Annotated in this window: 110 protein-coding genes and 1 pseudogene (1 of these 111 running past the window's edge); 18 read left to right on the top strand and 93 right to left on the bottom strand. The window is 62.6% G+C overall.

Going from position 1 to position 115,343, the window contains the following annotated elements; genetic code table 11:
• Positions 1-99, bottom strand: the 5' portion of a protein-coding gene (locus QWU43_RS07785; protein WP_370917530.1) for a bifunctional methylenetetrahydrofolate dehydrogenase/methenyltetrahydrofolate cyclohydrolase. The gene continues 771 nt to the left of window position 1, outside the view; the window shows 99 of its 870 coding nt (coding positions 1-99); the start codon lies at positions 97-99; its stop codon lies off the left edge, out of view.
• Between the two features lie 88 nt (positions 100-187).
• On the opposite strand from QWU43_RS07785, the gene QWU43_RS07780 reads away from it, so the two are divergent.
• Positions 188-676 (top strand): tRNA (cytidine(34)-2'-O)-methyltransferase, encoded by a 489-nt coding sequence (locus QWU43_RS07780; protein WP_370914483.1) that lies wholly within the window; start codon positions 188-190, stop codon positions 674-676.
• An 8-nt stretch (positions 677-684) separates the two neighbouring features.
• Here the strand turns inward: QWU43_RS07780 and QWU43_RS07775 are convergent, their stop codons facing one another.
• The 9 genes and pseudogenes from QWU43_RS07775 to QWU43_RS07735 all read right to left on the bottom strand — a co-directional run bounded on the left by QWU43_RS07775 (position 685) and on the right by QWU43_RS07735 (position 10,743).
• The gene (locus QWU43_RS07775; RefSeq protein ID WP_370914895.1) at positions 685-1,380 is read right to left on the bottom strand and encodes a metal-dependent transcriptional regulator; all 696 of its coding nucleotides are present in this window, start codon (positions 1,378-1,380) and stop codon (positions 685-687) included.
• A gap of 32 nt (positions 1,381-1,412) precedes the next feature.
• Positions 1,413-2,288 carry a metal ABC transporter permease gene (locus tag QWU43_RS07770; RefSeq protein WP_370914484.1) on the bottom strand — a complete coding sequence of 292 codons (876 nt, stop codon included), beginning with the start codon at positions 2,286-2,288 and terminating at the stop codon, positions 1,413-1,415.
• The gene (locus tag QWU43_RS07765) at positions 2,285-3,256 is read right to left on the bottom strand and encodes a metal ABC transporter permease (protein WP_370917529.1); all 972 of its coding nucleotides are present in this window, start codon (positions 3,254-3,256) and stop codon (positions 2,285-2,287) included. Before QWU43_RS07765 ends, QWU43_RS07770 begins: the two co-directional genes overlap by 4 nt.
• A complete protein-coding gene (locus QWU43_RS07760) occupies positions 3,246-4,022 on the bottom strand; it encodes a metal ABC transporter ATP-binding protein (protein WP_370914486.1) in 777 nt (258 codons plus the stop codon). Before QWU43_RS07760 ends, QWU43_RS07765 begins: the two co-directional genes overlap by 11 nt.
• 133 nt (positions 4,023-4,155) lie before the next feature.
• The gene (locus tag QWU43_RS07755; RefSeq protein WP_370914487.1) at positions 4,156-5,358 is read right to left on the bottom strand and encodes a metal ABC transporter substrate-binding protein; all 1,203 of its coding nucleotides are present in this window, start codon (positions 5,356-5,358) and stop codon (positions 4,156-4,158) included.
• A gap of 271 nt (positions 5,359-5,629) precedes the next feature.
• Positions 5,630-6,349 (bottom strand): PH domain-containing protein, encoded by a 720-nt coding sequence (locus QWU43_RS07750; RefSeq protein WP_370914896.1) that lies wholly within the window; start codon positions 6,347-6,349, stop codon positions 5,630-5,632.
• A gap of 231 nt (positions 6,350-6,580) precedes the next feature.
• Positions 6,581-6,799 (bottom strand): annotated as a pseudogene (locus QWU43_RS07745) (PH domain-containing protein); the annotation flags it as partial.
• Between the two features lie 239 nt (positions 6,800-7,038).
• Positions 7,039-7,515, bottom strand: a complete 477-nt coding sequence (locus QWU43_RS07740) for a PH domain-containing protein (RefSeq protein ID WP_370914488.1) — start codon at positions 7,513-7,515, stop codon at positions 7,039-7,041.
• Between the two features lie 39 nt (positions 7,516-7,554).
• Complete coding sequence (locus QWU43_RS07735; RefSeq protein ID WP_370917528.1) at positions 7,555-10,743, bottom strand: error-prone DNA polymerase; 3,189 nt, start codon at positions 10,741-10,743, stop codon at positions 7,555-7,557.
• A 241-nt stretch (positions 10,744-10,984) separates the two neighbouring features.
• On the opposite strand from QWU43_RS07735, the gene QWU43_RS07730 reads away from it, so the two are divergent.
• From QWU43_RS07730 to QWU43_RS07720, 3 genes are all read left to right on the top strand, one after another.
• On the top strand, positions 10,985-11,881 hold the full coding sequence (locus tag QWU43_RS07730; protein ID WP_370914490.1) for a MetQ/NlpA family ABC transporter substrate-binding protein: 897 nt from the start codon (positions 10,985-10,987) through the stop codon (positions 11,879-11,881).
• Positions 11,882-12,032: 151 nt separating this feature from the next.
• Entirely contained in the window at positions 12,033-13,076 is a 1,044-nt protein-coding gene (locus tag QWU43_RS07725; protein WP_370914491.1) for a methionine ABC transporter ATP-binding protein, read from the top strand.
• A 2-nt stretch (positions 13,077-13,078) separates the two neighbouring features.
• On the top strand, positions 13,079-13,756 hold the full coding sequence (locus tag QWU43_RS07720; protein ID WP_370914897.1) for a methionine ABC transporter permease: 678 nt from the start codon (positions 13,079-13,081) through the stop codon (positions 13,754-13,756).
• Positions 13,757-13,839: 83 nt separating this feature from the next.
• Here the strand turns inward: QWU43_RS07720 and QWU43_RS07715 are convergent, their stop codons facing one another.
• Entirely contained in the window at positions 13,840-14,886 is a 1,047-nt protein-coding gene (locus QWU43_RS07715; protein ID WP_370917527.1) for a sucrase ferredoxin, read from the bottom strand.
• Between the two features lie 140 nt (positions 14,887-15,026).
• Between QWU43_RS07715 and QWU43_RS07710 the strand changes: the two genes are divergently transcribed.
• On the top strand, positions 15,027-15,710 hold the full coding sequence (locus QWU43_RS07710) for a hypothetical protein (protein ID WP_370914493.1): 684 nt from the start codon (positions 15,027-15,029) through the stop codon (positions 15,708-15,710).
• A 25-nt stretch (positions 15,711-15,735) separates the two neighbouring features.
• Here QWU43_RS07710 and QWU43_RS07705 read toward each other — a convergent pair whose 3' ends face one another.
• The 4 genes from QWU43_RS07705 to QWU43_RS07690 form a co-directional block, all read right to left on the bottom strand.
• The gene (locus QWU43_RS07705; RefSeq protein ID WP_370917526.1) at positions 15,736-17,340 is read right to left on the bottom strand and encodes a DNA polymerase Y family protein; all 1,605 of its coding nucleotides are present in this window, start codon (positions 17,338-17,340) and stop codon (positions 15,736-15,738) included.
• Positions 17,341-17,354: 14 nt separating this feature from the next.
• Entirely contained in the window at positions 17,355-18,173 is an 819-nt protein-coding gene (locus tag QWU43_RS07700) for a hypothetical protein (RefSeq protein ID WP_370917525.1), read from the bottom strand.
• A gap of 87 nt (positions 18,174-18,260) precedes the next feature.
• Entirely contained in the window at positions 18,261-18,956 is a 696-nt protein-coding gene (locus QWU43_RS07695) for a response regulator (protein WP_370914898.1), read from the bottom strand.
• A gap of 48 nt (positions 18,957-19,004) precedes the next feature.
• Positions 19,005-20,234, bottom strand: coding sequence for a PspC domain-containing protein (locus tag QWU43_RS07690; protein WP_370914496.1), 1,230 nt, complete (start codon positions 20,232-20,234; stop codon positions 19,005-19,007).
• 77 nt (positions 20,235-20,311) lie between these two features.
• Between QWU43_RS07690 and QWU43_RS07685 the strand changes: the two genes are divergently transcribed.
• Entirely contained in the window at positions 20,312-21,637 is a 1,326-nt protein-coding gene (locus QWU43_RS07685) for a PspC domain-containing protein (RefSeq protein WP_370917524.1), read from the top strand.
• Between the two features lie 8 nt (positions 21,638-21,645).
• Here QWU43_RS07685 and QWU43_RS07680 read toward each other — a convergent pair whose 3' ends face one another.
• Positions 21,646-23,910 carry a hypothetical protein gene (locus QWU43_RS07680; RefSeq protein ID WP_370917523.1) on the bottom strand — a complete coding sequence of 755 codons (2,265 nt, stop codon included), beginning with the start codon at positions 23,908-23,910 and terminating at the stop codon, positions 21,646-21,648.
• A 246-nt stretch (positions 23,911-24,156) separates the two neighbouring features.
• Here QWU43_RS07680 and QWU43_RS07675 point away from each other — a divergent pair, with 246 nt between their 5' ends.
• Positions 24,157-24,609 (top strand): excalibur calcium-binding domain-containing protein, encoded by a 453-nt coding sequence (locus QWU43_RS07675; protein ID WP_370917522.1) that lies wholly within the window; start codon positions 24,157-24,159, stop codon positions 24,607-24,609.
• 78 nt (positions 24,610-24,687) lie between these two features.
• Here the strand turns inward: QWU43_RS07675 and guaA are convergent, their stop codons facing one another.
• The 3 genes from guaA to guaB all read right to left on the bottom strand — a co-directional run bounded on the left by guaA (position 24,688) and on the right by guaB (position 29,152).
• Positions 24,688-26,274: a glutamine-hydrolyzing GMP synthase gene (guaA, locus tag QWU43_RS07670; RefSeq protein WP_370917521.1), complete on the bottom strand. Its 1,587-nt coding sequence runs from the start codon at positions 26,272-26,274 to the stop codon at positions 24,688-24,690.
• Between the two features lie 78 nt (positions 26,275-26,352).
• Positions 26,353-27,558: a GuaB3 family IMP dehydrogenase-related protein gene (locus QWU43_RS07665; RefSeq protein ID WP_370914501.1), complete on the bottom strand. Its 1,206-nt coding sequence runs from the start codon at positions 27,556-27,558 to the stop codon at positions 26,353-26,355.
• Between the two features lie 67 nt (positions 27,559-27,625).
• Positions 27,626-29,152, bottom strand: a complete 1,527-nt coding sequence (guaB, locus tag QWU43_RS07660) for an IMP dehydrogenase (RefSeq protein ID WP_370914502.1) — start codon at positions 29,150-29,152, stop codon at positions 27,626-27,628.
• Positions 29,153-29,390: 238 nt separating this feature from the next.
• Here guaB and QWU43_RS07655 point away from each other — a divergent pair, with 238 nt between their 5' ends.
• Positions 29,391-29,762, top strand: a complete 372-nt coding sequence (locus tag QWU43_RS07655) for a DUF5319 domain-containing protein (RefSeq protein ID WP_370914503.1) — start codon at positions 29,391-29,393, stop codon at positions 29,760-29,762.
• Positions 29,763-29,856: 94 nt separating this feature from the next.
• Here QWU43_RS07655 and QWU43_RS07650 read toward each other — a convergent pair whose 3' ends face one another.
• The 19 genes from QWU43_RS07650 to glmS form a co-directional block, all read right to left on the bottom strand.
• Positions 29,857-30,792: a hypothetical protein gene (locus QWU43_RS07650; RefSeq protein WP_370917520.1), complete on the bottom strand. Its 936-nt coding sequence runs from the start codon at positions 30,790-30,792 to the stop codon at positions 29,857-29,859.
• A complete protein-coding gene (locus tag QWU43_RS07645) occupies positions 30,789-31,358 on the bottom strand; it encodes a sigma-70 family RNA polymerase sigma factor (RefSeq protein ID WP_370914899.1) in 570 nt (189 codons plus the stop codon). The genes QWU43_RS07650 and QWU43_RS07645 overlap by 4 nt, the downstream gene beginning before the upstream one ends.
• Positions 31,359-31,731: 373 nt before the next feature.
• Entirely contained in the window at positions 31,732-32,202 is a 471-nt protein-coding gene (locus tag QWU43_RS07640) for a YbjN domain-containing protein (protein WP_370917519.1), read from the bottom strand.
• A complete protein-coding gene (locus QWU43_RS07635) occupies positions 32,202-32,633 on the bottom strand; it encodes a YbjN domain-containing protein (protein WP_370914506.1) in 432 nt (143 codons plus the stop codon). The genes QWU43_RS07640 and QWU43_RS07635 overlap by 1 nt, the downstream gene beginning before the upstream one ends.
• Positions 32,634-32,756: 123 nt before the next feature.
• Positions 32,757-35,447, bottom strand: a complete 2,691-nt coding sequence (locus QWU43_RS07630; RefSeq protein ID WP_370917518.1) for a hypothetical protein — start codon at positions 35,445-35,447, stop codon at positions 32,757-32,759.
• Positions 35,448-35,478: 31 nt separating this feature from the next.
• Entirely contained in the window at positions 35,479-37,308 is a 1,830-nt protein-coding gene (locus QWU43_RS07625; protein WP_370914508.1) for an HSP90 family protein, read from the bottom strand.
• Positions 37,309-37,459: 151 nt separating this feature from the next.
• The gene (gene groL / locus QWU43_RS07620; RefSeq protein ID WP_370914509.1) at positions 37,460-39,070 is read right to left on the bottom strand and encodes a chaperonin GroEL; all 1,611 of its coding nucleotides are present in this window, start codon (positions 39,068-39,070) and stop codon (positions 37,460-37,462) included.
• A gap of 12 nt (positions 39,071-39,082) precedes the next feature.
• On the bottom strand, positions 39,083-39,382 hold the full coding sequence (gene groES / locus QWU43_RS07615) for a co-chaperone GroES (RefSeq protein ID WP_370914900.1): 300 nt from the start codon (positions 39,380-39,382) through the stop codon (positions 39,083-39,085).
• A gap of 173 nt (positions 39,383-39,555) precedes the next feature.
• The gene (locus tag QWU43_RS07610; protein ID WP_370917517.1) at positions 39,556-41,067 is read right to left on the bottom strand and encodes a PKD domain-containing protein; all 1,512 of its coding nucleotides are present in this window, start codon (positions 41,065-41,067) and stop codon (positions 39,556-39,558) included.
• Positions 41,068-41,133: 66 nt separating this feature from the next.
• Positions 41,134-41,577, bottom strand: coding sequence for a hypothetical protein (locus QWU43_RS07605; protein ID WP_370914511.1), 444 nt, complete (start codon positions 41,575-41,577; stop codon positions 41,134-41,136).
• Positions 41,578-41,717: 140 nt separating this feature from the next.
• Positions 41,718-42,752 carry a tRNA (adenosine(37)-N6)-threonylcarbamoyltransferase complex transferase subunit TsaD gene (gene tsaD, locus QWU43_RS07600; protein ID WP_370917633.1) on the bottom strand — a complete coding sequence of 345 codons (1,035 nt, stop codon included), beginning with the start codon at positions 42,750-42,752 and terminating at the stop codon, positions 41,718-41,720.
• A 77-nt stretch (positions 42,753-42,829) separates the two neighbouring features.
• Positions 42,830-43,369 carry a ribosomal protein S18-alanine N-acetyltransferase gene (rimI, locus tag QWU43_RS07595; RefSeq protein ID WP_370917516.1) on the bottom strand — a complete coding sequence of 180 codons (540 nt, stop codon included), beginning with the start codon at positions 43,367-43,369 and terminating at the stop codon, positions 42,830-42,832.
• On the bottom strand, positions 43,369-44,124 hold the full coding sequence (gene tsaB / locus QWU43_RS07590) for a tRNA (adenosine(37)-N6)-threonylcarbamoyltransferase complex dimerization subunit type 1 TsaB (RefSeq protein WP_370917515.1): 756 nt from the start codon (positions 44,122-44,124) through the stop codon (positions 43,369-43,371). Before tsaB ends, rimI begins: the two co-directional genes overlap by 1 nt.
• A 276-nt stretch (positions 44,125-44,400) precedes the next feature.
• Positions 44,401-46,071, bottom strand: coding sequence for a deoxyguanosinetriphosphate triphosphohydrolase family protein (locus QWU43_RS07585; RefSeq protein ID WP_370917514.1), 1,671 nt, complete (start codon positions 46,069-46,071; stop codon positions 44,401-44,403).
• A gap of 586 nt (positions 46,072-46,657) precedes the next feature.
• Positions 46,658-47,158, bottom strand: a complete 501-nt coding sequence (tsaE, locus tag QWU43_RS07580; RefSeq protein WP_370917513.1) for a tRNA (adenosine(37)-N6)-threonylcarbamoyltransferase complex ATPase subunit type 1 TsaE — start codon at positions 47,156-47,158, stop codon at positions 46,658-46,660.
• Positions 47,159-47,195: 37 nt separating this feature from the next.
• Positions 47,196-48,308 (bottom strand): alanine racemase, encoded by a 1,113-nt coding sequence (gene alr / locus QWU43_RS07575; protein WP_370917512.1) that lies wholly within the window; start codon positions 48,306-48,308, stop codon positions 47,196-47,198.
• Between the two features lie 86 nt (positions 48,309-48,394).
• Positions 48,395-49,870, bottom strand: coding sequence for an NAD(P)H-hydrate dehydratase (locus QWU43_RS07570; protein ID WP_370917511.1), 1,476 nt, complete (start codon positions 49,868-49,870; stop codon positions 48,395-48,397).
• 49 nt (positions 49,871-49,919) lie between these two features.
• The gene (locus QWU43_RS07565; protein ID WP_370917510.1) at positions 49,920-51,140 is read right to left on the bottom strand and encodes an MFS transporter; all 1,221 of its coding nucleotides are present in this window, start codon (positions 51,138-51,140) and stop codon (positions 49,920-49,922) included.
• Positions 51,141-51,259: 119 nt separating this feature from the next.
• Positions 51,260-53,125: a glutamine--fructose-6-phosphate transaminase (isomerizing) gene (gene glmS / locus QWU43_RS07560; RefSeq protein WP_370917509.1), complete on the bottom strand. Its 1,866-nt coding sequence runs from the start codon at positions 53,123-53,125 to the stop codon at positions 51,260-51,262.
• 172 nt (positions 53,126-53,297) lie between these two features.
• Here glmS and QWU43_RS07555 point away from each other — a divergent pair, with 172 nt between their 5' ends.
• On the top strand, positions 53,298-54,134 hold the full coding sequence (locus QWU43_RS07555; RefSeq protein ID WP_370914520.1) for a dienelactone hydrolase family protein: 837 nt from the start codon (positions 53,298-53,300) through the stop codon (positions 54,132-54,134).
• Positions 54,135-54,250: 116 nt separating this feature from the next.
• Here QWU43_RS07555 and QWU43_RS07550 read toward each other — a convergent pair whose 3' ends face one another.
• The 11 genes from QWU43_RS07550 to eccCa all read right to left on the bottom strand — a co-directional run bounded on the left by QWU43_RS07550 (position 54,251) and on the right by eccCa (position 65,928).
• Complete coding sequence (locus QWU43_RS07550) at positions 54,251-54,697, bottom strand: hypothetical protein (RefSeq protein ID WP_370917508.1); 447 nt, start codon at positions 54,695-54,697, stop codon at positions 54,251-54,253.
• 297 nt (positions 54,698-54,994) lie between these two features.
• Positions 54,995-55,270, bottom strand: coding sequence for a hypothetical protein (locus QWU43_RS07545; RefSeq protein ID WP_370917507.1), 276 nt, complete (start codon positions 55,268-55,270; stop codon positions 54,995-54,997).
• Positions 55,267-56,484: a hypothetical protein gene (locus QWU43_RS07540; protein WP_370917506.1), complete on the bottom strand. Its 1,218-nt coding sequence runs from the start codon at positions 56,482-56,484 to the stop codon at positions 55,267-55,269. The genes QWU43_RS07545 and QWU43_RS07540 overlap by 4 nt, the downstream gene beginning before the upstream one ends.
• Positions 56,481-56,792 (bottom strand): hypothetical protein, encoded by a 312-nt coding sequence (locus QWU43_RS07535; RefSeq protein ID WP_370914524.1) that lies wholly within the window; start codon positions 56,790-56,792, stop codon positions 56,481-56,483. The genes QWU43_RS07540 and QWU43_RS07535 overlap by 4 nt, the downstream gene beginning before the upstream one ends.
• 294 nt (positions 56,793-57,086) lie before the next feature.
• Positions 57,087-58,430 carry a phosphoglucosamine mutase gene (glmM, locus tag QWU43_RS07530; protein WP_370914525.1) on the bottom strand — a complete coding sequence of 448 codons (1,344 nt, stop codon included), beginning with the start codon at positions 58,428-58,430 and terminating at the stop codon, positions 57,087-57,089.
• 235 nt (positions 58,431-58,665) lie between these two features.
• Positions 58,666-59,211: a 30S ribosomal protein S9 gene (gene rpsI / locus QWU43_RS07525; protein ID WP_370914526.1), complete on the bottom strand. Its 546-nt coding sequence runs from the start codon at positions 59,209-59,211 to the stop codon at positions 58,666-58,668.
• Positions 59,208-59,651 carry a 50S ribosomal protein L13 gene (gene rplM, locus QWU43_RS07520; RefSeq protein WP_200253810.1) on the bottom strand — a complete coding sequence of 148 codons (444 nt, stop codon included), beginning with the start codon at positions 59,649-59,651 and terminating at the stop codon, positions 59,208-59,210. Before rplM ends, rpsI begins: the two co-directional genes overlap by 4 nt.
• 736 nt (positions 59,652-60,387) lie before the next feature.
• Complete coding sequence (locus tag QWU43_RS07515; protein WP_370914527.1) at positions 60,388-60,678, bottom strand: WXG100 family type VII secretion target; 291 nt, start codon at positions 60,676-60,678, stop codon at positions 60,388-60,390.
• Positions 60,679-60,716: 38 nt separating this feature from the next.
• Positions 60,717-61,034, bottom strand: a complete 318-nt coding sequence (locus tag QWU43_RS07510; protein ID WP_370914528.1) for a WXG100 family type VII secretion target — start codon at positions 61,032-61,034, stop codon at positions 60,717-60,719.
• A gap of 157 nt (positions 61,035-61,191) precedes the next feature.
• On the bottom strand, positions 61,192-62,220 hold the full coding sequence (locus tag QWU43_RS07505) for a type VII secretion-associated protein (protein ID WP_370917505.1): 1,029 nt from the start codon (positions 62,218-62,220) through the stop codon (positions 61,192-61,194).
• 36 nt (positions 62,221-62,256) lie between these two features.
• A complete protein-coding gene (eccCa, locus tag QWU43_RS07500; RefSeq protein ID WP_370917504.1) occupies positions 62,257-65,928 on the bottom strand; it encodes a type VII secretion protein EccCa in 3,672 nt (1,223 codons plus the stop codon).
• 256 nt (positions 65,929-66,184) lie between these two features.
• On the opposite strand from eccCa, the gene eccD reads away from it, so the two are divergent.
• Together eccD and QWU43_RS07490 are read left to right on the top strand one after the other, a co-directional pair.
• On the top strand, positions 66,185-67,618 hold the full coding sequence (gene eccD, locus QWU43_RS07495; RefSeq protein WP_370917503.1) for a type VII secretion integral membrane protein EccD: 1,434 nt from the start codon (positions 66,185-66,187) through the stop codon (positions 67,616-67,618).
• Positions 67,618-68,835, top strand: coding sequence for a S8 family serine peptidase (locus QWU43_RS07490; RefSeq protein WP_370917502.1), 1,218 nt, complete (start codon positions 67,618-67,620; stop codon positions 68,833-68,835). Before eccD ends, QWU43_RS07490 begins: the two co-directional genes overlap by 1 nt.
• On the opposite strand, the gene eccB is transcribed toward QWU43_RS07490, so the two are convergent.
• The 26 genes from eccB to QWU43_RS07360 form a co-directional block, all read right to left on the bottom strand.
• Positions 68,829-70,085 carry a type VII secretion protein EccB gene (gene eccB / locus QWU43_RS07485; RefSeq protein ID WP_370917501.1) on the bottom strand — a complete coding sequence of 419 codons (1,257 nt, stop codon included), beginning with the start codon at positions 70,083-70,085 and terminating at the stop codon, positions 68,829-68,831. The genes QWU43_RS07490 and eccB overlap by 7 nt on opposite strands.
• Before the next feature lie 234 nt (positions 70,086-70,319).
• Entirely contained in the window at positions 70,320-72,902 is a 2,583-nt protein-coding gene (locus tag QWU43_RS07480) for a DUF6541 family protein (protein ID WP_370917500.1), read from the bottom strand.
• Positions 72,903-73,084: 182 nt separating this feature from the next.
• The gene (gene truA, locus QWU43_RS07475) at positions 73,085-74,035 is read right to left on the bottom strand and encodes a tRNA pseudouridine(38-40) synthase TruA (protein ID WP_370917499.1); all 951 of its coding nucleotides are present in this window, start codon (positions 74,033-74,035) and stop codon (positions 73,085-73,087) included.
• A 175-nt stretch (positions 74,036-74,210) separates the two neighbouring features.
• On the bottom strand, positions 74,211-74,762 hold the full coding sequence (gene rplQ, locus QWU43_RS07470; protein WP_370917498.1) for a 50S ribosomal protein L17: 552 nt from the start codon (positions 74,760-74,762) through the stop codon (positions 74,211-74,213).
• A gap of 95 nt (positions 74,763-74,857) precedes the next feature.
• Entirely contained in the window at positions 74,858-75,874 is a 1,017-nt protein-coding gene (locus tag QWU43_RS07465; RefSeq protein WP_370914537.1) for a DNA-directed RNA polymerase subunit alpha, read from the bottom strand.
• Between the two features lie 131 nt (positions 75,875-76,005).
• A complete protein-coding gene (rpsD, locus tag QWU43_RS07460; RefSeq protein ID WP_370914538.1) occupies positions 76,006-76,611 on the bottom strand; it encodes a 30S ribosomal protein S4 in 606 nt (201 codons plus the stop codon).
• A gap of 23 nt (positions 76,612-76,634) precedes the next feature.
• Positions 76,635-77,039 (bottom strand): 30S ribosomal protein S11, encoded by a 405-nt coding sequence (gene rpsK / locus QWU43_RS07455; RefSeq protein WP_370914539.1) that lies wholly within the window; start codon positions 77,037-77,039, stop codon positions 76,635-76,637.
• Between the two features lie 3 nt (positions 77,040-77,042).
• Entirely contained in the window at positions 77,043-77,411 is a 369-nt protein-coding gene (rpsM, locus tag QWU43_RS07450) for a 30S ribosomal protein S13 (RefSeq protein ID WP_198734920.1), read from the bottom strand.
• Between the two features lie 223 nt (positions 77,412-77,634).
• Positions 77,635-77,856, bottom strand: coding sequence for a translation initiation factor IF-1 (gene infA, locus QWU43_RS07445; protein ID WP_075724780.1), 222 nt, complete (start codon positions 77,854-77,856; stop codon positions 77,635-77,637).
• Between the two features lie 215 nt (positions 77,857-78,071).
• Entirely contained in the window at positions 78,072-78,773 is a 702-nt protein-coding gene (locus tag QWU43_RS07440; protein WP_370914540.1) for a L,D-transpeptidase, read from the bottom strand.
• Positions 78,774-78,837: 64 nt separating this feature from the next.
• Positions 78,838-79,632 carry a type I methionyl aminopeptidase gene (gene map / locus QWU43_RS07435; protein WP_370914541.1) on the bottom strand — a complete coding sequence of 265 codons (795 nt, stop codon included), beginning with the start codon at positions 79,630-79,632 and terminating at the stop codon, positions 78,838-78,840.
• Between the two features lie 158 nt (positions 79,633-79,790).
• Complete coding sequence (locus tag QWU43_RS07430) at positions 79,791-80,336, bottom strand: adenylate kinase (RefSeq protein ID WP_370914542.1); 546 nt, start codon at positions 80,334-80,336, stop codon at positions 79,791-79,793.
• Positions 80,333-81,652: a preprotein translocase subunit SecY gene (secY, locus tag QWU43_RS07425; RefSeq protein WP_370914543.1), complete on the bottom strand. Its 1,320-nt coding sequence runs from the start codon at positions 81,650-81,652 to the stop codon at positions 80,333-80,335. The genes QWU43_RS07430 and secY overlap by 4 nt, the downstream gene beginning before the upstream one ends.
• A 610-nt stretch (positions 81,653-82,262) precedes the next feature.
• The gene (rplO, locus tag QWU43_RS07420; RefSeq protein WP_370917497.1) at positions 82,263-82,715 is read right to left on the bottom strand and encodes a 50S ribosomal protein L15; all 453 of its coding nucleotides are present in this window, start codon (positions 82,713-82,715) and stop codon (positions 82,263-82,265) included.
• Positions 82,716-82,723: 8 nt separating this feature from the next.
• On the bottom strand, positions 82,724-82,909 hold the full coding sequence (gene rpmD, locus QWU43_RS07415; RefSeq protein WP_200253855.1) for a 50S ribosomal protein L30: 186 nt from the start codon (positions 82,907-82,909) through the stop codon (positions 82,724-82,726).
• A 3-nt stretch (positions 82,910-82,912) separates the two neighbouring features.
• The gene (rpsE, locus tag QWU43_RS07410; RefSeq protein ID WP_370914545.1) at positions 82,913-83,560 is read right to left on the bottom strand and encodes a 30S ribosomal protein S5; all 648 of its coding nucleotides are present in this window, start codon (positions 83,558-83,560) and stop codon (positions 82,913-82,915) included.
• A 40-nt stretch (positions 83,561-83,600) separates the two neighbouring features.
• On the bottom strand, positions 83,601-84,002 hold the full coding sequence (gene rplR, locus QWU43_RS07405; protein ID WP_370914546.1) for a 50S ribosomal protein L18: 402 nt from the start codon (positions 84,000-84,002) through the stop codon (positions 83,601-83,603).
• Positions 84,002-84,538, bottom strand: coding sequence for a 50S ribosomal protein L6 (gene rplF, locus QWU43_RS07400; RefSeq protein WP_370914547.1), 537 nt, complete (start codon positions 84,536-84,538; stop codon positions 84,002-84,004). Before rplF ends, rplR begins: the two co-directional genes overlap by 1 nt.
• 17 nt (positions 84,539-84,555) lie before the next feature.
• The gene (gene rpsH, locus QWU43_RS07395) at positions 84,556-84,954 is read right to left on the bottom strand and encodes a 30S ribosomal protein S8 (protein ID WP_198734931.1); all 399 of its coding nucleotides are present in this window, start codon (positions 84,952-84,954) and stop codon (positions 84,556-84,558) included.
• Positions 84,955-85,318: 364 nt separating this feature from the next.
• Positions 85,319-86,548 (bottom strand): phosphatase PAP2 family protein, encoded by a 1,230-nt coding sequence (locus tag QWU43_RS07390; RefSeq protein WP_370917496.1) that lies wholly within the window; start codon positions 86,546-86,548, stop codon positions 85,319-85,321.
• Between the two features lie 103 nt (positions 86,549-86,651).
• Positions 86,652-87,458 (bottom strand): ATP-binding cassette domain-containing protein, encoded by an 807-nt coding sequence (locus tag QWU43_RS07385; RefSeq protein ID WP_370917495.1) that lies wholly within the window; start codon positions 87,456-87,458, stop codon positions 86,652-86,654.
• Positions 87,459-87,468: 10 nt separating this feature from the next.
• Positions 87,469-88,554, bottom strand: a complete 1,086-nt coding sequence (locus QWU43_RS07380; protein WP_370914550.1) for an ABC transporter permease — start codon at positions 88,552-88,554, stop codon at positions 87,469-87,471.
• The gene (locus QWU43_RS07375; protein ID WP_370914901.1) at positions 88,551-89,525 is read right to left on the bottom strand and encodes a sugar ABC transporter substrate-binding protein; all 975 of its coding nucleotides are present in this window, start codon (positions 89,523-89,525) and stop codon (positions 88,551-88,553) included. The genes QWU43_RS07380 and QWU43_RS07375 overlap by 4 nt, the downstream gene beginning before the upstream one ends.
• A gap of 228 nt (positions 89,526-89,753) precedes the next feature.
• Positions 89,754-90,278, bottom strand: a complete 525-nt coding sequence (locus tag QWU43_RS07370) for a helix-turn-helix domain-containing protein (protein WP_370917494.1) — start codon at positions 90,276-90,278, stop codon at positions 89,754-89,756.
• Positions 90,275-91,402: a serine hydrolase gene (locus QWU43_RS07365; protein WP_370917493.1), complete on the bottom strand. Its 1,128-nt coding sequence runs from the start codon at positions 91,400-91,402 to the stop codon at positions 90,275-90,277. The genes QWU43_RS07370 and QWU43_RS07365 overlap by 4 nt, the downstream gene beginning before the upstream one ends.
• 39 nt (positions 91,403-91,441) lie before the next feature.
• Complete coding sequence (locus QWU43_RS07360; protein WP_370917492.1) at positions 91,442-92,386, bottom strand: methionyl-tRNA formyltransferase; 945 nt, start codon at positions 92,384-92,386, stop codon at positions 91,442-91,444.
• 286 nt (positions 92,387-92,672) lie between these two features.
• Between QWU43_RS07360 and QWU43_RS07355 the strand changes: the two genes are divergently transcribed.
• From QWU43_RS07355 to QWU43_RS07330, 6 genes are read left to right on the top strand one after another with little or no spacing between them, the layout of a single operon-like run.
• On the top strand, positions 92,673-93,413 hold the full coding sequence (locus QWU43_RS07355; protein ID WP_370914554.1) for an SDR family oxidoreductase: 741 nt from the start codon (positions 92,673-92,675) through the stop codon (positions 93,411-93,413).
• Between the two features lie 45 nt (positions 93,414-93,458).
• The gene (locus QWU43_RS07350) at positions 93,459-94,121 is read left to right on the top strand and encodes an isochorismatase family protein (protein ID WP_370917491.1); all 663 of its coding nucleotides are present in this window, start codon (positions 93,459-93,461) and stop codon (positions 94,119-94,121) included.
• 2 nt (positions 94,122-94,123) lie between these two features.
• A complete protein-coding gene (locus tag QWU43_RS07345; RefSeq protein ID WP_370917490.1) occupies positions 94,124-95,242 on the top strand; it encodes an isochorismate synthase MenF in 1,119 nt (372 codons plus the stop codon).
• Complete coding sequence (locus QWU43_RS07340) at positions 95,226-96,872, top strand: (2,3-dihydroxybenzoyl)adenylate synthase (RefSeq protein WP_370917489.1); 1,647 nt, start codon at positions 95,226-95,228, stop codon at positions 96,870-96,872. Before QWU43_RS07345 ends, QWU43_RS07340 begins: the two co-directional genes overlap by 17 nt.
• 3 nt (positions 96,873-96,875) lie before the next feature.
• Complete coding sequence (locus QWU43_RS07335) at positions 96,876-97,106, top strand: phosphopantetheine-binding protein (RefSeq protein ID WP_267173231.1); 231 nt, start codon at positions 96,876-96,878, stop codon at positions 97,104-97,106.
• Positions 97,107-97,160: 54 nt separating this feature from the next.
• The gene (locus QWU43_RS07330; protein WP_370917488.1) at positions 97,161-101,120 is read left to right on the top strand and encodes an amino acid adenylation domain-containing protein; all 3,960 of its coding nucleotides are present in this window, start codon (positions 97,161-97,163) and stop codon (positions 101,118-101,120) included.
• A 95-nt stretch (positions 101,121-101,215) separates the two neighbouring features.
• Here QWU43_RS07330 and rplE read toward each other — a convergent pair whose 3' ends face one another.
• The 7 genes from rplE to QWU43_RS07295 all read right to left on the bottom strand — a co-directional run bounded on the left by rplE (position 101,216) and on the right by QWU43_RS07295 (position 108,981).
• The gene (gene rplE, locus QWU43_RS07325) at positions 101,216-101,785 is read right to left on the bottom strand and encodes a 50S ribosomal protein L5 (RefSeq protein ID WP_198734944.1); all 570 of its coding nucleotides are present in this window, start codon (positions 101,783-101,785) and stop codon (positions 101,216-101,218) included.
• Positions 101,786-101,787: 2 nt separating this feature from the next.
• Complete coding sequence (gene rplX, locus QWU43_RS07320) at positions 101,788-102,102, bottom strand: 50S ribosomal protein L24 (protein WP_198734945.1); 315 nt, start codon at positions 102,100-102,102, stop codon at positions 101,788-101,790.
• A complete protein-coding gene (gene rplN / locus QWU43_RS07315) occupies positions 102,103-102,471 on the bottom strand; it encodes a 50S ribosomal protein L14 (RefSeq protein ID WP_198734946.1) in 369 nt (122 codons plus the stop codon).
• 455 nt (positions 102,472-102,926) lie between these two features.
• Positions 102,927-104,717: a siderophore-interacting protein gene (locus tag QWU43_RS07310; RefSeq protein ID WP_370917487.1), complete on the bottom strand. Its 1,791-nt coding sequence runs from the start codon at positions 104,715-104,717 to the stop codon at positions 102,927-102,929.
• 117 nt (positions 104,718-104,834) lie between these two features.
• Entirely contained in the window at positions 104,835-105,944 is a 1,110-nt protein-coding gene (locus tag QWU43_RS07305) for a thioesterase domain-containing protein (RefSeq protein ID WP_370917486.1), read from the bottom strand.
• Between the two features lie 54 nt (positions 105,945-105,998).
• Complete coding sequence (locus QWU43_RS07300) at positions 105,999-107,603, bottom strand: amino acid adenylation domain-containing protein (protein WP_370914561.1); 1,605 nt, start codon at positions 107,601-107,603, stop codon at positions 105,999-106,001.
• A gap of 64 nt (positions 107,604-107,667) precedes the next feature.
• Entirely contained in the window at positions 107,668-108,981 is a 1,314-nt protein-coding gene (locus QWU43_RS07295; RefSeq protein ID WP_370914562.1) for a lysine 6-monooxygenase, read from the bottom strand.
• Between the two features lie 276 nt (positions 108,982-109,257).
• Between QWU43_RS07295 and QWU43_RS07290 the strand changes: the two genes are divergently transcribed.
• The gene (locus QWU43_RS07290; protein WP_370917485.1) at positions 109,258-109,407 is read left to right on the top strand and encodes a hypothetical protein; all 150 of its coding nucleotides are present in this window, start codon (positions 109,258-109,260) and stop codon (positions 109,405-109,407) included.
• A 342-nt stretch (positions 109,408-109,749) separates the two neighbouring features.
• Here QWU43_RS07290 and rpsQ read toward each other — a convergent pair whose 3' ends face one another.
• The 11 genes from rpsQ to rpsJ are packed head-to-tail and all read right to left on the bottom strand — an operon-like array spanning position 109,750 to position 114,937.
• Positions 109,750-110,040, bottom strand: coding sequence for a 30S ribosomal protein S17 (rpsQ, locus tag QWU43_RS07285; protein WP_198734952.1), 291 nt, complete (start codon positions 110,038-110,040; stop codon positions 109,750-109,752).
• Positions 110,041-110,042: 2 nt separating this feature from the next.
• The gene (gene rpmC / locus QWU43_RS07280) at positions 110,043-110,273 is read right to left on the bottom strand and encodes a 50S ribosomal protein L29 (RefSeq protein WP_198734953.1); all 231 of its coding nucleotides are present in this window, start codon (positions 110,271-110,273) and stop codon (positions 110,043-110,045) included.
• On the bottom strand, positions 110,273-110,689 hold the full coding sequence (rplP, locus tag QWU43_RS07275; protein WP_198734954.1) for a 50S ribosomal protein L16: 417 nt from the start codon (positions 110,687-110,689) through the stop codon (positions 110,273-110,275). Before rplP ends, rpmC begins: the two co-directional genes overlap by 1 nt.
• A gap of 4 nt (positions 110,690-110,693) precedes the next feature.
• Positions 110,694-111,446 (bottom strand): 30S ribosomal protein S3, encoded by a 753-nt coding sequence (gene rpsC / locus QWU43_RS07270; RefSeq protein ID WP_198734955.1) that lies wholly within the window; start codon positions 111,444-111,446, stop codon positions 110,694-110,696.
• Positions 111,446-111,811, bottom strand: coding sequence for a 50S ribosomal protein L22 (gene rplV, locus QWU43_RS07265; protein WP_198734956.1), 366 nt, complete (start codon positions 111,809-111,811; stop codon positions 111,446-111,448). The genes rpsC and rplV overlap by 1 nt, the downstream gene beginning before the upstream one ends.
• Positions 111,812-111,814: 3 nt before the next feature.
• Positions 111,815-112,093 (bottom strand): 30S ribosomal protein S19, encoded by a 279-nt coding sequence (gene rpsS, locus QWU43_RS07260; RefSeq protein ID WP_013241207.1) that lies wholly within the window; start codon positions 112,091-112,093, stop codon positions 111,815-111,817.
• Positions 112,094-112,106: 13 nt separating this feature from the next.
• Positions 112,107-112,949, bottom strand: a complete 843-nt coding sequence (gene rplB, locus QWU43_RS07255; protein ID WP_370914564.1) for a 50S ribosomal protein L2 — start codon at positions 112,947-112,949, stop codon at positions 112,107-112,109.
• A gap of 30 nt (positions 112,950-112,979) precedes the next feature.
• Positions 112,980-113,285: a 50S ribosomal protein L23 gene (rplW, locus tag QWU43_RS07250; RefSeq protein ID WP_198739022.1), complete on the bottom strand. Its 306-nt coding sequence runs from the start codon at positions 113,283-113,285 to the stop codon at positions 112,980-112,982.
• Complete coding sequence (rplD, locus tag QWU43_RS07245; RefSeq protein ID WP_370914565.1) at positions 113,285-113,941, bottom strand: 50S ribosomal protein L4; 657 nt, start codon at positions 113,939-113,941, stop codon at positions 113,285-113,287. Before rplD ends, rplW begins: the two co-directional genes overlap by 1 nt.
• A complete protein-coding gene (gene rplC / locus QWU43_RS07240; protein ID WP_370914566.1) occupies positions 113,938-114,594 on the bottom strand; it encodes a 50S ribosomal protein L3 in 657 nt (218 codons plus the stop codon). The genes rplD and rplC overlap by 4 nt, the downstream gene beginning before the upstream one ends.
• Positions 114,595-114,631: 37 nt before the next feature.
• Positions 114,632-114,937, bottom strand: a complete 306-nt coding sequence (rpsJ, locus tag QWU43_RS07235; RefSeq protein WP_003854291.1) for a 30S ribosomal protein S10 — start codon at positions 114,935-114,937, stop codon at positions 114,632-114,634.
• Between the last annotated feature and the right edge of the window lie 406 nt (positions 114,938-115,343).

Here is a 115,343-nt window from a genome sequence, read left to right as displayed (position 1 = left end):
CGGAACAACGCCACGCTCGGCGAGTCGTTCCGCTCTCCTCTTCAGGTCATCGAAGATCTCGTCCCGGTAGAGCTGTCCGTCAAGTTTCTGTGCAGTCACACGGGTCATTATTCCACGCCTTACCGGAATCCCGCAGGTTCCGAGCTGTACCGTGATATCTGGGCTCCGGACACTAGGATCGGTTTTCATGAGTGAGGCCAGTGTTTCCCCGTTCCTACACGTGATCTTCGACCGCCCGTGCATCCCGCCAAACACGGGAAATGCGATCCGGATGTGCGCCGGAACGGGTGCGCACCTACATCTGGCGGGGCCACTGGGGTTCAATCTCGAGGAGAAGAATCTCCGGCGCGCGGGGCTCGACTATCACGATCTGGCACGCGTCAGCGTCCACCCGAACAGGACGGCGGCGCTTGATTCATTACCGGAGGCCAGGGTTTTCGCGTTCACCACATCCGCTGCACGCTGGTACGGGGACATCAGCTACCGTCCCGGGGACATCCTGTTGTTCGGCACGGAGACCAGCGGACTTGACGACGCCGCGCTGGCTGACGCCCGCATCACCGAACAGGTCCGGGTACCCATGCTACCTGGACGTCGGTCGATGAACCTGTCCAACTGTGCCGCCGTGGCTACCTACGAGGCCTGGCGGCAGATGGGTTATCCGGGTGCGGTGTAATCGCCGGGTCAGCCGCGGGTGACGGAGATGGCGGCGATGCCCGCAGCCGTCATCGGTACCTCAACAGGTGTCTGCTCTTCCTTGGCCCCTGCGGGGCGATCGACCCGGACCACAGACATCCCCGGGAACGGTGGTGAAAGAACCGTTAGTCTGGCCCCCGGGCGGATGCCGTGGTCCGCGAGGTAGCGCAGCAGTTCAGGGTCCCGGTCGCTGACCCTGTCAACGGTGACGCGATTTCCTTCCTCGACACCGGTGAGCGATTCAGAGACGTCATCTATCATCTCCCCGTCAGTGTCGGGGATCGGATCGCCGTGGGGATCCCGTGCCGGGTGCCCGAGGTGAGCATCTATTCTCTCGATGAGTTTCTCCGAGACTGAGTGCTCCAGAACGTCAGCTTCCTCATGGACCTCGTCCCACGTGTACCCGAGTGTGGTGCAGAGGAACATCTCCAGGAGTCGGTGCCTGCGCATCATCCCCAGCGCGAGGCGGGTGCCTTCCTCCGTGAGGGTCACCCCCGAGTACGGACGGTGGCTCACCAAACCACGTTCGGTCAAGCGGCGAACCGCCTCGGATGCGGTCGAGGTCTTCTGCCCGGTCTGTGCCGCGACATCCTTCAGCGCCGCAGCTTCGCCGGTTCGCTCGCAGATGTCCCAGATCACCTTGAGGTAGTCCTGGGATCTGTCAGGCAGATCCGCAAGGCTCATTGCCACTATGTGTTCCTTCCCTGGAGATGGTCCTATCCGCGACGGACGAGGAACCGTCCGACAACCAGGCACCCCACGTAGAAGACGCCCGCGGTCAATGCGATCATCCCACCGGCCGACAGATTGGCTTTGACGGCGAAGATGAGACCCACTGCTCCGATCGCAACCCCCGCGATGGGCGCCGCGATGAACAGCGCCCTGGTCGAACGCACGAGAGGCTGCAGCCCAGCAGCGGGAGCGGCGACAAGGGCGATGGAGAGAATGGTCCCCACCGCGGGGATCACCACGACGATGGTGGCACAGATCAGCCCCAGGATCACTCCCTCCGCAACCGCGGCACTGTGCCCCGCGGCGCGGTAGCCACCGTTGTCGAAAGCATAGAAGATCAACTGGCGCCCGAACACCCCCAGAACCACGAGAGTGATCACGAGAACCACCACTGCAGCGAGAACGTCAGTCCGGTTGACACTCAGCACCGATCCGGTGAGAAATGACTCGATCTTCAGCGGCAACGGCTGGAACCACTTGCTCAGGAAGTAACCGAGGGCAAACCCGAGAGTCAGGACGATGCCCGCCGACGCCTGGGAAGACTGCCCGGAGATGCGGGTCAGCCGGTGCATCAGCCAGGACAGGGGAACGCACGCCAGGAGTGCACCGGCAAAGAGGAAGAGCGATAGCACTGCATGCTGCGTATCATTATCCAGGTTCCAGTCTGCGGCGATTCCCTTGCCGAGAACAACACCGAGGATCGCTCCGGGAAAAGTACCGTGGGCAACTGACTCTACGAAGAAGACCCGTTGGTTGAGCACCGCCAGGACACCGACCAGACCAGCGAGCACACCGACGACGACGATCTCAAGGATCGGGAGCTGGAGGATCGTCCACAAGGTGGAATCGAAGAAGCTCATACTGCACCTCCGGCGGGAATTCTGACGGGATTGGTGGTCTCGTCCGGATCAACGGGGACTTTGTTCCCGACGAACCTGCTACGAATCCACCGGATCGGAAGTGCAAGGAAGAACAGTGCGATGACAGACAGTGCAACCGATGCCTGGGGAGAAACCGGATGCGGGGTGTCCAATGTCATGATGATCATGCCCGCATAACCGCCGACGACGCCGACTGCGATAGCCACTGGAATCATGAACGAAACGCGATCAACCAGAAGTCGGGCGGTCGCACCGGGGACCACGAGATAACCGATAACGAGGAGTACACCCACTGCGGAGGCGGAAGACACGACGACGGCAGCGATGGCGGCGTTGACCATGAGGTCCACGGTGAAGCCCGAGATCCCCGCGGCACGGGCACCATCACGATCAAAGGCCGTGAAGATCTGTTCCTTCCAGGACAGGGTGATGATGGTGAGTGCAACGAGGCACACGACGATGGACTCGACGAACCGATCAGGAGTCACCTCGAGGAGGCGCCCGAACATCAGTGCCTCAAGCTGACCTGATCGGTCACCCTTGTACAGGGAGAGCACGATACCAGCGGAAAAAAATGAGGTGAGCACGACGGCGGTTCCGGATTCGGAGACTTTCGTGTTACGCCTGCCAACGGCGGTGAGTGCAATGACAATGAACACCGCGCAGATCGCGGCACCGGGGATGATCATATCGAGTCCACCATAGACCGCGCCGGCGACAATACCCGGAAACACCGAGTGCACCATCGCTTCGGCGTTGAATTCCAGGCAGCGGAGATTGATGATGACACCGACGAGGCCTGCGACGACGCCGAGGAACATGAGCATGAGGAAGGGACGGAAGAGATACGGCGCGGCCGCAACCGTCTGGAGACCCGGAACATCCACGACGGCCAACCGGAGGGCTTCGACGGCATCGGTGACGCCGACGATGACGCTATCCCACATGAAGTTCCTCCTCGAGTCCCGATCCAACGAGTTGGTCGGTGCTACGACTGCCGTACGCCTGCTCAAGATTGGCCGGTGTGAGAACCCGACTTATCGGGCCGAAGGCGATCTGTCGCCCGGCGAGCAGCGCAACATCCTCGCAACACTCGTAGGCGAGCTTGAAGTCGTGGGTGGACACCACCACCGCCACACCTTCCCGTTTGACCGAGTGAATGATCCCCAGCAGGGCCTCACGGTTGGGTTCATCGAGACCGTTGAACGGCTCATCGAGGAGGATCATCTTCGGAGAGGCCACGATGGAACGGGCGAGCAGCACCCGCTGACGCTGTCCACCGGACAATTGACCGAACCTCAAATTCGCACGGTCGGACATGCCGACCCTCTCGAGGGCGGCATCAACACGCTCACGGTGCGCTGCACCGGGGCGACGAAACCAACCGAGTTCCGCGTAGAGACCCATCATCACAACCTGTCGGACAGTGACCGGAAACGTGGTGTCCAATTCCGCTACCTGGGGTACGTATCCGATGGATCCCTTAGGGACCTTTCCGTCCGTGCGCCCGAGAATCTCCATCGTTCCCGACACACTGACAGTCCCGAGAATGCCACGCAGCAGCGTGGTTTTACCCGCTCCATTTGGCCCGATGAGCGCGAGCGCTTCCCCGGGCTGTATTTCACCGGTGACTCCGGTCAGCGTCGGGGGGCCACCGTAACTGAAACTCGCATCGACGTAGCGCAGCGCCGGAGCAGACTGTGTTGTTGCCATGAACATTCTCCCTTGATGGAACCTGTATTTATTATTGGTGAAAGTGAATGCTGTTAAGTCCCCGAACGCACGAGAGCCGCATCCCGGAGAACGGGACGCGGCCAACTCGCTTCAACGTGAGGAAAGAGCCTGTCTACAGGTCCTTCGGGGTGTAAGCCTTGAGGATCTCCGGAACAGGAGCCACCGTGCCACCCCAGGCACGGACAAGGTTCGTGACGTTGTGCATGATGGAACCGATGTAGGTCTCACCATCGGTCCCGTCCGGACCGAGCGAGTCTCCGTAGAGAGCGTCATCCCCGATGACAGCCTTGACACCGGCAGCGCTCGCGATAGCCTCGATCGACTTGGAGTTGTTTGAATTCTCCGCGAACAAAGCCTTGGCGCCGGATGCCCGGACCTTGTCAGCCTCGGAGGCGATGTGCTCAGCCGTGGCATCAGCCTGATCATTGAAGTCAGTCAGTGCCGTTCCGATGAAGTTGATATCGAATTCCTTGGACAGGTAACCGAAGGCATCATGAGAGGTGAACAGCACCCGGTTTGAGTCCGGAACCGAAGCGAAGGATTCAGCGGCCCACTTGTCGAGTTCATCGAGTTCCTTCTCAAAGCGTCCGACATGCTCCTTGAACAGGGCAGAGTTCTCGGGGGATGCCTCTTCCAGTGCAGCACCGATATTCCTCACCTGGACCATCGCATTGTGCGGTGAGGTCCAGACGTGGGGATCGTAGATGAACTCTGGCTCTTCGCCCTCGGGTGCAGCGAACGGCCATTCGTTGATATCGACCTGCTCCACACCACGGTAGACCTTGTAGGGCAGTTCCTTTTCAGCCTCAAGTACGGCCTTCTCGTTGTCTTTCTCGCCCGAAGTGAGGAAACCACTGGTAACAACCAGGGTGCCGCCAAATCCGGATGCCTCGACAGCACGGTCGAGGAAGTGCTCCAGATCCACGCCATTGACCATGAGGAGGTTCGCCTCACCCATCGCCTGCATCTGCTGCGGCGTCATCTCGTGATCGTGCGCGGAAGCATTGGGGGCCAGGATACAGGTCAGATCCAGCTCCGACTTGGCCTTGTTCGGCTCAGCACCGAAATGTGTGGTATTCCCGTCCGAGCCGGTCTTATTGAAGGAAAGCTCAGCGTCATCCGACTCATCAGTCGCGATCTGGGTGACGTAGTCACAGATCTGGGTGGTGGTGGCCACCACCTTCACCGACTCACCCGACACCTTCTCAACTTCCCCGGTTCCGGCACTGCCGGATCCGGAATCCGAGCCGCATGCGGTCAGGACGAGCGATGCAGCGGTGCAGGCGGCGATAGCCGCAGCTTTTCCGAGCTTCATGGTTCGCAGTCTCTTTTCAGCAGTTCCGGGCCGACAACCGCAGAGCCCACTCGGGAGTTCACGGGAGCCACCCACCAGTAAGTACATGATAACCATACCCAAATGCACCAGTTGAACAAACCCAAATCTTCAAGCCGTTGAACTTATTGAGGACAATACTGCAGATCTCACATGTAAATGCGCCATTCTCCCAGCACAAAACACTGCAAAATCGCTGCGAAGAGATTTGCAGCCCCCTCATTCAGGGGCCACCCACACACCGCACCAGCCTTTAACACCCACCTCCGCCAGCAGTCAACGCAGGTAACCGGCGATGACGCAGCAGTTCCAGCAGCCACACAGCGTCCTCGGTTTCCAGGTTGTCCGCCACCATCAGCACCGGCCCCTCCACCAGGTGCATCTTCACCGAGGAAAGGTTGAGCAACCGGCCGACCGGCCCTGTTTCCAGGGTGATCTCCTGAATGTGCGGCAGTGCGACCATCGACACCCGGCGGGAGAACCGACCTCCGTGAAGAATCACGGCCTCCGGCAGATCCCGTCCACCAGCAAACGTCACCGCCCGGCGACGCCAACAGATCGGTGACACCCACCTGGCCCGGAGCGGGCTCCGCAACACCGGACGCGTCCACCCCTCCGGTTGCGCTGATTCCTCGACCTCCGGAGTTGTCAACGGGCTGAGCAGCGTAGCAATCCGGATCGCCTCTTCCCGGGTACCCACCGGGAGGATCTTCGTCGTCCCGGCTCCTTCCGATATCCCATAGCCCGCCACGCAGACGCGTACCGACCACCACCCGGGGAGACGCCAGAACACCCGTTGCCGGACCTCCACGGAATGCACCCGGGAGAGCTTCAGCGTCTGTCGACGGCGATCAGCGAGCCCGTAGGTGATATCCAGGTCTTCCCCGCCTTCTCGACGGACGGTGAAACGCCAGGAGTTGTCGATGATGTTCCACGTGGACGGAAGCGAACCGATGAATACGGGCCACAGCATCCCCAGTGCTCCCGGTCGGATGATGACGATGATGAGCACCGGCAACGCAAACAGAAACCACCCGGAGAGACATGCAGCGGCGAGCGACCTGGCAACAGGAATCGGGGCCACGACGATGTCACCGGCAGCCGACAGCGAATCAGATTCCGTATTCGGGAATCCAGTCGACGGGGCCTCCTGTGCGTCCTCTCCGACGGTCTCTCCTCTCAGCAAACCGAGGATCTCCGTCCGGAGCTGCTCAGCCATCTTCTTACGCAGATAGGAAATCTCGATGACGGAGTCCTCCCCACCCGCCGTCTCGATGCGGACCGCCGCGAGTCCGAAGAGCCGGGCGATGGCCGATTCCACGATGTCGACCGCCTGGATACGGTCATAGCGGGCGGTACGGACCCGGACACTCACCACCCCCTGCCGGTGAACGATCTCTTCTCCGGTGAGGTGGTATCCCATGGCCCGCCACCAGATGCCGGAGAACAGCCAGATCAGTGCACACACCGCGATGAACCCACTGGCCCCGATCAACAGGGGACGAACATCCACGTGAATCTGCCCGGAGATCAGGCCCCCGAAAATCTCAAACACCGACTCCCCCATGTTTCCCACCGCAATGGCCCCGAGCGCGAGCAGGACCGTCCAGAAGTGCAACAGTGGGCTGATCCGGTGCACCCGCCGGTATTCTCCTACGCCGCTCACAGCCCGCTCATCCTCTCTCTGGCCTTGACCGCGAGACGATCCCGGAGGGCATCAGCCGTCGCCGAATCCAGTCCGGGAATCTCACTGTCCGACGTTGATGATGCGGTATGCAGGGTGAGGGTCTTCAGCCCGAACCGGCGTTGCACCGGCCCGGAGCTGACGTCGACGAACTGCACGCGCCCGTAGGGTACGACGGTGAACGTGCACCAGATCCTTCCTTTGGTAATAAGCAGTTCATCCGTTGTCTCCGCCCACCCGAGGAGACGGACCTGCGCGGGTATCAACCAGGCGAGATACCCCGTGATGATGAGCATGAGGACAACACCGATCCAGAGCCAGGGGGTCCACCATAAGGCCGCGCCCGCGCAGCCCAACGCCACGGCGGCAGGGACAGGGAGGATAATGAGCAGTCGGGCTTTCGCAAGTTCGGGAGATACCCGGTTGAGCGGGGTCGAATCAGGCGCCTCAATCATGGCCCCACTATGCCGAAATTCATGTCCTCCACGCAGGGATCACCGGAAGTCCCTGGCCCCCGTGGAGAGCAGTTCCGCAGCGGGAAACGGTTCGAGCTGGTCCGCCAGTATCGCCGTAGCACCGGACGCATTCTGGACGATGCCCCGGACAATCAGAGCGTGGGCGGTTCGGGCGAGTCGTCGCTGCCGGGCCCAGAGCCCGGGTGAGACGATGATATTCATCAGCCCGGTCTCATCTTCCATCCCGAGGAAGGTCACGCCGCTGGCGGTCCGGGGGCGTTGCCGGTGGGTGATGATGCCCGCGACCCGGATCCGGGCCCCGTCCCGCTGTTCGAGCAGCCGATCTGCCGGGATGATGCCCCGGGCATCGAGCGCGGTACGTAAGAGAGCGACCGGCTGCCTGTCGTGGGTGACGCCGGTCGCGGCGATGTCGACGGCAAGTAGTTCGAAGGCGGTCATTCCGGGCAGTGCGGGAGCGGCGATCCCGGAGATCCCCGGCAGCATCCCATTCTTCTCCGTTGCGGCGACGCCGGCTTCCCACCGGGCCTGACGACGTTCGATCCCGAGACAGTCCGTGGCACCGGATCTGGCCAGCGCCTCGGTCTGTGCGATGCTCAGGTCCGCGCGTCTGGCGAGGTCCGCGACCCCGGTGAACGACCCACCTGTGGACCGGGCCGCGATGATCCGTTGCACCGCCTTGTCCCCCAGTCCTCGAACAAAGTCGAGGCCGAGCCGTATCCGCCCGCCGGGGCAGTCCGTGACGGTACCGGAGTCGTTGACGGATACCGGGTCGACCGGAACTCCGTGACGCCGGGCATCAGCGATGAGAGATTGCGGGGAGTAGAAACCCATCGGCTGTGCCCGCAGAAGGCCGGTACAGAACTCAGCCGGATAATGGTACTTGAACCAGGCAGAGAAGTAGACCAGGGACGCGAATGATTGGGAGTGTGATTCGGGGAAACCATAGGCTGCGAAGGCGACCATCTTGTTCCAGAGATTCTCCGCGGTCTTCCCCGTGATGCCGTTATTCTCCCTGAGTCCGGTGAAGAACCGATCACGGATGCGCGCCATGCGTTCCGGAGAGCGTTTGGATCCCATGGCACGCCGAAGTGTGTCCGCCTCGGCGCCGGTGAAACCGGCAGCGTCGCGCGCCATCTGCATGAGCTGTTCCTGGAACAGCGGCACACCGAGAGTCTTGGCCAGCGCGGGTTCCAGGCAGGGGTGGTCGTAGGTGACTGGTTCATCCCCGTTACGTCGTCGGATGTAGGGGTGCACGCTGCCGCCCTGGATGGGTCCGGGGCGAATGAGCGCGACCTCGACGACCAGATCGAAGAACTCCCGGGGTTTCAGCCGCGGGAGGGTGGACATCTGGGCACGGGACTCCACCTGGAACACGCCGACGGCATCGGCACGCGCGAGCATGGCGTAGACCTCCGGTTCGTCCGGATCGAGTTCCCAGAGGTTGACGGTTCTGCCGTGGTGCTCGGCGACGAGGTCGATCATGTGGTGCAGTGCCTCAAGCATCCCGAGACCGAGGAGATCGAACTTGACCAGGCCCGCCACCGCACAGTCGTCCTTGTCCCACTGCACGATGCTGCGCCCTGCCTTACGTGCCCATTCCACGGGCACAACATCGGCGATGGGGCGGTCACAGATAACCATCCCCCCGGAATGTATCCCAAGGTGCCTGGGCTGACCGATGAACCGCTCCGCGAGAGTGATGACATCCGTGGGTGGTTCAACAGCCTCTTTCGCCCATGCATCACACGCTCCCCGCGGATATCCCAGCGCCCGTCCGGCATCCCGGATCGCCCCACGACGTCGATACGTGATGACGTTCGCTACCTGCGCGGCGTTGTCCCTACCGTAACGGCAGTAGACATACTGAATCACCTCCTCCCGGCGGTTGGATTCGATGTCCAGATCGATGTCCGGTGGACCATCCCGCTCCGGGGAGAGGAAACGCTCGAAGAGCAGTCCCACCCCGACAGGTTCAACGTTGGTGATGCCGAGTGCGAAGCAGACGGCGGAATTCGCCGCAGAACCCCGCCCCTGGCAGAGGATGCCACGGTCCCGGCAAAAATCCACCAGATCGCAGACGATGAGGAAGTAACCGGGGAAGTCGAGCTTCTCGATGATGTCCAATTCGTGTTCCATCTGCGCCCCGGCGAGGACCCGCAGGCTTGCTCCCCTGCCTGAATACCTTTCCCTGGCACGTCGTGCCGTCAGTTCCCGGAGCCAACTCATCTCCGTGTGCCCGACGGGAGTACCGAAACGGGGCAGCCCCGGTGTCAGGAGATCGAGGGTGAACGCACATTCTGCGGCTATCTCCAATGCCGTTCTCCGCAGTTCATCACTACCGGGCAGTGCGCGTTCGATGTCTGCCCCGCTCCGCAGCCAGGTACCTCCCATCGGATGTAGATCAGCGACCGCACCTGCCAGGCCCGAACGGAGCCGGAGTGCGTGCTTCGCCCCAGCCACCCGGGCATCGTGCCGGGTGGCCGCCCTGGGCACGGCACTGACCAGTGCACGCAGCCCGAGACGCCGGGCCTCCGCGAGCAGATGCTCGTTTGCGTCCGCGTCCCCGGGGCACATCGTCCAAGACACCTGCACTGCCACTTGCTCGACACCGAATGCATCAATCAGCTCAGACAAACGGTCAGCCCAGGTGACGTCGGCGAGAATCTGCCATGTTCCCTCCGCCAGCACGGCGAGGTCTGTGAGACCCGGGTATGATAATTTCCCTTTGCCGCCTGCACCCATATGAGCCGCTGTGATGGTGCGGCTGAGTCTCCGGTAGCCGTCCGCTCCCCGACAGAGCACACAGAGAACCTCCGTCTCTCCACCACCAAGAGAAAGTTCCGCACCGAAGACCGTTCCCAACCCGGTTCCCGCTGCGGCTTCAGCGAAGCGGACCGCAGAGTAGAACCCGTCCCGATCTGTCACGGCGAGGGCCTCCAGCCCGATATCGACTGCACGTTCGACCAAAGATTCCGGATCCGACGCCCCGGAGAGGAAACTGTAGGAACTCTGCGCACGCAGTTCCGCGAACGGGGTGAAACATGCGGAACGAGTGGGATTCCCCCTATTCGAACCCGATTCATCCACGCAAGAACCAGAACCGCTCCTTTTCCACATCTCCCCGGAGAGCATGCGCTCCAGCATGCGCCAGTCCATCGGCAAACCTCCGGCGTCTGCCAACCCTGCATCCCATTCCATATAGAACATATTAGCGAATAATGAAACCCGGAGGACAGTCCAGAAAGGGCTTCAGCCCCACCCTTCGACGCCGGTCGGAGATCAGATACTAGACAAAGCTGTACATGAACGGCATCCACTGCTACGGTAATACGAATGGAACGACAGAATGCTCTGTCTAGCTCCTTCACCGGAGCGGTTCCGTGCAGCTCATTCACCCCGACAACGGGTGAAACAGATGTCAGTCAGACCCCGACAGAAAGCCTGAACCATGAACCTCCGCCGTTTCTCCACCATCGCCGCCGTCGGCATCTTCGCCGCGGGTTCCCTCGTCGCCTGTGGCAACGACTCGGCCGACTCCACCAACTCCGCCACCGGTGAAGAAAGTACGAAGGTCACCATCGGCACCACCGACGCCGGCGGCAAAGCGTGGGAGGTCTTCGAGGAGGAGGCAGAGAAGGCCGGTATCGACCTGGACGTGGTCAACTACTCGGACTACAACACCCCAAACAAGGCCCTGTCCGAGGGACAGATCGACGTCAACCTCTTCCAGCACCTGAAGTTCCTCTCCGAGTACAACAACGGCACCGGTGACACCCTCACCCCCGTCGGTTCCACCGAGATCGTTCCGCTGGCACTGTACTGGAAGAACCACGACTCCCTCGACGGCATCGAGGGTGAGTCCGTCGCCATCCCGAATGACTCCTCGAACCAGGGACGCGCCATCAACGTCCTCGTTCAAGCCGATCTGGTCACCTTGAAGGAAGACGGCCTCATCACCCCGACTCCGGCAGATATCGACGAGTCGAAGTCCAAGGTTTCGGTCACTCCCGTCTCCGCCCCGCAGACCACCACGGTCTACCACGAGGGCAAGCCGGCCATCATCAATAACACCTTCCTGGATCGCGCCAACATCGATCCGAAGTCCTCCGTCTTCGCCGATGACCCCTCCTCCGAGGAAGCCGAGCCATACATCAACGCCTTTGTTGTCCGCGCCGAGGACGCCGACAACAAAAACATCCAGGAACTCGTCGAGATCTGGCAGGGCGACGCCGTCACCGAAGCCGTGGCTGAAGAGTCCAAGGGCACGTCCGTACCGGTCAAGCGCTCCGCTGCTGATCTGCAGGCGATTCTGAAGCGCCTCGAGGACAAACTGAAGAACCAGTAAGGCAGATATTTTCGCAGGTCACAGTCCTCAACGAAGGACAGTGACCAGGCATTCCGGCCCCGGTGGAACACTCACCGGGGCCGGAGGCACGCCGTACCCGCGGCATCCCCAACAACAAACCTGCTCCTCCCCACAGAATCGAGCACACACCGTGGCAGACACCGACACCTCACAGCCGGGAACCAGGGTCGAATTCCGGAACATCACCAAGGTGTTCACCAACAACAAAACCTCGATGACCGCCCTCGACAATGTCTCCCTCACCGTTGAACCGGGTGAGATCATCGGCATCATCGGGTACTCCGGCGCCGGTAAATCAACACTGGTCCGGATGATCAACGGACTGGATACCCCGACCTCCGGGGAACTGCTCCTCGACGGCGTCGATGTCGTCGGGATGCCAGAAAAGAAGCTACGCCAGTTGCGTCGTCAGATTGGCATGATCTTCCAGCAGTTCAACCTGTTCAACTCCCGCACCGCAGCCGGAAACATCGCCTATCCGCTGAGGCTCGCCGGGGTGGGTGCCTCGGAACGTAAGCGCCGGGTACAGGAGCTCCTCGAATTCGTCGGCCTGAGTGACAAAGGCGACAACTATCCCGAACAGTTGTCCGGTGGGCAGAAGCAGCGCGTCGGTATCGCCCGTGCTCTGGCAACCAACCCGTCACTGTTACTCGCGGATGAGGCCACCAGCGCGCTGGATCCCGAAACCACCCACGACGTACTTGATCTGCTGCACAAGGTCAACCAGGAACTTGGCATCACGATCGTGGTGATCACCCACGAAATGGACGTGGTACGCAAGATCGCGAACAAGGTCGCGGTGATGGAGAACGGCAAAGTCGTCGAATGGGGCAGCGTCTACGAGGTGTTCTCCGCCCCGAAGACGGAGGTCGCGAAGAAATTCGTGGCCACAACGCTACGCAACACACCAGATAACGTCGAAGCCGATGATCTCCTCGCCGGTGAGGGACGCCTGTTCACCATCAATCTCACCGAGAACTCCGGGTTCTTCACCGCCGCCGCGTCCGCCCGCTCGGCAGGTGTGTCCATCAACATCGTCCACGGCGGTATCACAACCCTGGAACAGCACTCCTTCGGGAAGATCACCGTCCGGCTCACCGGCGATGACGCCCCCATCGAGGAGTTCCGGGCCTCCCTGGACCGTACCACCGACATCGAGGAGATCCTCCGATGACCATCACCACCCATGCACTGGACTTCGACTGGAACCGTTTCGGCGGCACATTCATCGATGCGATCGGTGACACACTGCTGATGGTTATCGTGACCATGGTCGTCGGCGGATTCTTCGGACTGATCATCGGTGTCCTGCTCTACAGCACCCGTGATCAGGGAGTACTGCGTAACAAATTCGTCTACACCATACTCAACCTGCTGGTGAATTTCGTCCGCCCGATCCCTTTCATCATCCTCATCGCCGCAATCGGCCCACTGACGCTCAAGGTCATCGGTACAACCGTGGGCACGAATGCGGTCATGTTCGTGATGTCCATCGCAGCAACCTTCGGCGTGGCTCGCATCGTCGAGCAGAACCTGGTGTCCATCGACCCCGGTGTCGTCGAGGCCGCACGGGCAATGGGTGCTTCTCCCCTGAAGATCATCACATCAGTGATCATCCCCGAAGCACTCGGCCCACTGATCCTGGGCTACACGTTCCTGTTCATCGCCGTGGTCGACATGTCCGCGATGGCCGGCATCATCGGCGGCGGCGGGCTCGGTGACTTCGCCATCACCTACGGCTACCAGTCCTTCAACTGGTCTGTCACCTTGGTGGCGACACTGGCGATCATCATCATCGTGCAGATCGCCCAGCTCCTGGGCAACTGGCTGTCCAAGAAAGTCATGCGCCGCTGATCCGTCAGCAATGAGGGGCCGTACGTGGGATGATGACCACGTCGGCCCCCTTTTTTTCTTCCCCACGGATCACTCCACCCCAGTCACCTCACATTCCGAACGCCACTGATCGCGGTAACCTCCCACGCATCGGCTGCCGCCGGGGGCTTACCGCAGGATTTCAACACCTCCCCCAGCGAACGGTGTTCCAGGTGAACCAACCACTGTTCACCGGTTCGAGCACGGGTGACCATACGCACCACGGATTCGACGTTCCCAGCGCCCGGATCCGTGATCACCAGCTCCCCCGGAGCAGCCGGACACCCAGCAGAGGACAATTCCACGGCGACAGCAACCTCTGCAGCCTGACCTGGACCATCCACGCAGCCCCGCCCCCGCAGCCCCGGTAACGGCAGCTCACCACGGGCGAGTGTACCCAGCATAGCCATCCCTTGATCTGTGCTCATCCGACCATAGGAGTAGCCCCAGGGCAGCAGGATCATCGATGGCGCGAACCTGTGCCCCCCGGTGTGCGAGGACTCCCACACGGTGTCAGCCGCAGTCTCAGTGTCCACGGTGGGTTCAGCCGTTACTCCGCCGATACCGCAGGCAGCCTCTGAGAGACGTCGGACGAGTCCCTCCGCGGACGAGGCTGCCGCCCGCATTGCACTGGCCATGGGGCGTCCTTTCACCGCGCAACACACATCCCGTTTACCGTGGGTGCACACCAGAACCAACGGATGTGTGACAGTCCGGGCACCCAGCCCGGTGTTTCGCCCGGGTCCGGAGAGATCAATGTCAAAGATGTCGGTGACACCACCGGGAAGATCAAAGGCCTCCACACTCGGTGGAGGTGCGTCCGGGTCAGGACCTGAGGTGAAAGCCAGGTAGGCACGGCGGGAATCTGTCGTGCCCCGGCCCCTTCCGGGCCTGCGGATGAGGTGGAATGCAGCGCCCGCTTTCTTCATCTTCGCGGAGATCCGGTCCGCGAGGTCCTTTCCCAGTGCCTCACCATCAAGCACGTCACGGCCCCAGCCGTGTGGATGCTCGACAATGAGATAAATCATCCCTTTCTTCGCGGTTCCGGGCAGCGGTTCACCGCGGGCATCAGAACACCGTGGTGTACGGCCAGGTTCAGGCTCGGAACTCATACGCCCAGAATAACCCCACCCGAAAAGCATCACCCGCAGACGTTTCGCCCAGACCGTGGTTTTACAACGATTCCCTCACGATCCGCTGCTGAACGTCCTATTCAGTTCCGTCACGGCCCCCACACAGTTACCGTGGACACATGATTACCACGCCACTGACCACAACGCCACGGTGCCTGCCGCGGCGCGCTTTCACGGCGCTCGTGGCGATCACGGCATTCACGCTGACCTCCTGCGGCACCGGACCCGAGAACACTCCCGAGCTGAAGACCCTCACCTCGAACGGCACCGTGACCTCCACGGTGACAGAAACATCTACGCCGGAGAGCCGGGAATCAACGAACGCGACCGGAACCCCTCGTGCCGATGCAGGTCTGACCCCCCTGGGCGACGCAGACATCACGATGAAAACACTCCGTCCGGAGCCCGCAGCGCAGCTCGTGGTCACCGGCGTGCGGCTCGGCACGCATGAGGGCTTCGACCGCGTCGTCTTCGACTTCGCCGGAAACGGATCGCCCGGCTGGTTCATCAACTACACCGATCGCCCCACCCAGCAGGGCAGTGGTTTCCCGATCGAATTCCTCGGAGACACAGCCCTTGAGGTGAACATCGACGGCACGACCTACGCCTTCGCGCTCGACATGGAGGAACCGCAACTCGGCGAGGTCACAGGCCCCGGCCCCATCGTCGCGGGTGTCAGTTCCGCAGGCGCCTTCGAGGGACGCACCCAATTCGTCATCGGCGTCAACGGTGGCAAACGACCCTACTCCGCACAGGTACTGACAAACCCGACCCGCCTCGTCATCGATATTCTCCAGGGCTGATCCACCTGCAACAGAGCTGAAGGGATCAACGGTAACTCGCCTCGATCCGCCAGCTTCCCGACCCCCACACGACAAGCCACGCCCGGTCATCACAACCGGAGACAGCCTCCGCGATGATCTGCATCCTCGCACACCGGTGGGCGGACTCCGGCTCCCACCACAATTCATCAACGGGCCACGGTCCCGCCCACCCGGTGATCCGGTAACGGGTCGCACCCACGTATGCGGTGCACGGGATCCGGTCGAGTAACGCCTCCGCCGTCACCCGCACGCCTTTCCCACCAGCATCCACGAGACGGATACCTGAGTCTGGGTTCGGCGGACCACCGCCACGACGCGCGGGATACGGCCCCGGCAGCATTCCCGGCCATCGCCCCCGCGGATCCTTTGTCGCAGAACGATCCTCTCCGACCGGCACGTACCTGATACGTTCGACTGGACTCCGCCCTCCGGTGAGTTGTGGCCGGAGCACAGCCTCCATTCCAAGTATCGACTGCACCCGGGTGATCACCCTCCGGGCACCACCATCATCCGAGCCCCGCGCAGCCCACAAACCCTCATCTTCCGGAAGCATGACCTCGATGGGTTCCAGAACAAGCTCCACGATGCCGGAATCCACGGTGTCCTCGGTACCATCACCCGCCGCGAGTTGAGCGGTGAGCCAACCGTCAAGCTGCCACCGCACCCGCTCCGCGGTGGCCTGTTCCGTCAACGGTTCCCGGGTATGCCAGATCCGTTCGAGGACGCTTTCCTCTCCTCCGACGAGAATCGTGGCCCGGACCTTCAATCGCTGACAGCACAATCCCGCAGATACCAGTTTCCCGTGTAGTCGGGTAGCCAGAGAACGCGCCAGAAATGCCGCCTCATCGATTCTTCCCACGGGAGAATCAGGACGGTGAGCCACCTGGAGTGGTGCGGTCGGCTGCCGTACCAGAACAGTACGGTCACTCTCCGCACACGCCAAACGGTGGAGTTTCTCACCCGGAACACCGAATCGGGTGGTCACCGCTGTCGCGGGAAGAGCAGCGAGCTCCCCGAACGTCGACACCCCCAGTTCCGCAAGAACGGTGACCACGTCTGGATCACAGCCGAGGGTTTCCTCCGCCGCAGCTAACCGGATGGGCCTCGGAGCGAGAAACACCCGCGATCCCCCGGCTGGCACGACCGCGCCCACCCGGGCGGCGATGAGCGCGGTGGGAATCTCGTCTGCGATTCCCACGAGACAGTCCACACCCGCGATTCCCACGGAATCGATGAGCTGTTGCGCGACCGCGTCCTCACCACCGTGATAGCGCCCCGCGGCAGCGGCATCGACGATGATAAGTCCGGGGCGGAGCACCTCGACGGTGGCCGCGATACCCGAGACACTAGCGACGAAAGGCTCGAAGATACGTGCATCACGGTCAGGACAGTCCTCGAACACGATGAGCCCGGGACACACGGCCCGCGCCTGACGTAACCGCATCCCACGTCTGATCCCGACAGCCCGGGCCTGTGGTCCACACACCTTCACCTTTCCACAGGATGTGCCCGAACCTGCGACCACCACCGCACTGTCACTGCCAGATACCGGAGTCGTGCCAGAGAGAAGTGCCGCATGGACGGGCCAGTCGGGGAACCATAGAGCCATGACTCTGTCCCAGTTCATCCCACCCGCACCGTCCGACGCAATCCCGATGATTCCAGGGGGAGATCATCCACCCGCAGAATCTCCCCGGCGACCGTGTTCGCAACCGAAGGAATCCGCCCGATCCGGAGTCGGGTACGGCGCACCGAAGCACCCCCAGCGGAGATACAGACGTCAAGGTCCACTGCCCGAATCCGCCCACCACCTGCCTCGATACCGTGATAGGCGACCACATCAGCAGAGATACAAAGCGTCGAGGAAGAGAGCTGAAAACCTACGGTGACCAGCGCGGCAGCTCCACGACGTACCTTGGACAGCAGGATTCTCGATCCTCCCGCACCGATCCTCATCGGCTCCCGGGAATAGTGCACGACGAGATCCATCCCCTCTACGAGCATTCCGGTAACGACGAGTGGCCTGTCCCCCGGGTCAGGTATGACCACGACCCGATCAAGATCACCACCAGCATCAACCACACCGGTGAGAATCAGGTCCGGCCAGCCGACGACCGCAACCGCGGCCCCCGCACGAGTCGCGGCAGCGAGGATTTCCACCACGAGTGCCGGACAGTCCCCCACTGTGGTGACCGCCTGCCGTGGAAGGCCCCCGCCCGGCAGAAATCCGGATAGTCCATCAGGTACCGCGATCACCGCCCCCTGCTCAATCGCTGTCATCATCGCGGCACGATACGGCGACACCGGGCGTGCCCGTCCCACGGTGCCATCCATCGCCAGCAGAGTCGATTTCAGGGCACGGATGCGCTCCTGACGGTTCAGCCCGGTCAGATCGGGAACCTGCGACACACCGCCCAGCCCTCGAACATATGTGCCATTCATACGGCCAGTCAACTGGAACATGCGGCCGATTTCAAGCTCCACCCGTGGAGCCCTGATTCGCTGCAGATAAACCAGATCAGAGTTCGGTCAATCCAGTTGACGGGAGTGCGCCCACCGGGTGAGTGCGTGCCGGTTGGACTGCTGGGTCTTGCGCAGGATATTCGAGGCGTGGGTCTCCACCGTCTTGATCGAGATGAACAGTTCCGCACCGATCTCCCGGTAGGTGTAGCCGCGGGCGAGCAACCGCAGAACCTCAAGTTCCCGGCGAGTGAGCGCATCGACGAGCGGATCCGACGACGGCGCACCCCGCTGCTTCTCGACCGCCTCGTCCGCCTCGGGGGCATCCACCACGCCGACACCGGCTCCGGCGTCCGGTGCACAGAAGGCGTCGAGGACGAATCCGGCGAGTCTCGGGGAGAACACCGCATCTCCGTCCCTAACCCGACGCACCGCGTCCGCGAGTTCCTCCCCGGAAATCGTCTTGGTCACGTAACCCCGGGCACCCTCACGGATCACGGCGATCACGTCCTCGGCGGCATCAGATACGGATAACGCAAGGAATACCGTGTCCGGACACCGGCGTCTGACCTCCCGGATCACAGCGCATCCACCACCATCCGGCATATGGACATCAAGGAGAACGACGTCAGGACTCGTCGAGATGATCTCTTCGACGGCCTCGGCCACGGTGCCCGCCTCCCCGACGATGTCCACCACCCCAGCCAGCTCCGCCCGCACCCCAGCGCGGAACACCGAGTGATCGTCCACCAGAAACACCGTGATCATGCCCGCTCCATTCACCTCACCTGCCGCATCTGCCCACCCCCGAGATTACCCGTCTACAGGTACGCGGAGGATGACCTCGGTCCCGTCCCCGGGGGCGGATCTGATCTGCACGGTGCCACCGGCGCGGGTGACCCGACCCCGCACCGATTCCGCCAACCCATGGTGTCCGTCCGGGACCTTCGCCGGGTCGAATCCGCATCCGCGATCCCGAACGTAGACGGACAGCTCCCCCGCGAGGTTCTCGGCGTAGACATCGATCTCCCTTACCCCGGAATGTCGGGCAGCGTTGACCATGGCCTCCCTGGCAGCGAGGATGACCGCGCGGGTGGTCTCGGCGAGAGGGCTGTCCGCGCCGACGGTGACCGGTGCGATCCGGACGGAGTAGGTGTCCTCCACCTCCCCGCACGCGAGTTCCAGCGCGGCGAACACGGTGGCGGCGGCACCTGCCGCGGCGTTCTCCTGCTGTCCGAACAACCACTGCCGGAGTTCACGTTCCTGACTGCGGGCGAGTCCGGCGATCTCAGTGTCCTCCCCGGCGCGTTTCTGGATCAGCGCAAGTGTCTGCAGGACCGAGTCATGCAGCCGGGAGGCGATCTCGGCACGCTCGGCAGCCGCGAGACGTTCCGCACGTTCCCGGGTGAGTTCCTCCCACATCTTCAACCACAACGGCACCCCGAGAACCGCGACTCCCGCGAGAGTGAGCAGAACCGCCATGAGAGTCGTCCCGAAGGCCTGCCGATTCTCCCAGTTCACCAGAACGAGAATGATGCCGGTGAGCACGAGCGTCCCGCCAGCCAGGAGCGTGGGTACTCCACCACGCAGCTCCGAGAAATCCATGCCGCGGTCATAGGTGCGCCAGACAATGACGGCTCCGAGACCAATGATCAGAAGCGGCCACCATCTCACCGCCGTCGAACCGGTGACAAGCGCGAAGGCCACCAGCGCACCGATAATGGCGAGCACGACCAGAAGATGATCCGTCCGTGATGTCTCCGGCGACCCCGGGACAGGCTCTCCGTCCGTCTGACTGAACAGCACCCAGATCAACGCGTAGCAGAGCACACCCGCACCGCTGAGCAGGCAACTGAGGGCGAGCAGCAACCGCACGATCCGAACATCGACCCCGAAATGCCGGGACAGCCCTGTCGCAACTCCCCCAATGACGCGCCCCTGACGGACCCGGGTGAAACGGGGATAAGGCCGTGGTCGTGTCTGGGCCGGAGCAGGGGGCGTCGCCATGATGTCAATGATCGCACCGGCTCCGTCAGAGGGCATCGGGGACCACCCTGATTTCCTGTTTTTCAGGGTGGTCCCCGATGTGCCGCCACCGGGCCGGGGATCAAAATGAAGACATGGACAGCACACCTCCCCCCACGGCCCCCGATTCCCGTGACCTCAGCGACACCCTGCGTCAGATGTGGGCGACCCGTCCGCCCCGTATTCCCTCCGACCAGGGTGGAAACGCAAAGATAGCCGGCGTCTGCGAGGGAATCGGTACCCGTTTCAACGTCGATCCCACGCTCATTCGTATCGCCTTCGTCGTCGCCGCCCTGTGCGGTGGTGGAGTGCTGCTCTATCTCCTGGCGTGGCTCATCATGCCGCGCTGGTCCGTCCCGGTGTCCCCGGTCGAGGCGATCGTCCGGGCGAGTTCCGACCCCCGGTTGAAGAGCGAACGTTCACTCGGCTACACGCTGATCATCGTGATGCTACTGATCGCCTGGCCTGCCAGTTCCTCCGACCTGTTGTCCTCGTCGACTCTGCTCACGACGCTCATCGGTTTCGCCATATGGTGGCTGCTGCACAGCCGTCAACCGGTCCCCCCGGAGGGGCTGCTCGTCACTTCCCCCGAAACCTCCGACACCGAAGCAGGCCCTGCCACCGGAAACCCGTCACCGGACTCCGGAGACAGTCGGATAAAGGTCTCGCCGAACCCCGGTCTCGTGCACCTGAAGCCTGCCAAGGGCTACGACATTCCGGACGCACAGCCGGTGCCGCCCGATTGGGATCCGCTGGGCACGGTACCCGAGCTGTGGAACCTCCCGGAGCCGGGTCCCGTCCCGACACCGCCACCCACCAGGAGCCGGTGGCTCACCGCAGGCGGGATCATCGCCCTCATGATCGGGGCTGCGGGCGGGATCGGGCTGATCTCGCTCAGCGTCGGCACGGCATTCTTCGCTCTTGCCATTCCTACTCTGGCCTGGACGTCCTGTCTCGGGGCACTCATCGGGGGAACCGGGATCGGCGTGGGGCTCCTCTCCCGAGGAGGTCTACGAAAATCCGCACTGATCCTGGGAATCGGCGCCCTCGTGGCCCTGACCATCACAGTCGGCAATACCCCCAGGATCAACTTCAAGGTCGGAGGTGACACCGGATCGACCCGCATCGCCCCAACGTCCGGGGCTACTCTCCCCGCTGACGTGGACAACGGCGTCGGGAAAACCGAACTGGACCTGCGCGGACTGCAACCCCTGGCCGAAAGCCGGAAGGTGGAGGTGTCCAACGGGGTAGGAAAGACCATCGTGTGGTTGCCGACCGATGTGCCAGTCACCGTGACCTGCTCGAACGGGGTCGGCAAGTTGGTGTGCACCCCGGGTGACTACAACCCCGGTGCCGAGGGCGAACGACTCACCCTCGACATCAGCAACGGAATCGGCACGGTCGTGGTCCACACCAAATAACCGGCGGGTCACTCCCGTCCACGGAGAACGGCCCGGAACCGCTCCCGCAGACCGTCGAACCGGCTACCACGGTCTCGGCCGTCGTGGCCGGTTTCCGAGTCACCGCCCTCCATACGGAGCAGCTCTCTGACCCGGACGAACCCCGGGAGACCGACCAGCAGATGCGCGACGAACACAGCGACCCACACTCCCGCGAGCTGCGCACCGTACAACGTGGGGGCGGGATCACCGCCCGCGATCTGCCGGTAGGCCACCATGAAACCAGCGGCGACGGGAACCGTAATGAGCACGGCGGTGAACAACTGACGACGCAGGTGCAGCACGAAACCACTGACCCCCGCGTCCCGGTCCGCCGCGTAGTCGGCACGACGGCGTTCCCACATCCGGGCACCGGCGGTGAGTGTCAGCAGGTAGAACACGGAGAGGGCCACCGCGAACAGCAGCGCGGTCAGCAGGGCCGCCGTGGCCGAGGACCGCTGGACATCGGTGTACACGCCGTCACGCGCGATGGGATAGATATAGCTGTCCGATAGCCCGCCGACTGCCAGGGCCGTGAGCGGAGACGCCACCCGGTCGAGTTCCTCCGGGGCGCAGAGGCACGTGACGGATTCGGCGAGTTCACGTGTCCCCGGGAGCAGGTCGGGGTCGAGACGCTCGAAGTCTCGCGGGGTGAGGGCCACGATGGGCCGGTTGTCCGGACGGTTCGGTGCACCGGTGCCGTCCAGCATTGACACCGCCGCGGGATCGTTCCCCTCCCGGATGACGGTGAGGCCGTCGGTGACACCGGAATCGGTGATGGCCTCCGTGTCCCCCCACACCACGGCGACCCCCTGGCGGAGCTGGCCGGTGGCCGGGATCGCCTCCGGCTGCCCGACGATGAGCAGGACTCTGTCGTCGGCGACGGGGATCTGCGCGGTGAGCCGCGGATCCTCCTCCATCTCCCCGGCGAGCACCCGTAGATCGGGGCGTACCTCGAACGCCTTCGAAATCTCCTCCATCTGGGCCTGGAATTCGGGATCCACGTCGGATGTCCGCAGCACGCTGACGGGCCGGTCCGGTTCATTCGCTACGACCCCCAGCTCCCGCATCTCCCCGCCACTGCGGGCGGTCGCGAAGGTGAGCGCCATACCGAGGACGAGACCACCGACGACACAGAGCACCGCCCATCCCGGAACAGACGCCAGGTCCCCGGGCAGACCACGCCTCCGGTCCACCACAGCTCTCCCCTTCCCGAGGTCGCCGAGGGAGATCTTCGCGGGGATGATCAGGACGGCCCCGATGATCACCGCCCAAATCACGGCACACAACAGCAGAGACAGCAGCCCGACGGTGAACACCGTGCCAAAACCGACGAGCGTCGTCGCACTGAGCCTGACGAGGTACACCAGCCACACCGCGAGCACCCCGGCCCCGGCACCCGCGGCGAGCACGGAAGCGAACCGGATCAGCCCTGCCCGGCCGTCGACACGACGTAGCTGGCTCACGCTGAGAGCGACACCCACGGCAAGCAGGAGCAGCATCGTCGCAACACTGAACTTCCCGAACGTGGAACCGGCGAAGTCACTGCCGGAACGGGGCAGCGCCACGGTGGTCTCCACGTCATCGAGACCGGCGGACCGGAGAACATCCCCGACGGTGCCTGCGAGCTCGGGTGCCCCGTCACCGGCGAACAGCCACGTGTCCCGGGGGCCCGGGACCTCGAAGCCCTGCAGCGCCACGACCGGGGTCTTGCCCACCAGGGCACCGGCGGGGAATGTTCCCGCGATCGGATCGTCCTGCAGTCCGTTGAACACCGCCACATAAATGAACCACACACCCGACAGCTCCGAGTTGAACGGCGCATCCTTCAAGTTCTCCGGTAGTGCGGTGGAGACCAGGGTGCGATCCTTCCCAAGCTCAGCATCCAGCTCACCCGCCCCCTCGACGTGGAAACGACCGTCCGGGTCATGCACCGCGAACACCCCCGAACCATCACTACGAGATGCCAACACCGACACCCCACGGGAATCCGCCAGGTCGGCGATCTCGCGCTGCAGCTCCACCTGCTCCCCCGGATCGAGGTCGCCGGCACCGGCGGCCGTCGCCTGGAGCGTCGGCCCGGAATACCCCAGACGCATCGCGGTGGCGATCAAACCACCCTCTACCACCAGGAGCATGAAGATCATCACGACGACCGCGATCAGAGCACTGATCACACCGGGGAGGACGATACGTGTGGGGTTCCTGTCCACGCTGACTGCCACCTCTTCTTCGACGGGTATCGGCCCAGGCATACACCAATCCGGCGCCCGGGGTCAGAACTGACCACCTCGAACGGTGGCTTTTCTCCACAGTAACCCATGCCCGACGTCCAAGAATCTATCCCGATCATCCCGCGGCTACGGAGAAGATACCCCCGAGTTACTCCCCTTTCCAGGAAAAAACAAAAACTCGGTCTCCCCGTCCCCTACGGTAGAGAGCTGACGCTCTCACCGTTCCCTCCTGTCACTCCGATGCGCCGACCCGAAAAGAGGAAAACTGTGCCCACCCGCACACACACCGCAAAAATGACGTCCGCCGTTCTCGGCGCCATCATGGCGATCAGCATGCTCACCGCCTGCGACTCCGATGAGCCCACCCGAAGCGACAAAGAGATCACCACAACATCCAGCAAAACCACCACAGAAACATCCAGCAAAACCACCACAGAGCGCACAACCGACTCGATAACAACAACGACGACAACGGAAACGACGAATTCAGAAGAGCCTCCCGCCCCAGCACCCGTGGAGGAAAGCAACAATCAGATGCAAGGCTTCATCGCACCAGCACCGGCCCCCACACCAGTGCCGGCCACTGCACCGGCACCCGCAGCCACCTATTTCGCGAACTGCGGCGAGGCTCGCGCCGCCGGTGCCGCACCACTCTACGCGGGCAACCCGGGGTACAGCCGCAAACTCGATCGTGACGGGGATGGCATCGCCTGCGAATAATCTTCCACTGCAGGCAACACACGGGAGAGGGCCCCACGCTACGCATGGGGCCCTCTCTGTCAGGGGGCAGGCCGGAGCCTACTCCCACTCGATCGTTCCCGGGGGCTTCGAGGTGCAGTCGAGAACGACACGGTTGACGTCGGCGACCTCGTTGGTAATACGGGTAGAGATACGTTCCAGCACGTCATAGGGAATCCGGGTCCAGTCAGCGGTCATCGCATCCTCGGAGGACACGGGGCGCAGCACGACCGGGTGCCCGTAGGTGCGACCATCCCCCTGGACTCCGACGGAACGGACGTCCGCGAGCAGCACCACGGGGCACTGCCAGATCTCCTCATCCAGACCTGCTGCAGTGAGCTCAGTGCGGGCGATCAGGTCAGCGGCACGCAGCGTTTCCAATCTCTCGGCTGTGACCTCACCGATGATGCGGATGCCCAGACCCGGTCCCGGGAACGGCTGACGTCCCACGATCTCCTGTGGCAGCCCCAGTTCCCGGCCCACGGCACGGACCTCATCCTTGAACAGCAGTCGGAGCGGCTCAACGAGCTCGAACTCGACGTCGTCGGGTAGACCACCGACGTTGTGGTGGCTCTTGATGTTCGCGGTACCGGATCCACCACCGGACTCAACGACGTCCGGGTAAAGGGTGCCCTGCACCAGAAAGTCCACCGACGATCCCTCTGGTGCAGACTCGAGTACACCGGTGACGGCACGCTCAAAGGAGCGGATGAACTCCGCACCGATGGCCTTGCGCTTGGCCTCGGGGTCAGTCACACCGGCCAGCTTCGACAGGAAGGCGTCCTGTTCGTGGGCGGTGACAAGTGTCGCTCCGGTCGCTGCAACAAAGTCCCGCTCAACCTGCTCCCGTTCCCCCGCCCGCAGCAGACCGTGATCGACGAACACACACGTCAGCCGGTCACCGATGGCACGCTGCACTAGCGCTGCGGCCACGGCGGAATCAACGCCGCCGGACAAACCACAGATAGCACGCCCCTCCGGGCCGATCTGTGCACGAATCGACTCGACGAGCTCGTCGGCAATGTTCGCGGCGGTCCAGTTCTGTTCGAGCCCTGCGATCTCCGTGAGGAAGCGGGTGAGCACCTCCTGGCCGTGCGGGGAATGCAAGACTTCCGGGTGATATTGGACCCCAGCCATCGAGCGTTCGGGGCACTCGAAGGCCGCAACCGGGGCACCCGCAGAGGTGGCGGTAACGGTGAATCCCTCCGGTGCGGCGTGCACGGCGTCACCATGGCTCATCCACACCTTGTGCGTCGCCTCAAGCCCCTTGTGCAGGGTACCGCCGCTGATGCTCAGGTCGGTGCGGCCGTATTCACGGTCACCCGTGTTAGCAACGGTGCCCCCGAGGGCGTGGGTCATGGCCTGGAATCCGTAACAGATGCCGAACACCGGGACACCCAGATCGAGCAGCTCAGCGCGTAGCTCCGGCGCACCATCCGCATAGACCGAAGCCGGGCCACCGGAGAGTACCAGCGCGGCCGGGTTCTTTGCCTTGATCTCCTCGACCGTGGCGGTATGCGGGACAACCTCGGAGTAGATCCGAGCCTCACGCACCCGGCGTGCGATCAACTGCGCGTACTGGGCGCCGAAGTCGACGACGAGCACCGGGCGGTGATTCGTTGCGGTAGCTTGCTTTGAGTCAGTCACGGGACGTACTTTACCGCACCCAGAGCCGCGCTCTGCTTCTCCGGTACTGCGCCGCACCAATGGATAGAACGTCGGTGATCAGAAAACGGTGGAACGGACGGACAACTGAACCTTCTGGAAGCTCTTCAGGTCCGTGTACCCGCACTTGGCCATCGCCCGGCGCAACCCGCCGACGTAGTTGAGCAAACCATTGGGGTCGGTGGACGGGCCGTGCAGCACCGTCTCCAGGGAGGGCTGCCGCGCCATCTGGTCGAGGTTGTCACCGGACTCTTCCGCTGACTCGACAATGTGCGCCCAAGAGGGTTCGACAGCGCCACGGGGGAACCGTGGGTGTGCCGCCGTGTGTGGCCAGAAGTAGCCACCCGCAGCGGCTTCGCGGGCCCGGGCGAGTGCACGGCCGAGCATAACCCCGTCGGCGCCGCAGGCAATTGCGGTGACCGCATACCCGGAGGAATCGAGTTCCCCATCGGCGATGATGTGTACGTAGCGGCCGCCCGTCTCGTCAAGGTAGTCACGTCGGGCTGCCGCGGCGTCCGCGATCGCTGTGGCCATCGGGCAACCGATGCCCAGCGCGAGGTCGTTGGTGTTCGTCCCGCCCCCGACGATGATCCCCGCAGCTCCAGTGCGCATGAGATGCAGAGCGGTCGTATAGTCCGCAACCCCACCAGCGATGACGGGAACGTCCAGTGAACCGATGAACTCCTTGAGATTGAGTGGCTGACCACCCGTTGCGACGTGCTCTGCGGAGATCATCGTGCCCTGGATGAACAGCAGTTCAGCACCCGCCTTGATGACTACGGGCGCGAGTTCCCGAGCATGCTGCGGAGTGACCCGGACGGCAACGGTAGCTCCGGAGGCGCGTACCTCGGCTATCCGCGCGGAGAGCAGTTCCTCGTCGATCGGTGCAGCATGCAGTTCCTGCAGGACCCTGGTGCTCGGGGAACCGAAGCCCAGCGGATCGGACATCTCCGTCAACTCCATGCGACCGGCCTCCACGACCTTGGCGATTGCGGCATCGAGATCGGTATGACGCCCCCACAGTCCCTCGGCGTTGATGACTCCGAGACCACCCTGACGCCCCATCTCCACGATAAACTCCGGTGAGGCCAACGCATCCGTCGGGTGAGACAGGAACGGGTTATCGAAGGTATAGGCGTCGATGTGCCAGGAGGTGTCGATGTCCTTCGAGGACCGTGTCCGACGGGAGGGGATGATCTGGATGTCCGCAAGCTCGTAACTGCGGCGGGCCTCGCGCCCGATTCCGATTTCGACAATGTCACGCATGGGTGATGCTCCTTGGATGTTTTGGGTCCCACCGGGCAATCAACTCCCGGTGGGCGAAGCGGTGGCTTCAGCGCTGGTAGTAGTTCGGGGCCTCAACGGTCATCTGGATATCATGCGGGTGGGATTCCCGCAGACCAGCCGCCGTAATCTGGACGAAGCGCGCATGCTGCAGATCCTCAATGGTAGCGGAACCGGTGTAGCCCATGGCTGCGCGCAGACCACCGACGAGCTGGTGGGTGATCGCATCGATGGAGCCACGGAACGGGACACGCCCCTCGATACCCTCCGGGACAAGCTTCTCCTCGCTCTTGACGTCCGCCTGGAAGTAGCGGTCCTTGGAGAAGGACCGCTTCTCTCCGCTCAGGCCACGCCCCTGCATCGCACCGAGAGAACCCATGCCGCGGTACATCTTGTACTGCTTCCCGTTAACGACCACCGTCTCACCCGGTGCTTCTGCGGTTCCGGCGAGCAGGGAACCGAGCATCACGGTGGATGCGCCGGCTGCCAGTGCCTTGGCGATGTCACCGGAGAACTGCATGCCACCATCCGCGATGATCGGAATACCTGCCGCTTTGGCGGGTACTGCGGCCTCCATGATCGCGGTGATCTGCGGCGCACCGACACCCGCGACGACGCGGGTGGTACAGATGGAACCGGGGCCGATGCCGACCTTGATGGCATCCGCACCGGCATCGATCATGGCCTGCGCTGCAGCACGGGTGGCGAGGTTGCCGCCGATCACGTCGACCTTGTGCCCGAACTCCTTCTTCACCCGGGACACCATCTCCAGAACACCCCGGTTGTGAGCGTGTGCGGTGTCCACCACAAGGACATCGACCCCCGCATCGACGAGCGCGGCGGCACGGCCCCATGAATCCTCACCGGTACCGATACCAGCACCGACGAGCAGCCGGCCAGAAGAATCCTTGGATGAATCCGGGTACTTCTCGGTCTTGACGAAGTCCTTGACGGTGATCAGTCCAACCAGACGCCCCTCATCATCGACGATCGGGAGCTTCTCCACCTTGTTCGCACTGAGGAGTTGCAGAGCATCCTCTTTGCTCACGCCCTCCTTCGCCACGACGAGCGGCATCGCCGTCATCACTTCGGCAACCGTCCGAGAGTAATCCTGCTCAAAACGCATGTCCCGGTTGGTGCAGATACCGACGAGCCGCCGCGCCTCATCCACCACCGGCAGACCAGAGATCCGGTAACGGGCGCAGAGTGCATCCACCTCACCGATCGTCATGTGCGGGGTGCAGGTAACCGGATCGGTGACCATACCGGACTCGGATCGCTTCACCATCTCCACCTGCTGAGCCTGGTCCTCCACGGACAGGTTGCGGTGCAGAACACCCATGCCACCCTGCCGCGCCATGGCGATGGCCATGCGCGCTTCCGTCACCGTGTCCATCGCAGCGGAAATCAACGGAATATTCAGCCGGATATTCCGGGTGAGCTGTGAGGACGTATCCACCTCACTGGGGATCACGTCGGAGGAATCCGGGATCAGCAGAACATCGTCGAAAGTGAGGCCGATGAGTGCGACCTTGTTCGGGTCGTCGCCCCCGGTGGAGACGTGATTGTCAGTCAAGGTGGGTCATCCTTTTTATCTAGGGTGGAACTGGAGCTGGATCGACACGTCGCATCCACCCGCCCCGGAAACCCCGGAATCCCCGCAGCGAGGAACGAGACCCCGGGGCGTCATCGGACGGGAGGGTGTCACAACATACAACAGTAGCGCGCGGGGCGGTCACGGGGGTCACCGGCCACAGGGTCATTTCACCTGTCTTTGGTTGCCGTTTACCGGCTGCACCCTTAGTGTGGCCTGTGTGAACTTTGATTCGATGATGCCGCCGGACCCCTTCGCGGGTGACCCGAACGATCCCGCGTCGTTCCTTGAGGCGGATGAACCGATGCCGCCACTCAGTGCCGAAGACCGTGAGCGCGTCCGCGAGGACCTGGAACTCGTCGGTGAATTCCGTCGGGCTCTGGAACCCCGAGGTGTCCTCGGGGTGTTCTTCATGTGCGAGGACTGCGACGAGCAGCACTACTACGACTGGGACATCATGGCTGCCAACATGCGCGCCACGCTCGCCGGGGAGCTGTCGCCGGTACACGAACCATCCGCACGCCCTGATCCCGCCGCATACGTCCCCTGGGACTACTGCCTCGGTTTCCTCGACGGAATGGACGCGAAGTAGTACTTCCGCACGCACACGCGCCCGATACCCGGGCACGGAAAAGCCCCGTACCCCAGAAATAGGTACGGGGCTTTATCCTTCTCCAAAAATCAGCTCATAGATCTTCGCCCGCACCGGGCGCTTGCCGGGAGCCTCCCCGTTCATTCACCGAAGCTCCGACGTTATCGGCGTTCTCCCCGTCACCATCAGGAACTGAGAAAGTCTCGGTGACCTCACCACCGTCATCAGGCACCGGCAGCGGTGATGTCGTCGGAGGGGTCACCGACGGAGACGGAATGACCGACGATACCGGTGGAACAGTACTACTCGGGAGCTGCGGAGGAGTACCGACCGTGGTGGTGATGGTGACCGTCTCCGGTTCCACCGGGGGCTGCGGTTCCGGTGTTACAGTGACCGTCACGGTGCGGGGAGCCGGAGGACGTTTGTCCGCGTCGATTTTGTCAGTGTTGCGTGCATTGATCTCCTTCGCCATGAGTTTCGCCTGCTCCAGCAGTTCGAGCGCTCCGGCGACATCACCGTTCGCGTTACGGTTGTCGGCTTCTTCCAGAGTACTGGCGAGTTCCACGACGGAGGCATGGTCTCCGAACATCGCGGCGTTGACCCCCCACAGTGCGCTACCGGGTTCCGCATTGTAGATGGCCGTTCCACCACCTGCGATAACGAGGGTCGCCGCAGCCGCGCCGATCATTCCGTGGACGAAACCCGGCACAATTCTCCGACGCTCCTCAAGATCAATCACTCGGGCGCCCCCCTCCACAACAGGGCTCTCCTGAACGGGAGCAGCGGTAACGGGAGCGAATCGGGTCGTGACAGGTCCAGCCCCCGGTACCCCACACTCAGGGAGCCTCGGCGCTGGAGGCATCGGTTCATCAACCTCTGCTTTGAGGCCAAGCAAAAGCCCGGCGAGGGCGTCCTCCCCTCCGGAAGGATCGATACCCCGGGCGAGGTCGTCAAGGTAGGCGTCAACGAGGAACCGGTCATTTCCCTGTCCCCCATGCGCACCTGCGCCCTCGGATCGGCGGTCACTCATGCCTGATGCTCCTGCTCATTCAGCTTCTTCCGCAGTGCTGCAAGCGCCCTATGCTGGGCCACTCTGACTGCGCCTGGGGTGCTCCCCACAATTCGCGCGGTTTCTTCCGCGGACAAACCCACGAACACCCGTAGGGTGATAATTTCGCGTGCCTTGTCACTCAATGAATCGAGAAGTTCACGCACTCTGTTACTACCATCGCTGACCAGCGCATAGTCTTCCGGAGTGTCCCCATCGCGCACGTAATCTGGAACATCATCGGTGGGATTCGACAGATCCCTCGACAACGACCGGTGAGCGTCCGCCACTTTATTGGAGGCGATACCATAGACGAACGCCATAAATGGACGCCCCCGATCCACATAGTTCGCCACCGAGGTCGCCACCGCCAGACAGATCTCCTGGGCAACGTCCTCCGGCGCAGGATGACGCCCACCCCCGATCCGGGCGCGAGCGTAGCGCAGGACCATCGGGTGAATAATCTCCATGATCCGCTGCAGAGCAGACCGGTCACCACCGGCCGCCAACGGCACGAGTGCCGCCAGTTCGCTCTCCGCATCATTCACGCCGTAGACCCCTGCTTCATCGAAAATCTGGACACCAGCCACCCCGAATGGACCAGAGGAAGAAGCTGCCTGAAACCCCACCGGAGTTTTCTGTCTGGTCATTCTAGTTCACGAAGCGGACGAAGGGGCCCGACGCAGCCAGTCTTACCGGAGATCGGTGGAAAACAGGTACCGCCCGAGACGCATGAGATGAGACTTTTTACGCACCCCACCAGCGTCGTTCACCACCGGGGTCCCCAATTCAGCCACCTCCCGATCACATCCCGTCGGGTGAACCATCCAGGGGAGGGACGCATACTCACAGATCACCGTTCCATCCACAGGAATGTCCCACCCGACCTGTACCCGGGGATGACGGAATCCGTTACCGGGATCAGTTGTCGTTCCCGGGGTCCTCGGGAGTGATGTCAAACTCCTCGTAGAAACGGCTCATGGTACTCAATACACCGACGAGCATGAGTTCAAGCTGATCATCGAGTTGTTCATCGGTGAGCCCCTGGCTCGTGAATATGGCACCATCAGCAGCCACGAAAACACCGTTCTCGTCACGATTCTGCACGGTGGTAACAAAGTGGGTGTCGGCATTCGCGGACTTGACCCAGCCGAGAACCTCTTCTTCCCGAGACTCCGACAGGCGCTCGAACGTAGCTGCACTGACCACCACCGAGAAATCGAAGGAGGCATCGAACACGACAGGGAAACCGTTGATAAAACAGTAAAAGCGAGGAGCACCATCATCCGCCCGATCCGCTGTGATCTCCTGGCGCGAAAGGGCCGCTTCCAGGCGTTCCGGGGTGACCGGTGTGGGCGCGTCCACCGCGCCCTTGGACTTGAACCATGCCATCAGTTGTTCTCCTCTTCGACGACGGGCGCGAGATCGGGCAGATCGGCAGCTAGTCTCTCTGCCGCCATGAAACTTGACTGGAATGACGTGACAATGAATGAACCAAGCTGCTCGTCTGTCATCCCCGTGGCGGTTTTCAGTGAATTCTCGAAAATGATGCTCGGGCCGCTTCCGGCGACAACGGTCTTGGGCATCACGAGATCCTGATTCAGCGAGTTGGCTGCAGAAACTGCCCGTCCCACCGCATCATCATTTCCCAGTTGTGCGTGCCACCAACCGGACAGGCGGAGGAGATCCTCCTGGACGGTAATGAAGAAGGTGAGTCCATCAAAACCGACGACGATGTCATTGTCATCATCCCTGCCGAAATTGAGCTCCTCGGATTTCAGGAAATTCTCCACCCGGGTGAAGGTAACCTTGGGTAACGCCATGTATGGTATTTCCTTTCATGCGGTTCCCGGTCGTTGTATCGAAAAGCCGGGGTCATTCATACAGAGTCCACTCTAGTTTGCCGCAGCAAATCTAGATGTCGCATTGTCCGGAAAGATGGAAAATCAGGCCGTGCCAGCCTCCCGAATCCGGTGTTCGGCGGCACGGCGCACGGGGTGCCCGATGAAACGCCTCGCTGACAGCACCCGCACAGCGTCACGGGCAATCTCTGCCGCAGCTTCCGGTTCACCCCCGTAGAACCGGGCGTCAGACGCGATCATCAGCGCCCTCGCCTGATCGGCGGGTTCTTCCATGCTCTCGAACCCGGTGGCCGCCGCATTCGCATAGTCCACTGCGGAGAGGAACCGCATAGCACAGAGATTCATGTATGCTTTGTCGACCAACCAATCAGCCTCCCGCCATGCCTGGGTCTTCGGCCCAGGGTGTTCGGGATCGTTGACCAGGGCACGCAGGGTGTCGAGAAGATCGTCAACCACCGCCATGTCGGCGTCACCGACATATCCTGGCTGATTCACCGCCGTGGCACAGCACTTGTAGAGCGCCAGAGCGTATGCCTCTCGGTATTTGTCCACCTGCTCCTGCATCTGCCCGTCCACACTGTCCCCCACCGAGAGACCGTTAACGGCGTCCTGCCACATGGAGTGGGACACCTCGATGATCCGATGCCAGGTCGACACCGCGCGGCGGGTTTCCTGGGCATGGTCGAACGCGACGGCCGCCTGTTGCAGTGCCCCGAGCTCCCGCTCCCGTTCATTCCTCCGAACCATGTGTGCAGCGATCTTGAGCAGTTCCTCTCCCGCTTCGTCGTGGAACTCCAGTTTGGCGAAAACCCGGACCAGCGAATGCCGCAGATCCAGTTCGGCACGCGATCCGGGATACTCGGAGATCTTCATCAGCGAGGTCTCGAGAACTTCCGCGGCCTCATGGTACCGACGTGCGGAGATCAGCAGTTCCGCGAGTGTCTGTGCGGCGATGAACGTCAGTCCGGGCAGTTCCGCGGCAGCGCAGAGATTGAGCATTTGCCGGGCACAGTCGATGCCTTCGTCGACGTAGCCTGCGTCATGTGCACCTCTCGCGAGGAACTGCAACGCCGCCAGTCGGACACCGACGGGTTCAGCCGACCCGGTTCGCATCGCGGTGTCCGCGGCTTGGCAGGCCTCCATGACCTGCCCCGAACGGAGGGAAGCCGCTGCATCCTCGATCAACCGGTACGCGGGGTCCCCGGTCGTACCCGGGAGTTCCTCAGACTCGGCGTCGAGATCGACACCGAGGAACCATTCGGCATCCTGGACAGCACGCCGCCAAGCATGCTCCAATTCCCCTGGTACACCGGCGGCCTCCGCTGAGGTGCGCAGCCCGGGATGGTCGAGGAGCAGGTGGACCGCGTGGTGCCAGTGGACGGTCTCGATCTCGTTCCCCACCGCGGCGTTCGCAGCGAGGGCTTCCGCGAGATCGTTGCCACGCCACCAGCCGGTGATATCGATGGGGACCACGGGAGGCTCACCATCCTCGTCACCATCCGGGCCGGGTGCCACGTCCGCAGCGGGACCGGCTGTGGCCTCCGTGGGGATAACGACCCTGTAGTCGACTTCATCTGGGGTGAACATGCCGGACACATCGGCGACAGCCCCCTCTGCCGGTGCGGGCAGTGGGGCGACGGGTTCCGGGTTGATGAGCCTCTGCAGCGACGCGACGTGCACGGCGTGTTCCATGCCCGGGCGGGCGTCGAAGTGTTCGGCGATCGACGTTGCGAGAGTGAGGAACCAGGCTCGCGCCTCGGAGAGGGTCGGGCGAGTGAGTGTCTCGATGCCGGTCACCCACGGCAGGTTCTCACCCGCCAGCGTGACGTCCAGTCTGCGGTCCGTGGCACCAGGCAACCGGTCAATGAGTACGACGGCGGCGGCGGCGAGATTCAGCAGGTCCCGGTGGTCCTCGGCGCGTTCCCACCAGGGAAGATGGCGGATCAGGATGCTCTCCGCCCGCTCCAATCGTTCCGGGCGGCCAGCCGCACCGGAAAGCGCCAGATAACGAATGTGGTCAGAATGCTGCGCAAGATCACTCGCGTTTCTGCGGTAACGGCGATATCCACGGACGTGAGCGGACCACGCGCGGTCATCCGCCCCTGTTCGCAGCCACGGCTCAAGCATCTCGGTCAACAGCCCCTCGGGCTGTGACGAGCAACTGTTCTCCATCTCGGGGAGAGCAGCCTCGCCGATCTCCCGGGCGGTCTCCCACTCACCACGACTGGCGTGGTACTCGACCCGCTGTTCTGGGCTGCAGCCGACACAATCAGCGAGTTCGGAGTCCGGGAGGTCCAGCCACTCTGCGTAGGTATCTTCTACTCCACTCCCGCCGGTGTTCCGGAGGAAACCCAGGCGCCGCATCGCGACCGCACGCCCCGGATCCCCCAGTTCCCGGTAGTATTCCGCCATCAGATCCAGGAGAGAGCGGTACTGTGCCACGGGTACGTCAGGGTTGTTCGCCACCGCAGACAACACGTACTTCAGATTCCAGGCGTGCTTGTGATGGAGTTCGGTGCTGAACAGGTCGGGGCGGTGGGACCGCATCTCCTCAACGTAGGAGAACGGGGCGATACAGCGGTAGTTCCGCCCGTCCATGCAATAGGCCGTACACAGTTCGGCGTGACAAATCAGCGCTTCTTCAAGCCGCTCACTGTCGACGGCAAGTTGAGCTGCCTCCGCCCAGAGCTCACTGCAGGTACTTCCCCACGGTGTGCTGTCGGCACGGTGCATGAGAAGGCGAAGTTCATCATGCTGATTATCAGAGTCAGTCATGGGTTTTCTCCTGTATTGTCGGGTAGTTGATTCATACACTGCCGCCGTCACCGAGTGATGCACTGATCAACTCGGTGAAGAGATTGGAGGACCAGGCCCGCACCTGGGCGTCCATACGGTGTCTGCCGCTCAACAGAGCCTGGACGTAGAATCCTCTGACCGAGGATTCAACGACGACAGATCGTCCGCCACCAACCGCGGCACCCGCAAGTTGGTGGATGATCGCGGCATTGGCGTTCAGGATCAGTTGGGGCGCATGATCATCAGATTTTTCCGGATGCATGAGATCAACCAACCCCGCGAACAACCCCTCGGTACGGCGCTGACGCTCCTCAAGCGCCCGACCTGCGGCGTCCGGATGCGGCAGGAAAAGCACAGGCATCGTGGCCGGAAGGAACTTACGTACCACGATATTCAACTTTTGTCCCTCAAGTGCCTGCTCCGCCGCATCAACCAGGGGGATCAACGCCGCCTCCGTCCCCAGCTCAACATTCTCGAGCACACCGAGAACATCGCGGGGATCAAGTTCAGCGATGTCCTCCTCCGGGCGATCTAGCCGGACCTGATCGATGACCTCTTCATCGTAGGAAAAACCAGCATTGACGATACAGAGATCATTAGCTTCGGCCACTGGGCGTAGTGCGCGGAAACGATCATCGGTGGCGGTATACGCAATCCTCCCGTATCGGTCCAAAACCTCATCGAGGGTGAGCATCCCGAGAGAAGTGGTGAAGGGAACGCTGGAGGCGACGAGCGTCCGGGTCTCCGCGTCGGTCACGGCGAGCGCCTTCAGACCGGTGAGGTGGAGGGCGAGGAACTCCCGGAATCGCGCGGGTTCCTTATCCGCGAGGGTGTTCATCCAGTTCCGGACCGCAGCGCCGATACCGTCCCGGGTTTCCTCCAGCAGTTCATCATCGAACAGCCCCTCCCGGGAGGCCGTCGGTTTGAGATGCTCGGCGTCGGCGACTACACGGACAAAGTACGCCCACTCCGGCACGACATCATAGGCCCGGTCGGACAGCAGCATCCTGCGGAGGTACACGCGGTGGTGCTGTTCCTGGCCAGGATGCCCCGCTCGTGCGGACACGAACGCGATCCCGTGGAGACCTGCCGCGGGAACGTCGAGGGGAACCTGGTCGAAGGGGTCGAAGCCGAATTCGTCGCGGCACCAGCGTGCGGCGGCGGCATGACTCATCTCCCAGGGCGCGGTGGTCTCGCTGAGGCACTCCGGTTCCGCTCCTCTGCGGGCGAGCGTGACGGTGACCGGAAGATGACTGCCGTAGGACACGATCCTGCGTCGCAGTACCTCATGCTCGGCGTGCCGTTCTCCCGGCATGACTTCGAGAGTCACGGTGGTGCCAGGGCCGACGAGCTCGGGTGGGATTTCATCGTCGGTGACCACGGTCGAGGACCATGTTCCATCGTTGGACCCGCACCAGCGCACCGGTTTTCCCGGAGTCGTCGCGGAGCGACTGTGCACGGTGATCTGTGGGGAGATCATGAAGCAGGACAGCAGTCCGATACCGAACTGCCCGATGAAGTCGCTGCGGGACATCCCCCATTCATCGCGTTTCGATGAGGCACCGATGGTGGCGAGCAGCCCCTCCGCTTGTTCCGGGGTCAGGCCGACGCCGGTGTCGGTGACGCTGATCGTGGTGCCGTCGGTAATCACACGGATCTCTGCGGGGCAGTCCGGGTCGATGGCCCGGTGCGCGGTAATCGCGTCGACCCCATTCTGCAGAAGCTCCCGGATGAAGACCTGGGGCCCGGAATAGAGGTTCCGGCTGAGGATCTCGACGATCCCGCCGAGATCAACCTGGAAGTTGTGGCTTTCGGCGCGTACGTCATCGGGCTGACTCATGGATCGTTCGATACCTTTCTCGGACGGTCTCTGTTGACTGAACCAAGAATACGGTTTCCCCATGGAATGCAGCAGGCCCGGCCCTCCTTTCACCGAACTTCGGACGTTCGGTGTAGTGGGGCCGGGCCTCTGCCGGTGTCAGGCGTTCGACCTAGTGATGATGACCTGCCTGAGAATCCTCTTCCTCGGCGGGCTTCTCCACGACCGATGCCTCGGTGGTGAGCACCATACGGGCGACGGAGGTGGCGTTGACCACTGCGGAGTGGGTGACCTTGACGGGATCAATGATGCCCGCCTCAATGAGGTTTCCGTATTCGAGGGTGGCGGCGTTGAAGCCTTCACCATTCGGCAGTTCGGTGGTCTTGGCGACGACGACGGAACCGTCGACACCGGCGTTCTCTGCGATCCAGAAGGCAGGCTTCACCAGTGCCCGGGACAGCGCCAGGACACCAACCTTGGCGTCCCCCTCAAACTCCTCAGCGTAGACCTTGAGTTCGTGGGCGATCTGCACGAGTGCGGAACCACCGCCAGCGATGACACCTTCTTGCGCAGCCGCACGAGCGGCGTTGATGGCGTCCTCGACGCGGAGCTTGCGCTCGCTGACCTCGGTCTCGGTGGCGGCGCCGACCTTGATGACGGCGATACCGCCGGACAGCTTCGCCAGACGCTCCTGTGCCTTCTCCCGATCCCAGGACGAGTCCGTGGACTCGATCTCTCGACGGATCTGGCCACGACGGTTCTCGACCGCTTCCGAGCTACCCGCGCCGTCAACGATGACGGTGGAGTCCTTCGTCACCGTGATGCGGCGTGCGGACCCCAGCGAATCGAGACCGATCTCGGAGAGGTTGATGCCGACCTCCGGATCGACGATCGTCGCGTCAGTGACGACGGCGAGATCATCCATGAACGCCTTGCGACGGTCACCGAAGTACGGGGACTTCACGGCGACGATCTTCAGCGTCTTCCGGATCGAGTTGACCACCAGCATCTGCAGTGGCTCACCCTCGATGTCCTCGGCGACGATGAGGACCTGCTTGCCGGAATCGACGATCTTCTCCAGAACGGGGAGGAAGTCGGGCAGGGAGGAGATCTTGTTGCGTACCAGGAGGATCAGTGCGTCATCCAGGATCGCCTTCTGCGCATCGATGTCGGTGATGAAGTACGGAGAGAGGAAGCCCTTCTCGAAGGAGATGCCCTCGGTGATGTCGAGGGTGGTGTCCATCGACTGGGACTCCTCAACGGTCACGACACCGTCCTTGCCGACCTTCTCCATCGCGCCGGCAACCATCTCGCCGACCTCCGGGTCACGGGAGCTGACCGTCGCGACATTCGCGATGTCCGATGTGGAGGCGACTTCGTTCGCACGCTCCAGCAGCAGCTCGACGGTGCGCTCAGCACCGGCCGCGATGCCGCGGTTCAGCTCGATGGGGTTGGCACCGGCCGCGACGTTACGCAGCCCCTCCCTGATGAGGGCCTGCGCCAACAGCGTCGCAGTGGTCGTACCGTCACCGGCAATGTCATTCGTCTTGACCGCGACGGACTTCACCAACTGGACTCCGAGGTTTTCGAAAGGCTCGTCGACGTCGATCTCGCGGGCGATGGTCACACCGTCATTGGTCACGGTCGGGCCACCGAAGGGCTTGTCCAGCACGACGTTACGGCCGCGCGGGCCGAGGGTGACCTTGACCGCGTCAGCCAGAGTGTCCACGCCGGCCTGGATGCCCTTCCGGGCTTCCTCGTTGAATGCGATCAGCTTAGCCATGAAAAAACCCTCTTACTTGGTCACGACGGCGAGAATGTCACGGGCCGAGAGAATGAGGTACTCCTCGCCCGCGTACTTGATCTCGGTGCCGCCGTACTTGGAGAAGATGACGGTGTCACCCTCGTTGACGTCCAGCGGGATGCGGTCGCCCTTGTCATCGAAGCGGCCCGGGCCGACGGCCACGACGGTGGCTTCCTGCGGCTTCTCCTTGGCGGAGTCCGGGATGACCAGGCCGGATGCGGTGGTGGTCTCAGCTTCGTTGATCTGGACGAGAATCTTGTCCTCGAGGGGCTTGATGTTGACGTTCGCCACGATGAATTCCTCCATGTGCTCGGGAAGTTGAATGTGATTGTGCCGGTTGAGCTTGCCCAGCACAGCCGTCGTCGCGGGTGAACAACTGTGTGTCAAACAACCTACTGGCACTCTACCCTCGCGAGTGCCAGCACTCAACCGTGTGGGGTGCCACCGTGGTTCGATCACCCACCTCACGCACTCCCAGACGAAGACCCGACTCTAGCCGACAACTCAACACCATCCCCGGGATAAACCCGAACCCACCTGCGATCAGTACCGGTTCGCCCGGCGGAGTCCGTCACCGTCAACGTCACCTCATACGTTCCGGGGCGCTGCCACACATGCTCAACGTAGTCATCCGCCGGGATGACCGCGCCAGTGCCGTCCCCGAAATCCAGATACTGGCGTACAGGCCCCCCTGTGAATACCCGGGAGAGCATTCCCGTCAACCCCGCGGTTCTGCCGGAGAACCAAATCCCCGGAGCATCAAGGACCGCATTGGGGGCCATCGCAATAGTCTCGAAGGCCGCAAGCACCGCACCGGACACCCCAGCCGACGAATATGAAAAAGTGCGCTCCCCCACCGAGACGGTGGCATCCCCGACCGTGATCATCTCCCGCACCAGCTTGGAATCCGGCGCGGAAACAGCAACGCTATCCCCCGTAAGCAGACCAGACGGGTGCAGCAGGGCGGACAGCAACTCAGAAGTGTCCCGGGTCGGGGACACAAGCCACCGAACCTCACCATCCCGACGCACCGCGATCCCGATCCGCGCATCCGGATGCGAATCGGACACTTCCCGCACAATCCGCGATGCCCCGCGCGCAAGATCAGCGAGCACCACCGGATCCTCCGTATCCAAGATCAGTACGCCCTCCACCGGGCGTGTCACCGACGCCCGTCCAGCCCCGGAGATTCGCTCCTGCGCCTGCGCCGTCCAATCGGAGAAGGCATCCACGACAGCACGGTCCGCGCTCGCTTCACCGGGAAGATCCGTGAAATAACTGAGATGCGTCTGCACCGACAGCCCACCAGGATCACAGAAGATATCATTCCGGTAGCAGTAGTCGATCCCGTCCTGCCCCGGTACGCTCAACCCCGGCACGGGAGCCTCCCACGGCGTCTGCGACAGCACCGCCCTCCCCGGAAGCAGGGGCGCACTGCCCACAGCGCGAGGCGATTGGCCATCACGAAGCGGATTGCCCAGGTAAAACACACCCGGAAGATACACGGAGTTCGACAGCGCATGCTCAGCAGCATTGAGCACCATCGCCCCCTGTGAATAACCGGCAGGAATCACCACCGGCTGACAGCCGGAACGCTGGAGATCACCGACACGCCGCACCACCGATCTTCTGCCCCGTTCAACGGATTCCAGCAGTTCATCGAATCGCCACGCCTCCACCGCCGGATACTCATCCAAATCCAGAGCAGACACGGTGAACCCGTGAAGATCAGCCCGTTCAAGCAGCCGGGATATTCCCGTGCCCTCCCACCCCGTCGACGGGCCCGCAGCACCCGGATACTCACGCGAACCTGTGTTTCCGACCCCCGAACCCCGGGCTGCCAAGACCATGGGGTCCGGACAAAACGGAACCACCGGATCCGACACGGTACCAGCCACTGCGGGACTCCCGGCCCCCACCATCCCCCAGGCCACCAACACCGCGCACACCGAACGGATCACTCTACTGCGGGACACGGAAACCTCCTCGGGATGGCGAATCATTCCCCCGCGATACTAGTGGGGAAACCACGCCATGCCGGGCTACCCGTTCCCCGCCTCAACATCCCGGCGAGCGATGTTCAGTACCGCACCGCGCCAGAGGGCGTATTCATCGGGTTCATCCTCCCGATAGTTGCGCACCGCCTGGATACCGCGCTCAACCTTCGCGATATCCTTCTCCGTGACATCCGCGCCGTCCGCGCCGATGAAGATGACCGGCCCACAGATTGCCGACACCGGATCGGTGAGGAATCGGGAGTTTCCTGTCGCGGCCTGGTTCCGGGCCATCGACGCCACCGGATTCGGCTCGGCGCCATTCGCTTTCGCCCCCGCCGAGTACAGCGCAGCCAAAGTCTCGCCGTCATCCTGGAACGCGACATAGACGCGGTCATTCTCCAAGTCTCCGAGGAAGCGGGCGGCCTCCTCGATCTCGAAGGTCAGGGTGCGGCTGGTCAGATCGGGGTAGACCAGGTAACCGATGCTCATGCGGGAGATACTCCAGGGGTTTCGTCGGGACAGACAAAAGTTCAACGAAGCCACGGTATCCCGTCCGACGCACCGGAAACGGCGGTGTCGGGACATCTTCCCCGACAATTCACCGGCGCGTACCCGGTTGTTTCCCGGGGTTACACCTGCGGGATCTCAACATCGAGGCCGGGGTCCGTCCCCGCCGACAGCTCACTCGGCCCAGCACCCGCAGCGATCCGGTGCGCGGCGAGAGCCGCGATCATCACGCCGTTATCTGTGCAGAGCTTCAGCTCCGGAACCCGCAGCTCGACACCAGCGGCACGGCAGCGTTCCTCCGCCAGTTCCCGCAGCCGGGAGTTCGCGGCCACTCCCCCGCCGAGAAGCAGCACCTTTGCCCCGACATCCCCGCACGCGCGCACCGCCTTCCGGGTGAGCACGTCGACCACGGCCTCCTGAAAGGACGCACACACGTCCGGCACATCAATGACCCGACCCTCGCGCTCGGCGGCCTCGACGTGGCGAGCCACCGCCGTCTTCAACCCGGAGAAGGAGAAGTCGTGGCGGGAATCATCGCGGCGCATCATGCCCCGCGGGAAGTCCACCGCCCTCGGATTCCCCTGCTTCGCCAACCTGTCAATGACCGGGCCACCCGGATACCCCAGGCGGAGCAGACGCGCAACCTTGTCGTAGGCCTCACCCGCAGCGTCATCAAGCGTGGACCCCAGCTCACGCATCGGCAGCCCGACGCCGTCAACCTCGAGCAACTGCGTGTGACCACCGGAGACCAGCAGCGCCACCGAATGCGGCAGGTCCCGGCCATCGAGTGTCGCCACCGCGACATGCCCGCCGAGGTGGTTGACCGCGTAGAACGGCACCCCCCACGCCGCCGCGAAGGCCTTCGCCGCGCTCGCGCCCACGAGCAGCGCACCGGCGAGCCCGGGGCCGATGGTGCAGGCCACGGCATCCGGGCGGTCGATGCCCGCCTGCCGGAGTGCCTCCCGGGTGACCGGACCGATCGACTCCAGGTGCGCACGCGACGCGATCTCGGGCACGACACCGCCGAAACGGGCGTGCTGATCCATCGACGAGGCGACGACGTCCGCGAGGATCTCCAGTTCAGGTGTCACCCCGGGACCGTGGGCGATGCGCACGATGCCGACGCCCGTCTCGTCACAGGAACTCTCGACGCCCATGACGATGGTGCGGCGGATCGTGTCGGCGTCGTTCTGTGCCGGTTCCGGAATGGTCGACGTGTTCACAGGTCGTGTCCTCACAGGTTGTCTTCGGTGGCCGTCCACGTTGATACGGGATCGCGACGCATGGTGTACGCGTCCGCACCGGACGGCTGATAGTAGTTGCGGCGCACACCCAGGCGGACGAAACCGTACCGCTCGTACAGGGTGATGGCCGGTTCATTGTCGCACCGCACCTCCAGGAACACCGGCCCGGAGCGTTCATCAGCGGCGGCGAGCATGGCCTCCAGCAGGTGGCGGCCGATTCCCCGGCGCTGGTGTGCGGGGTCCACGCCGATGGTGTGCACCTCGAACTCGGGGTCATCCGGAGGGCCGACCATGGCGAGGATCGCGTAGCCCACGAGCTCGCCTGTTCCCTCAGACATGGCGCCCGCGCCACCGGACTGATCCGCGCCCCCGGTCTCCACCGCCGCGAGGCAGAGGCAGAAAGGGTTGCCCATCTCCGAACGGAACGCCGCGGCACTCCACGGATCATCCCCGGGGAAGAGGATCTGCTCCAGTTCGGCGCACCGCTGCGCGTCGCTCGGTGCGAGACGCCGGATAATGACGGAACCCATCACAGTTCCACGTCCGGTACGGCCGGGCTGATCGGTTTCGGCTTCGGCGGCACCGCGTCCGGGCGCCGCAGGTAGAGCGGGACGATGGGCTCCGGTTCACGGGTCAGATCGGCGGCGCGGACGAGCGACACCGGCGACGGGGAGAGGTCGAACGCCGGGACCTCGGCGAGTGTACCGACGCGGAGCTTCTCCGCCAGGCCTCCCGGGACGCTGAGCGAACCGACGACACCAGCGAGTTGCACGACATCAGCGGGTTTGTTCACCGCCTGTCCCCCGACCCGGACAGGTACCCCACCGGTGTCAGTGCACTCGTAGCTGGCCCAGTAGACCTCCCGCCGACGCGCATCGGTGGCGACGAGAAGCCGGGGCTGTCCGGGATTCTTTTCCGCAAGCTGGATCGCAATCGAGTCCAGCGAGCACACACCGTGCACCGGAATACCGAGCGCTTCCCCGAAGGCGGTCGCGGTCGCCATCCCCACCCGCAGACCGGTGAACGGCCCCGGCCCGCACCCGACGACCACCGCGTCGAGATCCGCAGGCTTCACACCGGCCTCATCGAGACACTCCAGGATCGACGGCGTCAGACGCTCACCGTGCTGGCGGCAGTCCGGGAGGATGCGCTCTGCAACGGAAAAAAATCGAGCGGTCGACTGCGATTCCAACCCTGCACCGCAGTCACCGCCTGCATCAACTGTTATAGTTACGACCCCAATAACGGTAGTCGGAGTTGAGGTATCCAAAGCGATAATATACACACGGGAAGCATAGTCAAAATACCTCAAAATAGCTAAATCTGACCATAGAGAACCAGCCGTATTTTAGACTACACAATACCGTCGCCATAGACGAAATAAATTTGTGGAATCAAACTACGAGACCAGCACTACAAAAAGCCGGAACTCACATTAACACACTTTTCAAATCACATCCCCGAACCAACCTCAAGCAGTAGTGCCTTAATATTAAAAATCTATACCCTGTCAACAAAATGAAGGAAGGGTAATTTATTTAGACGGAAACTGGTTAAGATTTTAGAAAGCAACCGTGAAAGGATGATGAACTAATTGACCCGTCAACTTTCTATATAAAACCATACATTCTTCGTCAGTCAAAGTGCATATATAATCAATAATGGCACGATTTTTCTCTGGGCCACACGAAAACTGTCCGCGCCCGTAACCAATCAACTCCCCATTTGCAGAAACCATTTGAGACTCCCTTATCCAGACCTGCAGCTGATAGGGGAGCCTTTCAAAGTCATTTTTAACCCACTTCAGCAAAAGATCAACCAGCTCAAGAATTATATGACTTTGCCCACGCTGAAGCAGAGCCGTATCTGGATGATCAACGACATAAGTTTTTGTAATGAACTTTAGAATTTGAATCTCATGCCACGCTTGTTTCCCAACCATCACATGCGGCCCTCCTATCCAGAAAGGGATACGAGAAACTTCGAGTTCCTTGAGAAATCTCTCAACAAGATTAGAGGCCATTGAGTGAACATCCGCCTCCATAGGAACTCGGCGTTCGCCTAGGTAACTGTAGGTCAATCCTTCAAAAAACCGAGACAACGAGACCACGCCAAACACGAAGCAAGTAGGATCAAACCAACCATGATAATCCAGAGACAACTTCTTGGCGAGCTTGCCCAGTCCGGAATCTCTAAATATTACTTCTTCAGTTTTTCTTTCAATGCCGTTGAGCGATGAAACATCCTCATCTCTAGCAGCGCGATCATCAATCCCCCCAGGGTAATCCACCCCCTCTAGCGTTTTCTTGACCTCTTCTTTAGTGGTGTTAGGGGTTGTATCTAGACCTAGCAGCTCCAAATATTTCTCCATCTCAAAAAGAACAGCGTTGGGACTAAGGATCCCAGAGTAAATAAAATCCTCAATATCATGTACAGAATAAGATATATCGTCAGCCAAGTCCATAACGGAAGCTTCGAGTGTTTGTATCTCATCACCAACCGGAGACCATGATCGAATATCCTTTAATATGTGACTATTACTTTGATAAAAATTAAACTTATACCAGTGCTTTCTATAACTTGGGTCGCTTCGCAATGACTGTTCATGCTCTCCCTCTGGCCTCTTGGGCGCACGCGACCACGGATACTTCGTAATTGCCGCCAATGTAGCTACTGATAGGTCCATTCCTTGATAGTCAGCTTTTCTTAGCCTCCTTGTACTCACGATCCGTAAAGATTGAGCATTTCCCTCGAACCCATCCTCTAATTTGAGAATTTCTCGAGCAGCATCATCTAAAATCTTTTCGCCAATATGGCCAAAAGGCGGGTGTCCTATATCATGCGCCATTGCAGCAGCAACACATACGTCAACATCTAATCCCCCCAAAGAAGCCAGCGTATCTCTATTACCTTTGTCCATAAGTAGCTTTTCTGCCACCCCCTTTGCTATCTGGGAAACTTTCAACGAGTGAGTTAATCTATTGTGCAACAGTGGTCGGTCGCCAAACGGCGTCCAGACCTGTGTAACTCCACCAAGTCTGCGCCACGCTGCCGAGTAAAGTATCCTATCGACATCGCGCTGCGCTTCTGATCTTCCATCTTTGCCTGGCTTTTTACGACCACTTAGCTTCGATTCTTTCCCAGAAGAAGGTGACTCCTCAGATTTTTTTTTGCAGCCATCAACAGAAGGGGAAACTGAAAATACTCTTTTGTTTTCCTTTGGCTTCGCCATTGATAAAGCCCTCCTTCAAGTTATCTCTAAATGGGAAAATAACGAAGGTCTTGATCTATGTCGAATGAAACACGAACAAGAGCTCGATGAAGATCATGCTTCGAAAGAAATGGGAATTCACTACGCAGCGTGCCAAGCAAATCATCGAAGGTTTTACCCTTACCATCGAGGAGGTCTTGTATTTTGAAGCTAACTGCATCCAGGTCTATATTATTATGTTTTTGAACAACCCGAGCATTAAATGTCATTTATTCTCCAGAGTTTCCGAAAATAACAATTTTTGCGAATTTCAAGATACGCTATTTGAATTCACAGAAATTAAGTTTCTGAGTAAGTAGTAGATACTCGCCGTCGATCAAGCTCCCAAATAAGTCTTATTTAGAATTGATATTGTGGATGTTGTAGTTGATTTTTTATATTGCGTTCGACCTTTTCTTTGGTTGTTTTATGTAGCTCCGACAATGATCAGTTTCCGTTATTTTCATTTTATCCGATTAGCATCTCTTTCCTTTTCATAGTTTTTGTTCCCTTCGACGGTCTGTAGTACGAGAGCCCGTGCCATAAGCATACACCTGACTTTGAAGTTCTAGCGGGATTTCCCCACTCCCCACTCTACAAGCCGCGCCTCCGACTCCGGGTCCTCCCGCACGGCCGTTTCCCGGTCGAAGGTGACCTCGAGCCAGGTGTCGGCGAGTTGTTCCACCAGTCCTCCACCCCATTCGGCCACGATGACGGCGTCATCGAGTTCGGTGTCCAGGTCGAGGGAGTCAAGGGCCCCGAGGGCATCGACCTCGGCGTCGGGGTCCTCCCCGAACAACCGGTAGGCGTCGACGTGGATGAGGTCGGGGCCTCCGGTGAGTGAGCGGTGCACGCGGGCGATGACGAACGTCGGGGACGTGACCCGGCCCTTCACCCCCATCCCCTCCGCCAGGCCCTGGGTGAAGGTCGTCTTGCCCGCGCCGAGCGGGCCGTCGAGAATCACCACATCCCCCGCTTCGAGCGCTGCGCCGAGTTCCGCAGCGAACGCGCGGGTGTCGGCGGCGGTCTCCAGCCGGGTGGTTCCGGTGGTCGGGAACGTGGACTTCATCGGTCTTCTCCCACTGTGTGCTGCATGAGGGATACGGTCACTGCCCCACGTAGTCGCGGACCACGCGCCCGTGCGGGCGGCAGATGATCTCGTAGGGGATGGTGTCGAGGGCGCGTGCGAGATCGTAGGCGGTCATCTCACCCGAGGTACCGGGGCCGAAGATCACGGCCTCGTCCCCCATCGCGACTCCGTGCGGGTTCGATCCGAGGTCGATGACGATCTGATCCATGCACACGACGCCGACCTGCGGGTACCGGTGTCCGTTGATGGTGACCTCTATTGTGCCGGCCAGACCGCGGGCGAGCCCATCCGCGTATCCCATGGACACGACGGCGAGTACGCCTTTGTGCCCGGCGCGCCAGGTGAGCCCGTAGGACACTCCTTCGCCTTTGTCGACCGGTTTCACGACGGTGACGGTGGCGGCGAGTGTCATCGCCGGGCGTAGTCCGTTGTCCCATCCCGCAACGGGTTCCAGGCCGTAGAGCGCCAGTCCCGGTCGTACCATGTCAAAACCGAGGTCATCCCGGGTCAGTACTGCCGGAGTGTTCGCCAGATGGTTGACGCTCGGATTGAGTCCGGTTTCCCGGGCGGCCGCGATGGCGTCTTTGAGGCGTTGTGCCTGGGCATTGTTCTCGGGGTTTCCGGGTTCGTCGGCGCACGCCAGGTGCGAGAATATCCCGGTGACGTTGACGGCATCGTGCGCGTCGGCGAGCAGCCCGAATACTCCGTTCCATTCGCATCGAGGTACTCCGGCGCGGTGGAGGCCGGTGTCGGCTTTGACGGTGACCCGGGCGGTACGCCCACACGCGCGGGCGGCGGCGACGACGGCGTGGGCTTGCTCCACGGAGCTGACGCCGAGGTCGATGCCGTCAGAGATCGCGGCCCGGAGGTCCTGCTCGGGCGTCCAGATCCAGGACAGTATCGGTTGCGTGATGCCTGCCGCCCGTAGTTCGTGTGCCTCGGCGAGGGTGGCCACACCAAATTGATCGGCGCCGTTAGCGGCGATGGTTTGTGCGACTTTCGCTGCGCCGTGGTTGTATCCGTCCGCTTTGACCACGGCCATCAACTGCGCCGCACCCGCACGCTTCTTGAGCAGTCTGGTGTTGTACGCGATGGCAGCGAGGTCGATACGGGCGGTGAGCAAGTTCATGGTTGTCCATTCTGCCACGCGGGAAACTGGCTCTCGCGTTCACGTCGCCCCACTTGTCGACGCCCGTCCGTGCCCGATGCTGCCCGTTATCTAACGGGATTCACTGCCATCCGGACAACACCCCGGACGGCGGCGGCGATATCGCTGGACGGGACGGGACCGCCGCAGGCCCGGGCCGCCTCTCCGTGGACCTTCGCCGCGAGCGCGACCATCTCTGGGTCGGCGCGGTGGGCGATGGCGGCACCAATGATACCGCTCAGTACGTCCCCGGAGCCGGGTGTGGCGGCCCAGGAGCATCCGGCGTCGACGAGGAAACACTTTTCGGCGGTGGCGACAACGGTGACCCGCCCTTTGAGCAGGACGCAGCAGTTCAGTTTCTCCGCTAGAGCTCGGGCGGCGGCGATTCGGTCGGACCCCGGGGCGGTACCGGTGAGGCGTTCGAACTCCCGATCGTGCGGGGTGAGCACGGTGAATACACCCCGGTGCCCGCGGGTGGTGATCATGTCGGCGAGCTCCGCGCGGGAGGAGACGAGGGTGAGTGCATCGGCGTCGAGAAGCACCGGTAGGTCGGTGGCGAGGAGGTCCGCGAGAATCGTGGCCTCATCCTCCCCGGTTCCGGTTCCGGGCCCCACCGCCCACGCCTGTACCCGGCCCGCTTCGGCGATCGTCGGTGTGCCAATAATCTCCGGATGGGCGGTGATCACCGCGTCGTGGCAGCTTCCGGCGAAGCGAACCATCGGGGAGGTGGCACGTAGCGCCCCGGTGGTGGCGAGCACCGCCGCCCCCGGGTACTGCCCGGACCCGGCGTGGATGCCCACCACTCCCCCGGTGTACTTGTCCGAGGTACGACCGGGCCGCGGCCAGGCTGCGAGGTCCCCACGTTCGACGAGGCGGGCGTACGGGGTGTGGTTCTCCAGTTCCCGGTCGATCCCGAGGCCGTGGCAGATGACGGTTCCGCAGTGTTCCGCGCCGAACATGTGCACGGGTTTCAGTGCCCCGAAGGTGACGGTGTGGGTGGCGGGGAGATGGTCGTCGTGGGCGTACCCGGTCATCGGGTCGACACCGCTGGGGATGTCGACGGCGACGACGGTCGGACCGGTGTCCGGGTCTCCGGTGTCGCAGCCGCGGATGATCCGGGCCGCGTCCGCACCGTGCCCCCGCAGACCGCCGGATGCGCCGATTCCGACGATCCCGTCGATGATGAGGTCGGCATCCCGAACGTCTCCGGCCGGTTGTTCCCCGGGGGCACGCCAGCGGGCGCGGGTTCCGAGGAATGTGGACGCCTCCCCGTGCAGTGTCGAGCCGACGGGCCACACGGTGACACCCGCACCACGGCGGGCGAGTTCGGCGGCGGCGAACAGCGCGTCACCGCCGTTTCCCCCGGAGCCTGCGAGGACCAGAACCTTCGCGCCGGCGGCACCTGGGCTTCGACGGCCGCGCAGGATACGGTCGCAGTCCACCGCCAGAGAGTGCGCCGCACGCCTCATGAGGCCCCCACCAAGTTTCTCCAGCAGCGGTCGCTCGGCGGCACGGACGGTGTCCGGGATGTGGACGGGGATCATGGTTTCATCTCCTGGAAGGTGACGGCGATGAAATCCATGGTAGAACTGTTCATCCGACCTGCACCCGAGCCCGTCGCCGCTTCCGCGTGACGCGCGCCCCGGTGACGGCGAGTGCGCAGGCCGCGGCGACACCGACTCCGGCGACGAGCAGGATCGTCTCACTCCCACCGGAGGTACCGCCGGTGAACAAAGGCAGGGGATGTTCGCCCACCTGTCCCCCGATGAATGCCCCCGACGCGATGGCGATATTGAAGGCCCCGGAGTTGAGGCCGGATCCGGCTTCGGCGTTATCTCCTGCGGCGCGGAGCACCCATGCCTGGGAGACCACGGAGATCGCGCCGCCGAACAACCCCCAGGCGAGCATGACGAGCGCGGCGGACAGCGGTGAGCCGACGAACAGAGCGAAGGCGAGCAGGGCAGCGACGACTCCGGCGGGGATGATGACGACGGTGGCGTTGAGGGAGCGTTTCATCAGGGGCCCGGCGAGGAAGTTTCCGGTGAGTCCGGCGATCCCGAAGATGAACAGTTGGGTGCTGATCCCGGTGACGGGTACCTCACCGAGGTCCTGGAGTAGCGGTGAGGCGTAGGTGTAGGCGGTGAAGTGCGCGGTGACGAGGATGAGCGTGTAAGCCACTCCGAACTGGACACCACGCAGGCGGGCGGTCGCCGCGATGTCGCCCAGGCTGACCGCAGTGGTGGTCGTGGCCGCTGTGACGAGCAGGATCAGGCCAACCGCGATGAGGAGGGCGGCACCCGCCACAACGAGGAATGCTTCTTGCCAGGAGGTGCGTTCCCCCAGCCAGGTCGCCAGGGGGACGCCGAGTACGATGGCGGCCGCCGCGCCGGAGAAAGCGACCGTGAGTGCTTTCGCGGCGTCCTCTTTCGCGGCAACGCGGACGACGGTGGCACCGAGGAGCGCCCAGAACATGCCGAGAGCCACCCCGACGAGGATGCGGGAGGCCAGAAAGAATCCGGCGGTGGGAGAGAGCGCCGAGAGCACTCCCGAGATCGCGTTCGCGGCCAGTGCCCCGGCGAGAATGAACCGTCTGTCGGTGCGCCCGACGAGTTTCGGGGCGAAGATCGCGACGATTCCCGCAAGGATTCCGGGGATGGTGACGCCCAGACCGACCGTGCCGTGGGAGGTGCCGAGGTCATCGGCGACGAGGGTCAGGACACCGATGGGCAGTTCTTCCATCGTGGTCATCACAAAGATTCCCAGACCCAGCATGACGATTCCCGCCCAGGGGGTGCGGTCGGCGGTGTCGGACAACGTTGTCGATTCCTTTCCTCGGCTGGATCGCGCGCGAGTACGCCCCGCGGCCAGAGGTGGCGCGGGGCGTACCGTGACATCGCCGCGTGAGCCGCGACGGTCGGTGACGAAGGGGGAGACTACTCCACGGTGACGGACTTCGCGAGATTCCGTGGCTTGTCGATGTCATCGTTACCGCAGTGCCGGGCGATGTCGGCGGCGAGGAACTGCAGCGGCACGGTGGCGAGCAGCGGCTGCATAATTGATGAGGTTTCGGGAATGCGGATGAGCCAGTTCGCGAACGGCTCGACGGCGGTGTCCCCTTCCTCGGCGATGACGATGGTCTTCGCGCCCCGGGCACGGATCTCCTGGATGTTGGACACGATCTTGGAGTGCAGGACCTTCACCCCGCTGGGGCTGGGGACGATGACCACAACGGGCAGGTTCTCCTCGATGAGCGCGATCGGGCCGTGCTTGAGTTCACCGGCGGGAAACCCTTCCGCATGGATGTAGGCGAGTTCCTTGAGTTTGAGTGCGCCTTCCAGAGCAATGGGGAATCCGACACCACGCCCGAGGAACAGCATGGTGCGGATCGCTCCGAGAGCGTCTGAGATCTGCGCGACCTTCTCATCACAACTCAGTAGTTTCTCGATTTTCGCGGGGATTGCTTCGAGATCCTCCCAGATGTCCGTGATCTCGTCCGGGTACTTCGTTCCCCGCGCCTGCGCGAGTGCGAGGCCGACGATGTAGTTCGCGGCAACCTGCGCGAGGAACGCCTTCGTCGAGGCGACACCAATCTCTGGCCCGGCGTGGGTGTAGAGCACAGCGTCGGATTCGCGAGGGATCTGCGCGCCGTTGGTGTTGCAGACGGCGAGGACCTTCGCGCCCTGAGCTTTGGCGTGACGCACGGCCTCGAGGGTGTCGGCGGTCTCCCCGGACTGGGAAACGGCGATGACGAGGGTCCGCTTGTCCAGGATCGGGTCGCGGTAGCGGAACTCGCTGGCTACCTCGATCTCGACGGGGATGCGGACCCAATGCTCGATGGCGTACTTGGCGAGTAAGCCGGAGTGGTAGGCCGAACCGCAGGCGACGACGTACACCTTGTCGAGGTTGCGTAGATCATCGTCCGTGAGGCCGTCCTCGTCAAGCCGGATGCGCCCGTCGACGAAGTGCCCGGCGAGGGTGTCGCGTACAGCGGCGGGCTGCTCGTGGATCTCCTTGATCATGAAGGAGTCGTATCCGCCCTTCTCCGCTGCGGCGAGGTCCCAGTCGATGGTGAAGGGCTTGCCTTCTGCCGGGCTACCGTCGAAGTTGAGAAGCTCGTAACCATCGGAGTTGATGACGACGACGGTGTCCTGCCCGAGTTCCACGGCCTCACGGGTGAACTCGATGAATGCGGCGACGTCGGAGCCGAGGAAGGTTTCGCCTTCCCCGACTCCCACCATCAGCGGGGTCGAGCGGCGTGCAGCGATGATCTCACCCGGGTGGTCCGCGTGGGTGAAAAGCAGGGTGAACGCACCCTCCAGACGGTTCAGCACCGCCAGGACACTGGCCCGGAAATCACCGGCGGTTTCCCCGTTGTTGTACGCCTGTGCAAGTAGGTGCGCGGCGACCTCGGAATCGGTGGATGAGAGCATCTCGATGCCATCGCGCTCAAGCTGTTCCCGGAGTGGGGCGAAATTCTCGATGATGCCGTTGTGCACGATGGCGACCCGACCGTCGAAGGAGACGTGAGGATGGGCGTTCTCATCGGTGGGGCGCCCGTGTGTGGCCCACCGAGTGTGCCCGATGGCGGTATGACCTCCCAAATGATCGCGCCCGGTCTCCGCGATCTTGTCCACCAGATTCGCCAGTTGCCCGGAGCGTTTGACGGCCTGCAGGCCGCCGTCGTCGCCGATGACCGCGATCCCGGAGGAGTCGTACCCGCGGTACTCCATCCGTCGCAGTGCCTCCAGCACCACATCGAGCCCCTGCTGCTTACCTACATATCCAACGATTCCACACATGCGATCAACAGTAGTGGAGAACAGTCCCCGGTCTGGCCCGCATGTGTATCAATGCCCCTTTCTTCTGTCACCCCGGCGTCCCCTCGCCGTCTCCGTGCATCACCCGACCTCGGCCGAACATTGTGAATGTGAAGAATATGGTGATGTGCGACCGTGAACTATCCTGGGGAGCGTGGCTCAGAAACTGAAGAAGCAAATGTCCAAGTTGTCTAGGCGCGGACCGCACCGAGTGATGGTCGGTAATCTCGACGTCGCGGGTGTCCCTGGCAAGCTATACACCCCCGCCGAGGGAGATGGAATCCCCGGTGTCGTGTTCGGGCATGACTGGATGACCGGTGTCGACAAGTACCACCGGACATTGCGGCACCTCGCCAGTTGGGGGATCGCGGTGGCCGCGCCCGACACCGAACGGGGGATGATCCCGGATCACCGTGGCTTGGTCGCCGACATGGAGACCTGCCTCCAGATCCTCGGCGGAGTGAAGCTCGGCGCCGGAAAAGTGACCGTCGCCCCCGGAAAACTCGGCCTGGCCGGGCACGGAATGGGGGCCGGCTGCGCGATCCTCGCGGCCGTGGACCGTTCCGCAGTACATGCGGTGGGTGCACTCTATCCCGCCGCCACGAGTCCATCCTGTGAGGAAGCAGCGAAAGCCATGACCGTCCCCGGTCTCATCGTCGGCTCAGGGCGGGCATTCCTCATCGACGCCGGAAGCCCCGCAAAGATCGCCGCGAACTGGGGCAGTGACGATGTCGTGTACAGGACGGTGGACAAAGGAACCCAGTTCAGTTTCCCTGAGCGCATCCGCACCAATCTTCTGATCGGGGTTGGTCTTCCGAAATTCTCCGCGCAGGAGGCGGCCCGTGCACTACTCACCGGTTTCCTTCTCCACCAGTTGGGCGGCGACAAGAACTTCGCCGAGTTCTCCGACCCGGAGGCTGACCCCGGGAAGCGTGTCACCGGGTACACCGCAGAGGAAGTAGCGGAGGAAGCCGAGTCCCCGATCTCCTGATCGTCGGGTGGTGATCCGGAAAACCGTCATCCCCACCCGGTACGGTACACAGGGTGGGCGCGCCAGCCTCCGATGGAAACGCCACATCCCGTCGACCTCGGTTCGGCGCGCTCCCGTCAGTAGAAGAAGAACAACACCATCATCCCGAGTCCCCCGAGCACCTTGAGGGCCTCGAGAATGAGTAGACCGGCCATGACGATGGTGACCCCACGGAACCAGCTTCTGCGCCGCTCCCGTTTCCGATTCTCCACCGGTGGAACACCCCACTGCTTCACGACGACGTCGTCCGCATTCACCCGGTACAGGGATGCAGCCGTCTCGCGGATCGCCCGCTCGTACACGTCAGCATTGAGATACCTTCCATCGACCCTGGCTGCGAGCACTTCCTCCGCCAGGGGAGGAACCCCGTTCACTGTCGTGGCTTCCTGCGCGAGCTTGCCGAGCAGATCGAGGAGCGAGCCCGCCCCTTTGACTGGAATCCTGGGGCCGTCCGGGTACTCCCTGTTCGGGATGCTGACCGTGTATTCGGAGAGCACGCTGTCGAAGGTCTCGTCTAGCGGCATCGTCAGCCTTTCGTGGTGGTTGTGGTTGATCCACCCAATTGCACGGGGAGGTGGGCTGCACCCCCAGTATTGACAGCACTGCGCGCCTCCCACACTATAGCAGTGGAGCTACCCAGAACCAGCTACGCGGACCACAGGCACATTTCAGCCGGGTGGTTCGGGAACACGGCTCTTAGGGATCAACTCACTCAAGAGCACCCGCGCCGCCGCTACACCATCATCGGGGGCATGTGTCCACCGCTGCAGGCCCGAGCGCTCTGCAGGTTTCCCGAACTCAAGCACCCGATCCCGGAGGTGTCAGCTCCATCCCCGGCGGAGCACGCCCCTGGTTGCAGCCCGTGACCGGGGGATGGCAGCGGGAACGGTCTTTTTCGCAGGATCCGGTACCCGGGGGCCACCGGCGCTCCGCACGCCGGATGGCGGTTCCCCGTCCCGGTGCCTTTCCCGCGCTTTCTTTTCTGCCGCTTCACGCGCCGAGCGGTGGACCCGGTCGAGCGCCTTCTCAAATTCGGTCAACCGCTGTATGGAGCGTTGTTCGAACTGTGCGATGAACCGGTCGAATTCGTCACTCACCACTGCCCCGCTTTCCGGGTGGTACCTGATGTTCCCTCACCGGATCGGAAACCACCGTCATGCTTGGACCCTGGTGCGGGGGGCTCGGGAGTTGGTACCGGCTGAGGCTTCTTCTCAGGCACCGGCTCCGGTTCAGACGCCGACATCGGTCCGGGTTGCGGTACCGTTTCCGGGACTGGGGCGGACACCGGCTCCGGCACTTCCCGGGGTTCAGGGCAGGGGGTCGTGTCAGTTTCACTCTCCGCGACGGGATCCGGCTCCGGCCCGCACGCCACATCACCACATTCTTCCACCGCGCAGTGCGCGAGTTCGACGAGTATCCCGACACTAATCAATGCGATTCCCAGACCGACCGCACCGAGAATTCCGACACACGGTTCCGGGGTGACACTGACTTCCGGTGCGGTGGCGGAGAACCCTCCAGAAGCTCCCACAGATGACTCAGCGGTTACCACGGAACTCGACTGCACCTCATCGACTTCGTGTGAACCCGCACAATAGTGGTCATTGTCGAAGTGTGCCTCCGCTGCCGGTGGCAGCGGAACCGGGGGCGCACCCGCGACGGCTGCCTGCCCGGTCATCAGATGGTTAAGCCCCTCGCACATCGTCTCATCACGATCGACGCAGAGTGCCCAAATCTCACGGGCACATTCATCGACCAGTACCGCTGCTGCTCCCACGAGTTCCCGGAAACACTCCCAGTCCCCGTCACCATGTGCGATGTCAATCATGTTGACTTGCGCCCTGATGGCAGAGAGCGTCGCCCGCACAGTCACCCCCGCTACTTCACCGGACATCCGGCACAGTATCGCGTTCGCCGACATCGCCCGCAAGGTTTTGGCCAGTATCTCATCCTGTGCGACGCAGTGCGCCCGAAAGTCATCGACGAGAAGCCCGAGATGTCGGGCGATGACTCCACCCAGTCCTTCCTCCCCGAGTACACTCGCCGCCGTAGCGAACCTGGCGACGATTGCTCCCGGATCTGTCTTCCCTCGGACCGCTGCGGCAGTGTCCAGGACAACCTGCGGCTCAAAACCTGCGATGGTTCCGGTGTTCTCCGCCAGTTCTTCCGGTGTCACCTGCGGCCCGGACCAGGTGCCCCGTGCTGCGGTACGAAGATCAGCGACCACCTCACAGTAATTCTCCACCGCCACCTGGAGCATACGTGCACCGGTACCGGCATCCTCGAACGTAGTAGCCGTTCCGTCCTTCACTGGAGGCGTCCCTTCAACTGGTCACCGAATGCCTCGTCCTCGGCCACCATCAAATCGATCTGTTCCAGAGCAGCCACTGTAGCCGCTCTGATGGCCTCCAGCCGGTAGGCGGTAGCCTGGTGCAGCGCCGTAAGGTGCCGGTCCAGTTCCCCCGCGAAGTCCCCGAACCCCCGGCCCAGGTTCCCCCCCACCGGTGCGGGCGACGCTGACATGTGCTCCTGCTGCTGCTTGACTACCTCGTCCAGGAGCTCCCTGAGCTTTTCGACGGTACTGCTGTCGACGTACACAGATGCCGTGGTGCTCGTCACCTGCGCACCGGGAGAGTAACCGTTTTCCACGTTCAGACCTCATTCTTCGGTGCCCTGCTCCGCGCCGGAGAAGCTCGTCGGGGAGGGCGAGGGGTTCCCATCATCATTGTTGATTCTTAGACCGGGAACGAGCACCGAATGGTTCCCACAGGGATCCGGTTTGCGGACACGCTGGTACGAGAAACCATGAAAAATACAGTGACCTGCACAAAAGGAAATATATCTCCTCAGCGTGGGGGTATTTTCAGGGGTATTCTCGGCCAGTGGCGGAACGACCACCTCAAGTGGAACTGATCAGACCTCGGCGACGACTGCGGCCAGTCGCCCAGCCACCCGGCGCGCTGTCTCCGCATCAGCAGCCTCAACCATGACCCGGTAGAGTTCCTCAGTCCCGGAAGGACGAAGGAGAACACGCCCGGTACTTCCGAGTTCCCCCTCTGCGGCCGTAATCGCTTCCGAGACCCGTGTGTTCCCGGAAATCGTGGTCTTGTCCGACACGGGAACGTTGATGAGAACCTGCGGTAGTACCTTCATCGCAGCGGCAAGATCTTTGAGGGACTTTCCGGTTTCCGCCATCCGTGCCATGAGTGCGAGGCCCGTCAGGGTTCCGTCACCGGTGGTCCCGTAGTCGGGGAGGACAATGTGGCCGGACTGTTCACCGCCAAGTGAGAATCCGCCGGCATTGAGATCAGCGAGAACGTACCGGTCCCCCACCTTGGTGGTACGCAACGTGATACCAGCTTCCTCCATCGCGATCTTCAGACCGAGGTTGCTCATCACCGTGGCGACGAGCGTGTTCTTGCGCAACTCACCGTTCTCCTTCATGGCAATGGCGAGAATAGCCATGATCTGGTCCCCGTCCACGACGGTCCCCTCCGCATCGACGGCGAGACAACGATCCGCATCACCGTCGTGAGCGAGACCAATATCCGCTCCGTGCTCGATCACGGCCTGCTGCACCTGGTCGATGTGTGTGGAACCGCATCCGTCATTGATGTTGTAGGAATTCGGTTCATCATGGATAGCGATGACTTCAGCACCAGCGGTTCCATAAGCCAGCGGCGTGACTTCGTGTGCTGCGCCGTTGGCGCAGTCGACGACGACCTTGATGCCCGATAGATCACGGGCGATTGACCGCGACAGGTGCTGCAGATACCGTTCTTGGGCGTCATGCGCCTCCTCGAGAACTCGACCGATCCCGTGCCCGGTGGGGCCACCTTCCGGCAGACGTGCCATGGCCGCCTCAATCTCATCTTCAACCTCGTCTGCGAGCTTGTGCCCGCCAGCAGCGAAGAACTTGATTCCGTTGTCCGGCATGGGGTTGTGCGAGGCCGAAATCATCACGCCCATATCGGCACCGTAGTCATCGGTCAGGAAAGCCACGGCCGGGGTCGGCAGGACACCGACCCTGAGCACGTCGACTCCTTGGCTCGCCATGCCCGCCGCGAGAGCTGCGGCGAGCATCTCCCCCGACACCCGCGGGTCCCGTCCGATAATGGCCATCGGGCGCCTTTTGGAGGTGCGGTTTTCCTTGGTGAGGACATGTGCTGCGGCAACACCGAGGCGCAGGGCCAGATGAGCCGTCAACGCCTTGTTGGCGAGTCCGCGTACGCCGTCAGTTCCGAAGAGTCGAGTCATGTGTCCATTATGCCCGCCCACCGACACCGGAAGGTCAGCCGGGGTTTTTCTCCGGCGAACAGGCCATCAGAAGGCACGGATCACCGCAGATGAGAGTGGTGCTGCTGCACAGCCAGCCCTCCCCTGATTCCCGCGACGCCCTGCACCGGGAACGGCGAAAGCCGCCGTTCCCGGGAAAGGAAACGACGGCTCGCACCGTACCCTCGGTAGACGGGGCATGGATCCGGGGAAAAGATCAGCGCTTCGAGTACTGCGGAGCGCGACGGGCCTTGTGCAGACCAGCCTTCTTGCGCTCGACGGCACGGGCGTCACGGGTGAGGAAGCCCGCCTTCTTCAGCGCATCGCGGTCAGCCGGGTTGTAGGCGATGAGCGCACGAGCGATGCCCAGCCGGAAAGCACCCGCCTGACCGGTGGGGCCACCACCGTGCAGGTTGGCGTGGATGTCGAACTGACCTTCCCGGTCGATCAGGGCGAGCGGGGCCTTGATCAACTGCTGATGCAGCTTGTTCGGGAAGTACTCTTCCAGGGAGCGGCCGTTGCAGAAGAACTGGCCGGAGCCGGAGGTCATACGCACACGCACGATGGCGCGCTTACGGCGTCCGACGGTCTGGATCTGGTGATCCAGCTCAGCGGGAGCAACCGGGGCATCCATGTCGGTTTCGGTCGCCTCGGGAGCGATCGCGTCGCCGATCGTGGTGGTGAACTCCTCGGTCGCTGCCTGCGCGGCGGCGATGTCGGAGGCCTCAGCGGCCTGGGGCTCGTTGGTGTTGTTCTCGGTCACTGGGCCACCTGCTTGATCTCGTAGGTCTCGGGCTTCTGGGCAGCGTACGGGTGCTCGGAGCCGGCGAAAACGCGCAGCTTCTTGACCGACGCACGGGTGAGCTTGGTGTGCGGCATCATGCCCTCGATCGCCTCGAAGACGACGCGCTCGGGGTGCAGCTCCATGGAGCGACCCAGGGTCATGGTCTTCAGACCACCCGGGTAACCGGAGTGGCGGTAACGGAACTCACGGTCCCGCTTGTTCGACGAGATGTGGACCTTGTCGGCGTTGATGACGATGACATAGTCACCACAGTCGACGTTCGGCGCGTAAAGGGGCTTGCCCTTGCCGCGCAGCAGGTCAGCGACGTGCGTGGCCAGACGGCCGAGCACCACGTCGGTGGCATCGATGACATACCACTTACGGGTGATGTCACCGCTTCTCGGGTGGTAAGTAGACAAAATGACTCCTTTGAAGAGCGTTGTGTCGAAAACTGCCGGCCACGAATCAACATGCGGATGGTCGGATACGGCGGCCGGTGGAGACCCGTAGCGACCCGCTGTCCCCCGAACAGCAATCCCGTATCCCTCCGGCGAAACCGGAACAGGAGGAACGCGATGATGTCAACAGGGGACTCCACACACAGACACATCAGCTTAGGGGATGGAAGCAGAATCTCCAACCCTTAACGTCGTACCACCATTGACGATGCCGACACCAGGCAGGTGGTCCGGGCATACCCGCACACGAAAGAAAAAGAAGCCGATCGTGGCGCGGTGTCATCATCTCTTCCCGGTTACACCGGACACAGGAGCAGCCACCCATCCCGACTGCGGGACCGGATGAGACGCCCACGCCCACGAGGTCTCCATGACAGTGCTGGGGGACACCGGAGACCGGACGTGGTCAGGACCTCTCTCCCGGGCCAGGATGAGACGGGTGCAAAGCTGGGCCACGGATGCACCGCGACCGGGAACGGGGAGCAGCACCGGAGCGGTTCTCCGCTCCACGGATGTTCGTGGAGACTAATCAAGGGACGAGAACCATCGGTGACGCAGATTCGGTATCGGGGATCCGACAGGCGACGTGTGGTTGCACAGGGGCGCATCGGATCCGATGGACGGGAATTTCATGGGTTGAACAGATTTTTCGTGGCGTCACCTCCCTCAACACCCCGGGGACCAGAAAGAAACACCGTCAGCTCCAGCTCGCGGCCGCACGACGGTTAATGTCACTCATACGGTCATTCCCCTCCCCCACTGTTCGCGCAATCGTATCGAGAATGACAGTGAGTTCATGGGCGGCGTTGTCCCATTTCTGCTGGGCGGCCTGGTATTCAGCGGCCGAGTCTCCCTCCCAGGTCTCGGTCATCGGGCGGATCTGACGTTTGATCTCTTCCAGTTGCTGGCTGATACGGCCGGATGTCGCGCGGATGTCCCCGACAACAGTGGCGATCTCACCGAACTGGTAACGGATCATGGATTCCATACTTGTTTCCTTTGTTTGTCTCGTGTTCGACCGGGTACCTAGAGCTGCAATCCGGCGACATCGGTTCGGCGGAGGGCATCTGCGTTCTGGGCTTCGACGTTCTCGAAGGCTCCGGCGTTACCGCGGAGGTTCTCGGAGATGCTCCCCAGGGATTCCTGGAGTTTTACGGCTGCGGTGTTCCACCGACCCATGAGCTCATCGAAGGACACCTGCGCAGCGCCGTCCCATGATCCACGAACCTGTTCGACCACCGAGCGGAGTCGCCCAAGCTCATTACGAATGTCGTCATTCGTCGCATCGACGTTGGCTGCCGCCTGTTTCATCACAGCGGCTTCGGTACGGAATATCTGACTCACTTCTAGCCTTCCTGGTTGTGTGGGTTGCCTGGAACACGACCCATGCGTTCTCCGTTGTCACCCGGAATCCGGGGAAAAAGCAGTCCGTTGTCCACCATGGCGGGCCTGTTCTGCTCTTTCACCATGGTGAGACCCGTCCGAGGCCTTCACGGTTCCCTCATTCAGGAGAAAATTCAGGAATTTCTTCTTTTCGCAGGCCAACGCTGTCCGTGGCCATACGGCAGATCGCCCGCTGTGAGACTGTGGAGGAGATACGGGTATGGCAGCCCACACTCATCTGGTGCCCGTCCTCGACCCAGGTGATCCACTCCACGAAAGACCCGTCCCCCGGGGACTCCCGGTAGGTGACCACCTCAGCTCCGGGTCTCCGTCCCGCACGGTCGGAACGGTGCAAAACAGGGTCTGTCTCCACTTGCATCGACACCTCCTCGAGAACGATCCCCGGGGGAGTTCCGAGCAGTGGATCCGCAGAGAGGTGTATCCGGAGATCCGGATCAGGACCGGTGGCTGTGACTCCGCCCCGGTCTCCCGGGTTGAGGACATATCCGGCCGGTGTCATCACCCGTATGTTGCCCGCTTCGAGAACAACGCCGCCCACCGGCGCAGGTGCCGGTGTAGGGGGGTCAGGAGTCGGTTCCATCGGCTGCCCCCGGAGAATCTTTTCCGCCGCAGCGCTTGGACGTGTCACGGAACTCGTGGGAACTCCGGTGCCCCCGACGGTGTCCGTGTCCTCCGCATCAGGAGCCGCACTCCACCATGCGACACCCGCAACACAGAGCACAATGACAACGACCGCGATATGAAAGAGCGTCGGGCGGAACGTGGAGCGGTGTCGCCTACCCGTACGAGGTCTCCTGATCCGGAATGCCACCTCCGTGGGCGCACCAGACTCAGAACCGACGATTCCTTCATCATCCGGCCGGGCAAGTCGGCCGAACTGAACCTCAGCACCATCGGCGACGAGGATATCGGCGAGTAGTGCGGCCGATCCTGGGTCGGTAGCAACGACGGTGACCGGGTTGTCGTTCCAATCTCCACCGACGAGGTCTCTCGCCTGATCAACAACGGCATCGAGCCAGAGTGTGCTGTCATCGGGGACCAGATCGTTTCGGCAGATCGTGGTTGGTTCCCCGTTGGGGTCCGTCATCTCGAAAACGGTGGCGGTATCCAGGATGGTGATACGCATGGGATGCCTTTCTGTCGGGTCGGTGATGCCCTGGAATTAGGGGTGGGCTATCTGGCAGATACCGTGAACGCTGCCTCCGGTCATCCAGGTACCCCGCCCCGGAGGCTGGGGAAGCGGACGGATACCGAAGAGGGAGCCTTCCTCACGGTCTGCGTCGAGAAGCTGCACCGCCGGAGACTGATCCCGCAGCTCGGCGATGAACGGGTCATACATCGCTCGTGCAGCACCTCCCGCTTTACGGGCGAGAACGACATGGAGCCCGATGTCTCGTGCGTGTGGAATCAACGGCCGTAAGGGTGACAGGACACCGTCCACGAGGAGGTCGTGGTCGTCTATGACGAGGAAGATGTCCGGGCCTGACCACCAGGATCTCGCCCGCAGTTCCTGCGGAGTGATCTCGGTACCGGGAAGGCGTCCCGTGAGAGTCGCGAGAGTATTCGCCACCGCTGCCGCTATGGCATCCGTCGTGGCTGCATAGGAGGCGACCATCGTCTCGTCGAGTTCACCGAGATGAGTGCGGCGCGGATCGATCATCACCATTCTTGCCGTGGCAGGGCCAAGCGCCGTGACACCCGCGGCAACCGTCGAAACAAGGGTCGATTTCCCAGATCCCCGGGACCCGAGACACACCAGATGACCGTCGACCTCCGGATCCCACGTGACAGTCTCCAGTCTCGGGCCACCCACCCCAATGATGATCCCGGCTGGAGCATCCTGCGCATGTCCCCCGGGGTGCAGATCTGTGAGCAGGACGTCCCTCGGCAGTTCACGGAGCCGGGGCACCGGTACGAACCCCGCCGCTTGGGATACCCGGAGTACATGGGCGAGATCCTGTGCCCCCGAGTTGGCCACGAGCATCGGTTCCCCGTCCCCCGTGACACCACGCCCGGGCAATGCCGGAAGATTCTCCTGGGTCCTCCGGTTGATGAGGGAATCCAGGGACTCGGTGAGTTTCAATTCCAGGCGATGACTGATCAGATCACGAATCGCAGGACGAATCGATGTCCATCGCTGTGTGGACACGACAAGATGGACGTGACTGCCCGGCCCCTCCGCCGCAATCCGCGCGAAGCAGTCCCGGAGGTCCTCCGACACCTCGGAAACCGATTGCCAACCATCCACGACCAGGAATGTGTGACGGTGTTCGTACCCATCGAGCAACCCGAGTACCTCATCGACGATGCGCCGGGTTTTCTCCGGCTCACCTCTACCCGCGCACCCTGCCACATGGGGGAGAACAGCCAGGTCACCGAGACTGCGCCCACCATAGTCAAGCACGTAGAAACGAACGTCCGCGGAGTCATGCGTAGCGGCGAGGGAGAGCACGATGCTGCGCAGCGCCGTCGATTTACCGGTCTGTGGCCCACCACACACCGCAATGTGCCCACCAGTACCCGTGAAGTCGACGCGGTGCGGATCCTGGCGCTGCAGAAACGGTCTGTCGATCACTCCGAGTACGCAGGCCAGGAAACCCACGGTACCGGGGCGGTGACACACGTCCGACAGCCCCGCCGTCCGGTGCACCTCCCCAAGGCCGAGCGAGGATGGCAACGGAGGCAACCAGATACGGTGCGCCGACATTTCCTGATCTGCGGCGGCCGTCACCGCAGCCCCGACCACAACGTCAAGAAGTGTCGGCCCATCCCCACTGAGTGCGGCCAAGACATCGGGATCCCCGTTCCCCTCCTGTCCCGGGTCAGTATCCACATCCGCCCAGGAATCGAATTTCCGGACCACAGGCACGGAAGCAACCGTCGCTGGAAGCCCCGTCTGTCCCACCGAGATCGGAGCGGACACATAAGCGGCGCGGAACCTGGTGAGCTGTGCAGCTTCCGCCCGGAGATATCCGGTGCCTGGGCGTGACGGGAGAAAATGGGCGTCCGGTACTCCCAGTACCTGCCGTGATTCAGCAGCGGAGAAGGTCTTCAGCCCGATCCGGTACGACAGATGGGACTCCAGTCCACGCAGCCTCCCTTCATCGAGCCGCTGGCTGGCCAGCAGCAGATGCACCTGCAACGACCGCCCGAGACGCCCGACAGCCGTGAACAGATCCGCGAAGTCAGGATGCTGACCGAGCAGCTCAGAGAATTCATCTACGATGATGAGCAGCGCGGGCAACGGCTCCAGATCATCACGCTTTTCCGCCGCCGCATTGTGCTCGGTCACATTCGCGAAGCCACCGGCACGACGTAGCACCTCCTGACGTCGGTTGATCTCGCCGGAGATCGCGTCGTGCATGCGCTCCACGAGATGTGCCTCATCCGACAGGTTCGTGATCACCGCCGAGGTGTGCGGTAACCTTTCCAGTCCGAGAAACGTCGCCCCGCCTTTGAAATCCACGAGCACCAGGTTGAGATCCACGGGACTGTGGGTGGCTGCGAGAGCAACGACAAGCGTCCTCAACAACTCTGACTTCCCGGACCCCGTAGCTCCAACGCAGAGTCCGTGCGGACCAACACCCCCGTGAGCTGCTTCCCGAATGTCCAGCACCAGTGGCGTCCCGTTATCGTCGACCCCGATGGGTACCGAGAGTCGGTTCTCCCGCCGTTTCTCCCAGACGGGCGACTGGGAGAGCTCGGAAACCGAACCGATCCCCAGTAGCGAAAGCAGGTCGGAGCCTGTGTCAGACGTCGCCTCAGAAAGGGGACGTCGATAGCCAGTGATGGCACGCGCCAGCGCCGTGATCTCGTCCACTGTGAGGATGTCGGCGATCCCGAGTTCTTCCCTCCCCACGACTGAATCGACGCTGACGACACCATCGACGTGCAGGAGGATCCCCTCAGCCCTGGCGATGTTCCCGAGTTCGGTACCGGGACGTGAGTCGATGTCGATGACGGTGGTTCCCGCACCACCGACAGACACTCCTCCCCGATGTCCGGGGCCCGTGATCAGAACCCGGAAGTCTGCATTACCCGGACTCCGCGAATGGGGCAGCCATTTCATCCATTCGAACTGCGGCAGAGTCGAGGTGACCCCGACGGCCTCGGGGCCGTGATGGAAAACCATCTGCGCGACCATCGCACGCACGAGCCCCTCCGCATCCGGGCCATGGACCCCGATCACGGGAAAGGCCCCCAGATGAAGGGAGAACGGAACGTCCCGCACGACGCCGACAGTATGCATCATCTGTCGTAGGGCAACCATGCAGACCGGATCGAGATCCTCCGGAGCCCCCGAATCCGCGACGGCAACCGGAGTGCACAAACGAACGGGACCGAGCCCGAGCCTGATCTCCAGCGCATCGGGGTCCACTGCACGCCGCTCCCACATCCGCGACGACCCGGCACGACTGTGAAGAGTCCCCGGGTCCGGGTGCCGGTGAAATTCATACGCCCGTTGTTCCCTCGCGTTGCGACGTGCCTGGTCCGTCACGGCCGCCAAATGACGGAGGTAAACCCTCCGCTGCTCATCGGGATCATCCCCGCCGGGGGGATTCACCATGGCGAACACGCTGATCATCATCATCAACGGGAAAACCAACAGCCCCGGATTCAGCCCGCGGCCATTCATCATCATCACACCCACCATCGCCACGACAACGACCACCATGATCAGCGGCATCAGCAAACGTACGAGGGGGACCGGTCGAGGCCTGGCCACCGGTGGAACCGGATCGACCGTCAGTTCGCCCACCGGTGGAGGTGGCCCGGGTTCGCGTTCAGCAGGGCTTCGGGGTACGACGATTCCGTCACTGCGGGGAGCGGGCACGGCTGTTCCTCGTGCTTTCCGGGGTCGGTTCCGAAGGCGCACCGATCTTCTGCGCACCTAGACTCACCCCCGTCCTGGCGGACCGGAGGATGAATGACGCAGAAACGGTGTCCGACGGAAAAACGTACCCGGATCCCCACATCCGGTTGGACACGAAGACGATTCTAGGTCATTCTTGAGAAGGTTGCACAGGTTCTACATCACCCTCTCCGCCACTCCGTCCGGTATCCGGGTCAAGCGGTGAGGTGATTTGACCATGCCGTTCGCAACCACCGCACAGGGGGATATAGTGGCCACCGACCACGCTCTCCGTATCACCGTCCGGATCGCTCCGGACGCCGTCGATCTCCACCCGGACGCACCGGGACTCCCACCGCCGGAGATCGAACTCGCGCTTCCGGTGCGGGCCAGTATCGCCGAGATTCTTCCGGACATCCTTGATCTCGCAGGTATCCCCGGGCACCCCGGCCCGTGGGTGGCGTCCACAGCAGTGGGTGTACCTGTGGAGACCGCTGTCCCGTTAACCCACACCGCCCTCCGCCAGGGTGGAATCCTCGTACTCTCTCCAGGTACCGTTCCGGAAGCCCCGGTTCTCCGAGATGCCGCCGAGGTACTCGCGGACGGAGAGAAACAGGGATCATTCCGAGGCCTCGGAACAGTCGCCGTAGCTGGGGGACTGATCGCCTGCACTCTCCTCGCGGTGACGGGAACCGTACCCGGGAGTGATGGTGTACCACCCGCTCTCCGCCTGGCCATGCTCGCCCTTCTCTGCGTCGTGGTCGCCTCCCGGCTCAGCGCTCGGCGCTGGGACAATGACAACGACGTGGTCTCCACCACCGGAGTGCTGGTGGTCGGCGCTGTCGCGTCGGTCAGCGTCGCCGTGATCTCGGGCATCCTCCGCGGCGCAGCAGAGCTCACAGCAGGTCCGGATCCCGCGGTGAGTGCCGCGGTTGTCGGCGGATGCCTCACCGGAGGGGTGGTACTCACCGTCTGCTGGTTCTGTTGTCGGATGACTCCGGCGCTCACCGCTGCACTCGGAAACAGTCTCTTCCTCGTATCCCTGGGCGCATGCACGTTGCCATTCCCCGGCGGGTATCCGGGTGCAGCCGCAGCGACACTGGCACTGGCACTGATTGTGGTGGCGGTCCTTCCCTCCGTGGCCGTCCGTGTGGCCGGGTTGACGGTTCCTCGGCTGCCACCTGCCGGGGAGGACATCGGGTTACCAGAGGACCCGGCACCGGACATCGATGAGCGTGCCAGGTTCGCCCGTTCAGTGCTCTCCGGAGCGCTCGCCGGAACCTCGGTGGTTGCCGGTATCTGTGTCCTGATCGTCGGATGGTCCGGCGGTGTTTTTTCTGCGGCTCTGTGTCTTGCAACGACCGTCGCCACTGTCCTGCACGCACTCCGCCACCGGAATCCGCTCGCGGTGTGGGCACTATGGGTCTGGTCACTGTGTGCCGCGGTAGGAGTGGTGCTATCCGGGGTCCTGGATGATTCAGTCGGCGTGGCATCCGTGAGCTCGGTTGTCGCGCTCACCATCCTCACCCTTCCGTTGTGGGGGCCGAGAGTCGGTGAACTCCGGCCCGTCGCGGTCAACTGGCTGGAGCGGCTGGAAACACTCGCCGTCGCAGTGGTGCTTCCCCTGGCCGCACACATCCTCGGTGTCTTCATCCTGATCAGGGGTCTCTGATGAGGTGGCATCACATCACTTGCACCGGAGCGATCATCGTTCTCATGATGGTGATCCCAACCCCGACCTTCGCCGCCCCACCAGAATTCGACCCAGACTGTGCCGTCCCGGTACCCGCGACACCGTCGCTCATCATGGAACTCGGACCTCCTCCCGATTCCCTGACCAGGGCACACCGGTTCGCCACAGGAGCTGGTGTCAGGGTGGCGGTGATTGACACCGGGATCTCACCGCATCCCCGGTTGCCACCTCCCGTCGCAGGTGGCGATCTCGTGGTTCCCCGCGAGCGTCGACCCGAGGCTCCGCCTCTTCCCGACGGCGCTCTGGATGATTGCGACGGACACGGGACCATCGTCGCTGGAGTCCTCTCCGCACAACCATCTCCCGAAGACGGCGTCCTCGGAGTCGCTCCCGGGATCGAGCTGCTCAGCATCCGCCAGACCAGTCGGAGCCGTGCCGCCGAGTCCCCCGGCTCCGGAGGAAACCTCCTTACGCTCACTTCGGCGCTCAACCTGGCTATTGATCAAGGTGCCCGGATCATCAACGTCTCCTTGACGAGTTGCCTACATCCCGCGCTCGCCGACAAGGTTGACACCCGCGACTTCGACTCCGTCCTCAACCGTGCGGAGGAACTCGGGGTGGTTGTTGTCGCCGCCGCTGGCAACGTCAGTGCCCAGTGCCCACCGGGCAGCACCGTGCTCCCGGCACATCGGCCCACGGTGGTGTCTGTCGCGGCTCTCGACACTCCGCACAACATCTCCGGGTACTCGGTTGAAGGCCCCGGTCCCCTGCTATCAGCATCCGGTCGTATCCCCGTGGCTGTCTCACCCCAAGGAACCGGACTGGCTGCTGGTCTCACAGACGGTACCGGTGTCAGAGCATTCGAGGGGACCAGCTTTGCGGCACCGGTGGTCAGTGGCACCGCAGCGCTGCTGATGGAATTGCATCCCACTGATTCTGCAGCCGGAATCAGAGCCAGACTGGCATCCGCCGTCGACCCTGCGACCGGAGCCGTCAATCCGGACAAGGTCGTGACTCACCTGGCGGCGGACTATCGGGGCACTCCCCATCCAGTCACGATCACAGCACCCGATCCGCCATCCACCGCACTCCATAGAAGAACAATCACGACCTTCATCTCACTGCTGTGTTTCATCGGCCCGGCCTTCATCATCATGCACAGCCGGAGACAACGACGTTCTCGGAACGGTCAGTAGCGGGGTTCCACTGCCCGCTCACGGGTCAGCGACTCACCGGCAGGCAGTAACCGGAGAATCGACCAGGGCGCAGACACCGGATTCTCCACCCCGATGACCGCGAGTTCCTCCACGGTACCGACAGCATGTCGGCGTCCTGTGTCGGAAACCAGGTAGTAACCGTTCCCGGTGTCGGTACCGATTCCGGTGGCGGTGACCGGTGCGTAGCGGGTGGCGATAGAGTCTCCGGAGAGCATTACACCCACTCCCCGTGCGTAAATACCTCGATCGGCTGCCTCCTCGATGATTCCCAGACGTCCATCCGCCCCTACTGCGCAGATTGTCGTAGTGGAAGGATCAACCCAGGTGAATCTTGTCTCGGGGAGCCTGATTTCTTCCGGAGAAGCGTCCGGTCGTGCTGCCGGGCCATCCTGGGGGGTCGCACGCTCAGTGGCCCCGAGATCGAGGAGTATTCCCCGCTGGAGAGGCGTCACCCGGAGGATTCCGTCAGGACGCAGCAGCCAGGACTCCCTCCCGTTTCCGAGAAGCACTCCGGAATTCGGAGGAAGTTCGTAGCCCGGCAGTTCACGGATCACGTTGAGGATCTCATGTGGTGGAGACCAGGCTGGTGTCCCCACAGTGATTCCAAGGCGCCTGCGCAGCACCCTGCCGAACCGCGTGGTGGGATCCGGCAACGTCACCCGACCTCTGGCTGTGATCACATGATCCACACCATCGACGGTGGCCAGAACCGCCGTGTGAGATGACGGCTCCGGAGGCGGTCGCCCGACCGTCACCGTCACGTCAGTATCCACTTGGCACACACTCCACATCAGGCCCTCCGGAACCGTACGGGCCACCATCCCCGGAGCGCCTGGTATTCCTACGGGAACCCCCCGATCCAGCTCCGCCAGAACAGAGTCCGCAGCATCGACGGGGTCGACATTCGAACCCACGATCAACCGGGCCGAGGTCAGGTTGCTCACGGGGTGGAGCCGACCGTCGATACGGGAATAGAGCGCTCCCGATTCCGCACGAATCACCGGAGCATCACCGGGATCCGGTTCCGGGATGAAAAACGCCATCGCCCCCGCAACAAGACCTGCGAGCACACATCCCGCAACCCCGACGAGCATGCCCCGCCGACGTCTGCCGAGTGGATCATGGATCAGCCGCGTATCCCCGGTGACCAGACCATGCTCGAGGCGTCTGGCGAGAAACTTGTGGCCGGTGACCTGTGCGCGGGTGGTGGGCAGCGGGAACTGGTTCATCAAGGGCTCCGGTGTCTGAAAAACAGAAGGGACAGAGAAACATAGACATCGGTGTCGGTGTACACGCGGCCCACGCGCCCCTGATCACGCGGCCACCGTTCCACCCCCGGCTCATCCCTTGTATGCCAGAACGAGACCGAGGATTCTCGACCCCATTCACCGATGCCTCCCCCACGATTGTATCGAACATGAAGCCTGAAGGCATCTTCTGTTCTCGGGCAAGCACAGGCGTTGTCACGCTGCGTCAGCGAACGGGCCTTCCTCCGCAGCTCTCGCTCTCTCAAGCTCCGATTCAAAATGTTCCACAGGCCCCTGCAGGGGTTTACTAGGACGATGGTGATACGGGCGTAGGCCATCACCGGAACCTACCGGTGCGACCCCGACCTCCGCGCGGGTCGGAAGCGGCGGCAGCGGCTCGGGAGAATTACCGGGACGGCGCATCAAATCCAGCTCCGAATCGGTGAACCACTCGTTAACGGCGTAGATTGACACCTGTCGGTCCTTATACACCGGCGTGACACCCGGGGTATGCCAGAGTTCAACCTCCATCTCCGGGACCGGTTCCTGGAACGCCCAGAAGCTAGGTGGCGACACATAGATATAGTGGACGCGCAGCTCCCGCGCCGCGAGATCCAGCTCATTCTCCATATCCGGGTCATCATAGTTACCGGTACCGAGCCGATTCGGGTTCCAGTACAGCCGGTTCGTCGCACTGGTCAGTGGAATAGTTGGCCACAGGTAATGCCGGAAAACACTGGGCAGCGAATTGTACGCGTACATCCACCCGGAACCGTCTGCCGGATTGCTCATGATCGTTCCACTGTAGGCCAACGGCTGTTTCGCCAACCAGCGGAACGCCTTCAGATCCGTATCATCGACCATGCGCCCGTCCCGGGCAGCCCCGATCGCAAAATCAGAGACGACACGCATCTCATCCTCGGCCTCCTGTATGAGAAAGAACCCGCCCACCAGCGCAGCCACAACCGACAACGGCACCGAGACACGCACGTAACGACGTATCGGTCCCAGCAGTATCAGCCGTCCGACAGCAGCGAGTGCCACCGCCGCCGCAGCAGCGGTAAGTAGCGCAACCGGCATAACGAGGCGATGCCCCGTGTTGTAATGCAGCGATCCGATCTGCGTAGCCAAGCCACTCCACCACGAATCTCCGAAAGGAAGAAGTGAGTTCACGGTGACAACGACACTGAGGAACCAGAACAACGGGGCCCAAAAATTGCGCCGCCACACGATAAGCACGACTGCGCCCACTGCGGCCGCCCACAACAGGGGTTCATGAACCCCGAAGTCACCGGCGTGCCGCGTCTGCATCTGGATTGCAACCCACCAGGCCTCACTCCGGGTCAAATCTTCATAAGCGACAAAAGACTTGACCTCCTCACTCTGCCCGAGTCCAGTGAGAATCTGAGGCAGCAAGACAAGTGTTCCGACAAGACCAGTCGAAGCGAGAATGAGGAAGTCCCGTACCCGGAACCATATCTCCTCCCGCCGATTCGACGGTTTCCTCGACGGCCGCCAGACCATGGCCAGCAACCACCACAAGCCGAGCCCGATCACGACAATCGTTGCCGCCGACGGATGAGTCTCCACCATCCCAACGAAAACAAGGACGGTGGCGAACGCTCGAACAGGTACAGCAGGTACCGACATGAACAGGGGAAGAACGATGAAAGCCATACCGATCGCCGCAAGATACGGCCATGCACCGACGTAGTAGCCCACCCAGTAAAGAACCGGCATAGGGACAACTATGATCGCCGCAAACCCCGCCGCGATCTGTGCCGTGACGCCCCGGTTGCCGACCAACCGCCAGGCCAGAACAGCGGCGGCCATCGGAAGCAGGATCGCCGGTAGGACGACCGAAACCAGATTAATCGACGCGATCACGGACATCCCCGTCAGTTCCCGGACCAGAGCCGCCCCGGCATGCCACGCAGTCGGATAGAAGAGAACCTCACGGGATTCAATATTCTGGAGTTCCCCCATCCGCGTCGGTGATGCAACCCCGGTTTCCTCGATGAACCGGACAACGCTCGCATGCCAGTGCACGTCCCAGCCCTGGAAGATGTTCTCCATTCCGTACCGGGTCTGCCGCAGCAGATCCAGGCTGCGTGAGAGCAGCAGGACAAAAGCGACCAGTACGCCGGACAGCGGAAGGACCCACACGGGATCGAGAATCGAGCCTGCAAGCCAGCGTTCCTCACGCTGCTTCGATCTCGCCAAAGCCACTTCCGCATCCACGGATCCCGGTTCCGGAGGAATCTCCTTCGGAACCCGGTGCCGCGGAACCGGGTTACCGTTCAAACCTTCCGCGGGAGAATCCGGCTCCTGTCCCCGATGGGACGCCATCTCCACGGTGCGTACGAAAGAACGGTCCGGCGCCACAGCAACGACCTGCTCAGGACCGGCTTCCGGAGGAGAGTCTGGGATCGGTGGTACATCGCAGGACATATCGGACGCGCCACCAGCATCCTCCCCGGTATCTGACGATACCGGTTCCTCACCACAGTCCGGGACCTCCCGGAATCGGTCACGTCGCCTCCGGTCCATGGCTAGCGCCGCTAGTCTCCACCCAGTCGCGAGCACGAGGATGAACACGGTGAACACTCCGACGCTACGGAAATCATAGGCATAAGGAGTGAGTCCGTAGAACCAGGCAGCGAGTCCGTATATTCCGAAACTCGCGGGAATCGACACCGCACCAGCCCAAGGCGCCCGGAGCCCAGAGACCCTGCAGACAAGAAATCCAGGCAATGTGAATACAGCTACAGCGATGAGAGCTGCCTGGTACACGTCCACGAGAATTTCCTCACCTCCACGCCAGCCGGATCACGGCCCCTGCCAGAACCGAACGTGTGCTTCCACGGGGGATGTTCCGGTTCACCCAACCGAAAACTGTTCGACTACAAGAGTGTAACCCTCCGAGCGGCCCTCGCATGCAGGACTCGCGCCGTTCTCCGGGTCTGCACAGATGGGACCGCCTAGAATATCTCTCCGAAGTAGGGGTTACCTTCCGGACATCCCTTTCCCCGGGCCCGGTGTTCCTCACCCTTCAGGACCCGAACTCCCCGCGTTTCCTCAGCCCGTCGAGCCAATTCACTGTCATCCGGGTAATCAACTCCGACGAGGGACAAACCGTTCGCCGGTGCCACCGGTACCTGCTGGGAACGGGTACGCTCACTCAATAATCCACCCGTGAATCCGGGGGAACGACGTCCTTCTCCGACCGCCAGGCACGCCCCAACCAAGGATCGCACCATGGACCAACAGAATGCATCCGCGGTAACTTCAGCGAGATAGAGTTCAGGTTCTTCAGCGGTGGAGATGTCCCGCCACGTGAACGCCTGGAGATCACGAACTGTGGTCGCGCCAGGTTTCGCCCGACAGAACGCCGCGAAATCGTTGAGCCCGGTGAGAACCTGCGCCGATTCACGCATGGCGTCCAGATCCACCGGTTTCGGCCAGTGTGCCGTGTCCCTGGATCGTGTCGGTAGCGCCCCCGGGGGATGCGTGGTCACGCGGTAGGCGTAATGCCTCCGAAGCGCGGAGAAACGGGCGTCGAAACCCTCGGGGGCCCTCGTGCAACGGTGTACCCGAACATCGGGGGGGAGAAGTCGGGCGAGTCGGCGCACAAGAGCTGAGGGATCGTTGCCGATCGAACGGGTGTCCAGACTGGTGGCCGGGACATCAATGTGCGCAACTTGGGCGTTAGCATGCACTCCCGCGTCAGTCCTCCCTGCGACTGTCAACATGGCGGGACACCGCAGTATGGTCGACAGAGCCTTTTCGACGGTTCCCTGAACCGTACGTAGCTCTTCGCCATCTCGTGGTACCTGTTTCGCCCAGCCATGGAAGTCCGTACCATCATAGGCCAGATCGAGACGAAGCCGAATGTACCCGGAATGATCCGGGGCGCGTTGGGGAGCTTTCACAGCGGATCAGTCTACAGACCGGCCCCTGTGGACGGCGATATGGCGATTCTTCTATGTCCCGGTTGCGCCCGAAAAACGACGAGAACCCACCGCACGCTCTTCTCCCACGAGGAGATGCGTGCGGTGGGTTCTCGTTTCGGTTCAATCCCTCAGGATGATGAACCTCACGCGAGAATTACTTCTCGTCTTCGACCTTCTCCGGCTCAGCTTCCGCTTCAGCCGGGGTGGGGACGTCATCCTGCTCCGCCTCAGCGGCCTCTTCAGCCGCCTGGCCGTCGGTGGACTCGTCAGCTTCGACCTCGACGACCTCTTCCTCAGTCTTCTTGGAAGCGGCGGCGCGGGCGGCACGGGTAGCCTCCGCGGAGACGGTCTCCTCGAGGACGAGTGAGATCTGGCTCATCGGGGCGTTGTCGCCCTTCCGGTTCTCGAGCTTGATGATGCGGGTGTAGCCGCCATCACGGTTCGCGAACTTCGGAGCCAGTTCATTGAACAGGTAAGCGACGACGTCCTTCTGGTTGACCAGCTTGAGGACGTTACGACGGTCAGCGACGGTGCCGCTCTTCGCCTTGGTGATGAGCTTTTCCGCGTACGGGCGAAGTAGCTTCGCCTTGGCGTCGGTGGTCTTGATAGCGCCGTGCTCGAACAGCTGGGCAGCGAGATTCGCCAGGATCTTCTTCTGGTGCTGCGCCGAACCGCCGAAACGGGCGCCCTTCTTGGGCTTGGGCATTGGGGGTACTCCTCGTGTACGTGTGTGTGAGCGCGGCGACCACTGTCCTTCGATCCGTGGACCATCGGTGGCCGCCTGGGCGTGCTACCCGGGTATTACTCGGAATCGTCGCCGTCGATATCGATGAAGTCACCGGTCTCGGCGTCATATCCCTCAATGGTCGAGGGATCGAAGTCCTCCGGTGCGTCCTTCAACGTCAGACCCAGGTTGGCCAGCTTGATCTTCACTTCGTTGATCGATTTCTGACCGAAGTTCCGAATGTCGAGCAGATCCGATTCAGTGCACTCCGCGAGTTCACCGACGGTGTGGATCTCCTGACGCTTCAAGCAGTTGTAGGAACGAACGGAGAAGTTCAGGTCCTCGATGGCCATACTGTAGTTGGCGTTGATCTCGGTCTCCTGGTTTGAGGGACCGAGATCAATGCCTTCCGCATTGGTATTGAGTTCGCGCGCGAGCCCGAACAGTTCAACCAGTGTCTTGCCTGCTGACGCCAGGGCGTCACGGGCGGTGATTGAGTTCTTCGTCTCAACATCGATGACCAGCTTGTCGAAGTCCGTGCGCTGTTTGACACGGGTTGCCTCGACCTTGTAGCTCACCTTGAGAACCGGAGAGTAGATCTGATCCACCGGAATCCGACCGATCTCTCCGGAATCACTGGTCAGGGTGGCGGGCACATAACCTCGCCCACGCTCGACGACCAGCTCGATGTCGATCTTGCCTTGCTCATTCAGCGTTGCGATGTGGAGGTCCGGATTGTGGACCTCAACACCCGCCGGAGGCTCGATGTCCGCTGCGGTAACCACACCAGCCCCCTCCTTGCGGAGGTACATGACGACGGGATCCTCGGAATCCGAGGACAGTACGAGACCCTTGATGTTCAGGATAATGTCGCTGACATCCTCCTTGACACCCGAGATCGTGGTGAACTCGTGGAGGACACCCTCGATCTTGACGCTCGTGACCGCTGCACCAGGGATGGACGACAGCAGCGTACGGCGCAGGGAATTGCCGAGGGTGTACCCGAAGCCGGGCTCCAAGGGTTCAATGGTGAACCGGGAACGAGACGAGTCGATGTACTCCTCGTGAAGCTCCGGACGCGTTGAAATGAGCATGTGGTGACGATCTCCTTTGGTGACGCCCACTATTTGACGTCAATAGGCAGACAGATGACGGTGTGGCAAAAGCCACGCGACGACTGTCCTGTGACCGGCTTCCCGGTGCCGAGAAGCCGAGGACAAGCCGATTACTTCGAGTAGTACTCGACGATGAGCTGCTCCTGCAGCGGAACATCGATCTGAGCACGCTCGGGCAACTGGTGCACGAGGATGCGCAGGGTGTCCGGAACAACCTGAAGCCAGGCCGGGACGACGGAATCGACAAGTCGATCCTGTGCGTCTTCGAACCACTCCATCTTGCGGGACTTCGGTCGCACGTCGATGATGTCGTACTGCGAAACCCGGTAAGACGGTACATTGACCTTCTTGTTGTTCACGGTGAAGTGTCCGTGGGAGACGAGCTGACGTGCCTGACGACGAGTCCGAGCGAGACCAGCGCGGTAAACCACGTTGTCGAGACGAGACTCGAGGAGGATGACCAGGTTGTCGCCGGTTTTACCGGGGCGTCGGTTCGCCTCAGCATAGTAGCGACGGAACTGCTTCTCCATGACGCCGTAGGTGAAGCGAGCCTTCTGCTTCTCCTGGAGCTGGAGCAGGTACTCGGACTCCTTGATGCGAGCACGGCCAGCCTGCCCCGGAGGGTAGGGGCGGCGTTCGAAGGCCATATCTCCGCCGACGAGGTCGACGCGGAGGCGACGGGATTTACGGGTGACTGGGCCGGTATAACGAGCCATAGTGTGTCTGTTTCCTTTCCCTGCTAGACGCGGCGGCGCTTCGGCGGACGGCAGCCATTGTGCGGCTGAGGCGTCACGTCGGTGATCTGGACGACCTCAAGGCCGGCGGCCGAGAGGGAACGGATAGCGGTTTCGCGGCCTGAGCCCGGGCCCTTGACGTAGACGTCGACCTTCTTCATTCCGTGTTCCATCGCCTTACGGGCGGCGTTTTCGGCAGCCATCTGGGCAGCGAAGGGAGTCGACTTACGTGACCCCTTGAAGCCAACGTGGCCGGACGAGGCCCACGAGATGACCGCACCATTCGGATCCGTGATGGACACGATGGTGTTGTTGAAGGTGGACTTGATGTGTGCGGCGCCGTGCGCCACGTTCTTCTTTACGACGCGACGGCCAGTGCGGCGCGCGCCAGAGCGTGCTTTAGGAGGCATGAGTTACTTCTTCTTTCCGGCGATCGTCTTCTTCGGACCCTTACGCGTACGTGCGTTGGTCTTGGTGCGCTGGCCACGGACGGGCAGACCACGACGGTGGCGCAGTCCCTGATAGCAACCGATCTCGATCTTGCGGCGGATATCCGCCTGAACCTGGCGGCGGAGGTCACCCTCGACCTTCCAGGTTGCTTCGATCACGTCACGGAGAGCAGCGATCTGCTCATCCGTGAGGTTGTCGGTGCGCAGGTCCGGAGAGACGCCGGTCTCTTCCAGCAGCTTCTTGGCTCGGGCGGGCCCGATGCCGTAAATGTAGGTCAGAGCTACCTCCATGCGCTTGTTGCGCGGGAGGTCAACTCCAGCAAGGCGTGCCATATGGCAGTTTCCTTCCGGTTGGTCCGGTGGTTTTCCCCACACCCGTCCCCGTCTGCTGATGCTTCATCCGGGCGGATGCCGGAAAGTGGATCAGGGGTACACGGGGCTTCGGCCACCGATGCCGAAGGTGCATGATGCACGTGTCACGGAGCGCATGATGACTGATCCAGGGAATCAGTACAGCGCAGGACACGTGCGGTGAGTGTGGAGGCTGATGTTTTTCTTACTTGTAGCGGTAGACGATGCGTCCGCGGGTCAGATCGTAGGGGCTCAGAGCCACGACGACGCGATCCTCCGGCAGAATACGGATGTAGTGCTGGCGCATCTTGCCGCTGATGTGTGCAAGAACTTTGTGCCCGTTGTCGAGTTCGACACGGAACATCGCATTCGGCAAAGGCTCGACTACTCGGCCCTCAACCTCGATGGCGCCTTCCTTCTTAGCCATATCCTCCACGTTTCTCCGGTACCGCACATATTGTGAGGCGTTCTCCGGTAGATAGTTGACTGCATTGCCTATTCCGACAAGCGGTGCGCATGATGGTGCACACCAACGTCTGACAATACGCGGAACAGTCCAGTAGCGCAATCCCGGCACAGATGGGTCTACCCCGGTGATTCAGTGAATCACCGGGGTAGACCCATCTGGAGAGACACCGCAGGTTAGTAGACGTACACCATGTCCCCGACCTGAAGGGTATCGAAATATCGGACGGCATCATCGTGATTGAGGTGTATGCAACCGTGCGACCACAAGTTCACATCACCCTCATGAAAAGCGATTCCGGTGTTCGTGAAATACACTGAATAAGGCATCGGCGCATTATTGAACTCGCGGGAGATCTCGTGCCGTACCTTACGATTCACGTAGTGTGTGCCCTTCGGAGTCTCCCAGCCCGAGGCCCCCGAGGACATCGGTACAGCACCATGCGTGACGCGACCGTTCTCCTGCAGCCACGTCCGTTGTTTCGTCAGGTCGATACACGCACGCGCCGCCGGCGGGCAGGATCCCCGGTCGAAAGCGGGTTCGGTAACGGCCGGAGCGGGTTCCTGCCGTGCAGATTGCTCCGCTTCGCGCTGAGCGATCAGACCGGGGAAAAACACATCGACGGTACCGTCGGTCAAAGCCCGGACCCCATCTCCGATGACCGGAGGCAATCCGGCGGAACGCTGATGAATATCATTACGGACGTTCCAGGCGTCATCATTGAGATTACTGGACCCCCCCGATGACCCCACATCTGGAGCGGCAATCGCCGTTGCCGGGGAGAACAGGAAACCGAGGGCGACGGTGACAACGACAGCGGCGATTCGACGGCGCGGCACTGACGTCCCCGCGGTTCTGCTGGTGATAGCTGGGTACATGGCTGCTTATCCTAGTCCGTAACCGTGTAAACGTGGAATTCCCCCGCCGATACCACCACTCTAATCAGTACCGGGGCGTGAGAATCCGGGGTCCCCCGGAAGTCGCAGCAACGGTGTGCTCCCAATGGCTGGCACGGGAACCATCGAGTGTCACCACCGTCCAGTCATCCTCCAGCACCGCTGAGTCCGGCGTACCGACCGCGAGCATTGGTTCGATCGCGAGCACACTCCCCTCGCCGATGACGGGTCCTCTTCCGGGCCTCCCCTCGTTAGCGAGAAACGGGTCCTCATGCATCTCCCGCCCTATTCCGTGGCCCCCGTACCCGTCCACGATATGGAGCGTGACCCCGAATTTTTCGGCGGCGACAGCGGTGGCCCGGCCGAGCGCATGGGACACATCGGTCAGCCTGTTGCCCGGGATCATCGCCTTCATCCCTTCGTCGAGAACCCATCTCGTCGCATCGTTGAGCCTTTCAGAGGTGTCATCGAGCTCCCCGATTCCGAAGGTCCAAGCAGAATCACCCACCCACCCGTCGAGTGTTGCACCACAATCGATCGAAACAAGGTCACCTGGTGCCAGGACCGTCTGCGATTTCGGGATGCCGTGAACGATGACCTCATTCACCGAGGCACAGATCGATCCCGGGAAGCCGTGGTACCCGAGAAACGTGGGATGAGCCCCATGCTCCCGGATCGTCGCCTCAGCGATCGCATCCAGTTCCAGAGTGCTGACGCCAGGGGCGGCCGCAGCACGGACCGCTTGGAGCGCTTTCCCCACGATCTCCCCTGCGGCCTGCATCGCATCGAGTTCTCCGGGTGTCCGCGTGGGCATCGTTCGTTGGCGTTTTCGGAAGGCCATTATCTAGTTCTGCTCCTCATTGAATTGATGGATGATGGTGCGCGAGAAGGCCCGTTCGAAAGATCCTTCGAAATAACGGAGGACCGGCCGCCGATGCGGTCCGGTCCTCCGTCGTACCCTATTTAGGTTCCATGCGCGCTACGGCTCGAAAACCCCGATTACTTCTTCAGGGCCGCCATGGTGCGCTCGTTGATGTCCTGGACGGAGCCTTCGGCTTCGATGGGAATAATCACGTCGGCGTAATGATCGATCAGGGGCGCGGTCTCATCACGGTAGACACCCAGCCGGGTCCGAATGGTCTCTTCATTGTCATCTGCGCGACCACGGGAGAGCATGCGTTCGACTACAATATCTTCGGCGACCTTGAACTGGATGACACCATCAAGTTCATGCCCCAACTTCTCCAGCATCTTCTCCAGCAGCTCAGCCTGCTCAACCGTCCGAGGGAAACCGTCGAGGAGGAAACCCTCACGAGCATCCTCTTCCGCCAGCCGAGACTCAACCATCCTCGCGGTGACATCCGTCGGGACAAGCTTTCCGGCGTCCATGTAGCTCTTGGCCTCAAGTCCGAGCGGGGTACCTTCACCGATGTTGGCGCGGAAGAGATCGCCCGTGGAGATGTGCGGGACATTGAGCTTCTCAGAGAGAATGGCGGCTTGAGTACCCTTGCCCGCACCAGGGGGACCAAGGAGAACAAGTCTCATTTGAGGAATCCTTCATAGTTAGACTGCAGCAACTGGCTTTCAATCTGCTTCACCGTGGTCAGTGCAACCGACACGAGAATCAGGATCGCGGTGCCACCGAACGGGGTGGACCCGGCCGAACTACCGACCCCCAAATCGAGCATGAGGTTCGGCAATACGGCAATGATACCCAGGTAGAACGCGCCTACGAAGAGAAGCCGGTTCATGACGAAACCAAGGTATTCGGCGGTGGGCCTACCGGGACGTATCCCGGGGATGAATCCACCGTACTTCTTCATGTTCTCGGCCTGCTCATTGGGGTCGTACTGGACCGACACGTAAAAGTAGCTGAAGAAAATGATCATGGTGAAGTACAGGACAATGTACTGCCATGACGACGGTGTCTGCAGATACTGGACGACATTGTTCTGCCACCAGTTGTCCGGGGAAACGGTACCCCCAGAATTGATGATCTGAGTGATCAGAACCGGAACGTAGATGATCGACGAAGCAAAGATGACCGGAATAACACCACCCTGGTTGACCTTCAGCGGAAGATAGGTCGATGTCCCTCCGTACTGACGACGGCCGACCATGCGCTTCGCATACTGAACCGGGATACGGCGCTGTCCCTGCTCAATGAAGACGACGCCGATGACGAGGATGAGAACCGCGATGAGAACCATGGTGAAGACGAGACCGCCGGAACTCGCCAGAATCCCCGCGCCATCCGTCGGCAGCCTGGTGGCGATACCGGCGAAGATCAGGAGGGACATGCCGTTTCCGATACCACGCTCGGTCATCAGTTCACCGATCCACATCAGCAGAACAGCACCCGAGGTCATGACGAAGACCAGAAGAACCAGGTCGAAGATATTACGTTCCGGGATGAGCACCTCAAATCCCGACCCCAGCAACTGCCCACGATCAGCCAGAGCGACAATCCCCGCAGACTGCAGGAGTGCCAGAGCAACCGTGAGATAACGGGTGTACTGCGTCATCTTCGCTTGTCCGGACTGCCCCTCTTTCTTGAGCTCCTCGAAGTGGGGAATGACGACGGTGAGCAACTGCGTGATGATGGACGCAGTGATGTACGGCATGATGCCAACCGCGAAAATACTGAGCTGGAGCAACGCACCGCCCGAGAACAGATTGATCAGCGAGTAGACGCTGGACTGATCCTGGGTGAGATCACGCAACCGACCCGCGATCGCGCCGTAATTGACGCCCGGGGACGGGATCTGAGCACCGATACGGTACAAGATGATCATCGCAATAGTGAACAAGATCTTCTTGCGTAGATCAGCGTCCTTGAATGCCGAGACGATGGCGGACACATATCCTCCTGCTGGCTCCCCCCGCCGCAGAAAGCCCCGATGGGCTTCGACCCTACGACGAGGGTCCGCGGTTTCATGGAGAAGGTGACGGTAATTGAGATTCTTCTTCGATATACCCCATCGGACCCGGCAACCGCTGGCGGCGGGGTCGGTCAGTGGCACAGAAGTTGTACGACTACGTAATCCTACCAGCCCCTTGCAAAGGGCACACATACTGGGGCTGAAACACACATGAAGACATGCCCATATTCCAGCATCGTTGCTGCGCAGGAACCCAGGAATCAGTTAACGCCAGTACCAGCTTAAGCAGGTGCCAACTACTAGTGCCGTACCTAGTGGCCTTCCCTCGGTCTCTTTCGGCCCACATGCTTTGAAAACACTGTGTCCCTGTCTCCAAAAATCAACAGGTAACACTGTCCGCCAGGGAGATCGGGAACACCGTACAAGGAGAAACCGCAGCCGAGAGAAGGCTCTTCCCCCAGCAAGGGGTCGTCACAGATAACGAAAGCCCCCGTACTCCTCTGTTACGGGGAGTACGGGGGCTTTCGTTTAGGTGCCTGTCCATTTCCGGAAACCGGGAGGAACCTGCGACCTGTCTCAGGCGTTTCTGTTACTTGCCTTCGGCCGTCACGGAACCACCTGCGGCCTCGATCTTCTCCTTCGCGGAGTTCGAGAACTTGGTGGCGGTGACGTTGACCTTGACGCTGATCTCGCCATTGCCGAGCACCTTAACGGGCTGCTTGGCGCGGACGAGGCCGGCTGCCACGAGGTCAGCGACGGTGATGTCGCCGCCCTCGGGGAATGCCTTCTCGAGATCGGAGACGTTGACCACCTGGAAGGTGATCTTCGCCGGATTCTTGAAGCCCTTCAGCTTCGGCAGACGCATGTGCAGCGGCATCTGGCCGCCTTCGAATGCTGCCGAAACCTGCTTGCGAGCCTTGGTACCTTTGGTACCGCGACCAGCGGTCTTACCTTTGGAGGCCTCGCCTCGACCGACACGGGTCTTAGCTTTGTTCGCGCCCTTGGCGGGACGCAGATCGTGAAGCTTGATGGGATCGCTCATTTAACTACCTACTCCCCCGCCACTTCTTCAACCTCGACCATGTGGCGCACCACGTTGACCAGTCCTCGCACCTCAGGGGTGTCGGGCCGGACCACAGAGTGGCGGATGCGCTTGAGACCGAGAGTACGCAGCGAGTCCTTCTGGTTCTTCTTGGCACCGACTGTGCCCTTGAGCTGGGTGATCTTGAGGGCCATTGATTAAGCCTCCTTGCCTGCGCGAGCGCGCAGCATCCGAGCCGGGGCGACCTCTTCGAGAGTCTTGCCACGGCGGGCGGCGACCTCTTCGGGACGAACGAGCTGCTTCAGACCGGCGACGGTAGCGTGCACAACGTTGATGGCGTTGTCGGAGCCCAGGGACTTGCAGAGAATGTCCTGGATACCAGCACACTCGAGCACCGGGCGGGCAGCGCCACCGGCGATGACTCCGGTACCCGGAGCAGCCGGGCGCATCATGACGATGCCCGCTGCCGCTTCACCCTGGACCGGGTGCGTGATGGTTCCGGCGACCATAGGGACACGGAAGAAGTTCTTGCGAGCTTCCTCTGTACCCTTCTGGATGGCCGCGGGAACTTCCTTGGCCTTGCCGTAACCGACGCCGACCATGCCCTGGCCGTCGCCCACGATCACGAGAGCGGTGAAGCTGAAGCGACGACCACCCTTGACGACCTTGGACACGCGATTGATGGTGACGACGCGCTCGATGTACTGGTTACGCTCGTCCTGCTGCTGATTGCGACGATCATCGCGGCGTCCTCCGCCACGGCGCTCGTTGCGGTTGTTGTTGTCTTTGCTGTTGGTGGTGCTATCGGCGGAGCGTCCGCCGTCACGCCGTTCACGTCCCGGCATTACGCGATCCTTCCGTTGTTGATCTTGGTGAAAGCGGTCATCAGAACTTCAGACCACCTTCGCGGGCGGCGTCAGCCAGAGAGGCGACACGTCCGTGGTACTTGTAGCCGGCGCGGTCGAATTTGACCGACTCAATGCCGGCTTCCTTCGCACGCTCGGCGATGAGGGTTCCGACCTTGGCGGCGCGGGCCTTCTTGTCGCCTTCGATGCCACGGATCTCCGGTTCCATCGTGGACGCGGCAGCCAGGGTGTGGCCAGCCAAGTCGTCGATGATCTGGACGTGCATGTGACGCGAGGTGCGGTGCACCACGAGACGAGGGGTCTCCGCTGTTCCACGCATGTGCTTGCGCAGGCGCGCATGGCGGCGCGTGCGAGCGACACGACGGCGGGTGGAGATATCCCGACCGATGGGGAGGCGCTTGTTCTGTGCAGTGTTGCTCATTACTTACCCGTCTTTCCGACCTTGCGGCGGATCTGCTCACCGGCGTAACGGATGCCCTTACCCTTGTAGGGGTCATCCTTGCGCAGGCGGCGGATGTTCGCGGCGATCTGGCCGACCTTCTGCTTGTCAATACCCGTGATGGAGAACTTCGTGTTGCCGTCGACGGCGAAGGTGATACCCTCCGGAGCTTCGATCAGGATCGGGTGGCTGTAGCCGAGAGCGAACTCGAGGTTGCTGCCCTTGGCCTGAACGCGGTAACCGACACCGAAGATTTCCATCTTGATGGTGTAGCCCTCGGTGACACCGACAACCATGTTGTTGACGAGTGATCGGGACAGGCCGTGCAGGGCGCGGCTCTTGCGGTGATCGTCCGGGCGGGAAACGACGATCTCGTTTTCCTCCTGGACGACGGTAATCGGAGCCGGGATCGCCTGGGCCAGGGTTCCCTTGGGACCCTTGACCTCGACATTCTGGCCGTCGATGGTGATGGTGACGCCGTTCGGGACGACGATCGGGTTTTTACCGATACGCGACATTGTTGCTCAATCCTCCCTTACCAGACGTAGGCGAGAACTTCTCCGCCTACACCCTTCTCGGTAGCCTGACGATCGGTCAGCAGACCCTGGGACGTGGAGATGATGGCCACGCCCAGGCCTCCGAGAACCTTCGGCAGGTTGGTGGACTTGGCGTAAACGCGCAGGCCCGGCTTGGACACGCGGCGAACACCCGCAATGGAGCGTTCGCGGGACGGACCGTACTTCAGCGTCAGCGAAAGGGTCTTGCCCACCTTCGCATCTTCGACGCTGTAGTCGGCGATGTAGCCTTCCTGCTTCAGAATCTCAGCAATGTTCGCCTTGAGAGTCGAGGAGGGCATCGACACGGTGTCGTGGAACGCGTTATTCGCGTTACGCACGCGCGACAACATGTCGGCGATAGGATCAGTCATGGTCATGGCAGACCAGTAGCCTTTCTCGTTGCGGTTCCCCTGATCACGCTAATGACCACCCGGCGTTATCATCTTCTCCCTGGCCACTTGTCGCCACAATCCACTTAGTAGTGGTGCAGCTCGCTGCCAGCAGTAACCGATGGACGCCATCGGGCGGGGGGCCTACAACAAAGTAGGAGTGGAACGTCTGTACGTTTTCGTGACGGTATTGTCACAAGGGACCTGCACGACACCCGCATCCTGATGCACGGGGCAGCATGATCACGAGCGAACGCAAGTCCAACCGATCACGTTACCGCAGTTGAACGGCAGTAAGCAAGCTGTTGGTCCCGACACCTAACGAATTCCGTTTACAAGGGGAGAACAACGCTCAGTTCCCACCCAGGATGACGCCCCCTTCCGGGGTCACGGTGACATCAGCCGCCAACGCCGCAGCCAGATTCAACCGCTGCCAAGAGCCCTGAGAACCCGTCACATCAAGGGGCATCCCGGCAGGTCCGGCTGTCTTACGGAGGATTTCCGCACGTTGCGCATAAGACAACTCTGGAAATGCCCCGAGAAGCAGATCAGGAGCTGCCTGCGGCACGATCATCGGTGCTGCCGTATCTCCCATCGGAGTGAACCCGTAATTCATCCGCCGGGTGTAGTCCCCCACCGGATCAGCGGAGTATGCGGGCCCCACCGACGCACATTCGGAGAGGGAGGCTCCGCACCGCCATTCCAACTCCGCCCGGATCTCAGCGGCGGCAGCGATGAGGTTGGCCCGCATTTTCGGATCATTCCACCGATCCGCTGCAGCGGCGGTACCGGTCATCCTGCCGCCGATGACGTCAAGCGGATAATGCACGCCCATCACCAAACGGTGCTCCCCCGACTCAGACCCACGGGCGAGTATCTGTGGACCGAACTCCGGGAGCATCACAGCCAGCAGCGTGGTTGTCCACGTGGCCTGGTTCGTGTGCCCGGAGGGGAAGGATTTCGAGGTGGTGTAGAAATCCCGGTCCGCCGCGACGAATTTGGTGATGCGGTCGGGCGCTACGACGAAGGGACGCGGATTGTCGAAGATTTCCTTCTCCACGAACGTAGAGCTGGCTGGGCCACCGGCACGCGCGAACCATCCACCACCGAGCAGCATCCGGGTTTTGGGGAGCCGGTTCTCTGCGAGTGCAGCCCGGAAATGCTGCGCTAGGACAGGCCCCAGGGCGTCAGCCACGGGATCAAGCACACCGTCCCGGTCCGCCCTCGCGTCCACCTGTGCACGGAGAATCCGGGCGGGGTCGTTCCTAGCGGCATTGTTTACCGCGATAACCTGCTCCAGGTTGGAACTCATCACATCCGGGTTCTCCCGGATTTCCCCGAATGAGCCGATCACATCGAGATAGATGCCGTAGGGATGCGAACTGATGTCGGAGATGTAGCCCACGTAGTCCTGCGGCCCGAAAGGGACGGGCACCGGTGCGCCATCGTGATGGACGGCGATCTCCTGACCCGGAAGTTGCCCTGGCGCGGGAGGCAGTTCGATCGCCTGTACCGATTGTGCGCAGAGGGTTGCGAACGCGAGGGAGGATACGGTGGCGACAACGTGGCGACGGTACGACATGGCCGACAGTCTAGGGCACCCGCCAGAGGCAGGAACACTATCCCGCCGGGTGCTCACCGGATCGTCATTGTCCGTTCACGTCCTGCGGGGAAACGGGGGTGGTTCAGTTTCTCTTGAGCTCATGCTCCAGAGCATCAAGTTCGCCGCCGCCGGCCATCTGGAGGGCAAGTTCATCGATACTCGTGTTCTCCCGATTCACAGCGAGGATCTGTCGGCCGAGTCCGAGGACGATGAACTCATCTCCGACGAGATAGGCGTGGTGCGGGTTGTGGGTGATGAGGATGACGGCGATTCCCCGATCGCGGGCATCAGCCACGAATTTGAGCACCATACCGGATTGTTTGACACCCAGTGCTGCGGTGGGTTCATCGAGTATGACGACGCGGGCCCCGAAGTAGATGGCCCGCGCGATGGCGACGACCTGGCGTTGTCCTCCGGAGAGTCGGTTCACCTGGACATCGACATCAGGAAGATCGATTCCCATCGCCAGGAGCTGATCACGGGTGATCCTGCGCATCTCCGCTGCCCGGAGGTGTCCGAACGGACCGGTGGTCAGTTCCTGACCGAGGAAGAAGTTTCGCCAGACGGGCATGGTTCCGACGACAGCGAGGTCCTGGTACACGGTGGCGATACCGGCGTTGAGGGCGTCCTTCGGTCCACGGAAGTGGGCGATCTCACCGTCGATGAGCACGTCACCCGAGGTCGCGGAGTGAAGTCCCGAGAGGATCTTGATGAGTGTGGATTTACCCGCTCCGTTATCCCCGAGGATGCAGGTGACCTCGCCTTCCCGGACGGTGAGATTGACTCCGGAGAGTGCGTTGAAGGCACCATATGACTTGGCGACGTCGCGTAGTTCGACGATGGCGGTACCCGTATCCCGGGATTCGGGCAGGGTGCTGGTGGTGTTCATCTGCCTGTTCCTACCTGCTCTCCGTGTAGTTGGCTGTCGTTCTGTTGGCAATGACCGCAAACAGGAGCATCGCGCCGAGGAAGAACTTGAACCAGTCGGGGTTCCATCCCGCGTAGACGATGCCCTGGTTTGTCATGCCGAAGATGAGGGCGCCGATGGCGGTTCCCACGGCGGTTCCCTTACCCCCGGTGAGCGCGCAGCCTCCGATGACGGCGGCGATGATGTAGAGGAACTCGTTGCCGACGCCCTGGCCCGCCTGGATCGAATCGAAGGCGAAGAGATTGTGCATACCGACGAACCAGGCAGCGAAGCCGACGAACATGAACAGCACGATCTTGACCCTGCGTACGGGTACGCCGACCGCCTCAGCCGCGGCTTTGTCGCCGCCCACGGCGAAGACCCAGTTCCCGAAGCGGGTCTTGTACAGGATGTAGCTCGCGATCGCGACAAACAGCAGCCACCAGAACACGGTCACCTTCACATTCACCCCGCCGATGCTGACGGAACTCGCGAAGAGTCCCTTGGCGGAGGCGAACCCGTCCATGTCCCCGATGGAGTGCGTGGCCACCTGTCCGGCGATGAGCTTCGTCAGCGCGAGGTTGAGCCCCTGCAGCATGAGAAACACCGAGAGCGTGATCAGGAAGGAGGGTATCCCGGTGCGGGTGACCAGGAAGCCGTTGAGTGCGCCCACCGCCAGAGCGATCCCGAGGGACAGGAACGCTCCGACCCAGGAGTTCAGGTGTAGGTGATAGTTGAGCATCGCCGAGGCGAGTGCCGCCGACGTCACCGCAACACCCGAGGAGAGGTCGAACTCGTCTCCGATCATGAGCATGCCGACGGCCAGCGCCATGATCCCCATCGTCGAAGAGGCGTAGAGAACGGTGGCGAATGCATCAGGTGTACGGAACGGCGGCGCCACGACCATGAAGAGCGTGAAGATGATGACGGCGCCGACGAGGCTCGCCAGTTCCGGACGACGAATGAGCCGATCGAAGACGGTGCGCTCGCGCAGCCGGTCGTCGACCACCCCGTTAGAAAACGGGGTAAGCCCCTCGGTCACGTCCGTGTCACCGCTGGACGTGTCCCCACCACTCATCGAAGACCTTCCGTTGCGGCGTCAGCAATGGCATCGACGTTCGTCGAATCAACAAAGGAGGGGCCGGTGAGGACCGGCTTGCCGCCTCCGAGGGTCGATCCGTTCCGGATCGCGAGCCAGATGGCGTCCACAGCCAGGTATCCCTGCACGTAGGGCTGCTGGTCGATGGCCCACGCGATGGTGCCGTCCTTGATGGCCTTGACCAGTTCGGCGTTGGTGTCGAACGTGGCGATCTTTGCGTCACTGCCCGCGTCCTTCGCAGCGTCGACACTCGTGATCGCAACTGGGGCCACAAGCCCCATGATCCAGTCGATGGAGGGATCCTGGGCGAGCTTCGCTTGCACGGTGGAGGCGACGGAGGTCATGTCCATCCCGTTGACGTAGAGAATCTCCATGTCCCCGGAGGTCCCGAGGCCCTTCTTGATTCCGCCGCAGCGGGCTTCCTGGGAGGAGTTGCCCTGTTCGTGGATGACGCAGAGAACCTTCTTCGCCCCCTCGGTGGCGAGCCGCTCTCCGGCAAGCTCACCGGCGATGGACTCATCCTGACCAAAGAAGGCGGACAGGCCGTAGTCGGAGTAGTCGTTCATTCCGGCGTTGAGCCCGACGACGGGGATCCCCGCATCCACGGCCTTCTTCGCGGCCGGTCCGATGGCCTCGGCGTTGGGGAGTGTCACGGCGATACCGTCGACGTCGGCGTCGATCGCGGACTGCACGAGGTTCGCCTGGTTCGGCGCCTGCGGATCGGAGGAGTAACGCAGCTCGATGTTGTCCTTCTTCGCGGCATCCTCCGCGCCCTTGCGCACGAGATCCCAGAATGTGTCACCGGGAGCTCCGTGGCTCACCATCGCGACAACCGCGCGGGGCGTGTCGACGGTCCCACCACCGGCGGCGCCACCGGAAGATTCCGGGGCTCCGCCGGTGGATGAACACGACGCGAGCGCGAGCGCCCCGGCGGTGAGGGTTGCGGCCACCGCGGCGCCCCGGCGAGCGGGACGGACCTGGGAGGCGCGGTCACGGGAGAACAGCGAGGAGAGATCTTTGAGTTTCACACTGAGCCATTGAACGCACCCCTCCAGCCAAAAACAAGCTGGCTGAACTGCGTATTTACCGATTCAGTGAAGATGACCAGCGGAGTAACAGCAAAAGAAATCCAGCATGCAGAAGCACCATCAACCTCGTTCGGACGTGCGTCATCCCGGTCACCGCCGCTTCCCCATCCCGGTGTCGAGTTCTCCGGCGACATCACCGGCGGCCGCCAGCAGGATCAGCAACGGCACGACTCCGGGGCCGGGTATCTGGTATTTTCCGTCCCCGTCACGTGCCACGATTCCGGCGGACTGAAGGGGCTTGAGGTGATGGTAGAGCGGCCCGGGTGAGCTGTAGCCGAGGAGTTCCTGTAGTTGCCTGGCACTAGCTGGTTCGACGAGGAGTTCCCGGAGGATGATCAGCCGTACCGGACTGGACACTGCGGCCAAAACCTCCGTGATCCCGTCGCTCGGCACGGAACGCACGGTGTCTGCGTCGAGGGTGATCGTCCAGCGGAGCTGACGTGGTGCGGTGAGTTCGCCGCTGTAGTGGATCGTTCCGGTGATTGCACCGGCCTCGGATTCGTCTGCGTGGTTCTGGGACTGCCCCGGCACCTCTGGATGCTCGAGTTTCCGTACGCGGGACTCAAGGTCGGTGACGCGTTTCCGGAGGTCCGCGAGTTCCTGTGCTTCAGTCATTCTCCACAGGTTAGCTGTTCACGTATGTCGTGGGAGTCAACTGCCTGGAGTATTAGGTCCTGCCAGGCGAAGGCGGCGAGTGTGTCCGTATAGTCGGCTTCCGGGATCGCGGTGGAGATCAGGACCGCGACCGCCGGGGTTCCGTCCTCGCGGCGGATCTCCATGGCGTCGGCGAGGACGCCGGGCAAACTGCCGCCCTTGTGTCCGATCGCGGTGTAGCCGGGTGCGGGGGCGTGTTCGAGGTGACGTCGTGCGATGTCCCCAGCCGGGCCGAGCTCGCCGGTGGCGAGTCGGGTGTAGACGGCGGCGAGGTCGCCTGCGGTGGCGGTCGCTGTTCCGCGGAGGATGTCCCGCTGCTCGGAATACCCGCCGGATGCGCGGTGGAGGATGGTGGCGGCCCATTCGGGATCTTCGCGGTATCTGCGGGAGGCAGCGTCCGGGTTTCCTGCACTGTCGGGATCGAGGACAGCGAGCAGTGATCCGAGGTAGTTGGGGATGTGGGGGTTGTCCCATCCTGCTCTGGTGGCGGCTGCGGTGAGGGCGGGTTCCCCCAGTGTGTCGGCCAGCCAGTCCGCTGCAGCGTTGTCGGATTCGATGATCATCGTGCTGACGAGATAGTCGAGGGTGACGGTGGTGTCCGGGTCGGCTGCAACGGCAACCCCGGGGGACGGTTCCCTCCTGTCGATACCGAGTCGGGCCAGTGCCGCTGCGTGCGCCCCACCATCGAGTGGCAGGTAGAAGGACTCCCATTCGGAGACGGGAACCGGGGTGTCGGGGTCGATGGTGCCGTCGGTGATGGCGTCGGCGTAGGCGAGCAGGTGGATGGCTTTCGCTGCGGATGCGATGTCGAGTGGGGTATCAGCGTTCTTCCGTACGGTGTCCGGACCGTCGGGGGCGGTGGCGTCGGGGATTATGAAGACTGCGGAGTCGTCTGGATGGGCGGCGAGGTGTGCTACCCAGCCGGAGGATTCAGTCAGGTCGGTGTCACCGTGGCGGCATGCGGTGGTGATGTGCCGTGCGGTGTCTCCCCCGTCTTCTGGTGGTGTCGGGGCACAGGCCATCAGGCCGAGGACGCCGGACAGGATGGCTGTGGTGAGGGGGCGGGAAGCATGGCGAAGTGACATAATTCTAGAATTCTAGAATTATGTCACTGGTAGTATCCACTACCTCCCGGGGGTCAACCGCAGATACATCCCCGGCCGAATGATCCTCCCGGGATTGTCGATGTCGGTTCCGTCCGCCAACCTGATGCGGTTGATCTGCACACCGTATTCACGCCCGGTGTGGGCTGCGGGACCGGCGACGACGACGATATGCTCACCGTCAGTCACGACACGGCCCGGCGTTCCACCGAAGCGCATCGGGCTAATCTCGACGTCCGTAACATAAATGCGCTGCTCCCCCAGGTAGGCCCAGGCGTTGAAGAAGGGGTCGCAGCTCGCCCGGACCAGGTTGAACACCGCGCGAGCACCGAGGGAAAAATCGATCCCACAGTCGGCGGGGCGACGGCGGTGGAAGTAGGTCCACTGCTCCGGGTCCTGCGGAGTCGGTGTCTTACCGGCGTCGAGGAAATCGAGGGAATCCTGCAGGACCGGGCCCACCAGGTCGAGGCACCGGTTGGTCAACGTCAGTGCATCGTCAGAATCCGTGACCCGGGTGGCGCGCTGGGCGACGATGGGGCCAGTGTCGAACCCTTCCGCCATGAGGTGCCCGGTGACGCCAACCTCGGACTCGTCATTGATCAGCGCCCAGTTCGGGGCCCCGAATCCCGCGTACTTGGGCAGCAGCGAATCATGAATATTGAGGGTTCCCAGGCGCGGCGCATCGTACACGTCTTCGGCGATCACCGACGTCCAGTTCGTCACCACCATCAAATCCGCCTCCGCCGCCCGGATGGCGTCGGCTGCCGCCCCGTCCAGGCGTTTCGTCTCGATAACGGGAATCCCACGTTCCCTGGCGAAGGCGGCGACATCCTCGTCCATTCCCGCATAGTAGGGGTCATCGATCGGCGGCTGGGTGCAGACGAGCACTATCTCGTGCCCACTGTCCGCGAGGGCCGTGATGGAACGATAGCCGAAGGTGGCAAAACCGGTGAAAATAACGCGCATACCTGGGTCGAACCCCTTTTTCAAAGAAGTAGTAGATGAGGAGAAGCTGAACGTCGGCAATAGTAACGGAGCCCAAACTTCGGGCATGACGGCGGGGTGTCCACCCGACACACGGGATGGCTCCACAAGCGAAGCCGTCCAGCCGGGCCCCCGCTGTTGACAACACCGGCACGAAGCCTGTTAATTGTGTGGTGCCTAACCTAATTAACGGTGTTTTCCCGGGTCCGCCCCGGACCCCTCGGCACTACTGCACCACCCCTCTTCGCGAAAGGCGCCCCGCTCCGTCATGCCAGGGATCGAATGCCCGTCACAGTCATCATCCACCCTTCTCCACGTCCTGGTCACAGGTGCACGGGGTGGTGTCGGTTCCGCGGTGGTTGAGCACCTGCGGAACCTCGGACACCGGGTGAGCGCCTGGGACCTTCCGGAGTACGACGTGACCGACTCGGACTCCATCGCCGCTGCGATCGCCGACCTCGATGACAGCGATCCACTCGATGCCCTCGTCCACACTCCCGGCGTCCTGCGACCGGATTCCGCCCTGAACCCCGACCCCGCTGCCCTGCGGTTCTCTCTGGAGGTCAACCTTCTCGGCACGGTCGCGGTCTGCGCTCCAGTCGCGCGCCGCTTCGTCGAACGTCGCGGCGGTTCCCTCGTGGTCGTCTCCTCGAACGCGGCAGCCGTACCCCGAGCCGGGATGGCCGCCTACGGCGCGTCCAAAGCGGCCACGACCTCCTGGGTCCGCACTCTCGGCCTGGAGTGCGCCCCGCACGGGGTCCGGTGCAATGTCATCTCCCCCGGTTCCACCGACACGCCCATGCTGCGCGGTATGTGGCCTGAAGGCAGTGATCAGAGCGCGCAGGTGATAGCGGGAACTCCGGAGCAGTACCGTCTGGGGATCCCACTGCAGCGGCTCGCCGATCCCTCCGACATCGCCGGAGCCTGCGCCTTCCTCATTTCTCCGGCCGCCCGACACATCACGATGCACGACCTGCGTATCGACGGTGGCGCCACCCTCGACGCCTGATCCGAGCCCCTCTCCCCCACTCGCGGAAAGCAGAATCTCCCCCGTATGGCTATTCCCCTCATCGCGCCCTATCCTCTCTCGGCGGCCTGTCCCCCCGATGCTCCGGTTCCTGAACCCGTTGTCGACTGGAGTGTCGATCCCGGGCACGCCGCCCTACTTGTTCATGACATGCAGGCCTATTTCCTCGCAGCCTACGACCGTTCCCGGGAACCCGTCTCGACGATGATCCCGAACATCAGGGCGCTCATCGACGCCTTCGATGCGGCTGGGGCACCGGTGTTCTACTCGGTGCAGCCGCCCGCCCAGGCACCCGCCCGGCGCGGCCTGCTCACCGATTTCTGGGGCACCGGTATCTCGGACGCGGAGGATGCTGCGGTAATTCCGGAGCTGGCTCCGCGAGCACACCACCATCTCATCACCAAATGGCGTTACTCCGCTTTCGAGCGGACGGATCTACGGCAGGCACTCTCCTTCGCCCGGCGGAACCAGTTGGTGGTTACCGGGGTGTACGCGCACATGGGGTGCCAGGTGAGTGCGGCAGACGCATTCATGAATGACATTCAGCCTTTCCTCGTCGCCGATGCCGTCGCCGATTTCTCCGCGGATGAGCACCGTTCTGCGGTGCAGTGGGTTGGCAGACGTGCCGGTGTCGCACTCCGGACGGGCGATGTTCTTGAGCAGTTCACCACACCGGGTAAAGGGGAGTGACCGTGCGCGAGTTTATTTTCTCCGATGGTGAATCGACCCTGACGGCGACCGGAGTGACGCGGTTCTGGCCTACTCCGGGCGATGCGGTCGCAGCGTTGCGGACCGGGACGGTTCCGCTCATCGTCGGGGCACTCCCCTTCTATACGGCGGAGACTCCGGCGCTCTTCACCCCGGACCACTACCGGCATCATCTGGGCACCCCGGAGCTTCCCGACGGCCACATCCCCGCGCCGACGCGGATCGACGAGCACCCGAGCACCGAGCAACACGCCGAACGTGTCGCGTCCGCAGTCGCTGCGATCAAAGAGGGACAGGTCTCCAAGATCGTTCTAGCCCGACGGGAGACCTACCACTTCGACCGGGACGTCAACCCGGAGGTTCTGCTCTCACGGTTCATCGACGGGTCCGGAACCGGAACCGGGTATCTCGTCGATATCAGTGTCGCAGGACGTTCCCACCTCGGCGAAACCATCGTCGGTTCCAGCCCGGAACTGTTGATCCGGAAGCGCGGGAATCGCATCGAATCGCATCCGCTGGCGGGAACCGCACCACGTTCCACGGACCCGGTGCAGGACGAGGCCCGGGCGACCGAGCTTCTGCTCTCCCCGAAGGATCTTGATGAGCACGCCTACGTGACTTCGGAGATCGACCGCGTCCTGCGCCCCTACTGCACCGAGCTCCATGTCCCCCGCCGTCCGTCCCTGACCCGTACCTCCCACACCTGGCACCTGGGCACCCCGATCACCGGGACCCTCGCCGATGACCGGGTCTCGGTGCTGGAACTCGCCGTGGCACTTCATCCGACGCCGGCTGTCGCCGGACATCCAACCAGCAGTGCCCTCGACCTACTCCGAACCTACGAACCGGAACGTGGGTTCTACGCCGGGACGGTCGGTTGGGCCGATGAACACGGCGACGGGGAATGGCGCGTCACCATCCGTAGCTGCGTCGTCGATTCCCGCGCCCACCAGATCCGCGCCCACGCAGGCGGCGGCATCGTCGCCACCTCCAACCCGGACACAGAAGTCCGGGAAACGAGGACGAAGTTCGGTCCGCTCCGCGCGGCACTCGGAATCCACACCACCCCTGAACCGAAGGCACGACATGTCCGAACACACTGATACCACCGCCCTTTACCCTGCTGGGGACATGGCCGCCTGGCGCGCCGCCGGGTACTGGAACGACGACACTTTCGCCACCTTCCTGCGGGAGGCGGCCGCACGCTTCGGTGACAACGAGGCCGTCGTCGGGCATGACCTGCACGGCATCGACCACCGGCTGAGTTACCGTGAGCTGAACGCCGCCGCCGACGCCACCGCCCGCAGGCTCCGGGATCTCGGCATCACCCGGGGAGACTTCGTCGTCGTTCAGCTCCCCAACACCACGGAGTTCCTGCCCACCATCTTCGCGCTCTTCCACCTCGGAGCGCGTCCCGTCTTCGCCCTTCCCGCTCATCGCGCCGCCGAACTCAGACATTTCCTGGCGAGCACGAACGCCGCGGCTTGGATCGCACCCGGCAGCCACAACGGCTTCGACTACCGGGACCTGGCCCGCGAGGTGCTACCGGCGCTGCCGAACCCGGTGCAGGTGATGATCGCCGGGCCCGACCCTGCGGAGTTTGCCTCCCTCGGCGGTGAACCGGTGGCCGATCTTCCGGCCCCCGCACCGGTGGCACCGGAGGAACTGGCGTTCCTCCAGGTCTCCGGGGGAAGCACCGGCATCCCGAAACTGATCCCCCGCACCCACGCCGACTATCTCTATTCGGTACGGGAGTCCGCCCGGATCTGTCAGCTCAGTCCCGCTACCCGGATGCTCGTCGTCCTTCCGGTCTCGCACAACTTCACCATGAGTTCTCCCGGTGTGCTCGGTGTGCTGTGGGCCGGGGGCACCGTGATCCTCACCGAGGACCCGACACCAACCTCGGTGTTCCACCTCATCGACGCCGAGAAGGTCACCATGACCGCAGCGGTTCCGCCTCTGGCGATGACCTGGCTGGCTCTGCGCCCGAGGATTGACGCCCACCTCGACACACTGGAGGTACTGCAGGTCGGAGGGGCGAAGTTCCCCACCGAAGCGGCCCGGAAGGTCACCCCGGTCCTCGGGTGTCGGCTCCAGCAGGTGTTCGGGATGGCGGAAGGGCTGGTCAACTACACCCGCGCCGACGATCCCGAGGACGTGGTCACGGGAACCCAGGGTCGGCCCATCTCCCCGGCCGATGAGATCCTCATTCTCGACGACGAGGGACACCCGGTCCCCGAGGGCGAATCCGGCCATCTGCTCACCCGTGGCCCGTACACGATCCGCAGCTACTTCAACGGTGCCGATCCCGGCGCGTTCACCGACGACGGCTTCTACCGCACCGGTGACATCGTCCGCCGACTCCCTACCGGGCATCTCATCGTCGAGGGCCGCGACAAGGACCACATCAACCGGGGTGGCGAGAAAATCTCCGCGGAGGAGGTGGAGAACCATCTCATCGCGCACCCCGACATCATCGATGCCGCCCTCGTCGCAATCCCCGACGACTACCTCGGGGAACGGTCCTGCGCCTGGATCATCAGCGACGCGCCACCCACCGCCACGGAGATCCGGGAATTTCTCACCCTCCGTGGGCTCGCCGCCTACAAACTGCCGGACCGCTTCGAGTTCGAATCCTCCTTCCCACTGACAGGCGTGGGAAAGATCAGTCGGAAGGCCCTCCGCCGCCGACTCGCCGCAACCCTCACCACCGACACCAGCAAGGATGATTAATCCATGAGCGACACCCCCGCACTCACCGGAACCCGCATCACCGAGGACACCGCCGACATTCTCGGAATCACCCCGGACACCCTCGATCCGCACGCACCACTCGTGGAACAGGGACTCGATTCACTGCGCGCCGTGACCCTCGTCGAGACCTGGCGCGCCGACGGCGCCACGGTCGACTTCCACGAGATCATGTCCCTGCAGACCCTCGACGAATGGATCACCGCACTCACCTGAGACAGGCCGCGAACACCCCTTCCACGCCGCCATCCCCGCCGAGGAGCATCACCCATGACCACCAGCACAGCCGTCCATGACATGGGTCCGGGACAGGCCGCCATCTGGTTCGCCCAGGCCGCCGACCCCGGCGGGACGACATTTCAGTGCGCCGAACTCATCGAGTTTGACGCGGAGATCGACCTCGAACTTCTGGCGGACACCATCCGCGACTGCCTCTCCACACTCGAACCGTTCCGCTGCCGGTTCCTCCGCACCACCTCAGGAACACTGCGCGCCGAAACCGACCCGCAGTGGGAACCTGCGTCAATAAGCATCATCACCGGCACTCTCGACGCCGACGCGGACATCGACGAGTGGGCCAGCCGTACCATCGCCGTACCCGCCATGACCCGCGGGGACGAGATCTCCGGCACCGAACTCACCGGACATCACCTGATGCAGCGAGCGAACGGCCGCCCGTTGTGGTTGGCCCGCTTCCACCACATCCTCGCCGACGGATACGCCATCGGCGCGCTCATCCGCTGGATCGCGGCCTGCTACACGGCACGCGCCACGGGCGGCGACGCCCCGCAAACACCGTTCAGCGACCACTGGGCCACCACGCACCCGGGCCCCGGTGACGATGACCTCGCCTTCTGGCGGGATCCGGCGCGGGTAGCCGCCGAGAATCCGCCCACGATTCTCCCCGCGGACGGTCGGGGACCGGCACGCCCACTGCGTTCCCACGCCACCATCGACCATGACGCCCGCGTCGCGCTCCGCGCCCTCACCCGCACGATGCGCGTGACCGAGCTGGACGCCCTCGCCGCCGTCACCGCGCACTACACGGCGGCCGTCACCGGATCCGCAGACATCACCCTCGGTATCCCCCTGATGAACCGCCCGATGGGCAGCCGCAGCATCGACTTCGTCCCCGCCGTCAATCTGCTCCCGCTCCGCCTCGACACCGCGGACCTGCGCGCGCGGTTCGTGGACACCGTCACCGCGACTGGCGCGGCGCTCGCGGAACTCCGGTCACACGGGACGCTGCGCGGCGAGGAACTCCGCAGACTACTGCGCATCAGCGACCCCGCACACCGGATGACCGGGCCGACCATCAACCTGCGCCCCTTCACCCCGACATTCCGGTTCAACGGGGTGCGCGGCGAGTTGACCACTCTCTCCGTCGGCCCGGTCGCCGATGTCGAGCTGATCTTCCAGTCCGAGGACGACGGCAGCATGACCCTGCACTCCCTCGCCCACGGCACTCCGGCACAACAACAGCAGCTCGACGCACACACCCGGCGGCTCGCGCTCCTGGTCAACCAATTGGCCCACGTCGATCCCGCCGACATCACCGCCGATGATGACGCCTTCAGCCTCGGTGATCTGGACCTCATCGACGCCGACGAACGCCGAATCCTACTGGAGAAATTCAACGGAACAACACACCCGATCACGCTCCCCGACGGTGACGACCCCACCCTCCACGCACTGATCCACGCACGGCGCACCGCCGACCTGACCACCAGGCCCACCGAACCGGCCCTGTGGTGGAACGGGCAGTGGATCACCCGGGAGGAATTCTGGGCCGACGTCGACGGCCTGGCCGCGGTCCTCCACGAGCACGGCGCCGCACCAGGAACAACCATCGCGCTGCAGCTCACCCGTTCGCCCGCACTATGCACCGCAATTGCCGCGACCGCACTCACTGGGGCCGCGTGGCTGCCCCTCGATCCCGCACTTCCCGAACAACGACGCCGGGACATGCTCGCCACCGCAGACCCACACCTTCTCATCACCGAGCGCACGACCGGAACACCGACACCGGAACTGAGCCCGATCATCGAACTCGATGAAACGGTGCTGCGCCCCGCACCTGCCGCACCACCCCAGTGGGACCCCGCCCCGGCCCCGCACGCAACAGCCCGGGACACCGCCTACATTCTGTTCACCTCGGGCTCCACCGGAACCCCCAAAGGCGTCGCCGTGCCGCAGGAGGGAATCCTCAACCGCCTCGCGTGGATGGCGGATTACTACGGCATCGGGGAGAACGACACCCTGATCCAGAAGACCCCGGCCTCCTTCGACGTATCCGGGTGGGAATTCCTCCTTCCGCTCACCCACGGCCCGAGACTCGTGGTGCCCGCACCGGATGCCCACCGCGATCCCGGTGAGCTGCTTCCGGTCCTCCGGGAGACGGGAACCACGATCTGTCACTTCGTCCCCTCAGCTCTCGACGCGTTCCTCCGGTGGCACACCGGGAGCATCGACCTCCCAGCACTCCGGGCCGTCATCACCTCCGGCGAGGCGCTGCCCGCTCGTACCGCATCGACCTGCCGCGAACGCTTCGGGGTCGAGGTGCACAATCTCTACGGACCGACCGAAGCCTCCATCGATGTCACGGCGCACACGGTGCGCCCCGGTGAAACGACCATCCCGATCGGTGCCCCGGTGTGGAACACCCGAACCCATGTCCTCGACCCGATCGGCAGGTTACTCCCCATCGGCGCCCCCGGCAGGCTCTTCCTCGCCGGGGTCCAGGTCGCCACCGGTTACGTCGGCCGCCCGGATCTGAGCGCCGAACGTTTCACCGAAGACCCGTTCCATCCCGGCGAACGGATGTACGATTCCGGGGACATCGCGCGGTGGCGTGACGACGGCGAGCTACTCTACCTCGGGCGCGCCGACAACCAGGTGAAACTCCGTGGGCAACGACTCGAACCGGGCGAGATCGAAGAGGTTCTCTCGGCACACCCCGACATCGCCGCGAGCGCGGTTCTGGTGCGGCCGCTCCCCGGCTCCGGGGAGGATGCGCTCATCGCGTGGATCGTTCCCCGCAACCACTCCGCACCACCGGACACCGACTCCGTCCTGGAGCACGCCCGCAGTCGGCTTCCCGCCTACATGATCCCGTCCGCCGTGGTCACCGTGGATGTTCTCCCGATGACCACCAACGGGAAACTCGATATCCGGGCGCTCCCCGATCCCCCTGCCGTGGACTCAGACGCCGACGACGATCCCACCGTCGGCCCGCTGGAGGAATCCCTGCTCGACGCCTTCCGGGAGGTGCTGGGGATCCGGCCCGGAGCCCGGGCCAACTTCTTCGATCTGGGGGGAACCTCACTCAGCGCGGTCCGACTCGCCCAAGTGCTCCGGGAGCGGACCGGTCTGGACCTCAACGTGTCCGATGTGTTCGCGGCCCCGTCGATCCGCGCCCTGTCCGCCCACCTCACCGCCCGTGGCGATCACGACTCCGGGTCAGCCGGGTTCCGGCCTCTGCTGGCGTTGCGCCCGCACCGCGCCGGGGTCCCCGTATTCTGCTTCCACCCTGCGGGCGGCATCGGCTGGTCCTACGCCCGTCTCATCCCCTTCCTCGACAGCGGCCGAGGCGTGTTCGCGGTCCAGTCCCCGGGTCTGGTTCCCGACGGTCCCCCGATGGTCGCATCCATCGTTGCGGCCGCTGAACGTGCCGCGACGGACATCCTGGCGCTCTGCGCCGAACAGGACATCACCGACGTCGAGCTCGTCGGCTGGTCAGTGGGAGGTGTACTGGCCCAGGCGTGTGCGGTCCGGCTCGCCGACACCGGTATCCGGGTACGTCACCTCGTCCTCCTCGACGCCTACCCCGCCGAGCTCTGGCGCGGCAAACCCGCCCCAGACGACCAGGAGCGGCTCCGCGGCGTTCTCGTGATGGCTGGGCAGGATCCGGACGATTACGGCAAGCTCGACACCGCCACCGTCGTCGCCGCACTACGCGCCGCACCCGGGGCGTTCAGCGCGCTCCCCGATTCCGTGCTCTCCTCCGTCACCACCATGATCGGGCACAACGCCCGCATCATGCGGGAGCACCGCACGATCCCGTGGTCGGGAACCATCGACATGTTCCGCGCCGAACTCAACCCGGAGCACATGGACGAAGAGACGTGGCGACCGTTCTGCGGTGACCTTCGTGTCCACCGGATGCAGACCACGCATCCGGGCATGGTGTCCCCCGAGGTGTTTGCCCGGGTCGCTGATCTCATTCAATGACCCGGTGCGTGTGCACCGGCGCCGCATCTACAATGACGAAAGGCCGCCCTCCCCGAGGTTCGGGGAGGGCGGCCTTGTCGGCGGGCTGACGGAGACTAGCGCTCCTGGCCCGGCTTCTTGAAGGGGAAGCCCAGCTCGCGGAGCAGGGCACGGCCTTCATCGTTGTTCGTTGCCGTGGTGACGACGGTGATGTCCATACCACGGGGACGGTCAACCTTGTCCACGTCGATCTCGTAGAACATGGTCTGCTCCGTGAGGCCGAACGTGTAGTTGCCGTGGCCGTCGAACTGCTGATCCGACAGTCCGCGGAAGTCGCGGATACGGGGCAGGGCGACGGTCAGCAGGCGGTCCAGGAACTCCCACATGCGGTCACCGCGGAGGGTGACGCGGGCGCCGATGGGCATGCCCTCACGCAGTTTGAAGTTGGCGATGGACTTCTTAGACCGACGGATCTCCGGCTTCTGACCGGTGATCAGGGTGAGGTCCTCGAGTGCGCCGTTGATGAGCTTGGCGTCACGGGCGGCGTCGCCGACGCCCATGTTGACGACAACCTTGACGACGCCGGGGATCTGCATGACGTTGTCGTAGTTGAACTCTTCAGACAGCGCGGTGCGGATGTCCTCGCGGTAGCGGGTCTTCAGACGCGGGGTGTAGTTCTCGCTCATGTTCAGATGTCCTTCCCGTTGCGTCGGGAGATGCGCACGCGCTTGCCGTTCTCATCGACACGGTAGCCGACGCGGGTCGGGTTTCCGTCGGAATCGATGACCATGACGTTGGAGACATGGATCGGCGCTTCCTGGGTGACGATGCCACCGGACTCGGCACCACGCTCGGGCGCGGAGTTCGCGACGTGCTTCTTGATGCGGTTGACTCCCTCGACCAGGACCTTGGAACGCTTCGGGTAGGCCTCGATGACCTTGCCGCGTGCGCCCTTGTCCGGACCGGAGATGACGAGGACGTTATCGCCCTTGTGGATCTTCATTTAGATTACCTCCGGTGCCAGCGAGACGATCTTCATGAACTTCTTCTCACGGAGTTCACGGGCGACGGGGCCGAAGATACGGGTACCGCGCGGATCGCTGTCGTTCTTGATGATGACGGCTGCGTTCTCGTCGAAACGAATGTAGGAGCCGTCCGGACGACGGGTCTCCTTCTTCGTGCGCACGATGACGGCCTTGACGATTTCGCCGGCCTTCACGTTGCCGCCGGGAGTGGCTTCCTTGACGGTGGCGACGATGACGTCACCGATACCGCCGAAGCGTCGGGTGGAGCCACCGAGAACGCGGATGCACAGAATCTCCCGTGCACCAGTGTTGTCGGCGACCCGCAGACGCGATTCCTGCTGAATCACTATGGGTCTCCTGACCTGGATTTCAATGTGCGCCGGATTTCCGACCCGAACACACGCGGTCTGATGTACTTGCACGGCCACTGACGCTCCGGGAAGAACCCGGTGAAGGCGACGAACACCGTACATGAGCAAGCACCGGCCAACCGGACACAGTCCGCCCGACAGTACCTGCGATGTCGAAGGGTCTCGGCCCGCGCTCGGAAACGCACGGCGAACCGACCCACGTCAGCGACCGAATCATTGAACCATACCGGACGAAATGCGGCAACCCACCCCCCTACCCCACCCCTAGTTCTACCGACACCAGCACATATTCGACATGCCGGATAACCCAATGCTCCCGCCTCGCCCACGAACTCACGATCCAGGACGGAGGACCGCTCGCCATCATCCCCATGCTGAATAACCCGGAATAGCAGCTACGGGTAGGGGAGACGCTCTCTCCGATTCTGCGACTACCGTCGAGTAGCCGTGATCCGCCAGAAACCCCACCCGGCGGGTTCTGCTGTGTCGAGCAGATAGCCAGCCCGCCCGAGCGCATCCCGGATGTCTCGGCGGGTGGGAACCGATGCCCCGGAGACACACAGCCGGATGAGGTCGGCCTCGTAGTCCTCTGCATCCCCGGCGTGCTCCTCCACTTGCGGTGTCACCAGGACTAGCCTCGGGACTCCAGTGGCAGCGAGCACCTCGTCGACACCACCGGGGAACGCGCAGGCGAACGGGTCCACCACAACCAGCGTATCGACGCCCGAGACCTGCTCACCCGGCACGTAACCGCGGCGGACGACCCCGTCTGCGCGCTGCCCATCCGGTTCTTCCGCCGCACACAGGCACACCACGGAGACATCCGTTCGGCGGTGCGCGCACTCCTCCGCATATGCCGCTGCGGCGGCCCCCATGAAGCCGACCACTGGCCGACGGTCGCCGTCCGCCCGGAGGTCGAGCGCCGCTATCACGGCGGGCGCCGTCCACGCGGCCGCTGCCGCCTGCTGACTGCCCACCACCCGGGACACCGTCCCCGCGACGTCGAGGCCCCCCGCGTCCGCCCGGGCACCGAGGTCAACCGCACCACCGCTGCACACTGCTGCGTCGAGACGCAGAAACGCCAACAGCTTCACCAGCCCCGGACCCGCGAGCATCTGCACCGTACTCGATTCCGGGTCAGCAAGTTCCCGGCCCATCGCCGTCAACCGGACACCGGTGACAACCGGGCCGTCCTCCTGCGTCTCAACGACGAGCCGAAGCAACGCCTGCGATTCGAGATACCGGAGGAAACGCACCGTGATCGACTCATCCATGCCGGTCGCGGCAGCGAGCGCCGCCGGGGTGTCATGACCGGCCCCAATCGCAGTGAAGATCCCGGTCCGCACCGCCGCCCGGAGCACCAGCCCACCGGAGACATCCGCGAGGCGCGCCAACGCCCGCACCGGGGCCGCCCCGCCACCGTCCCCCTCAGTCTGTTCACGCCAGTAGCCGGTCAGTTCCCGATCCGCCGGATCAACATCATGGTCCTTGATGACCTGGCGCATTGCCCGCAGTTGTCCCGCTTCCCCGGCACACCACACGTAGACGCGGCCCTCCGGCCAGTCCATCTTGGCGAATTCCTCGGCGAGATCCCCACCATCGGCACGGACGATCCAGCGCAGATCCACTGCGGCGGTGCTGTCGAGCTGCTGGATATGACACCGCTCCGCAACCTCCACGAGCACGGTCACGGACGCGGACCCGGATAGTTCCTCGAGACAGCGGCTGATCGCGGGGAGCGCCGTCTCATCCCCCACCAGGATGAGATGATCAGTGTGGGTGGGCAACACGCCGCACCGCTTCGGACCTGCAACCCACACCTTCGCCCCAGGTGTCGCGGACACTGCCCAACCTTCCGCGAGGCCGTGGCCATGGCGGGCGAAATCGATGGTGACCTCACCTTTGACCACATCGAAGTGCCGTACCGTGTAGGTCCGGAACAGCCGGTTGACCTCTTCATTCCACTGCAACCGCCCATCCCCTGTCGGCGGTGGATAGGGCCTCGATCCGGTGACGGGATCAGGGAAGATGATGCGCACATCATCATCGAATCCATCACTGATGAACTCAGGCACCTCGTACCCGTCCCGGGTGTGTGCCCGAAGACCCGGCCCACCGAGAACCACCCGGCGCATCCCGGGCGTGACATCCTCCGCCCGGATCACCTCTAGCTCCCGGATACTGATCGGATAGATGTCGTGGTGCCGACTACTCCGCGCCATATTTGTCAAGGCCCTTCCAAAAGTGGGGAAGAAGGTTAGGAAACCCTCATGCTACCGAACCCCCGGAGGAGCGAACAAAGTTATCGGGTGTTCATCCCCCCAGCATCTTCCGGGGAGCTACACCGGCCCCCGGGTGAGATGACGTTCAATGACCGGCACCATGGATTCCCACGCCTCAAGGGAACTCATTGCGAGGTGGGCGCTGTCCACGGTGTGTGAACTGACCGGCTCCACACCGTCCAGGTCCTCCCATGCCTTCAGCGGCTCCCAATTCAGGCCCGCCATATCCGTCGTGTCCCCGGCTCGGAGAACAAGCACTGGCCCCGTATAGGGCGAGCGTGTTGCCGTCATGTGAATCATGAAGCACCTGCCGGAGGCGTCCTTCATGGCGTCGATCTCCTCATCCGAGAAGTTCGGGGCGTTCGCCGCCCGGATCATCTCCCCGATCAGTGCGTCATCGAAATGCTCCAGGACCGCGAGTATGTCACCGAATCCACCGTCGCCGGGAAGTTCCGGGATCTCCTCGCCCGGTTTATGATGCCGGATGAAAGTGTCCAACGCCGCAGCCAGGCCATTCGGGGTGTCCGGAGAGATCCCCGACGGATACGCGTCAATGACACCGAGGAACTCGACAACCTCACCGTCCTGCTGCAGCATCCCCGCGATCGTGTGTGCGAGAGCACCCCCGGACGAGTACCCGAGCAACCGGTAAGGCCCCTCGGGCTGCACCTGACGCACGAGGTCAAGATAGTACCGGCACAGCGCATCATGATCGAGACCGATCGACAGCGTGGTCTCCGCGTCCGGGAGCTGCACACCAATCACCCGATAGTCCCCCTTAAGCAACCCCGCCAGGGGCGCGTAGCTCCAGGCCAAGCCGACAACGGCATGGAAACAGAAGATCGGGGCGCCCTCACCGCCGGAGAAATCTACGAGAACTCCCTCACCCGGCAACTGCGGACGGGGGGCGGCGCCATCACCATCAGAAGCGGTGACCGCCGTGGCGATGGCTTCCGGAGTCCGGTGGGTGAGGATCGTGTCAACACCCACGTCGAGCCCGGCACGCCGGAGCCTACCGAGCAGCTTCATCGCGGACAGCGAGTGTCCCCCGCACGCGAAGAAGTCATCACCCGGCACAAGGTCGGTTCCGGTCAGCTCGCTCATGTGGCGTGCGATGAGCTCCGTGGCCTCCGCACGATCCGGAATGGCACTGGAATTCTTGGTCATGGTGCAGGGGCTCCTTGGAGAAGTACTGTATGAAAAACATCGACAGGGTGGAAGTCACTTCCGGGAATGGTAGATCCGGATCAGTTCTCGGCGATCCAGCTTCCCATTCCCGGTGACGGGAAGTTGTTCAATCAAGGTGATCGTCGAGGGAACCGCGTAGGCGGGAACCCGTCCCCGCATCTGTGCAGCCAGGGCGTCGTAGTCCGGACATCCCGGTTCAGCCACGATGAATCCCCGCAACTCCGGATTCTCACCCGTCGTGTCAGCCACCGCCGCGGCTGCACGGACACCGTCAAGCCCACTCAGTGCTGACTCAACCTCACCGAGGGTCACCCGGTTACCGCGGATCTTCACCTGATCATCGACCCGCCCGGCGTAATACATCTGCCCTCGGTGCCAGCCCGCGAGATCACCGGTCCGGTACATCCGCCCACCGACGTCCCCCTCGAAGGGGCTGGGCACAAACGTCCGGGCGGTGAGTTCCTCATCGCCGATGTAACCGGCGGCGAGCTGCACGCCGGCCAGATACAGTTCCCCGGTTTCATCGTCGCCGACCTCATTACCCTCGGCGTCGAGAATATGGACGGTGACATTGTCCTCGGGCAGACCCAGCAGACAGGTACCCTCTGGACAGGGCGGGGTCGAATCCGCAGTGTATTCGACACAGGTTACATCCATGGCCGCCTCCGTCGGACCGTACAGGCCCAGTATCCGGCATCCGATCTCATCCAGGCAGCGCTGCGCCAGATCCGTCGGGACGGCCTCCCCGCCGAGCAGCAGGAACCGGAGTCCGTTCAGTGCATCGAGAGAGTCCCCGAAGTCCTCAAGAACCTCAGCAACGACCCTCATGTGGCTCGGCACCATGGACAGCACCGTGACCCGGTTGTTCCGGATGACTTCCACAAAACCGTCGACATCCCCCGGCCACCAATCTGCCGGGGGCAACACGACGGCACCGCCACCGGCCAGCGGAGTGATCATCTCCGCAACACTCACATCGAATCCCACGGGCGCCTTCTGCATCCACCGGAAATCCTCGACCGGCCCCAGCGTGCGCACGAACCACTGCATGTGGGCGGCCGCACCCCGGTGGACATTCAGCACACCCTTCGGGGTGCCCGTCGTACCGGAGGTATAGATCAGGTAGACCCCATCCTCCGGGGTTACCGGACGGGTGAGCTCCTCCGGCTCGACCGTGGAAGTGTCCCCCTCCGGAGCCAGGGGAACCGGAATCACCGGCAGATCCGTCCCGGGAATCTCCACGTCGCCGACTGTGAGCACCAGAACGGGATCAGCGTTCTCGAGTATGAACGCGATACGCTCCGCCGGGTGCGAGGGATCCACCGGGGTATAGACGCCACCGGCGCGGATCACAGCCGCTGCGGCGATCGGCAATGCGGCCGACCGGCGAGCGACAACCGCGACCCGGTCCCCTGTCGAGACACCCGCGTCGAGGAGAGTCCGAGTGAACGCATTGACTCGGGAGTCGAACTCACCGTGGGTCAGGGTCGCGTCAGCCGCGACCACCGCGTCGAGATCCGGGTAACACCGTGCAGCGAGCCGGATCATCGCGTCGACGGTCTCGGGTTCGACCGGGACCGCCGGACCACGGTTCCTAGCGGGCACCGGGCGCATCTGGTTGGGAGAGGTCGAGATCATTGGTCCATTCTCGTCTATCAGTCATAGTTGGCTTACGTCAGCCCGTCATCACGGGACGGACAGATCAGGCACGGTCACAGGTAGCCGGAGACCCCGCGGAAACCAATCCGTCATCATTTCCGGAGAGACCACCGAGAACCCTATCCGCGAGGAGCCCCAGACAACTGAGGTTGCCGAAACCTGGCCCCTGATTGAAACCCGCGAGTGTCGGGAGAACAAGAGTGGAGTTCATCCCATCAACCGTGAGATCCCTGCGGATACTTCCCTCGATTCCGGCCACAAGACCCCCCTTACTCGCGCCATCACGTTGGTCCATCCCGGCCGCGGTCGCAAGTTGCGCACATGCTTCCGTCCCCAGCAGGCCGAGGAACCAGGACGGGTCCGCGCCACGGGCGTCAATGACCGTATCCACCACGATCGACCCTGCGGGGTTCTCGACATGGACGACCGGCCCCGTCGCCCCCATCTTGACCGTCGAGACCGACCCCATGACATGTCTACACCGACCGTCACGACTGATCAGTTCGAGCGACTGTAGCGAAAGAACTCCTCTGTCCGTTCGACACAGCATCGCACGCCTCGTCGCGGCGTCCAGTGTGGTCCACACATCAGGATCCGTGTACAACCCGTTTTCCTGGAAATTCTCTCCTCGTGAGAGCAGGCACGCGGTAGGTGCGACAGTGATGATCTCTGAGACACGGTGAACAGTGAGCTCTTCGATGATGCTGGCAGCGGTCTCTCCACCACCGACAACACAGACACGCCCCGTGAAACGAGCGTCAGCGGCCACCCGAGCCCAGAAACCCGCGACACTCAGAACATTGCTGTCCTGGAGAAAACGTCGATCACTCGTTCCCGGCCCCGTGAGCATGAGAGCCTCCGAAGAGAGAAAACTCGGGGCCCCCGAGATCGTGTCCTCGACCCGAATCCGCCAGCCCTCGTCGATCGCCTCGGCATTGGTCACTCGTCCCGGTACCGGACTCAGCTCAATCCGGTCACCGACCCAACGCAAATAATCGGCCCACTCACAATGCATCGGTTGGGGGCGACCCCGGTCAATCCAGTCCGCGTAGCTGCCCGTGTCAATGAGATGGGCCGCCCATGAGAGATCGGCCATCTCTCGGTCAATCCTCGCATCAATATCCCGGTCACCGGTAAGTTCGGTCCGATAGGGGAAGCCCACGTCTTTTTCAGGGGGGGTGCCCAGCCGGTGGCGACCGTCGGTCCAACCCCCGGAGGCCAACCAGTGCGCACCGATGCCATGGGGGTCAACAACGATTATCTCCGGCACCTCCAGTCCGAGGCGTCCGGCGACGTGGGCTTTGGCAGCCACCGCGACCGCCTTGGGGCCTGCTCCGACGATGGTGAGGGTACTCACTGGGCTTTTCTCGTTCCTGTATATTGGGGGTTCTTCCGTCCGCCAGATCCGACGGCATAACAGCGCGTGAAAACCACATACGGGTCCACGACATCAGAGGATCGCTACCCGCCGTAGGGCAGCCTTAGCTTTTAGCTCGTATCTACCTTACATTGCCGGCAGACTCATCTAATATCCAGGCCCCTGTCAGGGCCTTCCATCTAATCTCAGTATCCGCTTAGCTAATCCTCCATCCTCCCCCTTCGCACACTTCAGAAGCCATTTCTCGGAATCCCAATGAAGAATGTGCCAGATACGCACCCCAAGGAAGTCACGCGCCGCACAGATATGACCAGTGGTGACGAGACTGTCGCTCAGAGCCCCGCGCATGAACTCCTCGAAGATCTAGATACCGACATCAACGGGGAGCACTATCACCCCGCGTGATCTGCCAAGTCCGTTGGGGCCAATGCGAGTAACTCACCTACACATGTTTCTGTTTCCCTGCCTACACAGAGAGCCCGTGGCTACGCGGGACGGTCAGGACTTTCCCTCCCTCGAGGACCCGGTACAAGAAGGCGTCATTGATTCTCACCTCACTGCGGTCAGTGAATATCCGGATGCCTAATCCGCAACCGACGCCACTGCCGCGGGGTTGACTGCCCGGGCGAGACGAGTGAAAAACAACGAATGCCCCAACCAGAAACTGGTTGGGGCATTCGTTTGATCGTCCGTTCACAGTATTTCCGGATGAACCAGAAAGGGCGAACAGTTGATTCCGGTAGAGAACTAGCGTGCCTTCTCGACGATGTCGAGGAGACGGAAGTGCTTGTCCTTGCTCAGCGGGCGGGTCTCGATGATGCGGACGAGGTCGCCGACGCCGGCAGTTCCGTCCTCATCATGGGCCTTCACGCGGCTATTCGTGCGGATGGTCTTGCCGTACAGCGCGTGCTGACGACGATCCTCGAGCTCGACAACGATGGTCTTCTGCATCTTCGTCGAGACAACGTAGCCGGTGCGGACCTTGCGGGCGCCCCTCTCGTTGGTGGATTCCTGGTTGTTCACGTTTGCCTCACTCATGATTAGCCTTCAGCTCCCGGAACGACGGACAGACCCAGCTCACGTTCACGGATGACCGTGTAGATACGGGCGATGTCACGCTTGACCGTCTTCAGGCGACCGTTGTTGGTCAGCTGGCCGGTGGCCATCTGGAAGCGGAGGTTGAAAAGCTCCTCCTTCGCCTCGTTGAGGCGGGTGACAAGCTCCTCGGCGTTGAGCTCGCGGAGCTCGAATGCGGGGGTACCGTTAGCCATTAGAGCTGGTCCTCCTTCTTGATGATGCGGACCTTGCAGGGCAGCTTCTGGGCTGCGCGACGGAGTGCCTCGAGGGCGACTTCCTCGTTGGCGTAGCTCATCTCGAAGAGAACGCGGCCGGGCTTGACGTTGGCCACCCACTTCTCGACGGGGCCTTTACCGGAACCCATACGCACGCCAAGCGGCTTCTGGGTCAAGGGACGGTCCGGGAAGATGTTGATCCACACCTTGCCACCACGCTTGACGTGGCGGTTGATCGCGATACGCGCGGATTCAATCTGACGGTTGGTGATGTAGCACGGCTCAAGAGCCTGGATACCGTAGTCACCGAAGGTAACGCGGTTTCCGCCCTTGGACACACCTGTCCGGGTGGGACGATGCTGCCGGCGGTACTTGACGCGCTTAGGGATAAGCATCTGTCTAGCCCTCCTGCTTCTGCTCGGCGCGCTGGCGACGCTGGCCACCACGGCGCGGACGCTCGCGACGCTCGGCGCCACCACGACCACGACGGTCGGACGGAGCGTTCATTTCACTCTCGCGCTTGCCGCCAACAACGTCACCCTTGTAGATCCAGACCTTCACGCCGATACGGCCGAAGGTGGTGTGGGCCTCGTAGGTGCCATAGTCGATTTCCGCACGCAACGTGTGCAGCGGGACGCGGCCCTCATGGTAACGCTCGGTGCGGGACATCTCAGCGCCGCCGAGACGACCGGAACACACGACCTTGATGCCCTTGACCTGCGGCTGGCGCATCGCGGACTGGATGGCCTTACGCATCGCACGGCGGAAAGCCACACGGTTAGTCAACTGCTCCGCGATGGACTGTGCCACCAGTTGAGCGTTGGCGTCGATGTTCTTGACCTCAAGGATGTTGAGGGCGACCTGCTTGCCGGTGAGCTTCTCGAGCTCGCCGCGAATACGGTCGGCCTCGGAGCCACGGCGACCAATCACGATACCCGGACGGGCAGTGTGAATGTCGACGCGGACCCGGTCCCTCGTGCGCTCGATGACGACATCGGCGATGCCGGCGCGATCGAGGCCCTTGGACAGGAAATTACGGATCTTGATGTCTTCAGCGACGTAATCGCTGTACTGCTTATCGGCGTACCAGTGGGACTTCCAGTCGGAAGTGATGCCCAGCCGGAGGCCGTGGGGATGAATTTTCTGGCCCACTACTGAGCACTTCCCTTCTGGCTCTCAACAACCACGGTGATGTGGCTGGTGCGCTTGCGGACGTGGAAGGCACGACCCTGGGCGCGCGGACGGAAACGACGCATCGTCGGTCCCTCGTCGGCGTAAGCCTCGGAGATGACGAGTGAGTCGCGGTCCAGGCCGAAGTTGTTCTCGGCGTTTGCGGCCGCTGAAGCGACGACCTTGGCAACCGGCTCGCTGGCCGCCTGCGGAGCGTACTTCAGGATGGCCAGGGCCTCGGCCACGGACTTGCCGCGGACCAAATCAATAACCCGGCGTGCCTTCATCGGGGTGACGCGGACGTAACGGGCGGTCGCGCTTGCGGACGTGATGGTGTCTTCGCTCATCGCTTATCGACGTCCCTTCTTGTCGTCCTTGATGTGACCCTTGAAGGTCTTGGTCGGGGCGAATTCGCCCAGCTTGTGTCCGACCATCGAGTCATCCACGAACACCGGGACATGCTTGCGACCGTCATGGACGGCGAAGGTGTGTCCGATGAAATCGGGGAGAATGGTGGACCGACGGGACCAGGTCTTGATGACCTGCTTGGTGCCCTTCTCGTTCTGTGCATCAACCTTGGCGAGGAGGTGCTCATCGACGAACGGGCCTTTTTTGAGGCTGCGTGGCATTGTCTGTTACCTCCTAGCGCTTCTTGTTCTTGTTGCTGCGGCGACGACGCATGATCAGCTTGTCGCTCGGACGATTCGGGCGGCGGGTCCGGCCTTCAGGCTGGCCCCACGGGGAAACGGGGTGACGACCACCGGAGGTCTTACCCTCACCACCACCATGCGGGTGGTCGACGGGGTTCATGACGACACCGCGGACGGTCGGACGCCAGCCCTTCCAGCGCATACGACCCGCTTTACCCCAACGGATGTTGATCTGGTCGGCGTTACCGACCTCACCGATGGTGGCACGGCAGCGGATGTCAACGCGGCGGATTTCGGAGGAGGGCATACGCAGGATCGCGTATTTGCCTTCCTTACCGAGAAGCTGGATGGACGTTCCTGCGGAACGGGCCAGCTTGGCGCCGCCACCGGGCTTCAACTCGACACAGTGCACGGTGGCACCGGCCGGGATGTTGCGCAGCGGCAGGTTATTGCCGGGCTTGATGTCTGCATTGGCGCCAGCTTCGACGATGGCACCCTGACGCAGGTTGCGGGGAGCGATAATGTAGCGCTTCTCACCATCAACGTAATGCAGCAGGGCGATGTTGGCGGTGCGGTTCGGGTCGTACTCGATGTGAGCGACCTTAGCCTCAACGCCATCCTTGTCGTGCCGCCGGAAATCAATCAGGCGGTACTGGCGCTTGTGTCCACCGCCCTTGTGACGGGTGGTGATGTGGCCGTGAACGTTACGGCCGCCGGTCTTGTGCAGGGGGCGCAGCAGCGACTTCTCCGGCGTCGAGCGAGTGATTTCCTCGAACATCGACACGGAGCTTGCGCGCCGGCCCGGCGTAGTCGGCTTGTACTTGCGAATAGCCATTGGTTCTCTAAGTCCTTACCTTCGGCGCGCTTACGCGGCCGAACCGCCGAAGATGTCGATGGAATCGCTGCCTTCAGCGAGCGTCACGAAGGCGCGCTTGGTGGCCTTGCGCTGACCGAAACCGGAACGGGTGCGCTTACGCTTGCCCTCACGGTTAGCGGTGTTCACGCTGGCGACCTTCACACCGAAGATCTGCTCGACGGCAATCTTGATCTGGGTCTTGTGGGCGTCCGGGGAGACGAAGAACACGTAGGTGCCCTGCTCCATCAGTCCGTAGGACTTCTCGGACACCACCGGGGCGATGATGATGTCACGCGGGTTAGCGATCGTGCTCATTAGTTCTCCTCCTCCTTGACCGCGCCAGTGGCCCGGTTGATGAAGGTGGTCAGAGCCTCAACGGAGAACACGATGTCGTCCGACTTGAGGACGTCGTAGGTGTTCAGCTGATCCTCGGTGAGGATGTGCACGCCCGGAAGATTTCGGACGGACTTCCACGAGGTGACGTCTTCACGGGTGAGGACGACCAGCACGTTGCGGCGTTCGGTCAGACGCTCGATGAAGGCACGGGCCGACTTCGTCGACGGCGTCTGGCCCTCGACCAGTTCGCTGACAACGTGGATGCGCTCATGGCGGACCCGGTCGGTCAAAGCCCCGCGAAGCGCGGCTGCCTTCATCTTCTTGGGGGTGCGTTGGGAGTAGTCGCGCGGCACGGGGCCGTGCGAGATACCGCCACCGGCGAAGTGCGGGGCACGGATCGAGCCCTGACGAGCGCGACCGGTTCCCTTCTGGCGGAACGGCTTGCGGCCGCCACCGGACACCTCTGCGCGGGTTTTGGTGGAGTGCGTGCCCTGGCGCTTGGCCGCGAGCTGTCCGAGGACGACCTGGTGCATCAGCGCAACTGATGCCTCACGGTCGAAAATCTCGGCCGGCAGCTCGACCTGGCCGGCGGTTGCTCCGTCGGCCTTCTGGACGTCAAGCTTGAGATTGGTCATGCGTGTGCACCGCCCTTCACTGCGGTTTTAACGGTTACGACGCCGCCACGCACACCAGGGATCGCACCCTTGATGAGCAGCAGGTTGGCATCGGCATCAATCTTCTGAACCTTAAGGTTCTGGGTGGTGACGCGCTCATTACCCATACGCCCTGCCATCCGGGTGCCCTTGAAGACACGTCCGGGGGTCGCGCAGGCACCGATACCGCCGACACGACGGTGTGCGGCCTGGTTACCGTGGGAGGCGCCCTGACCGGCGAAACCGTGGCGCTTCATGGCACCGGCGTAGCCCTTACCCTTGGATGTTCCCGTGACGTCAACGAAGGTGATGCCTTCAAAGATGTCGACGGTGACGTCCTGTCCGAGCTCGTAACCGGAGACATCGTCCATACGAATCTCCGCAACGTGCCGACGGGGGGTAACGCCAGCCTTCTTGAAGTGACCACCGGCAGGCTTGTTCGCCTTACGCGGGTCAATGTCGCCGTAGGCGATCTGGATGGCGTTGTAGCCATCATTTTCGATGGTGCGAATCTGGGTGACCACGCACGGCCCAGCTTCGACGACGGTTACCGGAACAACCCGGTTGTCATCGTCGAAGACCTGGGTCATACCGAGCTTGGTGCCCAGAATGCCCTTGATCTCTGTTTCACTCATTACTTATTCTCCACTGGCTGAAAGACTGGTTACGCGATCACTGAATGTTGACGTCGACACTTGCGGGAAGGTCGATGCGCATGAGCGCGTCAACCGTCTTCGGTGTCGGGTCAAGGATGTCGATGAGACGCTTGTGAGTGCGCATCTCGAAGTGCTCGCGCGAGTCCTTGTACTTGTGGGGAGAACGAATAACGGCGTAAACGTTCTTTTCAGTGGGCAGCGGCACCGGGCCGACGACACGTGCACCCGTACGGGTGACCGTCTCGACGATCTTGCGCGCGGACGCGTCGATCGCCTCGTGGTCGTAGGCCTTCAGCCTGATGCGGATCTTTTGTCCCGCCACGTTTGTCCTCTTTCTTCGCTTCCCCACATCGCGATGATTGGTGGGGGTCGCTGTTGTCATCTCTATAACGTTGTCCGGCCGTGTCTCACGGAAACTCGGGCGCAACGCCAGTTGTCTTGACCTGAACCTGTCTGGAAACCTGACCGGGCCTTCACCGGATCACATGAACCACAAACAACTCCCCCAGCAATGCGACACAGAGACCAATTTCCTTCTGGCCCGGCTAACCGAGCGGGGAAAGGTTACTGTGAGCTTATGAGGTATGTCAGGTCGTCGGGATGAGGTCCACTCGACGTCAGGTGTGGGGAATAATTAGTGAGAAGTACTCACCGGCCGCAACTGACGTGGGCGGGCATCCTGCCTACTGCCGCTGTTTATTTGCCATGTTCCCGTGATGTTTCCCGGC

This window comes from Corynebacterium sp. CCM 9204 (genome assembly GCF_041357695.1).
Taxonomy (GTDB): domain Bacteria; phylum Actinomycetota; class Actinomycetes; order Mycobacteriales; family Mycobacteriaceae; genus Corynebacterium.
Note: the sequence above shows the minus strand (reverse complement) of the source record. Positions and strands in the feature narration are given on the sequence as shown.

What these genes read in the sequence shown, in the direction of transcription:
- QWU43_RS07760 (WP_370914486.1), bottom strand. Translation starts at nt 4,022, where the DNA reads ATGGCAACAACACAGTCTGCTCCGGCGCTGCGCTACGTCGATGCGAGT.
- rpmD (WP_200253855.1), bottom strand. Translation starts at nt 82,909, where the DNA reads ATGGCCCTCAAGATCACCCAGCTCAAGGGCACAGTCGGTGCCAAGAAG.
- QWU43_RS07490 (WP_370917502.1), top strand. Translation starts at nt 67,618, where the DNA reads ATGAGGTGGCATCACATCACTTGCACCGGAGCGATCATCGTTCTCATG.
- rpsK (WP_370914539.1), bottom strand. Translation starts at nt 77,039, where the DNA reads ATGCCTCCTAAAGCACGCTCTGGCGCGCGCCGCACTGGCCGTCGCGTC.
- rpsH (WP_198734931.1), bottom strand. Translation starts at nt 84,954, where the DNA reads ATGACCATGACTGATCCTATCGCCGACATGTTGTCGCGCGTGCGTAAC.
- QWU43_RS07700 (WP_370917525.1), bottom strand. Translation starts at nt 18,173, where the DNA reads ATGAATGGCACATATGTTCGAGGGCTGGGCGGTGTGTCGCAGGTTCCC.
- QWU43_RS07640 (WP_370917519.1), bottom strand. Translation starts at nt 32,202, where the DNA reads ATGGCATGGTTCAAGTCCAAGGGCGCGGTGGACGCGCCCACACCGGTC.
- rpsS (WP_013241207.1), bottom strand. Translation starts at nt 112,093, where the DNA reads ATGCCACGCAGCCTCAAAAAAGGCCCGTTCGTCGATGAGCACCTCCTC.
- QWU43_RS07690 (WP_370914496.1), bottom strand. Translation starts at nt 20,234, where the DNA reads ATGCCCTCTGACGGAGCCGGTGCGATCATTGACATCATGGCGACGCCC.
- QWU43_RS07605 (WP_370914511.1), bottom strand. Translation starts at nt 41,577, where the DNA reads ATGAGCATCGGTTACCTGGTCTACCCCGATCTGACCAGCCGCACCCTG.
- QWU43_RS07715 (WP_370917527.1), bottom strand. Translation starts at nt 14,886, where the DNA reads ATGAGTTCCGAGCCTGAACCTGGCCGTACACCACGGTGTTCTGATGCC.
- QWU43_RS07765 (WP_370917529.1), bottom strand. Translation starts at nt 3,256, where the DNA reads ATGTGGGATAGCGTCATCGTCGGCGTCACCGATGCCGTCGAAGCCCTC.
- tsaD (WP_370917633.1), bottom strand. Translation starts at nt 42,752, where the DNA reads ATGGGCGTCGAGAGTTCCTGTGACGAGACGGGCGTCGGCATCGTGCGC.
- rplF (WP_370914547.1), bottom strand. Translation starts at nt 84,538, where the DNA reads ATGTCGCGTATCGGTAAAAACCCGATCGTCGTCCCGAACGGCGTCACC.
- QWU43_RS07685 (WP_370917524.1), top strand. Translation starts at nt 20,312, where the DNA reads ATGGACAGCACACCTCCCCCCACGGCCCCCGATTCCCGTGACCTCAGC.
- rplQ (WP_370917498.1), bottom strand. Translation starts at nt 74,762, where the DNA reads ATGCCCAAGCCCAAGAAGGGCGCCCGTTTCGGCGGTTCGGCGCAGCAC.
- rpsQ (WP_198734952.1), bottom strand. Translation starts at nt 110,040, where the DNA reads ATGAGTGAGGCAAACGTGAACAACCAGGAATCCACCAACGAGAGGGGC.
- rplX (WP_198734945.1), bottom strand. Translation starts at nt 102,102, where the DNA reads ATGAAGATCCACAAGGGCGATAACGTCCTCGTCATCTCCGGTCCGGAC.
- QWU43_RS07300 (WP_370914561.1), bottom strand. Translation starts at nt 107,603, where the DNA reads ATGATCTCGACCTCTCCCAACCAGATGCGCCCGGTGCCCGCTAGGAAC.
- alr (WP_370917512.1), bottom strand. Translation starts at nt 48,308, where the DNA reads ATGAACTTGCTCACCGCCCGTATCGACCTCGCTGCCATCGCGTACAAC.
- QWU43_RS07585 (WP_370917514.1), bottom strand. Translation starts at nt 46,071, where the DNA reads ATGGCGAAGCCAAAGGAAAACAAAAGAGTATTTTCAGTTTCCCCTTCT.
- rimI (WP_370917516.1), bottom strand. Translation starts at nt 43,369, where the DNA reads ATGGGTTCCGTCATTATCCGGCGTCTCGCACCGAGCGACGCGCAGCGG.
- QWU43_RS07515 (WP_370914527.1), bottom strand. Translation starts at nt 60,678, where the DNA reads ATGGAATCCATGATCCGTTACCAGTTCGGTGAGATCGCCACTGTTGTC.
- eccD (WP_370917503.1), top strand. Translation starts at nt 66,185, where the DNA reads ATGCCGTTCGCAACCACCGCACAGGGGGATATAGTGGCCACCGACCAC.
- QWU43_RS07650 (WP_370917520.1), bottom strand. Translation starts at nt 30,792, where the DNA reads ATGAGTGACCGCCGATCCGAGGGCGCAGGTGCGCATGGGGGACAGGGA.
- QWU43_RS07750 (WP_370914896.1), bottom strand. Translation starts at nt 6,349, where the DNA reads ATGCTGTGGCCCGTATTCATCGGTTCGCTTCCGTCCACGTGGAACATC.
- eccB (WP_370917501.1), bottom strand. Translation starts at nt 70,085, where the DNA reads ATGAACCAGTTCCCGCTGCCCACCACCCGCGCACAGGTCACCGGCCAC.
- QWU43_RS07335 (WP_267173231.1), top strand. Translation starts at nt 96,876, where the DNA reads ATGAGCGACACCCCCGCACTCACCGGAACCCGCATCACCGAGGACACC.
- map (WP_370914541.1), bottom strand. Translation starts at nt 79,632, where the DNA reads ATGGCCTTCCGAAAACGCCAACGAACGATGCCCACGCGGACACCCGGA.
- QWU43_RS07370 (WP_370917494.1), bottom strand. Translation starts at nt 90,278, where the DNA reads ATGACTGAAGCACAGGAACTCGCGGACCTCCGGAAACGCGTCACCGAC.
- QWU43_RS07710 (WP_370914493.1), top strand. Translation starts at nt 15,027, where the DNA reads ATGATTACCACGCCACTGACCACAACGCCACGGTGCCTGCCGCGGCGC.
- QWU43_RS07755 (WP_370914487.1), bottom strand. Translation starts at nt 5,358, where the DNA reads ATGAAGCTCGGAAAAGCTGCGGCTATCGCCGCCTGCACCGCTGCATCG.
- QWU43_RS07430 (WP_370914542.1), bottom strand. Translation starts at nt 80,336, where the DNA reads ATGAGACTTGTTCTCCTTGGTCCCCCTGGTGCGGGCAAGGGTACTCAA.
- rplE (WP_198734944.1), bottom strand. Translation starts at nt 101,785, where the DNA reads ATGAGCGAGAACTACACCCCGCGTCTGAAGACCCGCTACCGCGAGGAC.
- rpsE (WP_370914545.1), bottom strand. Translation starts at nt 83,560, where the DNA reads ATGCCGGGACGTGAACGGCGTGACGGCGGACGCTCCGCCGATAGCACC.
- QWU43_RS07680 (WP_370917523.1), bottom strand. Translation starts at nt 23,910, where the DNA reads ATGCCTGGGCCGATACCCGTCGAAGAAGAGGTGGCAGTCAGCGTGGAC.
- rpsM (WP_198734920.1), bottom strand. Translation starts at nt 77,411, where the DNA reads ATGGCACGCCTTGCTGGAGTTGACCTCCCGCGCAACAAGCGCATGGAG.
- rplR (WP_370914546.1), bottom strand. Translation starts at nt 84,002, where the DNA reads ATGAGCAACACTGCACAGAACAAGCGCCTCCCCATCGGTCGGGATATC.
- QWU43_RS07635 (WP_370914506.1), bottom strand. Translation starts at nt 32,633, where the DNA reads ATGGCGTTACCCAAGGTTACCTTCACCCGGGTGGAGAATTTCCTGAAA.
- tsaE (WP_370917513.1), bottom strand. Translation starts at nt 47,158, where the DNA reads ATGAAGTCCACGTTCCCGACCACCGGAACCACCCGGCTGGAGACCGCC.
- QWU43_RS07780 (WP_370914483.1), top strand. Translation starts at nt 188, where the DNA reads ATGAGTGAGGCCAGTGTTTCCCCGTTCCTACACGTGATCTTCGACCGC.
- QWU43_RS07665 (WP_370914501.1), bottom strand. Translation starts at nt 27,558, where the DNA reads ATGCGTGACATTGTCGAAATCGGAATCGGGCGCGAGGCCCGCCGCAGT.
- QWU43_RS07340 (WP_370917489.1), top strand. Translation starts at nt 95,226, where the DNA reads ATGTCCGAACACACTGATACCACCGCCCTTTACCCTGCTGGGGACATG.
- QWU43_RS07380 (WP_370914550.1), bottom strand. Translation starts at nt 88,554, where the DNA reads ATGAGTGGTGGGGACACGTCCAGCGGTGACACGGACGTGACCGAGGGG.
- QWU43_RS07775 (WP_370914895.1), bottom strand. Translation starts at nt 1,380, where the DNA reads ATGAGCCTTGCGGATCTGCCTGACAGATCCCAGGACTACCTCAAGGTG.
- rplW (WP_198739022.1), bottom strand. Translation starts at nt 113,285, where the DNA reads ATGAGCACGATCGCTAACCCGCGTGACATCATCATCGCCCCGGTGGTG.
- rplV (WP_198734956.1), bottom strand. Translation starts at nt 111,811, where the DNA reads ATGAGCGAAGACACCATCACGTCCGCAAGCGCGACCGCCCGTTACGTC.
- glmS (WP_370917509.1), bottom strand. Translation starts at nt 53,125, where the DNA reads ATGTGTGGAATCGTTGGATATGTAGGTAAGCAGCAGGGGCTCGATGTG.
- QWU43_RS07330 (WP_370917488.1), top strand. Translation starts at nt 97,161, where the DNA reads ATGACCACCAGCACAGCCGTCCATGACATGGGTCCGGGACAGGCCGCC.
- QWU43_RS07465 (WP_370914537.1), bottom strand. Translation starts at nt 75,874, where the DNA reads ATGCTCATTTCAACGCGTCCGGAGCTTCACGAGGAGTACATCGACTCG.
- QWU43_RS07310 (WP_370917487.1), bottom strand. Translation starts at nt 104,717, where the DNA reads ATGGCGCGGAGTAGTCGGCACCACGACATCTATCCGATCAGTATCCGG.
- rplP (WP_198734954.1), bottom strand. Translation starts at nt 110,689, where the DNA reads ATGCTTATCCCTAAGCGCGTCAAGTACCGCCGGCAGCATCGTCCCACC.
- glmM (WP_370914525.1), bottom strand. Translation starts at nt 58,430, where the DNA reads ATGACTCGACTCTTCGGAACTGACGGCGTACGCGGACTCGCCAACAAG.
- rpmC (WP_198734953.1), bottom strand. Translation starts at nt 110,273, where the DNA reads ATGGCTAACGGTACCCCCGCATTCGAGCTCCGCGAGCTCAACGCCGAG.
- QWU43_RS07570 (WP_370917511.1), bottom strand. Translation starts at nt 49,870, where the DNA reads ATGATCCCCGTCCACATCCCGGACACCGTCCGTGCCGCCGAGCGACCG.
- QWU43_RS07630 (WP_370917518.1), bottom strand. Translation starts at nt 35,447, where the DNA reads ATGACTGACTCTGATAATCAGCATGATGAACTTCGCCTTCTCATGCAC.
- QWU43_RS07360 (WP_370917492.1), bottom strand. Translation starts at nt 92,386, where the DNA reads ATGCGCGTTATTTTCACCGGTTTTGCCACCTTCGGCTATCGTTCCATC.
- rplO (WP_370917497.1), bottom strand. Translation starts at nt 82,715, where the DNA reads ATGAGCGATCCCATCAAGCTTCACGATCTGCGTCCCGCCAAGGGCGCG.
- QWU43_RS07385 (WP_370917495.1), bottom strand. Translation starts at nt 87,458, where the DNA reads ATGAACACCACCAGCACCCTGCCCGAATCCCGGGATACGGGTACCGCC.
- QWU43_RS07390 (WP_370917496.1), bottom strand. Translation starts at nt 86,548, where the DNA reads ATGTCGTACCGTCGCCACGTTGTCGCCACCGTATCCTCCCTCGCGTTC.
- QWU43_RS07770 (WP_370914484.1), bottom strand. Translation starts at nt 2,288, where the DNA reads ATGAGCTTCTTCGATTCCACCTTGTGGACGATCCTCCAGCTCCCGATC.
- QWU43_RS07305 (WP_370917486.1), bottom strand. Translation starts at nt 105,944, where the DNA reads ATGACCAAGAATTCCAGTGCCATTCCGGATCGTGCGGAGGCCACGGAG.
- rplC (WP_370914566.1), bottom strand. Translation starts at nt 114,594, where the DNA reads ATGAGTGAAACAGAGATCAAGGGCATTCTGGGCACCAAGCTCGGTATG.
- QWU43_RS07505 (WP_370917505.1), bottom strand. Translation starts at nt 62,220, where the DNA reads ATGCGTATCACCATCCTGGATACCGCCACCGTTTTCGAGATGACGGAC.
- QWU43_RS07290 (WP_370917485.1), top strand. Translation starts at nt 109,258, where the DNA reads ATGAAGAATGTGCCAGATACGCACCCCAAGGAAGTCACGCGCCGCACA.
- QWU43_RS07730 (WP_370914490.1), top strand. Translation starts at nt 10,985, where the DNA reads ATGAACCTCCGCCGTTTCTCCACCATCGCCGCCGTCGGCATCTTCGCC.
- rpsD (WP_370914538.1), bottom strand. Translation starts at nt 76,611, where the DNA reads ATGGCTCGTTATACCGGCCCAGTCACCCGTAAATCCCGTCGCCTCCGC.
- rplB (WP_370914564.1), bottom strand. Translation starts at nt 112,949, where the DNA reads ATGGCTATTCGCAAGTACAAGCCGACTACGCCGGGCCGGCGCGCAAGC.
- QWU43_RS07365 (WP_370917493.1), bottom strand. Translation starts at nt 91,402, where the DNA reads ATGTCACTTCGCCATGCTTCCCGCCCCCTCACCACAGCCATCCTGTCC.
- QWU43_RS07550 (WP_370917508.1), bottom strand. Translation starts at nt 54,697, where the DNA reads ATGCCGCTAGACGAGACCTTCGACAGCGTGCTCTCCGAATACACGGTC.
- rplD (WP_370914565.1), bottom strand. Translation starts at nt 113,941, where the DNA reads ATGACCAATCTCAAGCTTGACGTCCAGAAGGCCGACGGAGCAACCGCC.
- QWU43_RS07355 (WP_370914554.1), top strand. Translation starts at nt 92,673, where the DNA reads ATGCCAGGGATCGAATGCCCGTCACAGTCATCATCCACCCTTCTCCAC.
- QWU43_RS07440 (WP_370914540.1), bottom strand. Translation starts at nt 78,773, where the DNA reads ATGTACCCAGCTATCACCAGCAGAACCGCGGGGACGTCAGTGCCGCGC.
- groL (WP_370914509.1), bottom strand. Translation starts at nt 39,070, where the DNA reads ATGGCTAAGCTGATCGCATTCAACGAGGAAGCCCGGAAGGGCATCCAG.
- QWU43_RS07740 (WP_370914488.1), bottom strand. Translation starts at nt 7,515, where the DNA reads ATGATTGAGGCGCCTGATTCGACCCCGCTCAACCGGGTATCTCCCGAA.
- QWU43_RS07705 (WP_370917526.1), bottom strand. Translation starts at nt 17,340, where the DNA reads ATGGCTCTATGGTTCCCCGACTGGCCCGTCCATGCGGCACTTCTCTCT.
- QWU43_RS07735 (WP_370917528.1), bottom strand. Translation starts at nt 10,743, where the DNA reads ATGTTCTATATGGAATGGGATGCAGGGTTGGCAGACGCCGGAGGTTTG.
- QWU43_RS07350 (WP_370917491.1), top strand. Translation starts at nt 93,459, where the DNA reads ATGGCTATTCCCCTCATCGCGCCCTATCCTCTCTCGGCGGCCTGTCCC.
- infA (WP_075724780.1), bottom strand. Translation starts at nt 77,856, where the DNA reads ATGGCTAAGAAGGAAGGCGCCATCGAGGTTGAGGGCCGAGTAGTCGAG.
- QWU43_RS07625 (WP_370914508.1), bottom strand. Translation starts at nt 37,308, where the DNA reads ATGAGTCAGCCCGATGACGTACGCGCCGAAAGCCACAACTTCCAGGTT.